This is a genomic window from Flagellimonas sp. L-11 (genome assembly GCF_056857735.1).
Window position 1 is genome coordinate 57,672 of sequence record NZ_JBSXNR010000081.1, and the last position, 99,902, is coordinate 157,573.

Annotated in this window: 85 protein-coding genes, 1 pseudogene and 1 riboswitch (1 of these 87 only partly in view); of the genes and pseudogenes, 50 read left to right on the top strand and 36 right to left on the bottom strand. The window is 41.6% G+C overall.

All coding sequences use genetic code 11. From position 1 onward, the window contains the following. From hypF to AC13CC_RS17180, 5 genes are all read left to right on the top strand, one after another. Positions 1 to 745, top strand: partial view of a carbamoyltransferase HypF gene (gene hypF / locus AC13CC_RS17160; protein WP_036382150.1) — the 3' portion only. Its footprint begins 1,517 nt before the window's first position; 745 of the gene's 2,262 nt are visible here — the last part of the coding sequence; its start codon lies off the left edge, out of view; it ends in the stop codon at positions 743 to 745. A 3-nt stretch (positions 746 to 748) separates the two neighbouring features. Further along, positions 749 to 1,024 (top strand): HypC/HybG/HupF family hydrogenase formation chaperone, encoded by a 276-nt coding sequence (locus AC13CC_RS17165; protein WP_036382153.1) that lies wholly within the window; start codon positions 749 to 751, stop codon positions 1,022 to 1,024. Positions 1,025 to 1,121: 97 nt separating this feature from the next. Continuing rightward, positions 1,122 to 2,216: a hydrogenase formation protein HypD gene (gene hypD / locus AC13CC_RS17170; RefSeq protein WP_036382157.1), complete on the top strand. Its 1,095-nt coding sequence runs from the start codon at positions 1,122 to 1,124 to the stop codon at positions 2,214 to 2,216. 10 nt (positions 2,217 to 2,226) lie between these two features. Continuing rightward, positions 2,227 to 3,288: a hydrogenase expression/formation protein HypE gene (gene hypE, locus AC13CC_RS17175; protein ID WP_229702477.1), complete on the top strand. Its 1,062-nt coding sequence runs from the start codon at positions 2,227 to 2,229 to the stop codon at positions 3,286 to 3,288. A 1-nt stretch (position 3,289) separates the two neighbouring features. After that, positions 3,290 to 4,384 (top strand): NHL repeat-containing protein, encoded by a 1,095-nt coding sequence (locus tag AC13CC_RS17180; RefSeq protein ID WP_036382160.1) that lies wholly within the window; start codon positions 3,290 to 3,292, stop codon positions 4,382 to 4,384. Here the strand turns inward: AC13CC_RS17180 and AC13CC_RS17185 are convergent. Beyond that, positions 4,381 to 5,136 carry an urease accessory protein UreH domain-containing protein gene (locus AC13CC_RS17185; protein WP_482878147.1) on the bottom strand — a complete coding sequence of 252 codons (756 nt, stop codon included), beginning with the start codon at positions 5,134 to 5,136 and terminating at the stop codon, positions 4,381 to 4,383. The genes AC13CC_RS17180 and AC13CC_RS17185 overlap by 4 nt on opposite strands. Before the next feature lie 267 nt (positions 5,137 to 5,403). On the opposite strand from AC13CC_RS17185, the gene AC13CC_RS17190 reads away from it, so the two are divergent. The 6 genes from AC13CC_RS17190 to AC13CC_RS17215 all read left to right on the top strand — a co-directional run bounded on the left by AC13CC_RS17190 (position 5,404) and on the right by AC13CC_RS17215 (position 11,687). Then, complete coding sequence (locus AC13CC_RS17190) at positions 5,404 to 5,985, top strand: recombinase family protein (RefSeq protein WP_094998671.1); 582 nt, start codon at positions 5,404 to 5,406, stop codon at positions 5,983 to 5,985. Positions 5,986 to 5,999: 14 nt separating this feature from the next. After that, on the top strand, positions 6,000 to 6,791 hold the full coding sequence (locus AC13CC_RS17195; protein ID WP_094998672.1) for an AAA family ATPase: 792 nt from the start codon (positions 6,000 to 6,002) through the stop codon (positions 6,789 to 6,791). Between the two features lie 1,049 nt (positions 6,792 to 7,840). Further along, positions 7,841 to 8,629 carry a hypothetical protein gene (locus tag AC13CC_RS17200; protein WP_482878148.1) on the top strand — a complete coding sequence of 263 codons (789 nt, stop codon included), beginning with the start codon at positions 7,841 to 7,843 and terminating at the stop codon, positions 8,627 to 8,629. A 102-nt stretch (positions 8,630 to 8,731) separates the two neighbouring features. Further along, positions 8,732 to 10,102 carry an aldehyde dehydrogenase gene (locus tag AC13CC_RS17205; RefSeq protein ID WP_482878149.1) on the top strand — a complete coding sequence of 457 codons (1,371 nt, stop codon included), beginning with the start codon at positions 8,732 to 8,734 and terminating at the stop codon, positions 10,100 to 10,102. A 283-nt stretch (positions 10,103 to 10,385) separates the two neighbouring features. Continuing rightward, the gene (locus AC13CC_RS17210) at positions 10,386 to 11,183 is read left to right on the top strand and encodes a universal stress protein (protein WP_482878150.1); all 798 of its coding nucleotides are present in this window, start codon (positions 10,386 to 10,388) and stop codon (positions 11,181 to 11,183) included. Between the two features lie 285 nt (positions 11,184 to 11,468). Next, on the top strand, positions 11,469 to 11,687 hold the full coding sequence (locus AC13CC_RS17215) for a hypothetical protein (protein WP_326277196.1): 219 nt from the start codon (positions 11,469 to 11,471) through the stop codon (positions 11,685 to 11,687). A 59-nt stretch (positions 11,688 to 11,746) separates the two neighbouring features. Here AC13CC_RS17215 and AC13CC_RS17220 read toward each other — a convergent pair whose 3' ends face one another. The 6 genes from AC13CC_RS17220 to AC13CC_RS17245 all read right to left on the bottom strand — a co-directional run bounded on the left by AC13CC_RS17220 (position 11,747) and on the right by AC13CC_RS17245 (position 14,589). After that, on the bottom strand, positions 11,747 to 12,175 hold the full coding sequence (locus tag AC13CC_RS17220; protein WP_326277195.1) for an FKBP-type peptidyl-prolyl cis-trans isomerase: 429 nt from the start codon (positions 12,173 to 12,175) through the stop codon (positions 11,747 to 11,749). A 183-nt stretch (positions 12,176 to 12,358) separates the two neighbouring features. Beyond that, positions 12,359 to 12,553 carry a hypothetical protein gene (locus AC13CC_RS17225; protein ID WP_326277194.1) on the bottom strand — a complete coding sequence of 65 codons (195 nt, stop codon included), beginning with the start codon at positions 12,551 to 12,553 and terminating at the stop codon, positions 12,359 to 12,361. A 176-nt stretch (positions 12,554 to 12,729) separates the two neighbouring features. Further along, a complete protein-coding gene (locus AC13CC_RS17230) occupies positions 12,730 to 13,311 on the bottom strand; it encodes a YdeI/OmpD-associated family protein (protein ID WP_326277193.1) in 582 nt (193 codons plus the stop codon). A 4-nt stretch (positions 13,312 to 13,315) separates the two neighbouring features. Next, positions 13,316 to 13,702 (bottom strand): DoxX family protein, encoded by a 387-nt coding sequence (locus AC13CC_RS17235; RefSeq protein ID WP_326277192.1) that lies wholly within the window; start codon positions 13,700 to 13,702, stop codon positions 13,316 to 13,318. A gap of 100 nt (positions 13,703 to 13,802) precedes the next feature. Further along, complete coding sequence (locus tag AC13CC_RS17240) at positions 13,803 to 14,264, bottom strand: SRPBCC domain-containing protein (RefSeq protein WP_326277191.1); 462 nt, start codon at positions 14,262 to 14,264, stop codon at positions 13,803 to 13,805. Position 14,265: 1 nt separating this feature from the next. Then, the gene (locus AC13CC_RS17245) at positions 14,266 to 14,589 is read right to left on the bottom strand and encodes an ArsR/SmtB family transcription factor (protein ID WP_293163383.1); all 324 of its coding nucleotides are present in this window, start codon (positions 14,587 to 14,589) and stop codon (positions 14,266 to 14,268) included. 565 nt (positions 14,590 to 15,154) lie between these two features. Here AC13CC_RS17245 and AC13CC_RS17250 point away from each other — a divergent pair. From AC13CC_RS17250 to AC13CC_RS17260, 3 genes are read left to right on the top strand one after another with little or no spacing between them, the layout of a single operon-like run. Continuing rightward, complete coding sequence (locus tag AC13CC_RS17250) at positions 15,155 to 15,361, top strand: (4Fe-4S)-binding protein (protein WP_326277190.1); 207 nt, start codon at positions 15,155 to 15,157, stop codon at positions 15,359 to 15,361. A gap of 6 nt (positions 15,362 to 15,367) precedes the next feature. Next, positions 15,368 to 15,652, top strand: a complete 285-nt coding sequence (locus AC13CC_RS17255) for a GNAT family N-acetyltransferase (RefSeq protein WP_326277189.1) — start codon at positions 15,368 to 15,370, stop codon at positions 15,650 to 15,652. 9 nt (positions 15,653 to 15,661) lie between these two features. Further along, complete coding sequence (locus tag AC13CC_RS17260; RefSeq protein ID WP_326277188.1) at positions 15,662 to 16,075, top strand: thiol-disulfide oxidoreductase DCC family protein; 414 nt, start codon at positions 15,662 to 15,664, stop codon at positions 16,073 to 16,075. Here the strand turns inward: AC13CC_RS17260 and AC13CC_RS17265 are convergent. Together AC13CC_RS17265 and aroC are read right to left on the bottom strand one after the other, a co-directional pair. Continuing rightward, positions 16,072 to 17,409, bottom strand: coding sequence for a dicarboxylate/amino acid:cation symporter (locus AC13CC_RS17265; protein WP_326277187.1), 1,338 nt, complete (start codon positions 17,407 to 17,409; stop codon positions 16,072 to 16,074). The two genes, AC13CC_RS17260 and AC13CC_RS17265, sit on opposite strands and share 4 nt — an antisense overlap. A 57-nt stretch (positions 17,410 to 17,466) precedes the next feature. Continuing rightward, positions 17,467 to 18,531 carry a chorismate synthase gene (aroC, locus tag AC13CC_RS17270; RefSeq protein WP_326277186.1) on the bottom strand — a complete coding sequence of 355 codons (1,065 nt, stop codon included), beginning with the start codon at positions 18,529 to 18,531 and terminating at the stop codon, positions 17,467 to 17,469. A gap of 356 nt (positions 18,532 to 18,887) precedes the next feature. Between aroC and AC13CC_RS17275 the strand changes: the two genes are divergently transcribed. Beyond that, on the top strand, positions 18,888 to 19,805 hold the full coding sequence (locus AC13CC_RS17275) for a UDP-2,3-diacylglucosamine diphosphatase (protein WP_326277185.1): 918 nt from the start codon (positions 18,888 to 18,890) through the stop codon (positions 19,803 to 19,805). On the opposite strand, the gene AC13CC_RS17280 is transcribed toward AC13CC_RS17275, so the two are convergent. Beyond that, on the bottom strand, positions 19,776 to 22,679 hold the full coding sequence (locus AC13CC_RS17280) for an FAD-binding and (Fe-S)-binding domain-containing protein (protein ID WP_326277184.1): 2,904 nt from the start codon (positions 22,677 to 22,679) through the stop codon (positions 19,776 to 19,778). The genes AC13CC_RS17275 and AC13CC_RS17280 overlap by 30 nt on opposite strands. Before the next feature lie 101 nt (positions 22,680 to 22,780). On the opposite strand from AC13CC_RS17280, the gene AC13CC_RS17285 reads away from it, so the two are divergent. Both AC13CC_RS17285 and AC13CC_RS17290 read left to right on the top strand, forming a co-directional pair. Next, on the top strand, positions 22,781 to 23,281 hold the full coding sequence (locus AC13CC_RS17285) for a hypothetical protein (RefSeq protein WP_326277183.1): 501 nt from the start codon (positions 22,781 to 22,783) through the stop codon (positions 23,279 to 23,281). A gap of 99 nt (positions 23,282 to 23,380) precedes the next feature. After that, positions 23,381 to 24,502: a DUF4369 domain-containing protein gene (locus AC13CC_RS17290; RefSeq protein WP_326277182.1), complete on the top strand. Its 1,122-nt coding sequence runs from the start codon at positions 23,381 to 23,383 to the stop codon at positions 24,500 to 24,502. Positions 24,503 to 24,743: 241 nt separating this feature from the next. Here the strand turns inward: AC13CC_RS17290 and AC13CC_RS17295 are convergent, their stop codons facing one another. Then, entirely contained in the window at positions 24,744 to 25,658 is a 915-nt protein-coding gene (locus AC13CC_RS17295; protein ID WP_326277181.1) for a patatin-like phospholipase family protein, read from the bottom strand. Further along, a complete protein-coding gene (locus AC13CC_RS17300; protein ID WP_326277180.1) occupies positions 25,655 to 27,745 on the bottom strand; it encodes a M1 family metallopeptidase in 2,091 nt (696 codons plus the stop codon). Before AC13CC_RS17300 ends, AC13CC_RS17295 begins: the two co-directional genes overlap by 4 nt. Positions 27,746 to 27,791: 46 nt before the next feature. Between AC13CC_RS17300 and recG the strand changes: the two genes are divergently transcribed. From recG to leuB, 5 genes are all read left to right on the top strand, one after another. Next, positions 27,792 to 29,897 (top strand): ATP-dependent DNA helicase RecG, encoded by a 2,106-nt coding sequence (gene recG, locus AC13CC_RS17305; protein WP_326277179.1) that lies wholly within the window; start codon positions 27,792 to 27,794, stop codon positions 29,895 to 29,897. A 200-nt stretch (positions 29,898 to 30,097) separates the two neighbouring features. Next, entirely contained in the window at positions 30,098 to 31,510 is a 1,413-nt protein-coding gene (gene leuC / locus AC13CC_RS17310; RefSeq protein ID WP_326277178.1) for a 3-isopropylmalate dehydratase large subunit, read from the top strand. Positions 31,511 to 31,530: 20 nt separating this feature from the next. Further along, complete coding sequence (gene leuD, locus AC13CC_RS17315) at positions 31,531 to 32,127, top strand: 3-isopropylmalate dehydratase small subunit (RefSeq protein ID WP_326277177.1); 597 nt, start codon at positions 31,531 to 31,533, stop codon at positions 32,125 to 32,127. 30 nt (positions 32,128 to 32,157) lie between these two features. Beyond that, a complete protein-coding gene (locus AC13CC_RS17320) occupies positions 32,158 to 33,675 on the top strand; it encodes an alpha-isopropylmalate synthase regulatory domain-containing protein (protein WP_326277176.1) in 1,518 nt (505 codons plus the stop codon). A gap of 15 nt (positions 33,676 to 33,690) precedes the next feature. Further along, positions 33,691 to 34,749, top strand: a complete 1,059-nt coding sequence (gene leuB / locus AC13CC_RS17325) for a 3-isopropylmalate dehydrogenase (protein ID WP_326277175.1) — start codon at positions 33,691 to 33,693, stop codon at positions 34,747 to 34,749. 254 nt (positions 34,750 to 35,003) lie between these two features. Here leuB and AC13CC_RS17330 read toward each other — a convergent pair whose 3' ends face one another. The 10 genes from AC13CC_RS17330 to AC13CC_RS17375 form a co-directional block, all read right to left on the bottom strand. After that, on the bottom strand, positions 35,004 to 36,596 hold the full coding sequence (locus AC13CC_RS17330) for an NADP-dependent glyceraldehyde-3-phosphate dehydrogenase (RefSeq protein ID WP_326277174.1): 1,593 nt from the start codon (positions 36,594 to 36,596) through the stop codon (positions 35,004 to 35,006). 161 nt (positions 36,597 to 36,757) lie between these two features. After that, on the bottom strand, positions 36,758 to 38,023 hold the full coding sequence (ilvA, locus tag AC13CC_RS17335; protein WP_326277173.1) for a threonine ammonia-lyase: 1,266 nt from the start codon (positions 38,021 to 38,023) through the stop codon (positions 36,758 to 36,760). A 17-nt stretch (positions 38,024 to 38,040) separates the two neighbouring features. Continuing rightward, positions 38,041 to 39,516 (bottom strand): ketol-acid reductoisomerase, encoded by a 1,476-nt coding sequence (gene ilvC, locus AC13CC_RS17340; protein ID WP_326277172.1) that lies wholly within the window; start codon positions 39,514 to 39,516, stop codon positions 38,041 to 38,043. 24 nt (positions 39,517 to 39,540) lie between these two features. Continuing rightward, complete coding sequence (gene ilvN / locus AC13CC_RS17345) at positions 39,541 to 40,068, bottom strand: acetolactate synthase small subunit (protein ID WP_326277171.1); 528 nt, start codon at positions 40,066 to 40,068, stop codon at positions 39,541 to 39,543. Between the two features lie 75 nt (positions 40,069 to 40,143). Further along, the gene (gene ilvB, locus AC13CC_RS17350; RefSeq protein ID WP_482878151.1) at positions 40,144 to 41,877 is read right to left on the bottom strand and encodes a biosynthetic-type acetolactate synthase large subunit; all 1,734 of its coding nucleotides are present in this window, start codon (positions 41,875 to 41,877) and stop codon (positions 40,144 to 40,146) included. A 36-nt stretch (positions 41,878 to 41,913) separates the two neighbouring features. Continuing rightward, a complete protein-coding gene (gene ilvD / locus AC13CC_RS17355; RefSeq protein WP_326277169.1) occupies positions 41,914 to 43,590 on the bottom strand; it encodes a dihydroxy-acid dehydratase in 1,677 nt (558 codons plus the stop codon). A 359-nt stretch (positions 43,591 to 43,949) separates the two neighbouring features. Next, on the bottom strand, positions 43,950 to 44,789 hold the full coding sequence (locus tag AC13CC_RS17360) for a 5-oxoprolinase subunit C family protein (protein WP_326277168.1): 840 nt from the start codon (positions 44,787 to 44,789) through the stop codon (positions 43,950 to 43,952). Beyond that, a complete protein-coding gene (gene pxpB / locus AC13CC_RS17365; RefSeq protein WP_326277167.1) occupies positions 44,782 to 45,516 on the bottom strand; it encodes a 5-oxoprolinase subunit PxpB in 735 nt (244 codons plus the stop codon). Before pxpB ends, AC13CC_RS17360 begins: the two co-directional genes overlap by 8 nt. Further along, on the bottom strand, positions 45,513 to 46,256 hold the full coding sequence (pxpA, locus tag AC13CC_RS17370) for a 5-oxoprolinase subunit PxpA (protein ID WP_326277166.1): 744 nt from the start codon (positions 46,254 to 46,256) through the stop codon (positions 45,513 to 45,515). Before pxpA ends, pxpB begins: the two co-directional genes overlap by 4 nt. Positions 46,257 to 46,462: 206 nt before the next feature. Continuing rightward, on the bottom strand, positions 46,463 to 47,659 hold the full coding sequence (locus AC13CC_RS17375; RefSeq protein ID WP_326277165.1) for an Nramp family divalent metal transporter: 1,197 nt from the start codon (positions 47,657 to 47,659) through the stop codon (positions 46,463 to 46,465). Positions 47,660 to 47,840: 181 nt separating this feature from the next. Between AC13CC_RS17375 and AC13CC_RS17380 the strand changes: the two genes are divergently transcribed. Continuing rightward, positions 47,841 to 48,284: a hypothetical protein gene (locus AC13CC_RS17380; protein ID WP_326277164.1), complete on the top strand. Its 444-nt coding sequence runs from the start codon at positions 47,841 to 47,843 to the stop codon at positions 48,282 to 48,284. On the opposite strand, the gene AC13CC_RS17385 is transcribed toward AC13CC_RS17380, so the two are convergent. The 7 genes and pseudogenes from AC13CC_RS17385 to AC13CC_RS17415 all read right to left on the bottom strand — a co-directional run bounded on the left by AC13CC_RS17385 (position 48,281) and on the right by AC13CC_RS17415 (position 58,492). Beyond that, entirely contained in the window at positions 48,281 to 48,730 is a 450-nt protein-coding gene (locus tag AC13CC_RS17385) for a hypothetical protein (RefSeq protein WP_326277163.1), read from the bottom strand. The two genes, AC13CC_RS17380 and AC13CC_RS17385, sit on opposite strands and share 4 nt — an antisense overlap. Before the next feature lie 151 nt (positions 48,731 to 48,881). Continuing rightward, positions 48,882 to 50,388 (bottom strand): annotated as a pseudogene (locus tag AC13CC_RS17390) (YifB family Mg chelatase-like AAA ATPase). Between the two features lie 110 nt (positions 50,389 to 50,498). Further along, positions 50,499 to 52,886, bottom strand: a complete 2,388-nt coding sequence (locus AC13CC_RS17395; protein ID WP_482878152.1) for a penicillin acylase family protein — start codon at positions 52,884 to 52,886, stop codon at positions 50,499 to 50,501. An 82-nt stretch (positions 52,887 to 52,968) separates the two neighbouring features. Then, positions 52,969 to 54,948: a protein-disulfide reductase DsbD family protein gene (locus AC13CC_RS17400; protein WP_326277161.1), complete on the bottom strand. Its 1,980-nt coding sequence runs from the start codon at positions 54,946 to 54,948 to the stop codon at positions 52,969 to 52,971. Further along, positions 54,945 to 56,252 carry a tRNA lysidine(34) synthetase TilS gene (gene tilS, locus AC13CC_RS17405; RefSeq protein WP_326277160.1) on the bottom strand — a complete coding sequence of 436 codons (1,308 nt, stop codon included), beginning with the start codon at positions 56,250 to 56,252 and terminating at the stop codon, positions 54,945 to 54,947. The genes AC13CC_RS17400 and tilS overlap by 4 nt, the downstream gene beginning before the upstream one ends. 410 nt (positions 56,253 to 56,662) lie before the next feature. After that, positions 56,663 to 57,952 (bottom strand): anthranilate synthase component I family protein, encoded by a 1,290-nt coding sequence (locus AC13CC_RS17410; protein WP_326277159.1) that lies wholly within the window; start codon positions 57,950 to 57,952, stop codon positions 56,663 to 56,665. A 3-nt stretch (positions 57,953 to 57,955) separates the two neighbouring features. Then, positions 57,956 to 58,492: an NADPH-dependent FMN reductase gene (locus AC13CC_RS17415; protein ID WP_326277158.1), complete on the bottom strand. Its 537-nt coding sequence runs from the start codon at positions 58,490 to 58,492 to the stop codon at positions 57,956 to 57,958. Between the two features lie 130 nt (positions 58,493 to 58,622). Between AC13CC_RS17415 and AC13CC_RS17420 the strand changes: the two genes are divergently transcribed. Next, complete coding sequence (locus AC13CC_RS17420) at positions 58,623 to 59,819, top strand: heparan-alpha-glucosaminide N-acetyltransferase domain-containing protein (protein WP_482878153.1); 1,197 nt, start codon at positions 58,623 to 58,625, stop codon at positions 59,817 to 59,819. A 131-nt stretch (positions 59,820 to 59,950) separates the two neighbouring features. On the opposite strand, the gene lpdA is transcribed toward AC13CC_RS17420, so the two are convergent. Together lpdA and AC13CC_RS17430 are read right to left on the bottom strand one after the other, a co-directional pair. Further along, complete coding sequence (lpdA, locus tag AC13CC_RS17425; RefSeq protein WP_326277156.1) at positions 59,951 to 61,354, bottom strand: dihydrolipoyl dehydrogenase; 1,404 nt, start codon at positions 61,352 to 61,354, stop codon at positions 59,951 to 59,953. A 205-nt stretch (positions 61,355 to 61,559) separates the two neighbouring features. Next, entirely contained in the window at positions 61,560 to 62,024 is a 465-nt protein-coding gene (locus tag AC13CC_RS17430) for an Lrp/AsnC family transcriptional regulator (protein ID WP_293163492.1), read from the bottom strand. Between the two features lie 150 nt (positions 62,025 to 62,174). Between AC13CC_RS17430 and AC13CC_RS17435 the strand changes: the two genes are divergently transcribed. From AC13CC_RS17435 to ribB, 10 genes are all read left to right on the top strand, one after another. After that, positions 62,175 to 63,395, top strand: coding sequence for an aminotransferase class I/II-fold pyridoxal phosphate-dependent enzyme (locus AC13CC_RS17435; RefSeq protein ID WP_482878154.1), 1,221 nt, complete (start codon positions 62,175 to 62,177; stop codon positions 63,393 to 63,395). Between the two features lie 71 nt (positions 63,396 to 63,466). Next, entirely contained in the window at positions 63,467 to 64,957 is a 1,491-nt protein-coding gene (nhaC, locus tag AC13CC_RS17440; protein WP_482878155.1) for a Na+/H+ antiporter NhaC, read from the top strand. Between the two features lie 209 nt (positions 64,958 to 65,166). After that, complete coding sequence (locus tag AC13CC_RS17445; RefSeq protein ID WP_326277153.1) at positions 65,167 to 65,811, top strand: peroxiredoxin; 645 nt, start codon at positions 65,167 to 65,169, stop codon at positions 65,809 to 65,811. Between the two features lie 5 nt (positions 65,812 to 65,816). Further along, positions 65,817 to 66,131: a thioredoxin family protein gene (locus AC13CC_RS17450; protein ID WP_326277152.1), complete on the top strand. Its 315-nt coding sequence runs from the start codon at positions 65,817 to 65,819 to the stop codon at positions 66,129 to 66,131. Further along, positions 66,112 to 66,369: a DUF6952 family protein gene (locus AC13CC_RS17455; RefSeq protein WP_326277151.1), complete on the top strand. Its 258-nt coding sequence runs from the start codon at positions 66,112 to 66,114 to the stop codon at positions 66,367 to 66,369. The genes AC13CC_RS17450 and AC13CC_RS17455 overlap by 20 nt, the downstream gene beginning before the upstream one ends. Before the next feature lie 135 nt (positions 66,370 to 66,504). Continuing rightward, positions 66,505 to 66,870 carry a diacylglycerol kinase family protein gene (locus tag AC13CC_RS17460; RefSeq protein ID WP_326277150.1) on the top strand — a complete coding sequence of 122 codons (366 nt, stop codon included), beginning with the start codon at positions 66,505 to 66,507 and terminating at the stop codon, positions 66,868 to 66,870. A 62-nt stretch (positions 66,871 to 66,932) separates the two neighbouring features. Next, the gene (locus AC13CC_RS17465) at positions 66,933 to 69,317 is read left to right on the top strand and encodes a DNA translocase FtsK (RefSeq protein ID WP_326277149.1); all 2,385 of its coding nucleotides are present in this window, start codon (positions 66,933 to 66,935) and stop codon (positions 69,315 to 69,317) included. Between the two features lie 4 nt (positions 69,318 to 69,321). Further along, a complete protein-coding gene (gene lolA1 / locus AC13CC_RS17470; protein WP_326277384.1) occupies positions 69,322 to 69,969 on the top strand; it encodes an outer membrane lipoprotein periplasmic chaperone LolA1 in 648 nt (215 codons plus the stop codon). A 3-nt stretch (positions 69,970 to 69,972) separates the two neighbouring features. Further along, the gene (locus AC13CC_RS17475; RefSeq protein ID WP_326277148.1) at positions 69,973 to 71,475 is read left to right on the top strand and encodes an LptF/LptG family permease; all 1,503 of its coding nucleotides are present in this window, start codon (positions 69,973 to 69,975) and stop codon (positions 71,473 to 71,475) included. Next, positions 71,472 to 72,611: a 3,4-dihydroxy-2-butanone-4-phosphate synthase gene (gene ribB / locus AC13CC_RS17480; protein WP_326277147.1), complete on the top strand. Its 1,140-nt coding sequence runs from the start codon at positions 71,472 to 71,474 to the stop codon at positions 72,609 to 72,611. The genes AC13CC_RS17475 and ribB overlap by 4 nt, the downstream gene beginning before the upstream one ends. Positions 72,612 to 73,091: 480 nt before the next feature. On the opposite strand, the gene AC13CC_RS17485 is transcribed toward ribB, so the two are convergent. Continuing rightward, complete coding sequence (locus AC13CC_RS17485; protein ID WP_482878156.1) at positions 73,092 to 74,954, bottom strand: TonB-dependent receptor plug domain-containing protein; 1,863 nt, start codon at positions 74,952 to 74,954, stop codon at positions 73,092 to 73,094. 69 nt (positions 74,955 to 75,023) lie between these two features. Then, positions 75,024 to 75,254, bottom strand: a riboswitch (cobalamin riboswitch). 269 nt (positions 75,255 to 75,523) lie between these two features. On the opposite strand from AC13CC_RS17485, the gene AC13CC_RS17490 reads away from it, so the two are divergent. The 5 genes from AC13CC_RS17490 to AC13CC_RS17510 all read left to right on the top strand — a co-directional run bounded on the left by AC13CC_RS17490 (position 75,524) and on the right by AC13CC_RS17510 (position 81,055). After that, positions 75,524 to 76,675, top strand: a complete 1,152-nt coding sequence (locus AC13CC_RS17490) for an ABC transporter substrate-binding protein (RefSeq protein WP_326277145.1) — start codon at positions 75,524 to 75,526, stop codon at positions 76,673 to 76,675. Then, on the top strand, positions 76,676 to 77,707 hold the full coding sequence (locus AC13CC_RS17495) for a FecCD family ABC transporter permease (protein ID WP_326277144.1): 1,032 nt from the start codon (positions 76,676 to 76,678) through the stop codon (positions 77,705 to 77,707). It abuts the gene before it with no gap. Further along, a complete protein-coding gene (locus AC13CC_RS17500; protein ID WP_326277143.1) occupies positions 77,707 to 78,486 on the top strand; it encodes an ABC transporter ATP-binding protein in 780 nt (259 codons plus the stop codon). Before AC13CC_RS17495 ends, AC13CC_RS17500 begins: the two co-directional genes overlap by 1 nt. Before the next feature lie 858 nt (positions 78,487 to 79,344). After that, positions 79,345 to 80,679: a DNA recombination protein RmuC gene (locus tag AC13CC_RS17505; RefSeq protein WP_326277142.1), complete on the top strand. Its 1,335-nt coding sequence runs from the start codon at positions 79,345 to 79,347 to the stop codon at positions 80,677 to 80,679. A gap of 10 nt (positions 80,680 to 80,689) precedes the next feature. Next, positions 80,690 to 81,055 (top strand): 6-phosphogluconate dehydrogenase, encoded by a 366-nt coding sequence (locus AC13CC_RS17510; protein ID WP_326277141.1) that lies wholly within the window; start codon positions 80,690 to 80,692, stop codon positions 81,053 to 81,055. On the opposite strand, the gene AC13CC_RS17515 is transcribed toward AC13CC_RS17510, so the two are convergent. Beyond that, complete coding sequence (locus tag AC13CC_RS17515) at positions 81,045 to 81,275, bottom strand: DUF559 domain-containing protein (RefSeq protein WP_326277140.1); 231 nt, start codon at positions 81,273 to 81,275, stop codon at positions 81,045 to 81,047. The two genes, AC13CC_RS17510 and AC13CC_RS17515, sit on opposite strands and share 11 nt — an antisense overlap. Positions 81,276 to 81,482: 207 nt before the next feature. On the opposite strand from AC13CC_RS17515, the gene AC13CC_RS17520 reads away from it, so the two are divergent. Next, on the top strand, positions 81,483 to 82,028 hold the full coding sequence (locus AC13CC_RS17520) for an acyl-CoA thioesterase (protein ID WP_293163549.1): 546 nt from the start codon (positions 81,483 to 81,485) through the stop codon (positions 82,026 to 82,028). Here the strand turns inward: AC13CC_RS17520 and pgl are convergent. Beyond that, positions 82,009 to 82,734, bottom strand: coding sequence for a 6-phosphogluconolactonase (pgl, locus tag AC13CC_RS17525; protein ID WP_326277139.1), 726 nt, complete (start codon positions 82,732 to 82,734; stop codon positions 82,009 to 82,011). The two genes, AC13CC_RS17520 and pgl, sit on opposite strands and share 20 nt — an antisense overlap. Before the next feature lie 43 nt (positions 82,735 to 82,777). Then, positions 82,778 to 84,310, bottom strand: coding sequence for a glucose-6-phosphate dehydrogenase (gene zwf / locus AC13CC_RS17530; protein ID WP_326277138.1), 1,533 nt, complete (start codon positions 84,308 to 84,310; stop codon positions 82,778 to 82,780). 165 nt (positions 84,311 to 84,475) lie between these two features. On the opposite strand from zwf, the gene gndA reads away from it, so the two are divergent. From gndA to AC13CC_RS17570, 8 genes are all read left to right on the top strand, one after another. Beyond that, positions 84,476 to 85,885, top strand: coding sequence for an NADP-dependent phosphogluconate dehydrogenase (gndA, locus tag AC13CC_RS17535; protein WP_326277137.1), 1,410 nt, complete (start codon positions 84,476 to 84,478; stop codon positions 85,883 to 85,885). A gap of 10 nt (positions 85,886 to 85,895) precedes the next feature. After that, positions 85,896 to 86,747 (top strand): ChaN family lipoprotein, encoded by an 852-nt coding sequence (locus tag AC13CC_RS17540; RefSeq protein WP_482878157.1) that lies wholly within the window; start codon positions 85,896 to 85,898, stop codon positions 86,745 to 86,747. A 91-nt stretch (positions 86,748 to 86,838) separates the two neighbouring features. Next, positions 86,839 to 88,866, top strand: coding sequence for a S9 family peptidase (locus AC13CC_RS17545; RefSeq protein ID WP_482878158.1), 2,028 nt, complete (start codon positions 86,839 to 86,841; stop codon positions 88,864 to 88,866). 185 nt (positions 88,867 to 89,051) lie between these two features. Then, positions 89,052 to 90,728: a hypothetical protein gene (locus AC13CC_RS17550; protein ID WP_326277134.1), complete on the top strand. Its 1,677-nt coding sequence runs from the start codon at positions 89,052 to 89,054 to the stop codon at positions 90,726 to 90,728. Positions 90,729 to 90,929: 201 nt separating this feature from the next. Then, on the top strand, positions 90,930 to 91,553 hold the full coding sequence (locus AC13CC_RS17555) for a class I SAM-dependent methyltransferase (RefSeq protein ID WP_326277133.1): 624 nt from the start codon (positions 90,930 to 90,932) through the stop codon (positions 91,551 to 91,553). Positions 91,554 to 91,736: 183 nt separating this feature from the next. Continuing rightward, positions 91,737 to 93,488, top strand: coding sequence for a serine hydrolase (locus tag AC13CC_RS17560; RefSeq protein WP_326277132.1), 1,752 nt, complete (start codon positions 91,737 to 91,739; stop codon positions 93,486 to 93,488). A gap of 378 nt (positions 93,489 to 93,866) precedes the next feature. Then, complete coding sequence (locus tag AC13CC_RS17565; protein WP_326277131.1) at positions 93,867 to 95,549, top strand: N-acyl-D-amino-acid deacylase family protein; 1,683 nt, start codon at positions 93,867 to 93,869, stop codon at positions 95,547 to 95,549. 172 nt (positions 95,550 to 95,721) lie between these two features. Next, complete coding sequence (locus AC13CC_RS17570; protein WP_326277130.1) at positions 95,722 to 97,170, top strand: serine hydrolase domain-containing protein; 1,449 nt, start codon at positions 95,722 to 95,724, stop codon at positions 97,168 to 97,170. A 1-nt stretch (position 97,171) separates the two neighbouring features. Here the strand turns inward: AC13CC_RS17570 and AC13CC_RS17575 are convergent, their stop codons facing one another. Next, positions 97,172 to 97,432, bottom strand: coding sequence for a MoaD/ThiS family protein (locus AC13CC_RS17575; protein WP_326277129.1), 261 nt, complete (start codon positions 97,430 to 97,432; stop codon positions 97,172 to 97,174). Positions 97,433 to 97,640: 208 nt separating this feature from the next. On the opposite strand from AC13CC_RS17575, the gene AC13CC_RS17580 reads away from it, so the two are divergent. Both AC13CC_RS17580 and AC13CC_RS17585 read left to right on the top strand, forming a co-directional pair. Further along, positions 97,641 to 98,723: a vWA domain-containing protein gene (locus AC13CC_RS17580; protein ID WP_326277128.1), complete on the top strand. Its 1,083-nt coding sequence runs from the start codon at positions 97,641 to 97,643 to the stop codon at positions 98,721 to 98,723. A 73-nt stretch (positions 98,724 to 98,796) separates the two neighbouring features. Next, on the top strand, positions 98,797 to 99,744 hold the full coding sequence (locus tag AC13CC_RS17585) for a 3-keto-disaccharide hydrolase (RefSeq protein ID WP_482878159.1): 948 nt from the start codon (positions 98,797 to 98,799) through the stop codon (positions 99,742 to 99,744). The last annotated feature ends 158 nt before the right edge of the window (positions 99,745 to 99,902 follow it).

The window sequence follows — 99,902 nt, forward strand, 5'->3', positions numbered from 1 at the left end:
TTCCAAAGAAAAAATACTAGGTCTAGTTTGGGATGGAACTGGGTTTGGAGAAGACAATATGATATGGGGAGGCGAGTCCTTTACGTATCAAAATCACGAAATGGAACGGCTGATTCACTTTGAATATTATGATTGGTTGGCTGCTGATAAAATGGCGAAAGAACCAAGATTGTCCTTTCTCAGTATACTTCCCAATGCAGAAAAGGAAATTGCCAGGAAGAAGTTTTCCGAAACGGAATGGAAAGTCTATTTAAAAATGTTGGAGAACAACCCATTGAAAACATCATCGGTAGGACGCTTGTTTGACGCGGTTGCATCCTTGTTGGGTATAATAGATGTGACTAGCTATGAAGGTGAGGCTGCAATGCTATTAGAAAATCAAGCAAGAATGTATGTTGGAAATGATGAAGTTGATTTTTTAGCAGGGGTAGTATTTGAAAACATTCCAACAAAAACAATTATTCAAAATATTCATCAAGCTATGGTAGATGGTTTCTCAATTCCAAGAATTGCGAATAGTTTTATTCATACGCTAGCGCGCGTGATTTTTAATATAGCAAAGCAGCATAATTTTAGTTGTATTGCTTGTAGTGGCGGGGTTTTTCAAAATGCTGTACTCATCGAAAAGCTTATAAAACTAGCTGAAAATTCGGGAATAAAGTTAAAATTTAATCGTATATTGTCTAGTAACGATGAGAATATTTCGTTCGGTCAGTTATCTTATTATCAGCATATTAAAAAGTAAATTATGTGTTTAGCGATTCCAGGTAAAATCAAGAGTATTGAAATGCAGTATGATGGCAAGGTGCGCATGGCTAAAGTGTTATTTGGCGGTATAACCAAAGAGGCCAGTTTAGAAATGCTGCCTGATGCCGATATTGACGATTATGTATTGGTACACGTTGGTGTTGCCATCAGCAAAGTAGATGAAGAAGAAGCGCAAAAAACGTTTAAGTATCTGGAAGAGATTGGGGAACTGGGAGACCTTACCGATGTAGATGAATATTTGCCAAAAACTAATTAAAACCGTTTGCCGTGAAATGATCCATTACAAACATTACATTCAATTTGCAAATTGAGCGAATTACATCTGACCAATTAATAAAAATAAAAATCTACAGATGAAATACATGTCTGAATACCGCGACCCTGAACTCGCAAAAAAATATTTGGAAGAAATAAAGAACACCGTTTCTAGACCTTGGTCGATTATGGAAGTTTGTGGTGGGCAAACACATAGCCTTGTGAAAAATGGTATCATTGAAATGTTACCGGATTCGGTTACTATGATTCATGGACCCGGGTGCCCCGTTTGTGTGACTCCTTTGAATTTAATCGATAAAGCGGTGTATCTCGCCTCAGACAAAGGAGTGATTCTTTGCTCCTTTGGAGATATGCTGAGAGTGCCTGGTTCTCAAAAAAGTTTGCTTGAAGCAAAAGCAGAAGGAGCCGATGTACGGATTTTATATTCTCCCTTAGAGGCTGTAAAAATTGCCGAAGACAATCCGGATAAAGAAGTTGTTTTCTTTGCCGTTGGCTTTGAAACAACGGCTCCGGCAAATGCCTTGTCGGTAGTGCACGCGCATCGTAGAGGCGTAAAAAACTATTCTATTTTGGCATCGCATGTCTTGGTGCCACCAGCAATAAAAGCGGTAATCGATGATGAGGAAAGTAAAATAGATGGCTTTTTGGCTGCTGGTCATGTATGTACCATAATGGGCAATACGGAGTATCATCCAATATCGGCCAAATATAAAGTGCCGATCGTGGTTACGGGTTTTGAACCTTTAGATGTGCTGCAAGGTATTTTGATGGTTATCCGTCAATTAGAGCAAAGTAAGTCTGAAGTTGAAAATCAATACGCTAGAATCGTTCGGGAGGAAGGTAATCGTGATGCTCAAAAAGTCATTGATGAAGTTTTTGAAGTTAGACATCAGATGTGGCGGGGTATTGGGGAAATTCCTGATAGCGGCTATGCCGTTCGTGAGAAATATGCAGCGTTTGATGCTACAAAAAAATTTAGTGTCACGATTGAAGAGGCACCTGAAAACCCAGACTGTATTTCAGGTCAGGTTATGAAGGGAATCAAAAAGCCTTTTGAGTGCTCTCAATTTGGTAAAGCGTGTAAACCTACAAATCCACTTGGTGCGCCCATGGTCAGTAGTGAAGGGGCTTGTGCTGCCTATTATCACTTTTCCGGACTAGTTGAAGCTTAATCGAAACCAAATGCCGGAGAACAACAAAATACGCGTGCAGCTGCAATGCCCCATGCCTAAACTTGACTTTGATGTCATCACTTTAGGGCATGGAAGTGGCGGAGTACTAACCAACAGACTTTTAGATAGTGGTGTTTTTGATCTGCTGAAAAACGATATCCTCGACGAACGCCATGATGGTGCATTTTTAGAGTTGCATGGCAAAACGGCTTTTTCTACAGATAGCTTTTTAGTGTCTCCCATATTTTTCCCCGGGGGAAATATTGGAGAGTTGGCCGTAAACGGAACGGTCAATGATCTGGCAATGTGCGGGGCTACGCCCAAATATCTCTCGTTAAGTTTTATCATTGAGGAAGGACTTCCAGTAAAAGAATTTTGGGATATTCTGGTAGCCATCAAATTCGCTTGTGAAAAAGCAGGCGTGCAAATCGTTACTGGCGATACTAAAGTGGTTGAAAAGGGTAAGGGCGACAAAATTTTCGTGAACACTTCAGGTGTCGGACCTATTCATCCCAAAGCAAATATCCGCGTAAAAAATATATCCGTAGGAGACAAAATAATTATTAGTGGAAATGTTGCATCTCACGGAATGGCTATCATGTCGGTTCGTGAAGGTTTAGAATTCGGCTCTGAAATCAAGAGTGATACCACCAATCTAAATCATACCATACTACGATTGATTGAGCTGTTTGGAGAAAGTATTCATTTATTGACTGACCCGACACGGGGTGGTGTTGCAACAGTATTGAAAGAAATTGCACAATCTTCTGAAATAGGTATCGACTTGTTTCAAAGAGATTTTCCTATGGATGAACAGGTGGCAAGTGCCTGCGAATTATTAGGCTTGGACCCTTTATACGTAGCAAACGAAGGACTCTTTATTGCTTTCGTATCTGAGTCTGTAGCAGATGCCGTTTTGACTGCTTTGCAAGAAGATGAGAATGGTCAAAATGCTCGTATTATAGGAAGCGTCGTTGCGGAACATCCCAAACAAGTCATTATGGAAAGTGCAATAGGAGGTAAGAGGGTTATAAGTATGCTTCCCGGAGAACAATTGCCTAGAATTTGTTAATATGAATTTTGAAACGCTAGGCAAACATGTTACCGATTCTTATGTTTTTAAAGGTTCCGAGGAAATGCCATTCTTGGCTCCAAGAGGAGTTTTTACTATGGAGAATAAACTCTTTGTTTCCGATACGGGGCGTAATCGCATTTTTATCTGGAATGAAATTCCCAAGACAGAATATCAAGAACCCGATATTGTTTTGGGTCAGGTCGATGCCACAGAAACGGGTCGTAATGCGGGTGGAATTGCAACTGCAAGTACATTACATTATCCATCGGGAATATGGAGCAATGGCACTATCGTTATCGTTGCAGATGCTTGGAACCATCGCGTGCTTATTTGGCATTCGTTACCCACTCAAAATGGGCAGCCAGCGGATGTAGTGTTGGGGCAGCCCGATTTTGAATCAAATCAACCCAACGTTTCGGGTATTGGAAACGACCCTTCTGCACAAACCTTAAACTGGCCGTACGGAGTTTTCTCAGATGGAGAAAGCCTTTGGATAGCAGATACAGGGAATCGGAGGATATTGTTCTATGACGGGATTCCAATGACCAATTTTGCTCCGGCGGATGAAGTCATAGGAAAACCGGATTTCACGAACAGGGATTATGAAAATCATGAACCCATTTGGCCCTATTCCGTTAAGGTAAATGCCAAAAGACAAATGGTCGTAGCCGACACTCAATTCTACCGTTCATTAGTTTGGAATGATGCTGACAAAGCATTTTCAAAACCAGCGGATAGTATTATTGGACAAGCCGATTTTGATGCTTGTGGACAAAATCAGTTTGGCTTGTTTCCCTCTTCAAAATCGTTAAACTGGATATATGATGCTTGTTTCTATAAAGACGGGATACTAGTAAATGATACTGGGAATAGTAGAGTATTATGGTTTGATAAAATCCCAACGAAAAACAATCCCGAAGCAACAGCGGTCATTGGGAAACGAGATTTTAAAACAGGAAGCGAAAATAAAGAAACCTTGATGGGAACTTCAAGCTCCTTGTATTGGCCTTTTTCAATAACTACAAAAGAAAATAAACTAATCATTGCCGATACTGGAAATCATCGGGTAGTGATAACGGATTTAAAGCTCTAAAGACTAAGATACAGCCAGTAAACACCTATAGCAATTGCGAAAACTCCTCCCGATAAGCGCACCATTTTAAAAAGAGATTTACTGTTTTGTTTTTTGGAGTACCTCGCTAATTGTCCAAGTAAGAATGTATAAATCGTCATAGCCAATAGTGTTCCTAATCCGAAGCCAATGATGTATTGAATACTATCAAATTTATTTTCAAATCCCAATACCGGAAGGAGTAAAACAAAATGTGCTATTCCTGCGAGTCCATGTAAAACCCCAATCCCAAAAGAAGTCCATTGATTTTGCTTAACCTTTTTGCTATGAGCGTGACCATGGTTTAGCATGTTTTTGTCATGCTCATGTTCGTGTATATGAATATAGGGCTCTTCCGCATTGTGCACATGCGGATGTTTGTGTATATGAATATAGGGCTCTTCCGCATTGTGCACATGCGGATGTTTGTGGTTTTTTCTTTTGCCGAAAATACTGTATAATGCCCAGAGTCCCACGACAATTAAAACGGCGCCAACTAGCTGTTCACTATGTTCCGATATTTTCTCTATTGGAATGTATTGCCGAAATAGGAGAAAAAGCAACCCTATCAAAAGCATTCCGGTCAGATGTCCAAAACCCCAGAACAAACCTATTTTCCAGACTTTTCGTCTCGTTTCAATCGCCAAAGGGGTAACCGCAGCCAAATGGTCTGGTCCTGAAACCACATGTAATATTGAAGCTGCAATACCGGCAAGTAAAGGAAAGCTCATCATTCGATTTACAAAAGAACAATGTAGTGAAATTTCTTGTCAAAATTGTTTCTGATACGCTTTTCAATTCGCTCTACGTTGTTACAAAATATACATTTCATTATTTAGCTCTTTAAAGTGAAAATCCTAGGCCGTTATAAATCATAATTATGGTCCTATTAATCGGCCGTTTTTCGGTACAACCGAAATGCCCTAAAAAAATATCTTATCCTAGTTCCATTTATCGTTCTTTTTAGTAGTTTCGTTATATAACCTTTTACGGAACTAAAAATGGTAGTAGGATATGCCAGGGTATCGACACCCGAGCAAAAGCTTGAAGCACAGATCGATCTGTTAAAAAATGCTGGTTGTGAGAAAATTTATAAGGATATAGCAAGCGGTACCCGGGACGACAGAAAAGGATTGAACGAAATGCTGAGATATATGCGAAAGGGGGACACTATCCTTACCTATAAAAACGACAGGGTTTTCCGTTCGCTGAAAAATATGGTTGAACTTATTGATAGGTTCAATGAGGCAGGGGTACATTTCAAAAGCTTGAGCGAACCGGAATTCGACACCACATCGGCCAACGGTAAATTTTTATTACAGATTTTTGCGGCAGTTGCGGAATTCGAACGCAACCTTATCAGTGAACGCACAAAGGTGGGGCTTGATAATGCAAGAAAGCGGAACAAGTTGTTGGGCAGGCCCAAAGGGTCGAAGATTGAAACAATCGAAAAGTACCATTATGCCAAGCATCTGTACGGGAATCAAGGAGTATCGATTGATTTGGCCTGCAAACGGGCAAAAATCGGTAAGACCTCTTTTTATAGAGTAGAAAAAGAACTTTCGTCAAAATCAAGTAGTTAATCTCAGACAAGGCTATGTCTTACCTCACATCACTTAGCATAACTACAGAAAGAACCCATCCGTTTCCCTATGATGTCAGTGCAATAAAGTTTGCAAAGGACGTTGATGTATCCGCACCTGTTACCTTTATTATAGGTGATAACGGTACCGGAAAGTCCACATTGCTCGAAACATTGGCACTTCGTTTACAATTACCACATATGGATGGATTTGGGTATGGTAAAAATTGTTTCAAGGCAGCCCGTTCGTTGACGCCATATCTGCATTTAGATTGGAAAATTGAAAAACCCAGAGGATTTTTCTTCAGGGCAGAGGACTTTGGTGACCTCTTGAACAGTATCGACAGAGAGGATGCCAGGCTCCATGAATCCTTCAAGGATATTTATGGAGAAGTTCCAGACCATATCATCCAAGAAATGAAGGACAACCAAAACTATCAGATTTATCGAATGCGATTGAACTATGGTCAGGATCTACAAGGTTTTTCTCATGGGGAGGCCTACCTGAAGATAATGGACGATACTATAAATGGAAACGGGATATTTCTATTGGATGAACCGGAGGCCGCTTTGTCACCATCCAAACAGTTGTCCTTGCTTTATTTTATCCAAGAACATCTTAAATCCCATATGTCCCAATTCATTATAGCTACACATTCACCTATGCTTATGGCATATCCCGGAGCCAATATATATGAGGTGACCGACAAAGGAATGAACAAAGTATCTTTGGAGGAGACAGAACATTACACTATTACAAGGTCGTTCCTGCAAAGTCCAGAAAGCTATTTGAGGTTTTTCAAGTAGAAAGTCCGGTATTATAATATGCGGTGCCGTCAAAAAATGGATACCACCATTTATCCCTTGTATTGGTTTCTCCTATGTTTTTTCCAGTTCCTGGTACGTTTTGAATACTTCGAGTTGGTCGTTTCAATCCCGTGGGGAAAACAGTAACAACAGCCACCCATCTTAAGATAGTTGTCAATCCTTGATAAACGAACATTGGATATTTTCTTTGGAAAATCAATATGTCCTTCAGGGGTAAGTCCAAAAGCCCTTTCAAATCGTTTCGTATATTTCACGATTTCAATGTTTTAAGTGAATACTTAAAACATTGAGCCTTTTAGGAATTTGGAAAGAAACATAATCGGTTGATTTCCGTAAAGATAGTCCATAAAACAGTTTGGGCACAAGTTATATTCAAAAGCTATGAAATGGTAGTGTAATCCCGAAACAAACGAATGTTCTTAAGCATTTGCAGAATAGTAGTTTGGTTAATCCAATTGGACTTTTGGCCAACTTTTGAGATGTAACCATTGTATAAGAAGTGCCAGTGTTTTCAGTACCTGTGAGCTAAGTTGTCGTTTTATGCAGCTATGAGGTCACTAGGCCATTATCGCCGTTACCATCATCACTGCAAGATAAGATGGGGAGCAGGGTTAAAAGCAATAGCGAATGTGATTTGATTTTTTTCATAGAACCTTAATTTACGGGATAATCGAGATTTGACCCCCGAGGCTTGCCCCGAACTTGTTTATTTTCTTGTTAAAGGTAAAACCCTGTAATTTTATGGATAGTCCCCCTCTCCGGTCTCCCCAAGGGGAAAAGTTTCCATCCTTTTGGAGAGCCTGTCCCGAACCTGTTTCGGGAGATTAAGGGAGGACTTGATGCCAAATGACAAAGAATTTCATTCTTTTCTTTAAAACTATGCATTTGAAATCATAGTGGTTTACTCTTGTTGAACATAACATAATTTCAAGAATAATATTTTAATACCCGCTGTATTTCATCGATTTAACGATGCCATCTACACTAAATGGTAAATGGCAACGTTTTTTTGGTAAATACACAATCAAATGAAGAAACTTACCCTAAGATTTTTATCGATTACTTTTGCCAGCTTTGCGCTGATCGGTTTTCAATCCTGTAGTAATGATGCTAAGCCTGGCGAGGGAGAAGCAATTACCCAAGCGGAATTAAAGACCATTTTGACCACCGACGATATTGCTGGAGCGGCCGATACTACATTAGCAGGACTTTTTGCAGGAAATACCGCCAAAACGTCCACAGCAAAGGACGGGGAGTGCTACTCAGCCGAATATACTGAAACTGGATTTGTTGCAACCTTTAACAATTGCGTGCTCAAAGGAACGGACAACGTAAACGGAACCGTGACCGTTACTTACGAGGTAGGGGGGGAGACCGCCGCCTTCATAGCTACTTATCAAGATTTCTACGTGGGCAACATCAAAATAAACGGTACTAGAACTTTTGAAATGTCAGCGAGCAGCGATCAAACTTCAATTACTTTTTCGGTAGTAAGCAACATGTCCGTTGAAATGGAAGATGGTTCTGTAATTTCTGAAAATGGGACAAAAACATTCGGTATCACCTTTGGTGATAGCTTGGAAAGTGCCATTTTTACCCTTTCGGGCAGTTGGACCGTTGAAGCGGATGGAAATACTTATGCCGTGGAAACTTTGGAAGACCTGCAAGGAAACGCTTCTTGCCAGTACATGACCACCGGAACTATGGTTATTTCCAAAAATGGATTGGCCGTTACCGTGGACTTTGGTAATGGGGAATGTGATAATACTGTCACGATTATCTATCCTAACGGAGCCACAGAAGAGATGACGCTTTAAACGTCTTAAGAATATATTTTAAAAGCACCGGCCTATACCGGTGCTTTTTATTTTAACGAGATTCCTAATTAGATTGGTTATATTTAAGGAAACAATTTATTTATGGTGAAGCATTTGGTAGCGGCCCAGAATGAGTTTTTTGCCACTCAGAAAACAAAGGAAGTCACATATAGAAAATACCACCTCAAAAAATTACGGCAAGAAATTCTTGATCAAGAAGATGCTATTTGCAATGCGCTTTATGCCGATTTTAAAAAACCGAAATTTGAAAGCCTGGCCACCGAAACCCAATTGGTTTTGGCCGAACTCAAGTATGCCATTAAAAATGTACGCTCATGGAGCGAACCCCAAAGTGTAGGAGCTTCATTGTCCAACTTTCCATCAAAAGATTGGATCCAGCCCGAACCCTACGGGAAAGTGCTTATAATTTCGCCTTGGAACTATCCGTTTATGCTTGCCATTGCACCCTTGGTCGGGGCCTTGGCCGCTGGCAATACCGCCATCTTGAAACCATCGGAATATAGTCCGTATACCTCCAAGATAATCTCACAAATTATTAAAAAAGTATTTCCGCCGGAATATGTGACGGTTGTGGAAGGCGGGGTAGAGGTGTCTACCGAGCTTTTAAAGGAAAAATGGGAGTATATCTTTTTTACGGGAAGCACCCGTGTGGGCAAAATTGTCTACCAAAGTGCTGCAGAACACCTAACACCGGTTACCTTGGAACTGAGCGGCAAAAATCCTTGTATTGTGGATGAAACGGCTTCCGTAAAACTGGCCGCAAAACGCATTGCCTGGGGCACATTTATAAACGCAGGGCAAACCTGTATTGCCCCGGACTATATTTTGGTGCACAAAAGCGTTAAGGACTCCTTGGTAGGCCACCTCAAACAAAACATCACCCAATTTTATGGGGAAGAAATGGAAACCTCGAGGAATTTTGCCCGGATTGCCACAACCAAGCACTACCAAGAACTTAAAGCTATGCTTGCAGGGCAAAAGGTCCTTTTTGGGGGTGATTTTGTAGATGAGGAGCAATATATTTCGCCCACTTTGGTGGATGAGCCCCAACTGGACAGCCCAGTTATGAGCGGTGAGATTTTTGGCCCCATTCTTCCCATAATTTCCTATGAAGAAGAAAATGAATTGCACGAGTATATTTCCAAATACCCGAACCCCCTGGCGTTTTATGTATTCTCCAGTAATAAAAAGTTTCAAAAACGCTTGATGGGCCAATATTCCTTTGGCGGAGGTACCATTAACGATGTGGTGGTACATATCAGCAACAAGGGTTTACCCTTTGGCGGGGTAGGTCAATCGGGGATAGGGGGGTACCACGGCAAGCACACTTTCGACCTTTTTTCCCATCATAAATCCATAATAAAGCGAGGTACGTGGTTGGATGTGCCGCTGCGATATGCACCATACAATATTCCTTTGAAATGGGTAAAAAAAATAAAGCACTTATTTTAAACTGATTTTTATGGTTAAAAACCGTCTGTTCTAGTTTTTTCAGAAAGAAAAAATTTCGGGAACAAGGTTTATGCATAAGAAAATTCTTTTCTCAATACATTTTTCTTTGGTTTCGACTTTGCTCAACCACCAAAAACCACTTAAAATGACGGATTTTTTATCAAAATGCACTATGAGCGGCCTTATTTTAGCAATATCACATTTTTTATCTTAATCAAACGTTAAACCATTGAAAATTAAGGGTTTTGGTGCTATCTTAGAATGAATCATCAAAACTACATCTATGGAAGGGAATCAAAAAAAATATCGCATCTCCGTTTTGTTGGACATGTCCAAGAATTCTTCGTTTGTATTGAACAGTGCCGTGGAATTGGCCAAAAGGGTAGAGGGCTCCATTGAGGTTTTCCATGTAAAACCAACCACGAACATTATTAAAGGGGACAGCCAACTCTCCGCCATACGAACATTGAACCAGGACGACCGATCTACACGAGCGGAGATCAATGAACTTATTTCCAAGATAAATGAAAAGGAAAACCTTTCCATTGGCTATAAATTGGAGTATGGCAACGTAAAAAATAGGGTCAGGGATTATTTGGCGCTCCAAAACCCGGATATTTTGGTTTTAGGCAAGTGCAGGCCAAGATTGGGAATATTTTCTGAAAGTATTACGGATTTTGTAATTAACCTGACGAACAACACCAATGTGCTGATTTTAGGCGAGGACGATAAATTCCATTCGTTTGAGGACATTAATTTGGGATTTTTTGGAGCAGAGCTTGCAGAAACCAATCTGGAAGTAATTCAAGACCTAAAACGGGACAGTAAAAAACCTGTGCGACATTTTGATATTTCTAACGAGAAAACATCGCAAAACCGGAATTATCCTTGGCACAAAACAGTTTCGTACAAGTTTAGAAAAGGAACCAATGCCCTGGATGGTCTCGTAAATTATGTGTCACGCACCAATACACAACTTTTGTGCGTGCCCAAAAGCGGCAAAAATTTTAAGCTTAAACCGAGCCCTATAAAATCGGTAATTAGAAAAGCAAAGGTGCCATTAATGGTTTTGGCCAAATAAGGGACTTAGGGGAGTATTGTTTTGCTTCCCTATATTTTCTATTTTACATAACATAAATTATAGTACAAATGTCGTCGTGTTGCATTTTAAGGATTTCGCCTTGCGTAAGCTATAATTTTCCATTTTGTAAAATATCCCTCGTGTCAGGGCTATTTATTAGAATTTTCAACAGGGTCATGAAACATTAACTAGCGGTCGACTACCCCGCATCCTTTCATTTGTACCTATAATTTTCGTTATATTTAATTGACGTGCGCAAACGCTCGATTGTTTTACAAAAGCAATATGCTACGCGCTTTTTCTTTTCCACACAATTTGCCCACGCTTGCCCCGGCCAAAAGCAAAAATTTTCTACCCGAATTGAACTATGTTCTTAGATGGTTGGACAAGGCCATTTATATGTTCCATTACCTCCCTGCGGATGCGTTTTCAGAACTGGGCCAAGCGGTTATAGCCATCCATGTGGGACAGCAAGCAAAGTGTTTACCCATGAGCAGGACGTAGACCCAAAAAAAGCCCCATCGTTTTGACAGGGCACCTTTATTCTCTATGTTGTTGTTACACTAAAGTATCTCGACCACTTCAAGGTCGAACACCAAATCTTGGCCCGCCAACGGGTGGTTGGCATCTATAATAATATCTTCCTCTTCTACTTTTGCAACGCGAAACTGTTGTTCTTGCCCTTGTGCATTGGAACCTACCAATCCCATCCCAACTTCTGGCTTAAGATCTTCTGGCAATTGTGATTTTGATATTTTTTGAAAAAGCGCTTCGTTAACCTCTCCATACGCATCTTCCTTATCGATGGTAATGGTTTTCTTTTCATTAACAGCCATATCTATAAGTCCCTTTTCAAATCCTGGTATAAGTTGCCCTTGACCTAAGGCTACTTCCATGGGTTCTCTTTCCAACGAACTGTCAAAAACCTGTCCAGTAGTTAATTTACCCGTGTAGTGTACCTTTACGGTATCATTTTCTTTTACTTTACTCATAATTATAGTTTATAATTTTATAATCAAAACATTGCAAATATACAGGGTATAAAATGGTTAAAAGAATGAGAGGAACATTGGTTTCTTAAAAAAACCGTCCGAAGCCTAGCTAATGCTAGTTTGTTTTTATTTTATTTACTGCAACTTAGAATTAAAACAACAGTTTTTTTTGACTGTTTGCCATTACTTTTTGTTGACATTTACCAACTTATCGTCGTTCCACTTGCCACCAGCGACCACATCGCCCTCTGCATCGTAAAACTTACTGGTTCCGCTACGCTTGTCATCCTCCCACTCACCTGTGTATATTTGGTCCCGGGATATTTCAATGGACAGAAAAACCGCTGTATTGTCCGGTTTTGTGGCTTCTCCATTCATTCTTAAAAATATTGATTTGGGCCGTTGGGTTTTCTTTGGAGGCAAACGTTATGATCCACCCAAGGTCCATGGCTAACTCCATCCCCAAGAAATCTAGATAAAAAGCCTTGCTCGCTTCCAGATTATCGGAATACATATTGGGAACAATTCTTCGCATGGTACTTTTTGTTGATGGTTTACATTTCGTTATATCCTTTCCCTTCAAAAATCTTAGGGATGGACTTCTCTACTCTCGATACACGGGTTTTGGATTGTTTGGCTTGTGAAACATAGAGCATGTACCCGCGTTGGCGCCCTGGGGTCAATGCTTCAAAAGCGGTCTTAAAATCTGTATCGGTATCCAGTTTGTTTTGAAGCTCTTCGGGCATATCAAATTCAGTGGTTTTCTTCATTTTGACTTCCAATCCGGCTTTTTCCACCTCAATAGCTTCATGGATGTAGATTTTCAACAATTTTTCCATATTCAAAATCTCCTTCACATTGGTAAATCGAATCTGGCGGGCCGATTGCACATTTTTGGTCTGTTGAATCAAAATTCCTTCGATATCCTTCAGCAAAACACCCTTATGAAACAACAGCGCACAATACTCCTTAAATCCATGGATCAAGACCACATTGCTCCCTTGAAACGTGTAACAGGGCACACCCCACTTAAGTGCTTCGGTAAGGCCCGTATCGAGGACTATTTTACGTAATTGTCGATAGGCTTCCTGCCATTGGGATGTTTTTTCAAAGAAGAAATCAACTTTTGGGTTCATGGAGTTATTGGTTTTGTGTTGTGATAACTTTTCTGCCAGCTGGTCTAAAATACCAAGAAATCAGGGTCAATGCCAATAACAAGGAAGGTCCAAAGAAATCAGCGGCCCCATCACCTACCGCCAAATGGGAAAAAATAGCCCCTGTCATTGTAAAAACAAAACCGGCATAGGTCCATTCCTTGAGTACGGGAAACTTGGGAATTAGAATGGCCACAAAGCCCAAAAGTTTCCATACCCCGATAATATGAAGAAAGTACAACGGATAACCCAAATGTTCCATCATTTCAACCTCCTCTTCCATCTCAATTGATTGTACAATGCCTGTGGAGGTCATTCCCAGGGCTAGCCAAACGGTGGCTACCCAATAAATAATTTTACTACGTTTTGTCATGATATGATTTTTTAGGCTTTTGTGTTTGCAAAACTTTTTCCTGTCATTTCGACTTCGCTCAATGTGACAGGAAAAAGCTCTTATCGTTGGAGACTTGTTATTATAACTGTTCCATTACTTCCTGCAAGCGGTTATGTGCCATATTAACCCCTTGAGCAAAGGGTAGTTTTAGCATACGGTCCCGATCATCCACCGATTTATAGATCATGTGTATGGTGAGCTTGCTCGTTGTATCGGTAAGGGCCTCAAATTCTAAAAACTCCAACTGGACCGGAAACTGAGCATTTTCCATTTCAAAGGTCCTGATGATTTTTAGATTTGGTACAAATTCGTGTATGGTTCCATTGAACCGATGCTTGTTTCCCTTCGGATCGGTGGTTTCAAACTGATAACTACCGTGTTTCCGATTGTCAAGTTTTAGTACTTGGGTACCCATCCATTGCTCTACGATTTCAGGTTTTTCATACGCTTTAAAAAGCGTTGCCACGGGCAGTTCAAATTCCCTGGTAATCCAAATTTCCTGTTTTCTGTCCTCAGCATGGACTTTGGTTTTTCGTTCCATATTATTTTTTGGGCAGTTGTTTTTTCATAATGGTTTCGAGCGTATTGAACCTATCGTCCCACATATCCCTAAAAGGTGCTATAAAATCGGCAATTTCCTTTAGTTTCTGTGGATTGAAATGATAGTAGATCTCCCTCCCCTGCTGTTCTTGGTTAAGTAGTTCACATTCGGTAAGTATTCGGATATGCTTGGAAATGGTCTGCCGGGATGAATCAAATTCCGCCGCAATGGCTCCCGGTGTCATGGCGTTGAGTGCCACCATGGCAATAATGGCCCTACGGGTCGGGTCGGCAATGGCCTGAAAAACATCTCTTCGTAATTCCATTTACGCAGCTATTTGACTGCAAAAATATATGCAACCACTTAACTGCGCAAATTTATTTTGAATTCAACAATGTAAGGTGCAAGGTCAAAAAAAAATCTATCGAACTTAAAAATCGCTAAACGCTTCTTCCAACAAGGTAAACGAATCCATGACTACTATGTGTAGAATATCGACAAAATTTATTTGACAGCTATTTTGGAAGAAGGGAAAAATGCATATAAAAATAAAACCACTCCTATGGATTTGAAATCCATAGTTTTCAAAAGAATGGAATTCTTTGTCATCTGGCATCAAGTCCTCCCTTAATCTCCCCAAACAGGTTCGGGACATCCTCTCCAAAGGAGGGAAACTGCTCCCCTTGGGGAGACCGGAGAGGGGACCATCCAAAAAATTTATAGAAACTAAAGTAACTGCAATAAAACCTGACTGACGTCAGGTTTAAATCTCGATTATCGAGTAAACTATATTATCTTTACTTAAGCTGGTTCAGTATCCATTTTGTTTCTAAACCTATGTATGCCCAAAAACATTGGTTGGTGATAATGAGAACTAAACCCCAACAATTATGACAAAGAAAGAATACACCAACGGAGAGGTTACCATATTATGGCAACCCGAAAAATGCATTCACTCTGGAATATGTGTAAAAACATTGCCCAAAGTGTATAAACCAAAAGAGAAGCCTTGGGTCAAACCTGAAAATGCCACTAGTCAGGAGTTAATAAATCAAGTAGCAAAATGTCCTTCGGGAGCATTGAGCATAAAAAAGTAGCGTGTTTTGGTTAAAATAGAGAGAGAAGAAGATCAAAGAAAAGGTAGGTTTGTAATTTATGATGACGGTGAATTTGCTGGTGAGATGACCTACACTTGGGCCGGAACAACAAAATTTATCATAGACCATACGGGAATAGAAGAAGCGTTCGGAGGAAAAGGATATGGAAAAATGCTGGTAATGGAAGCTGTAGCGTTTGCTAGGGATAAAGGCGTGAAAATTTTACCGCTCTGTCCATTCTCAAAAGCAGAATTTGATAAAAACAGCAGCATTGCGGATGTCAGGTTTTAGCCAAGTGTTATGAACAAGCTGGAAAACAAAAAAATAATCCTGTTCGATGGTGTGTGCAACCTTTGCAACAGCTCGGTTCAGTTTGTGATCAAACGGGACAAAAAAGATGTATTCCGCTATGCGGCCCTACAAAGTGATGTGGGGCAACAATTGGTGAACCAACGCCATATTGACACCAGTCAGGTAGATTCCATTATCCTTATAGAACCTGGCGTGGCTTACTATACTAAATCCGATGCTGCATTGGAAATTGCCCAAGACCTTGGTGGATTATGGAAATTGACCGCCGTTTTTACATGGGTCCCTACTTCCATTCGAAATGGAATCTATGATTTTATTGCCAAAAACCGCTATAAATGGTTTGGAAAACAGGATACCTGTATGATTCCTACCCCTGAGTTAAAAGCAAAGTTTTTGGATTAACTATCTTTTCCTTTTACCTCATCCAAATGATCATCCCATTCCTCTACATGCGGGTCACCAAGTTTGCCAACAGATTTGGCGACCAACATGGAAACTGTGGCATCACCGGTAACATTTACCACGGTTCGGCACATATCCAATGGTCTATCAACGGCAAAAATCAAGGCCAGACCTATGGCCAATTTATCGGCAGGAAAACCAATGGACTCCAATACAATTACCAACATTACCATTCCCGCACCTGGAACGGCCGCAGAACCGATGGAAGCCAACAAAGCTGTCAATACAATGGTCAACTGATTGCCAAAAGTCAGGTCAAAACCAAGCGCTTGTGAAATAAATACGGCTGCAACACCTTGGTACAAACTAGTACCGTCCATGTTGATGGTGGCACCTACGGGCAACACAAAACTGGATACCTCTTTGTGCACCCCAATGTGTTCCTCTACCCTTTCCATCGTAACAGGTAAGGTAGCCGCACTGGAACTGGTGGAAAAAGCCAACAGTTGTGCAGGACTTATTTCTTTTAAAAACCAAAACGGGTTCTTTTTGGTAACAAGTGCAACCACGGTGGAGTAAAAAACAATCATAAGTGCAAGACCCAATAGAACAACTCCGGCATATTTAAGTAGCGCCAATAACAATTCAGGATCACTGGAAGACACCACTACTCCTGCCAACAAAGCAAATACGGCATACGGAGCGGTCAACATAATCAAATCGACCATTTTGAGCACCACATCATTGAGAGAATCAAAGAAATTTTTTAGTGGTTTTGCTTTTTCCTCTCCAATCAACAGCATAGAGATACCAAGAAAAATAGTAAAAAAGATCACCTGAAGCATCAAAGCATTATCCGTCATGGCCGCCAATGCATTATCGGGCACCATATCTTCCAAGAATTGTAAGGGACCACTATCCTTTTGTCGGGAAGCCTCTTCCAGCTTGGAGGTAACCCCTGCATCGTTTCCATAAGTATCGGTGAGTTTGGTCACCGTTTCTTCCGAAATTCCACTGCCCGGGTTCATTGCATTTACCAACAAAAGTCCGATCGTAATGGCGACAACCGTGGTAACTATATATATTCCAATTGTACGGAGGCCAATATTTCGAAACTTTGAAATGTCCTTAAGGTCCGAAATACCTTTAACCAAGGATGCCAAAATAAGAGGTATGGCAATTAACTTGAGAAGTTTTACAAAAATGGTCCCTAAAGGCTGAATCCAATCATTTACAAATTCCTTGCCCCAGCTAATTTGGGTCATTGCAAATCCAAAAAGAATACCAAGTAGCATCCCGATTAGGATTTGCCAGTGCAATTCCAATTTCTTCATAAAGTAAGATTATGGACGGAAAGATACTTTTTTGATTGGAAACGTCCTAACGCAGACCTAGATTTTGTTGGTACGGGCCAAAAGTGAGTAATCTGCCAAAACCAATGCGGCCATAGCTTCTACAATAGGAACCGCTCTTGGAACAACACATGGATCGTGCCTGCCCTTGCCTTGGGTGGTAATTTTTTCACCCTCTTTGTTGATGGTTTCATAGGATTGTAGCACCGTAGCAACGGGTTTAAATGCCACACTGAAGTAAATATCCATTCCGTTGCTTATTCCACCTTGAACCCCGCCACTACGATTGGTTTTTGTAGTGCCATCGGTATTGAAAGCATCGTTATGCTCGCTCCCCTTCATGGCAACACCGGCAAAACCGCTCCCGTACTCAAAACCTTTTACGGCATTGATGGACAACATTGCTTCTCCCAATCGGGCATGTAGTTTATCAAAAACCGGCTCTCCAAGACCAATGGGTACATTTTGTATGACACAGGTGATAACACCACCAATGGTATCTCCCTCTTTTTTAATGGATTTGATGTACTCCTCCATTTTTTGCGCCATTTCGGTATCGGGACAACGAACGGCATTGGATTCAATCTTGGAAAAATCCAATTCTTGATAAGATTTGTCTAATTTCATCTCGCCCACTTGGGAAACAAAGGCATTTATTTTTACATCGGTCAAAAATTGCTTTGCAATGCTCCCTGCCACTACCCTGCTGGCCGTTTCGCGGGCAGAGCTTCTTCCGCCACCACGGTAATCACGGAAACCGTACTTCTTGTCGTACACATAATCGGCATGAGATGGTCGGTACGAATCCTTGATGTGTGAGTAATCCTTGGATTTTTGGTTGGTATTATGAATGGCAAAGCCGATTGGAGTACCTGTGGTTTTTCCTTCGAACACTCCGGAATAAATTTCAACCGTATCGGGTTCCTTTCGTTGGGTAACTATTGCAGATTGCCCCGGTTTTCTTCGGTTGAGCTCCAACTGAATCTGTTCCAAGTCCAATGATATCCCAGCAGGACAACCATCGATAATGCCCCCCAATGCTTTGCCGTGGGATTCACCAAAGGTGGTGATCCTAAAAAGTTGTCCAAACGAATTTCCTGCCATTCGGTATAAAATTATGTTGCCTCAAAGGTAGATGTTACAAATCTAATTCAAAAACAAGGTTTTGGCTTAGAACTCATTTAAACTTTTTCAATTGGCTAAAGAATTGCCCTTTTGCACCCACTTTTTTGTCTTTTCATCCTTCCGTAGCTCTGCTATGCAACTCGAAAAGGTCTTCAACTGGGCACAAATTGACTAATTTTCGCTTCAATCCTAAAGGTTTAAATAAGTTCTTAATGTTATTGTAACATAATTCATCTTGGGGTGATATTTTTTTAACAATATCCTCATGAATTAATGATTTCAATTTGATTTCTATTTTATTCCTACCGTTTTATTTTGCAGTAAACCCTATACCGTTGAAAAAAAGGAAGATAGAATTGGCAGTTGTCTCAGATGTTCATTTGGGAACTTATGGCTGTCATGCAGATGAACTCATCACATATCTTAATAGCATCCAACCCAAAAAGCTGATTTTAAATGGGGATATTATTGATATTTGGCAGTTTAGCAAAAGGTATTTCCCCCCTTCCCACCTAAAGGTCCTGAGAAAGGTCATAGGCATGGCCTCCAAGGGCACCGAAGTTTACTATATCACTGGAAATCATGATGAAATGCTCCGAAAGTTCAGCAATACTTCAATGGGGAACTTTAAGATCATGAACAAATTGGTACTCAACCTCGATGGTAAAAAAGCATGGATTTTTCATGGTGACGTGTTCGATGTTTCCATACAAAATGCCAAATGGTTGGCCAAGTTGGGCGGCTATGGTTATGACCTTCTTATTGTGATCAATAGTTTCCTGAACTGGTGCTTGGCCAAAATGGGCCGTGAAAAGTATTCGCTCTCCAAAAAAATCAAAAATAGCGTGAAGGGTGCTGTAAAATACATCAACAATTTTGAAAAGACCGCTGCGGAACTTGCTATAGAAAACGACTATGATTATGTGGTCTGTGGACATATCCATCAACCCAAAAAAGAAGTTTACGAAACCAAATATGGTAGTTGCACCTATTTAAATTCGGGCGATTGGGTAGAAAACCTGACCGCTTTGGAATATTCGTTCAAGCGTTGGAAAATATACCATTACAATCACGATAGATTATCCCCGTTCTTTGTGGATGAAGATTTAAAGGAAATGGACATGAACGACCTTATTGCTTCCATTACCGACAAAGAGGTGGACATTGAAGACATTACAGAGCAACACCTTAACGAAAGCGAAGAAAGTATAAACCGTGATTTCTTAGATGACCAAAGCCTTTCTCAAGATTGAAACCGGGTGTTGTGCCTCCCTTTTCGTCCCATCCTTGATTTGATGCCTACAACTTGTTCCGTTCGCCGCGATCAAGGTATCTTCCGAGCTTTTTCTCACAGCTGGGAACAGCTTGAGCTCCCCTACCTGCATACTGGTTTCGTAATGTTCCTTTTCGTAGCCAAAAGAGCCTGCCATTCCACAACAACCGGACGGTATAATGGTTACTTTGTAGTTTTTCGGTAGATTCAACACATCAAAAGTCACCTTTTGGTTGCTCAATGCTTTTTGATGGCAATGCCCATGAATTTTAACGGTCCGTTCCGCTTCGGTGAAGCTATCCGAAGAAATATGTCCTGCAGCAATCTCTGCGGCTAGAAACTCTTCAATCAAAAATGAGTTGGAAGCCAGTTTTTGTAATTGCTCCTTATCATCGTACAATCTTTGGTATTCATCCCTAAAAGATAGAATGGCCGATGGCTCCAAACCAACAATGAGTGTCCCATCATCCAAGATGCCTTTTAACCTTTTCATGTTTTGGGCCACCAATTTTTTGGCTTGCTTCAAGAACCCTTTGGAAAGATAGGTCCGTCCACTTTCACCATAAAACAATTCCACATCATAACCCAATCTGCACAATAGCTCAATGGCATCCTTCCCGATTTGAATATCCAAATACCTTGCAAACTCATCAATATAGAGAACAACGGGTCGTTTGGAAATATCCGTACGCTTTACACGGTACTTTTTAAGATGATCTTTAAAATTGAAGCGTCCCACTTTCGGTAAATTCCGCTCCGGGGCAACGCCGACCGCCTTTTTTAATATGCCACCTACCGTTTTAGACCCGTACATCCAATTGGTGATGCCAGGAAATTTACTTCCCAATGCATTCAATCGGGTGTTGTGGGCAAATAGTTTGCTACGCAACGAATATCCGTTCGCTTCTTGGTAATTGTATAAAAACTCCGCTTTCAACGCAGCAACATCCACATTACTTGGACATTCGCTGGCACAGGCCTTGCAGCTCAAACATAGATCAAAGGCGCTTTTGAGCTCTTCATGATCGAACCGATTGGTTTTTTCTGAATTGGTCAAAAACTCCCTAAGCGCATTGGCCCTGCCACGCGTAGTATCTTTTTCATCTTTGGTGGCTTGGTAGCTTGGGCACATACCCCCGTTCATGTGGTGACTTTTTCTACAATCCCCGCTTCCGTTACATTTTTCCGCAGCTTTTAAAATGCCCTGGCTATCGGAAAAATCCATCAAAGTCTCCACTTCTGGTTCTTTACGGTCAACCTCATAGCGCAAAGATTCATCCATGGGGTAGGCGTCTACAATTTTGCCGGGATTGAGTACCAAATTGGGGTCAAAAAGTGCTTTCACCCTTTTCAACAGCTCATAATTCGCTTCACCTATCATTAGAGGAATAAATTCGGCACGCACAATCCCATCACCATGCTCGCCACTAAAACTTCCTTGATATTTTTTGGTGAGTTTGGCCACATCTGTGGTAATGCTTCGGAACAAAACCACATCTTCCGACTTTTTTAAATTGAGAATGGGGCGCAAATGCAATTCTCCAGCCCCTGCATGGGCATAATACACCGCATCTTGGTTATAGCCTTTCATAATCTGGGAAAATTCCCCGATAAAATCCTTGAGGTCTTCCAGGGCAACGGCCGTATCTTCAATACAGGCCACAGCTTTTCTGTCACCCACCATATTGCCCAAAAGGCCGAGTCCGGCCTTGCGGAGTTCAATGGCTTTGTTAATATCGTCACCGTACAAAATAGGGTTGGCATAACTCAGCCCTGACTTTGCAATAGTTTTTAAAAGTTCATCCAGTTGTTTGTCCAAATCTTCTTTGGAATCCGCTTTTACTTCCAACATTAAAATTCCTGCGGGGTCTCCTTCCACAAAAAAACGGTTGGCCAATTGAGCCCTGTTGTTTTTGGTGCAGTCCAGAATCACCTTGTCCATCATCTCGCACAAATGAAGGTTATGTTGCATCACAGGAGCCACATCGCTCAAACAATCCTCCAAGTTCTTGTAGTGCGTTGCCACCATTGCGGCATATTGCGGCGGTATTTCATCAAGCTGAAGCGTTACTTCGGTGGTAAATGCCAGTGTTCCTTCGCTTCCGGATAATAATTTACATAGGTTGAAATCGACATTATCATCCCCAAAAACATTGTTTTTGAGCAATTCATCCACCGCATATCCGGTATTTCTTCTGTGGATGCTGGGTTTAGGGAACTCGGATTTGATATTGTTCCGTATTTCTGGATTGGAAAGCTCCTCAAAGAGTTTGCTGTAGATTTTTGCTTCCAGCGAGTCACCATCTTTCTTTTCTTCGAATTCTTTTATGGAAATACTGGAGAAAAAAGCATCACTTCCGTCGGACAATACACATTGCATGGCCAAAACCTTGTCGCGTGTAACGCCGTATTGAATGGAAGTGGTGCCCGATGAATTGTTCCCGACCATCCCTCCTATCATACAACGGTTAGAGGTGGAAGTGTTCGGCCCAAAGAAAAGACCAAATGGTTTTAAGTACTGATTGAGCTCGTCACGAACTACACCAGGTTGTACAGTAACTTGCTTTTTATCCTTATCCAAACTGATGATTTTGGTAAAATGGCGACTTACATCGACCACAATACCATCTCCCACACACTGACCCGCCAAAGAGGTTCCCGCAGTACGGGGAATAAGTCCAACTTTATTTTTATTCGCAAATGCGAGCAAGGTTTTTAAATCTTCTGCGTCTTTGGGATAGGCCACGGCGGTAGGCAGCTTCCGATATACCGAGGCATCCGTCGCATAAATGGCCTTGCTCAATTCATCGAACAACAACTCGCCTTTCATTGCTTCAGAAAGGTCTTTTAACATTTTTTTATCCAATTTGGAATACTTTATGGGAACTAAAACGGTTTTTCAAACGTAAATCTAACACAAAACTATCTCTAATTTTTAACTTAAAAGAGAAACACATGAAGATTACCACATTATTTGCAGCACTTATGTTATTTGCAACAGCCAGCTTAAGTGCACAAAGTATATCCGAACACGCCCTAGGATTAAGGTTGGGCGACAGCGATGGCTTTGGGGCCGAAATTTCCTATCAAAAATCCATTGGACAAAATAACCGTGCTGAATTTGACCTTGGCTGGCGGGACAGTAGGTATTTTGATGCCTTTAAACTAACCGGAGTTTACCAGTGGGTTCACCAATTGGATGGCAATTTTAACTGGTACTATGGTGTTGGCGGGGGATTGGGTAGCGTCGATTTTGATCATCCAGATCCTGATTTTGACGATGATTACGATGGCCTTTTTGTATTCGCCGCCGGGGATATTGGTATAGAATATGATTTTGATATTCCTTTGCTACTGTCCTTGGACTTTAGACCTGAAATAGGTTTGGTAGGTTACGACGGTTTTGACAACGATTTTGATTTTGACATAGCACTTGGTATCCGATACCAATTCTAATAGCGTATAGATTTAAGAAGAACCCTTGGCTTTACCAAAATGCCAAGGGTTTTTTTATGCCATAAGTATTGAATACCTTAGCGGTCTAAACATTTTGAAATGAAAAGACTATTTGCAATATCCTTGGGAGTGCTGTTTTTAGCATCTTGTAATTCCGACCCAAAAGGATACACTTTAAAAGGCACCATAACCGGCGAACCTGAAAATGGCACCCAAATATTTTTAAAAACCACAGATTCCGTCAACCAATTGGTGGATGTTGATACCGCAGCGGTTGAAAATGGCTTGTTCAGCTTTAGCGGAAATCAGGTAGAGCCTAAAATGTACTATATTTTTGTAGATAAAGTTCGTGGGAATATGCCTGTGATCGTAGAAAACGGCACGATAGAAGTTGAGTTCCAAAAAGATAGTATAGCTCAGGCCAAACTTAAGGGGACAGAACAAAACGAGATATTTATGGGCTTTTTGGAAGAATCCCGTAAACTATCTGAACGTGCAAGATCTATGCAAGATGACATGCGTTTGGCTGCTCAGGAGAGAGATACTGCCACCGTTACAGCATTGCGCGAGGAGTTTATGGAGTTCCAAGAAGATGCGAAAAGCTTTAATATAAACTTTGCCAAGGAAAACCCAAATGCATATGTTTCTGTATTGATTATTGGAAACCTTTTGGCCACAAAAGCTGCTCCTGCTGATGAAATCAAGGCAATGTTCGAAGGGCTATCACCAGAAATGAAGGCTACAGAACCTGCTAAAAAGATTGCGGAACAACTCGAAAATTTAAAATCCACCGAAGTCGGGGCCGTAGCACCGGACTTTTCTGCCCCTACTCCAACTGGCGATGTACTTGCACTCAGCGATGTTACCAGCAATGCTAAACTCACTTTGGTCGATTTTTGGGCAGCATGGTGCAGGCCATGTCGTGCGGAAAACCCCAATATTGTATCGGTTTATAAAAAGTATCACGAAAAAGGTTTTGACATCCTTGGTGTTTCATTGGATAACAAAGAAGAGCATTGGAAAAAAGCCATTAAATCCGATGGTTTGGTATGGAACCATATCTCGAACTTACAGCGCTTTCAAGATCCAATTGCTCGTTTATACAACATTAACGCGATACCAGCAGCATTTTTATTGGATGAAAATGGCGTTATCGTAGCAAAAGATTTAAGAGGTCCTGCATTGGAACAAAAAGTAGCTGAAATCCTAGGTAAAAGCTAATCAATTACATTATTGATAATCAAAGAAGGTCTTGATGCATTCAGGGCCTTTTTTTGTTGGAGTCGGTTTTACAGTTCGCAGTAAGCAGTGTCAGTTGGCAGTCCGCAGTAACTGAACAACCCAATAACTTAGTCAGAAATCCATTTTTTCTTGAAAAATCAGGCTGAATAGCATCGTATGCTGAAAAAGGGAAGAGATAACTCATCAACAGAACAACGCTACAATCGAGTAACCGAATAGCCTACTCTTGCTTTTCAGGTTCTATTGGGCTCGTTTGCTCGTTCTTGTTCTTGGCATACAAATAACCACGTTTCCACCATAAGGTCATTCGTTCCTTGTTAAAGATCAATGAGTTTGTGGTAAGGACCGTTGGCGTATAGTAAAAATTAATAATCGCCCCCTTTCGATTGGCCACTAACTTGCCAATTCTGATATTTTGGTTTTCGATACGGTCCAGCATAAAGCCAAAAATGGTGGTAATCAAATCAAACGGGTTTTTAGAAGACATCCGGTTTAAATGGTTCACCTCAGTATGGAGCACCACCACATCTACCTCCGTTGCCCCACGATTCAACGCTTCTTCAATGGGGACTAAAGTTCCCAAGCCGCCATCGGCATATTCACAGCCATTTTTTTTGACCAAGCTCATAAACGGTGTGTAGTTGGACGAAATCCATATCCAATCACAGAATTCATCATACGTGCAATCGTTTATGGACTTATACTCTACTTGGTTCAACGAAAGATTGGAAACCGTTACGACCACATCCATCTTACTTTGTTTCAATTCGTCAAATTCCTCCACTGTAATGGATTTACGTATTAATTTTCTGAGATTCTCACTTTCTCCGAAGGTTTTTTTACCCTTGATAAAGTTTTTGATCACATTCCAATGGTTTATGGCAATAATCTCAACCCCATACTTTTTTTTAATGATGAATGGACAATTACTGAAAATACTGTCTTGATTAACGTTTGAATAGATATTCTTGATTTTGTCCAACTTGTTTAGGGCCAAGTGGGAAATCAATAGGCTCCCTGTGGATGTCCCGACAAATAAATTGTAATCGTGTTTGGCTTCTTGAATTAAAAATTGGGCAACACCGCCTGCAAAGGCTCCCTTGCTACCTCCTCCCGAAATGACCAATGCCCTCATTCCCCTAAAGTTTTCTCCAAATATTGTTTTTCTTGTTGACTTAACAAAGGGTAAAGACTCTTAATGCGAGCTGTATTACCTTCAGATTGCAAAAAGTCGTTCAGTATCCCCCTTGCCGATTTTTTAAAGTGCCACACATGATGATTGCAGGCCTCCACCAAGTTTTTGAGCGTAGTATCTGTAAACCCACCTATATTGTTCAAGTATTGGAATGCAAGTAGGCGTGTCTCAAAATGATGTTCAGAACCCGTATAACCACTTAATTCATCAAAATACAATGGTTTTACACCTGAATTGTATTCGGGTGACACCAAAGCTAGAGTTAGCCATAATAATCGAATGTTTTTGTTGGGAAACCCTGTAATCCCATCCGTTTCATTGAGATATTTGCTTCTGTTTTGGGGAAAATCGGACCACAATCGGTATAGAGCAGCCTCTAAGGTCGTGTAGCTCTTATCCTTTAAAAGTCCTTCAATATCCGTTTGAAGTTCACCCGAAATTTTATTCTGCGAAAGGATAATAGCCTGCCGTACTTTTAAACCTTCAGATTTGATGATGTCTCCTAAAAAGTCTACGGACAGCTTACTTCCATAATCCAAAACCAAGTTTTCCTTTAATTGGTTGGATTTTATCTTGGCCCAAGCCCGTTTTAAAATCTTTTCAATATTCTCAGGCTTTTCTGCCATCCTATTTTTAAGCTCAAAATAGGTTTTGATGGATACATTTTTTTCTTCCAAAAAAGCAACTACTTGATCATAAGGAAATTCAGGATTCTCCAACCACAACTTCTCAAAATCTTCAAGGTCGGTATTGGAAACCATTTCCATTTCCCCTATAAAATTGGGAATGGTCACATTTTTAAACGCGTATTTGTTTAGGTAGTTCTGAACGCCTTTTTTAAAAGCTCCCTCTCCCACTCTATCTCTGAGCATTACCAAGACCCAAGCGCCTTTTTCATAAAAAGTAAGGCTGCCTGCATTCGGATTGCGAAGCGCCTCGCCACCGTCATCTCCAGAAAAACGTTGTAAGGCATTGGCCGTTTCCAACAATTGCCAATAGTAATAGTCCTCCCCAAAAATATCCTTTTCCGCCAAATACGCATAAAAAGTGGCAAAACCTTCGTGCAGCCAATGGTGTTCACTGCTAGTTTCGGTCACTAGATTCCCAAACCATTGATGCGCCAGCTCGTGTGCATTCACATTGACGTAATTTTTATCCACAAAAGCTGTCGAATCAATCACATACTGGTTGGAAAAAATGGTACAAGTGGTGTTTTCCATACCCGCGTACAGAAAATCCTGCACGGGAACCTGTTTGTAGTTCTGCCAAGGATAAGCCACGCCTATTTCGTTCTCCAAAAAATCGAAAATTTGCTGTGAGTATCTGTAGGTTGGCTCCACTTTTGTGAAATCCGCAGGTTCGTAATACAGTTCAATCGGGACTCCTGAGGATGATTCAATCGTTTTTTTATTGTAATCCGCGATGGCATACCCCACGAGATAGCTACTCATCGGTTTCTCCATATCAAACTGCCACAAATACCCTTTGGAATCTGACAAGGTGTCTTTCTTTACCAATTTCCCGTTCGCAATTACAGTATAATTCTGTTTTAGGATGATATCCAGATCAAACTCCACCTTTTCAGCCATATCATCAAAACTGGGCAACCAATGACTGGTATATTTTCCTTGGCCTTGGGTCCAAACCTGCTCATTGTTCCTGACACCATCGTCCCATCCTAAAAAATATACCGTTTGTTTTGGTTTGGCTACATATTCTAGTTTGAGCATATGATTACCGCCCTTTTCCAGCTTTTTTTTGATGGTTATTTTTCGACCGTTGTAATCAAAATCTATCTTTGTATGATCCAGAAAAACCGATGAAAATTCCAAGCCTATAGCATCAAGGTAAATGGAACCCACATCTTCAATTACATCAAATTGATAGGTCACGCTACCGTTTATGAGGTTTTCGGAAGGTGTGGGCTCTATCAAAACTTCAGCACGGACAAAGTCAACCTTATCCTGAATTTGGGCGGACAACAACTGCACAAATAAGAAAAAAACAAGAATGGGGCTCAGCTTCATACCATCATCTTATCAAAAGTCCTTCCAAATTACATATTTTAGTTCGATGAATCCCAATTTTCTGCAAACTCCCATAGCATACCTCAAAGGAGTTGGTCCAAACAGGGCCGATGCCCTAAAGGCCGAATTGGGCATTGAGACCTTTAAAGACCTGCTGCACCTCTTCCCTAACCGCTATTTGGACAGAACGAGTTACTATAAAATCAATCAACTGCAACCCAGCGGTGCCGATGTGCAAGTAGTGGGTAAAATTATCCATATAAAAACCGTAGAGCAAAAACGGGGCAAGCGTTTAGTGGCCACTTTTGTGGATGAAACAGGGCAAATGGACCTCGTTTGGTTCCGAGGTCACAAATGGATCAAGGAGAATTTAAAGCTCAACGAACCCTACGTGGTTTTTGGCAAGGTGAACAAATACGGAAGTACATTTTCCATGCCCCACCCCGAAATGGAAACCCTGCAAAAACATCAAAAGGGACTAAAAATGGTGATGCAGCCCATCTACCCTTCTACTGAAAAATTAAGCAATAAGGGAATCACCAATCGGGTCATCGGTAAAATGATGCAACAGTTGTTTTTGGAGTGTAAGGGGCAGTTTCCAGAATCCTTATCTCAAAGTATTTTGGAAGAACTAAAATTGATTTCGAAGAGCTCCGCTCTTTTCAACATTCATTTTCCTAAGAATCAAGAATTGTTGGCCAGAGCACAGTTTCGGTTAAAGTTTGAAGAGTTGTTTTTTGTGCAATTGCGATTGATATCCCAAAATTTACAACGGAAACAAAAAATAAAAGGAATGCCCTTTGAGGCCGTAGGCGAAAAGTTTACCGAATTCTTTGAAAACCACCTCCCTTTTGAACTCACGAATGCCCAAAAACGAGTCATTAAGGAAATTCGGAACGATTTGGGGAGCAATGCCCAAATGAACCGATTGCTGCAAGGCGATGTGGGCTCAGGTAAGACCATTGTGGCATTAATGTGTATGCTATTGGCTATTGACAACGGGTTTCAAGCCTGCTTAATGGCTCCAACGGAAATTTTGGCCACCCAACATTACAATGGGCTCAAGGAACTTTTGGAAAACATGGACGTTAAGATTGCTCTATTGACCGGTTCCACGAAAAAGTCCGAACGCACTTTGCTGCATAATCAGTTAGAAAACGGCAATTTGAACATTCTGGTGGGCACACATGCCGTTTTAGAGGACAAAGTACAATTCAAAAACCTTGGTTTGGCCATTGTGGACGAACAGCACCGATTTGGTGTGGCGCAACGATCTAAATTATGGCACAAAAATCAGACTCCCCCCCATATTCTGGTAATGACAGCAACTCCCATTCCCAGAACCTTGGCCATGAGCCTTTATGGCGATTTGGATATTTCTGTTATTGATGAGTTGCCTCCTGGAAGAAAACCCATCAAAACAGTGCACCGATACGACAGCAACCGATTAAAAGTGTTTGGGTTCATCAAAGATGAAATCAAAAAGGGGAGACAAATCTATATTGTGTATCCGCTGATCCAAGAATCGGAAGCCTTGGATTATAAAGATTTAATGGATGGTTATGAAAGTATTGTCCGTGATTTTCAGCAACCCGAATACCAAATTTCCATTGTACACGGCAAAATGAAGCCGGCTGACAAAGACTATGAAATGGAGCGTTTTGTTAAGGGCGAAACACAGATTATGATTGCCACCACAGTTATCGAGGTGGGCGTGAACGTACCGAATGCTTCCGTAATGATCATTGAGAGCACCGAGCGCTTCGGGCTATCGCAATTGCACCAGCTACGAGGTCGCGTTGGCCGAGGTGCGGAGCAGAGCTTTTGTATTCTAATGACGGGCCATAAACTATCTGAAGATGCCAAAACCCGTTTACAAACCATGGTAGGCACCAACGATGGTTTTGAAATTGCAGAGGTCGACCTTAAACTTCGCGGTCCCGGGGATTTGATGGGCACCCAACAAAGTGGCCTGTTGACATTAAAGATTGCAGACATTGTGAAGGACAATCAAATCCTAAAAACAGCCCGCTACCATGCCATTCAACTGCTGAAGAATGACCCTAGACTTGAAAAATCGGAAAATGCACCTATTTTAAACGCTTATTCCAAAATGATGGCCAACAAAACCATTTGGAATTATATTAGTTGATTCCGATTAGGTTTGTAATTGGTATATGGTACAATTCTTCACACTTCATTGTTATAAATTGAAAATCAACCCTTACCATTTGTTAACTTTAAATACAATCGCTTGAAATTGCGGTTGAACATCGTAATTTTACCACTAACCGATAATCGGTTTCACATACAAATTTTAACTTTGTAGGCTTACAAATTATTGAAGACACAATGAGCAAGACACTATTTGATAAAGTTTGGGATTCCCACGTGGTAAAGCATATTGAGAACGGCCCGGATGTACTCTTTATTGACAGGCATTTGGTCCACGAAGTAACAAGTCCCGTAGCTTTTTTAGGATTAAAGAACAGAGGAATAAAAGTATTGTACCCAGAGCGCACTTTTGCCACCGCGGACCACAATACCCCTACACGAAACCAACACTTGCCCGTAAAAGACCCCTTGTCCGCCAATCAATTGAGGGCTTTGGAGGAAAACGCCAACGCCCACGGTATTCCATACTGGGGACTTGGGCATAAGAAAAATGGAATTGTACACGTAATTGGTCCAGAGAACGGAATAACCGTACCTGGAGCCACCATTGTTTGTGGAGATTCACACACCTCTACGCACGGAGCCTTTGGCGCCATTGCCTTTGGTATCGGTACCAGTGAAGTGGAAATGGTATTGTCCACCCAATGCATTATGCAGCCCAAGCCTAAAAGTATGCGCATCAATGTAAGCGGAGCATTGAGCGAAGCGGTCACCCCAAAAGATGTGGCGCTTTTCATCATTTCCAAATTGTCCACCTCTGGTGCAACTGGCTATTTTGTTGAATACGCCGGAGATGTCTTCAAAAATATGTCGATGGAAGGTCGTATGACGGTTTGTAACCTCAGTATTGAAATGGGTGCCCGTGGCGGCATGATCGCTCCGGATGAAAAGACGTTTGACTACATCAAAGGAAGAGAATATACGCCAAAAGGAAAAGATTGGGATGCTGCCATGGAATATTGGGAAACCCTTTATTCTGATGATGATGCCGAATTTGACAAAGAAGTAACTTTTGATGCCAGCGAGATAGAACCAATGATCACCTTCGGTACCAATCCAGGGATGGGTATCGGAATCAGCAATAACATTCCATTGGCCGAAACCATTGATGGTGCCGTTGCGACGTACAAAAAATCCTTGGAGTATATGGACTACAACGAAGGAGAGCCTATGGTAGGCAAGCCTATCGATTTTGTATTCCTTGGAAGCTGTACCAATGGTAGGATTGAAGATTTTAGAGCTTTTGCCTCCATCATAAAAGGAAGAAAAAAGGCTGACAACGTAACCGCTTGGTTGGTTCCCGGTTCCCACAAAGTGGAAGAGGCGATCAGGGAAGAAGGTATCTTGGATATTTTGACCGAAGCTGGCTTTGAATTGAGAGAGCCCGGCTGTTCGGCTTGCTTGGCAATGAACGATGATAAGATTCCAGCAGGTAAATATGCCGTAAGTACTTCCAACAGAAACTTTGAAGGACGACAAGGCCCCGGCGCCCGTACGCTGCTCGCTAGTCCGTTAGTGGCCGCTGCAGCTGCCGTTACTGGAAAAGTAACTGACCCAAGGGAATTAATGCACGAAGAAGTTTTAGCATAACAACTGAAAATTGAAAAATAATGGCTTACGATAAATTCAACATACTAACAAGTTCAGCGGTACCATTACCTATCGAGAATGTGGATACCGACCAAATAATCCCAGCACGATTCTTGAAAGCTACCGAGCGTAAAGGATTTGGCGACAATCTTTTCCGTGATTGGAGATACAATTCCGACGGAACTCCAAAGGAGCAATTCGTTTTGAACAATCCTATCTATTCCGGAAAAATTTTGGTAGGAGGTAAAAACTTCGGTTCAGGTTCATCTAGGGAGCACGCGGCTTGGGCCGTTTACGATTACGGTTTTCGCTGTGTGGTTTCCAGCTTTTTTGCAGATATTTTTAGAGGCAACTGTTTGAACATCGGTGTACTTCCCGTTCAAGTGACTCCTGAATTTTTGGACAAAATTTTCAAGGCGATTGAGGCTGACCCAAAAACAGAGTTGGAAATCAACCTACCAGAACAAAAGATTGCCATTTTGGCCACGGGTGAAAGCGAAAGTTTTGACATCAACGATTACAAAAAGGACAATATGCTCAATGGCTTTGATGATATCGACTATTTGTTGAACATCCAAGACGATATTGAGAAGTATGCCGAAAACACACCTCTGTAACCTATTGCTCGGAACACGACGGCATAAAAAATGAAAGCACGCACCATTGAAATTATGGACACCACCCTGCGGGATGGTGAACAAACCTCTGGGGTTTCCTTTTCCGCATCGGAAAAGCTCACCTTGGCCAAGTTATTATTGGAAGAACTCAAGGTAGACCGTATCGAAGTGGCCTCCGCCCGTGTTTCGGAAGGAGAACTACAGGCCGTAAAAAATATAACGGATTGGGCTAAAACGGAAGGTTATCTTTCCAAAGTGGAAGTGTTGACTTTTGTGGACAATGGCGTTTCCCTTAAATGGATGCAAGAAGCAGGTGCCAAAGTGCAGAATCTGCTTACCAAGGGTTCATTAAATCATTTAACCCACCAACTCAAAAAGACTCCAGAACAGCATTTTGCAGAAATAGAAAATGTAATTTCCGAAGGGCAAAAACTAGAAATTGACACCAACGTTTACTTGGAAGATTGGAGTAATGGGATGCGAAACTCCAAAGAGTATGTGTTTCAGTTCCTGGATTTTTTGACAAAGCAGCCCGTCAAGCGAGTATTGCTTCCGGATACCCTTGGCGTGCTTACACACACCGAAACAGGGGCTTTTTTTAAAGAAATTGTTGAAAAGTATCCGAACACCCATTTCGATTTTCACGGACACAATGATTACGATTTAAGTGTAGCCAATGTTATGGAAGCAGTAAGAGCAGGCTGTCACGGTTTACACCTTACCGTTAATGGCATGGGTGAACGTGCAGGCAATGCACCACTTGCCAGTGTTGTTGCCGTAATCAACGACTTTTTACCCGAAATCAAGATTGGTGTAAAGGAATCATCCCTTTACAAAGTAAGTAAATTGGTATCTGCCTTTACAGGCTTCAGCATACCTGACAATAAACCTATTGTTGGAGATAATGTATTTACACAAACCGCTGGAATACACGCAGATGGAGACAGTAAAAAGAATCTTTACTTCAACGATTTGCTTCCAGAGCGATTTGGCAGAAAACGCAAATATGCCTTAGGAAAAACATCAGGAAAAGCGAACATCCAAAAGAATCTTCAAGAGCTTGGTTTAACTTTGAATGACGACGAATTGAAAAAGGTTACCGAGCGCATCATTGAGCTTGGCGATAAAAAAGAACGTGTCACCAAAGATGATTTGCCTTACATCATTTCTGATGTATTGGACAGCAATCTGCATCAGCAAAAGGTATTTGTAAAGTCTTACGTGCTCACCCATTCCAAAGGATTGAAGCCATCCACTACCCTTTCCATAGAAATTGAAGGGAAAACATACGAGGAAAGTTCACAAGGAGATGGACAGTTTGACGCTTTTATCAACGCTTTGAAGAAGGTATACAAAAAGGAAGGCAGGGAATTGCCGAAATTGGTGGACTATGCCGTTCGCATCCCTCCAGGCAGTAATTCCGACGCACTTTGCGAAACTATAATCACCTGGCAGACCAAGGAAAAAGACTTTACCACCCGCGGACTCGATTCAGATCAAACGGTATCCGCCATCAAGGCCACGGAGAAAATGTTGAATTTAGTATAACAGATAATAAATAGAATGAAACTAAACATAGCGCTCTTGGCCGGAGATGGAATTGGCCCAGAAGTAATAGATCAAGCTGTAAAAGTATCCGATGCCGTAGCTGCGAAGTTCGGACACGAAATAAGCTGGACTCCTGCCCTTACAGGAGCCGCAGCGATTGATGCCGTAGGTGAACCGTACCCGGATGAAACCCACGAAGCCTGTGTTGCTGCAGATGCCGTTCTTTTTGGAGCCATTGGTCATCCACGTTTTGACAACGACCCATCCGCTAAAGTACGTCCAGAGCAAGGATTATTGAAGATGCGTCAAAGGCTGGGATTGTTTGCCAATGTTCGTCCAACCTTCACTTTTCCCTCGTTGATTGATAAATCTCCATTGAAAAAAGAAAGAATTGAAGGTACCGACCTTGTTTTTCTTCGTGAATTGACCGGAGGTATCTATTTCGGGAAAAGAGGTCGTGAAGACAATGACAATACCGCTTACGATACCTGTACCTATACACGCACCGAGGTTGAGCGTCTGGCCAAGAAAGGTTTTGAAATGGCCATGCAACGCTCCAAAAAGCTATGCTGTGTGGATAAAGCCAACGTTTTGGAAACTTCTCGCCTGTGGAGAGAGACTGTTCAAAAATTGGAAAAAGACTATCCTGAGGTTGAAGTATCCTATGAATTTGTGGATGCCGTAGCGATGCGTTTGGTGCAATGGCCCAGTGCTTATGATGTGTTGATCACAGAAAACCTGTTCGGAGACATTTTAACCGATGAAGCTTCAGTGATTTCTGGGTCTATGGGATTGATGCCCTCAGCATCCTTGGGCGAAAAAACTTCCTTGTTCGAACCCATCCATGGATCATACCCTCAAGCCGCAGGAAAGGACATTGCCAACCCATTGGCCACTGTGCTTTCAGCCGCCATGATGTTCGAGACCGCTTTTGGTTTGAAGGAAGAGGCTGAAGCCATTCGCGAGGTGGTGAACAAATCGTTGGCCGATGGTGTGGTTACCGAAGATTTGGCCGATGGCGGAAAAGCCTACAAAACCAGCGAAGTTGGTGATTGGTTAGCGAAGAATATTTAATCAACCCACACATTAAAACCATAAAGAAAGCCCCGAAAATGGGGCTTTCTTTATTTGTTGCTACTCGCTGTGCATTTTGAATATTTCAGCAGCAAGAGAGTGTAAGTTCGAATATTTTCCAAAGGAAAAAGTATCGAAACAAGGTTTTTGTCAATAAAATTCTGATTCTCGATACATTTTTTTCGTTCCTACAAAAAACACTCGAATTGACGAATTTTCATAAAAATATACAGCGAGCCCTTACCGTATTTACACTACAAAATATAATCCGTACTCAAGAAGTTGCTCACTTTAGCCTCCATTAATTGTTCTACGGTCTGGGTGTTCAAATCATTGTCTTTGAAAGCAACAAATGTTCTGATGGAGAAAGATCTCAGGGCATCATGCACGCTCAAAGTAGATTGTGCTGAGTCTTTTCTTCCTGTAAACGGATAAACATCTGGCCCACGCTGGCAAGAACTGTTAAGGTTTACGCGACAGACCAAGTTGGCTAAAGAATCAATCAGCGGAGACAAAGTATAAACATCCTTACCAAACAAACTCACTTGCTGTCCGTAGTTGGATTCTGCCATATCGTCCAAAGGTTCTTCAATTTCTTTAAATGAAAGTACAGGAATTATAGGCCCAAATTGTTCTTCTTGATATACCCGCATATCTTTGGTCACAGGATACAACACGGCTGGCCATATGTAATTATCAAAATGCTTCCCTCCATTTTTGTTGATGATTTTAGCCCCTTTTGCCAAGGCATCATCCAACAACTCTTGGATATATGCTGGCTTGTCTGTCTCGGGGAGCGGGGTCAAGTTGACGCCATCATCCCAAGGATTTCCGAATTTTAGTCCGTCCACTTTTTCAGCAAAGCTCTTCAAGAATTTATCTTTCACTTCATCGTGTACGTAAACCACCTTCAAGGCGGTGCAACGCTGTCCGTTAAATGACAATGTTCCGGAAATGCATTCATTGACCGTTAAGTCCAATTCAGCATCAGGAAGTACTATGGCCGGGTTTTTTGCTTCCAATCCTAGAACCAAACGCAATCTATTGCTCTTTGGGTGTTGATCCTGCAAAGCATTGGCAGAAACACTATTCCCGATCAAGGCCAGCACATCCACCTTTCCTGTTTTCATTATAGGCGCCGCTACAGCCCTTCCTCGACCAAAAAGTATATTCACCACTCCTTTGGGAAAACTGCTCTGAAATGCCTCCAAAAGCGGTGTGATCAGTAGGACCCCGTGCTTTGCTGGTTTAAAAATGGTAGTATTTCCCATAATGATGGCCGGAATCAACAAAGCAAAGGTCTCGTTCAATGGGTAGTTGTATGGACCAAGACACAAAACAACACCCAACGGGCCTCTTCGAATATGGGCATATACACCATCATGCTTCTGAAATTTAGCACTATCGCGGTCCAATTGTTTGTAATCCTCTATGGTATCATAAATATACTCAACGGTACGGTCAAACTCCTTATAGGAATCCGGTTTGGATTTACCTATCTCCCACATCAGCAGCTTTACGACTTCTTCGCGCTTCTGCTCCATCTTCTTTACAAAAGATTCCATGCATTCAATACGGTCCTTTACTTTCATGGTCGGCCATAGGCCTTGGCCTTTATCATAAGCGGCCAAAGCAGCATCCAACGCCTCCATCGCTTCGGGCTCCCCCATATCGGGCACACTTCCCAAGGTTGTAGGGGTATATTCTTCTGTAGAGGAAATCGTAGAAACCACAGGACTTGTATCCCCACTCCATTTACGGAGCTCTCCATGCACCAAATAGGTTTTTTGATGGATTTCTTCAGTGATTTGATATTGTTCAGGTATTGCTGTTTTAGTTGTAGCCATTACTAGTTGTTTTAAGCGATTAGTGTTGAGTGAAATGGTCGCCCATCCTATACAAAATTAACATAAAAACGAATGATAGCTCTTTAAGTTTTTATGCAATTGGTTTCGAAAACGATGGAAAACCCAGTTTATAAAAACGATGCTTAAAAATGTTGGTGGCATCACACCAAATATTGAAACAAATCGGGTTTGTTGTTGAGATAATCCCCAAAGAAGTTGTTTTCTTTCATTCGTCGGATCAAGGGTTGTAAATCGTCAGGAGATTTAAGTTCCACGCCAACAATTGCCGGTGCGTTCTCCCTACTTGACTTCTTCGAGTATTCAAAATGCGTGATATCGTCAGTAGGCCCAAGGATATCTACCACAAATTCCTTTAATGCTCCCGGGCGCTGTGGAAACCTTACAATAAAATAATGCTTCAACTGGGCATAGAGCAAGGCTCTTTCCTTTATTTCCGCGGTACGGGTAATGTCGTTATTGCTTCCACTGACCACACATACCACATTCTTGCCCTTAATTTCTTCCTTAAAATAATCTAGGGCAGCAATAGTCAAAGCCCCTGCCGGCTCCACAACAATCGCATCCCGATTGTACAGATCCAAGATGGTTTGGCAGACCTTTCCTTCGGGAACGGTGACCATTTTGTGCAGGCACTCCCTGCAAATGGGATAAGTCAATCCTCCTACTTTTTGAACAGCTGCACCATCGATAAACTTATCAATGTTTTCCAACTCCACCAGTTCGCCCTGTTCAATGGATTTTAGCATGGATGGCGCCCCTTCGGGCTCTATGCCAATAATTTTTGTGTTGGGAGACAGGGCACGAAATGTACCACAAAGTCCTGATGCCAATCCTCCTCCGCCAACAGCAACAAAAACATAGTCGATAGGTTCGCTGGATTGTTGCAGAATCTCCAACCCAACGGTAGCCTGTCCTTCAATGGTCTTTTCATCATCAAATGGATGCACAAAGGTTTTCCCTTCTTGCCCACAGAACAATTGGGCCGCTTTTTTGGAATCGTCAAAAGTATCTCCCTCCAAAACCACATCAACCCAATCGCCACCAAACATTTTAGTCTGATCTATTTTCTGTTTTGGAGTCACCACGGGCATATAAATAGTCCCTTTTACCTGTAAATGACTACAGGCAAAGGCAACACCTTGCGCATGGTTTCCTGCGCTGGCACAGACCACTCCGCTATCCAATTGTTTTTGACTGAGTGAACTAATCTTATTGTACGCACCACGGATTTTGTAGCTGCGGACTCTGTGAAGGTCTTCCCGTTTTAGGAGAATATTGGCCCCATGGGATTTGGTAAAGCGGATACTTTGCTGCAAAGGCGTTTCTTCCGCCACTTGGGCGATAATTTTTGCTGCTTGATAAATATCCGCTATTTGCGGAAAATAAGTTTCCACAGTGTCACTCATGGGCCAATGGTTTTGTTTTATCCGATTGGCTTCATGGCCGTCATGGATGCACGCAACCTGGCACCAACAACTTCTACATCGTGCTCACGGATAGCTTTGTTTACGGCAATCAACCTCAGGTTGTCCACTCCGGTATCTTTACCTTCACCAAAGTGCTTACCAATAATATCGGTATCCACTTTTTTCATGAAATCGGTCAAAAGTGGTTTACACGCATGGTCGAACAAGTAACATCCGTACTCAGCCGTATCGGAGATTACGCGGTTCATCTCGAACAATTTCTTTCTCGCAATGGTATTGGCAATTAACGGCGTTTCGTGCAACGATTCGTAGTAAGCCGAATCACCAATAATTCCAGACTCGGTCATGGTCTCATAGGCCAATTCCACCCCAGATTTCACAAAAGCGACCATCAACACACCATTATCGTAGTATTCTTGCTCCGAGATTTCCATATCTCCTGCGGGCGTCTTTTCAAAAGCGGTTTCTCCCGTGGCAGCTCTCCAGTCCAATAGGTTTTTATCCCCATTGTCCCAATCCTCCATCATGGTTTTGGAGAAATGTCCGCTCATAATGTCGTCCATGTGCTTTTGGAACAAAGGACGCATAATTACTTTCAACTCTTCGGCCAAATCATAGGCTTTGATCTTGGCTGGATTGGACAAACGATCCATCATATTGGTGATCCCCCCTTGCTTTAAACCTTCTGTGATGGTTTCCCATCCATATTGAATCAATTTGGAAGCGTAAGCGGCATCAACACCTTTTTCAATCATTTTGTTGAAAGAAAGGATGGAACCGGTCTGCAACAACCCACAAAGAATGGTCTGCTCACCCATTAAATCGGACTTTACTTCGGCCACGAACGATGATTCCAGAACACCTGCCTTATCCCCACCTGTACCGGAAGCATAAGCTTTGGCTTGCTCCAAGCCTTTTCCTTCAGGGTCGTTTTCCGGGTGTACGGCAATCAAAGTCGGTACTCCAAATCCTCTTTTGTACTCTTCGCGCACCTCGGAACCGGGACTTTTTGGCGCTACCATAATCACGGTAAGATCCTCACGCACCTGCATCCCCTCTTCCACAATGTTGAAACCGTGGGAGTAAGATAGGGTTGCTCCTTTTTTCATCAAAGGCATTACTGTGCTTACCACGTTAGTGTGCTGCTTGTCCGGAGTAAGGTTAATGACCAAATCGGCTGTTGGAATCAATTCCTCGTAGGTTCCAACAACAAAGTTGTTTTCCTTGGCGTTTTTGTAGGATTGACGTTGCTCCTTGATTGCAGCTGGACGCAGGGCATAGGAAATATCCAAACCAGAGTCACGCATGTTCAGTCCTTGGTTCAACCCTTGGGCGCCACACCCAACTATTACTATTTTCTTTCCTTTCAGTGCGGTAACACCATCAGCAAACTCGCTGGAATCCATAAATCTACATTTTCCCAATTGGGTCAGTTGTTCGCGAAGTGATAGTGTGTTAAAGTAATTTGCCATTTTAAATATTTGATTTTATGCTATTTAGTTTTCTTGAAATTCCTGTAATATTTCGCTTATTGGCATCGCTGCCTTGGTTACCGTAATTCTACCCGAACGCACAAACTGCATAATGCCATAAGGCAGAAGTGCATCGTGCATTTCGTCTATTTCGTGCCTACGGCCTGTTTTTGCCAGGGCAAAGAACTCACGGTTTACGGTAACGATCTGCGCATTGCTTTCTTTGATGATGTTTTGAATCTGCCTTTCATCGAACAACAAATACGAAGCAATCTTGAACAACGCCGATTCTTGATAAATAGTTTCGTCATCCGTATGGTAATACGCCTTGATGACCTCTATTTGCTTCTCTATCTGACCAACTATCTTGCGTGTCCAATCCTCGGTCGTGAAAACCACAATCGTAAATTTAGAAACACCCTCAATCTCTGATTTTGAAACATTTAAACTCTCAATATTGATGTGTCGCTTTAAGAATATTCCTGATATTCTGTTGAGCAGTCCTACATGATTTTCGGAATACACCGAGATGGTATACCATTGTTTTTCCATAATACTTTGTATGCTTGCAACTTGAAAAACGTGAAGGGAAATGTCCTTGCAGTTGATTAAGGTGCGGTCTATATTCTATTTTAATCTAATGTCAGAAACAGAAGCGCCAGATGGAATCATTGGGAAAACATTGTCCTCCTTTTCCACTTTCACTTCCAAAAAGTATGGGTCTTTGGATGCAATCATTTCCTGCACGGCCGCTTTAAGGTCTGTACGTTCTGTTACTCTTCTTGATTTAATGTGATATCCCTCGGCGATTTTAACAAAATCTGGGTTTGTCATTACCGTGGAAGCATATCGTCTATCGAAGAACAGTTCTTGCCATTGACGCACCATGCCCAAGTGGTCGTTGTTCAAAACCACAATCTTTACGGGCACATTATGTTGGAAAATAACACCAAGCTCCTGAATCGTCATTTGATAACCCCCGTCTCCTATGATTGCCACCACCTCGCGGTCCATAGCGCCCATTTTGGCTCCAATGGCGGCAGGAAGCCCAAATCCCATGGTACCCAAACCACCAGAGGTTATATTGCTCTTGGATTGTTTGAACTTGGCATAACGACAAGCAATCATTTGGTGCTGACCCACATCCGAAACAATTACAGCTTCATGACCGGAAGCTACATTGATTTGCTCAATTACCTCTCCCATGGTCAACCCTTCCTTGGTCGGATAGATGTCATTGTTGATTAAGGTATCATATTCAATTTGATACATTTTATCAAATTCGGCCTTCCACTCCTTGTGCTCATTTTTATTTACTAAAGGCAATATCTCACTCAAAGTTTCCTTGGAATTGCCCAAAACGGCCACATCCACTTTCACATTTTTATTGACTTCCGCTGGGTCTATTTCAAAATGAATAATCTTGGCTTGCTTCGCATAGGTATCTAAATTTCCTGTTACACGATCATCAAAACGCATTCCTATGGCAATGAGCACATCACATTCGTTGGTGAGCATATTGGGGCCATAGTTACCGTGCATCCCTACCATACCCACATTTAGTGGATGGTCGGTATCCATTGCGGATAGTCCAAGAATGGTCCATGCTGCTGGAATTCCTGTTTTTTCTACAAAGGCTTTGAGTTCTGCTTCAGCTTCTCCCAAAATCACACCCTGACCAAACACGATAAATGGTTTTTTGGCACTATTAATCAACCCCGCAGCCTTTTCGACACTGTTTGGTTCTACCTTTGGAACAGGTTTGTAACTCCTGACCTTGGTGCACTTTTCATACACAAAATCCAATTCGTCGAACTGAGCATTTTTAGTTATGTCTATCAAAACAGGCCCAGGCCTTCCTGATTTGGCAATATAAAATGCCTTGGCCATTATTTCCGGAATCTCTTCCACATTGGTAATCTGGTAGTTCCACTTAGTAACCGGTGTAGAAATACCTACGATATCCGTTTCTTGGAAGGCGTCGGAACCCAAAAGGCTTCGGGTCACCTGCCCCGTAATACATACCATTGGGGTAGAATCTATCTGCGCATCGGCAATTCCGGTTACTAAATTGGTCGCTCCCGGCCCAGAAGTTGCCATGGCAACTCCTACCCTACCCGTAACCCTTGCGTAGCCTTGAGCTGCATGTGTTGCACCTTGCTCGTGGCGCGTTAAAATATGGGTCAATCTGTCTTGAAATTTATATAATTCATCGTAGACGGGCATTATGGCCCCTCCGGGGTAACCATAAATCAAATCCACTCCCTCGGCAAGTAAACAATGGATAATGGCCTCTGCGCCAGTAATCCTAATTGCCTTTTGGTTTTTACTATCTTTTTTTTGTGCTTTTAATGTCTCCATAAGCCTATATTTAGGGAGATACCCCTACAATTATTGTTAAAACAAGTCGGTAACACAACCTTTGGAGGCGGATGATACCGTTTTGGCATATTTATATAAGCTTCCTGATTTGATTTTTAACTCAGGTTGCTTCCATTCTTTTCTTCGTTGTTCGAACTCTTCGTCCGATATATTGATGTTGATGGTGTTGTTTACGGCATCAATGGTGATTTCATCCCCATCTTTTACCAAGGCAATCCCGCCACCTACTTGGGCTTCCGGGGAAACGTGACCGACCACGAACCCGTGGGAACCACCAGAAAATCTTCCGTCGGTTATCAGTGCAACATCCTTTCCAAGTCCGGCACCCATAATAGCAGATGTAGGTTTTAACATTTCGGGCATTCCCGGAGCTCCTTTTGGACCTTCGTAACGGATGACCACTACATCGCCTTTTTGCACTTGTCCGTTATGGATTCCATGATTCACCGCAGTTTCGCTATCAAAAACACGAGCTGTTCCGGTAAACTCCAACCCTTCTTTGCCTGTGATTTTAGCCACGGCACCCTCGGAAGCGAGGTTTCCATATAAAATACGAATATGACCGGTATCTTTAATAGGTTGCTCCTTCTTTCTGATGATATCCTGTCCTTCGGCCAAATCAGGGGCATCCAATAGGTTTTCCGCCAATGTTTTTCCGGTAACGGTCATACAATCACCATGAAGCATGCCTTCCTTCAGCATATATTTCAATACCGCTGGAACACCACCTACTTTATGGAGGTCTTCCATCAAGTATTTTCCACTTGGCTTTAAATCGGCCAATAAGGGAGTGGATTCACTAATTCTTGTAATGTCTTCCAAGGTGAAATCGACCTCAGCAGCGTGTGCAATGGCCATAAAGTGAAGCACGGCATTGGTAGAGCCACCAAGCACGGTGACCAACCTAAATGCGTTTTCCAATGATTTTTTAGTAACAATGTCCCTTGGTTTGATGTCTTCCTTCAACAAATGCAACAAAGCGGCACCTGATGCTTCACAGTCCGCCTGCTTTTTATCGTTTACCGCCGGAATGGACGAGTTGAACGGCATGGACATTCCCATGGCCTCAATGGCAGAAGCCATAGTATTGGCGGTGTACATCCCTCCACAAGCTCCAGCTCCTGGGCATGCTTTATGGATGACTTCCTTGTATTCCGTTTCATCTATGGCTCCCGCCACTTTTTGTCCGTAAGCCTCGAAAGCTGAGATGATATCCAATTTTTTATTGTTGTGACACCCCGGAGCAATGGTTCCGCCATACACCAAAATAGATGGGCGGTTGAGTCGCAATTGCGCCATAAGGGCACCGGGCATGTTTTTATCGCACCCTACCACGGTGACCAATCCGTCGTAGCTCATGGCATGGATTACGGTTTCAATGGAATCTGCAATGATGTCCCTAGATGGCAAGGAGTATCGCATTCCTGGAGTTCCATTGGATATTCCATCGCTCACCCCAATGGTGTTAAAGATAAGTCCGACCAAATTGGAGGACTCTACTCCTTTTTTCACATCGAGGGCTAGATCATTCAAGTGCATATTGCAAGGGTTCCCCTCGTAGCCTGTACTTGCAATCCCTATTAAAGGTTTTTGAAGATCTTCATCTGTTAATCCAATCGCGTGCAGCATAGCTTGAGCCGCTGGCAGTGTTGGGTCTTGTGTTACTTTTTTACTAAACTTGTTCAATTCCATTGTCAAATTTCATTCAAATACAGTATTCTTCTGAATTTATACCGCAATTCAAAGATAAATGTTTAAAAAGCCCAAGATTTTTAACAGTTACCTGCTGTTTAAATCCACTGGAAACATAATAAACATAAATAGCTGTTTTTCAGTTTTTTAGATTGATTAAAATTCCAACATTCAATTAATTTTATTGCAATAAAAAAGGCCTGTATCGTATGGGATACAGGCCTTTTAAGTCAATTGCAAGTCTGTATTACCCCTTTTCTGGGATAATAATGACCTCTACAATGACTTGTTTATTTCTTTTCATACTTCAATGGTACGAAAAAATAAGGTTTGGTTTATAAATAAAATGAAACTTGTTTCTAAACAAGTTTAAAATTCAGCTCATCCCCATACTTTTTCTGCGCCAAAATGGAGATAGACTCTTCCGAAAGTTGAAGTATTCTGGGGTAGCCACCTGTGGTTTGACCATCCTTCATTAAAATGATCATGCGGCCTGCTGGGGTAAGTTGAATAGTGCCCGGTAAAGTTCCCGAGGTCAACATGGAATGTGAATGTCCCATAATTAATTCCGAAAGCTGGTAGGCCATTCGGTTATTTTCTTTGGATATGGTGAATGGTGTGGCAAAAATCTCGGTGAGTTGGGCATCTGACAACAAGGAAAACTCTGGACCTTTATAGACCTTTAGTTTATTTATTTCAAAATGCTCCTCAATCTTTACTTCCGATATTTTGGGCTCGTAGTGCAAGGTCTCCCTGTATGGTATCTCATCGCCATCTTTAAGTCTGGCAGATTGAGTGACAGGGTAAAATTGTGAACGGCTATTGAGTAGTTTTTTCGACTGAAAACCGCCTTTAACCGCCAAATACCCCCTGAATCCTTTCTCTAGCCTACCATACGATAAAATATCACCCTTAACCACCTTGATCACCGTGTAATTATCAACAGGTTCGTTGTTCAGGGTGGCCACAATATGTGCTCCGGACAAACTAATATACGTATCGGTATCAAACTGTAGTGTGGGACCCGTCATGGTAATTTCCAAAACGGCATCGTTCTCATCATTCTCCAATAAAAGATTGGCCTTTTTAACTGATTCCACATCCATTGCTCCTGAAATTGGAACACCAATATCCCTGTACCCATACCTACCAAGGTCTTGGATGGTTAAATAAAGGCCCGGTTTTAATACTTTAAGCATTCAAAACAACTTTTTCGGGTTCGTAAATGCCTACTTCGCCCTCAATTTTATGAAGCTTGTACTCTGCTTTGGATATGCTCTCGAACTGTATCTTGTCCCCTACTTTTACAAAACAAGGTTCCTTTTTACCTGGGTCGAATAAGTTAACGGGACAATTCCCTATAATGTTCCAGCCCCCTGGTGAATCTTGCGGATAAATACCCGTTTGCTTGCTGGCCAATCCCACCGAACCCTTTTGAACCTTTAATCTAGGTTCTGCTCTACGGGGAATCTCCAAAGATGTTGGAAGTCCGCCCAAGTACATAAAGCCTGGCAAAAAACCGATTCCATACACCACATATTGGTGCGAGGTATGTTGCTTTATAAGTTCTTCTATTGAAAGATTAAGGGTTTTGGCCGTTTCTTCCATATCCACTCCAAACTCATGGTCGTAGCATACAGGAAGGGTCCATAAATGCTGTACTCTTTCTGTTTTTGATTTGGCTTGCTTTTCTTGGCAGTCAAGAATCAAGTTTTTGGTCTCCTCAAAATCTATATGGTCTTGGTTGTAGACCATGGTCAACGAATTATAGGCAACGGACATTTCCCAGCCAGAAATTTTCAGCGCTTTAAAGGCGTCCATAAAATCGAGGATATCTGCCAAAATGGATTCACTTACCTCTCCGGGCCATTCCACTAAAACAGCTCGTTCTCCGAAGGGCTTGATGCTAATGGGGTAACTTTTCATTTTTGTATCTGCACCTGATTCATGGCTAATTCTTTTGAAAGATACATTAATATTTTTAAGGCAGAAACCGTATCGCCATGAATACAAAGGGTATTGGCTTGGATTTCCTTGGATGCACCATCAACCGATAAAACTCTACCTTTTTTAATAATGGGTAAAATATGTTGCAACACCGCTTCGGGCTCTTCAATTAATGCATTTCCTTGTTTTCTGGGGACGAGCGACAAATCGGAATTGTAGTTTCTGTCCGCAAACGCTTCAAACCAAACCTTAAAACCTTTTTCCATTGCCATTTTTGCCATTACTGAACCAAAGGGAACGTAAAGAATGGCCTTATCCTTATAATCAATAACGGCCTCCAAATACACCTTTGCCAAATTTTCATCCTTAGCGGTTTGATTGTACAAAGCCCCATGCGCTTTAATGTGATGCAATTTGATTTGTTTTTGTTCCAACACCTCATCAAAAGCTGCCAATTGTTTTCTAATACTTTGTATTAGGTCTTGGTTTGAAATGTCCATCACTTCCCTTCCAAAATTGGCTTTGTCCGGGTATGATGGATGCGAACCGACTTTTAGATTATGGTTCTTGGCAAGGGAGACAACATTCAATATGGTTTCTTGATTCCCTGCGTGACCTCCACAAGCAATGTTGCAAGAACTTATGTAAGGAAAAATATCGGCTTCGTTACCAACACCTTCGCCTACATCACAATTAATGTCTATTTGCCATGTTTTCATTGGGTTATTGGGTTATTGGGTTATTTTGTTATTGCGTTAAAAGTCTGAAATCTGATGTCCGAAGCAGGTTTTCTGTTTTAGAATTTGGTGCTCACCACCGGTGTCCGAAGTGTAACGTTGAACGCCCGCCCGCCTGTAGACACAAATTTCACTAACCACCACGAATATTTTTGTACTTGAACTTTAGTTTTTTTCTGCTTACTGAATTAAAAAGGCCCCATGACTTTAAATATACTTTTTGCTCCAAGAAATATAGCGAATACCACAATGGTAATTCCCAGTACATTTTGCATCAGGGAATTCTTGTTTTCTCCCATCACGGATTTTTTGTTCACCACCCATAACAGCAACAAGGCCATCACGGGAAGCAATATTCCGTTGGCGACCTGGGCAAATTGAATCACTTCGATTGGTTTTATATCAAAGGAAAGGAAAACCACACCGCATAAAAGTACAATACCCCACACCATTTTGAATTTTCTGTTCTGCATGCCACCTTGCCAACCAAAACAACTACTTGCCACATAGGCTGCAGCCAAAGGCGCTGTAATGGCAGAGGTAATCCCTGCTGCCAATAACCCTGTTGCCATAAAGTAAACCGCCATTTTTCCGAATAGGGGTTCCAAAGACTTGGCCATGTCCAACGCATGGTTGATATCCGAAATAGGCGCCGCAGAAGCTGTAATAAGTATGGCTATGGAGACCATTCCGCCCAAACCAATAGAGATGATGGTGTCCCAATTCACGGCCTTTAAATCGTTTTTGGAATGCCATTTTTCCTTTACCAACGATGCGTGCAAAAAGAGATTATAAGGAACCACTGTAGTACCCACCAAAGCAATAACCGTTAGCAAACCTCCTTCGGGCAATTGTGGCACAAACATTCCTTTGAGGATTTCTGAAATTGATGGCTGGGTGATGATGGCAGAAATCACAAAACTCAATCCCATAATGCCGACCAACCCAACAAATATCTTTTCCAAAATCTTATAGCTGCTTAACCAGAGCAGCAGAAATATAACACTACCAATGATCGCTGGCAAAAAAGGTTTTATTTGTTGTTGTGATAAAAGCTGTTCAAGTCCAAGAGTGGCGCCGCCAATATTACCAGCTTCGTAAGCGGCATTACCTACCAAAATAGCTCCCAAAACTATCGCGATTACAAAGTTTCGGATCCATGGTGTTTTAAGTTCGGTCCCAACTACATCCACGAGACCGCTTTGGGTCACCAGACCGATTCTACCTGCCATGCCCTGCAATACAATGGTTGCGATAATAGACACCAATAATGCCCAAATTAAAGCGTAGCCAAAGCGTGCTCCGGCCAAGGTGCACATGGTGATGGTTCCCGGGCCCACAAAAGCAGCTGCAACCAACACACCCGGCCCTATTTTTTTAAACATTGGTTCTTTGGTTTAGGAGCGATTAAATTAACAGGATATCTGGACAAAACATGCATTTCATCCAAAAAAGTGTATTTCGTCTAAAAGTAGGTTGTCGTACATCGATTTTTTATACTATTTCAAAAATCTCAAAGTTATAATATCACCAAATCATACTTAGACTTAAACTTGACAAAAACTTATGACATGTAAGGATTGCGGCAAAGACATTAACCCCCAACAGTTTAAAGCTTCTAATGAATCTTTAGGTGTAGCGCTTTGCGAACGACATACGAAACTGATCAAAAAAGTAATTCTCGACAACGACACTCCAATTGACGCCATACATTTGTTTTACGCCTTAAAAGACGCCGGAGTTCACCCTATGCTGGAGTGGTGGGACGGTAAAAGATCTGTTGATATTGCGATTTCCCGTGTTAAACTCAACATTGAGATTGACAAGAATTACAATATGATAACCCACGAACAGGCAATAAGCGATTTGGAAGATGCCATGCATTCTTTTAAGAATGGGTTTACCACCATAAGAATACCGCATTTGGCCATTAAATACTACTTGGATGAAACAGTAGAAAACATTTTGGGCATTATTGCAGGCCTAAAGGCTAATATGAAAGCGATTTAATTGCAGAACTGCATACTGTCCGCCCTTTTGGTTTGCTTATATTCCAAAATATTGATGACTATGGTATGCTCTCCAATATTCTCCAAGTCGTTGATGTAGTCTTTGCCCCTATTTTCAAAGAAATCGGTATCGCCGGGGTTTAATTTGATCATATCTATTTTTCCGTTGCCATAACGGGTAATCACCAAACCTCCGGTGGTACAGACCCAACCATAATTGGTATTGTGTCTTCTAAAAGAAAGTCGATCACCAGGAGCCAAGTGCAAATCCCATAGTTTTATGCTCTCGTCTTCAAAAACCAACTTATTGCTCAACGATTCTTTAATTTCTTGATGCAGTAATTCATCAATCCTTTCTTGCTCCCAAGGGTCAAAGTTCCCTACTGGGTTCAATTCCACACATTGCATATTCTCTGAATTCTCTAAAATCGCGCAAAAATAAGACATAAGACATTTAAAAACAGACGTTTAACCAACATTTAACTATTTCCTTGAGTATCTTTCCAATTAAGGTTGTGCTATTGCGAATTTGTTGAAGAACAGCTCTTTAAACTATATTTTATCCAATACGCTTTTCTTTTGATGTGGTTTGTTCCAATCAACCCAACCAACCTTCCCTATCCAAACTTCGGTATTGAATAGCTTCAGAAATATGGTTTTCCACTACATCTTCGGACTGTGCCAAATCGGCTATGGTCCGGGATACCTTCAAAATGCGGTCGTAAGCCCTAGCAGAAAGGTTTAAATGCTGCATGTCATCTTTTAAAAGGTTTTTGGAAAACTCATTCAACTTACAAAACTTTCTAATATGTTTTGTGCCCATTTGGGCGTTGTAGTGGATACATCCAACCTCTTGAAATCTTTGGGTTTGTATTTCGTGTGCGGCTTCCACACTTTTTCTTATAACAATACTACTCTACCCTTTTCGTTCTTCGGACAATTTGTCAAAAGGAACAGGGGTTACTTCAATATGAATGTCTATTCTATCCAACACCGGACCCGATATTTTCCCAAAATAGCGTTGCATTTCTGCGGGAGAGGATGTGACGGATGTATCAGGGTCGCTAAAATACCCTCCGGGACTCGGATTCAAACTTGCAACCAACATAAAACTACTGGGATAGGTTACCGTAAACTGTGCACGGGCAATGGTTACTTCCCTTTCTTCCATGGGCTGACGCATCACTTCCAGTATACGGCGCTCAAATTCCGGTAGCACATCCAAGAAAAGTACACCATTATGGGACAAAGAAATTTCATCAGGCTGCGGAACTAATTGTATGGTGTGGATTTCTAAAGGGACGCTGACTCATCAACCCCTTATTTTTAACTTTTCCCACAACGCTTTGTATTTTGGTGGTTTCCAAAGCTTCGTGAAGCGTCATCGGAGGCAAAATGGAGGGTAATCTTTTGGCCAACATGGTTTTTCCTGCCCCAGGCGGACCTATCAAAATAATGTTGTACCCACCTGCCGCAGCTATTTCCATACATCGTTTTATACTTTCTTGTCCCTTTACATCGGCACAATCAAACTCTGGAAGATGCAAGTGCTCGTAAAATTCCCTTCGGGTATCCACATGGGTCTGTTCCAAAGGAATATCGGCATCAAAAAAATCAAAGACCTCTTTAATCTTTTCAACGCCATATACTTTTAGTCCTTCTACAACGGCAGCTTCTTTCACATTTTCTTTGGGTAAAATAAATGTTTCAAACCCCTCCTTCTTGGCTTTTAAGGCAATGGGCAAAGCACCTTTTATGGGTTGTAGACTTCCATTCAAAGAAAGCTCTCACATGATCAAGTATGTATTAATGTCTTCTGAACGAATTTGGCAAGATGCCGCCAAAATTTCAATGGCCAAAGTAAGATCGTAAGCCGACCCTACTTTTCTTAGATTGGCCGGAGCCATGTTGATGGTTATTTTTTTGCCGGGAATTCTGTATCCATTGTTTTGAAGAGCAGTCGCAATCCTGTAGTTACTTCCTTTTATGGCATTATCGGGCAACCCTGCCAAGTGGCACCCGATGCCTTTATCTATGTTGACCTCTACGACAATGGTGGTTGCCCCTATTCCAAATACGGCACTACCGTAAACTTTTATGAGCATGATGGAATTTCTCTAGTTGAAAAAAAGACTGAAAAATAGCCAATCCCACTTCAAAAAGAACTCCCTTTTGACGAATACCCTAATTTGAATTGACGAAAGCCCCTTTTGAATTAACGGAAGATTAAAATGGATGCAGCGGTTTCTTGGATTTCCTGCTTGTTCATCATCATTTTACGGAACTTTCCATTGACATACATTTCGGCTTGATCATCGTAGTGTTTGCTAAAAGGGTTTCCAGATTGCCCCGTTGGCAATATACTGATACTGTTCTCCACATCTGAAAAATCAATGACACGTCTTGTGGACGGACCAGAACTTACCTTGTACAACCCTGTACTATCATAAGGGAACGATAGGTTATTGATAACCTCACGAGTTCCTGTAACCGGAAACGGGCCCACATTAAAATATTTACGGAGCGAAGCTACTTGTCCAAACGGGTGTTGGTGCTCCAGAGTGTGTACTTTATCCCAAGTCCACTGGCTAGGGTCGGGGCCAAAGTCCTTAACTAGGGAACTCCAAGCATCGGCAAAGGATTTAATGATTATGTCCTGTCTTGTTTCAGTAATCTCCTTAGTGTTTATGTTATCCCACCATTTCCCATTTTCCATTTTGGCTCCCCAAGCAATCTGTCTTTTGAACAAATGAGTTTTTAAAAACTGTTTGAACATTTCTGGTCCAAGCTCATCCTCCATAGTATTCTTTACCATATAATAAAGTGCTCTATGATAAAGTGTTGGACTAGTGCTCGTTAAAGCGTATTTTCCGTTCCAATTCTTTAAAGAATCTACCATTACCAACTGTTCGGTGTTTAAATGGGTTACATCCAACAGTTTTATCAATTCTGTAACCAATTCCGTGTTTACTGGCGAAGTAACATCCAGCATCATTTTTGAAATTGACTCCTTGTCCCAATCGTCTTTTGCGTCGAGTAGTTGAACTATTCGCTTGGCACGGTTCTCGGGCAAATAATAGCCAGGATACAACATTCCCACAATAGAGTCTGGTTGATTGTTGGCAGAATACACATAATTCCAAGGTGGGTTTTCGGCCATGGGGTTTTCGGAAAAATCCAAATAACGTAGTGGCTCCTCTTTCCCCGTGGTTCCGTCCAAAATAAACTTGGTGGATAGGCCATCGGGCATTTCGTAAAGTTTTGCTGTAGCCCACCAGGACACATTGCCCTCGGCATCACCATACATTACATTAAGCCCAGGTGCATGGATGTTGGGCAAGGCGCTTTTAAATTCCTCCATATCGGTGGCATGGCTCATACTGTAAAGAGCGTGCATCACCCTATTTTTGGGTTTGGTGTATATCCAAGACATGGCCACGGGCCGTTCTCCGGAAATTTGGTCGGCAATGTTATTTAGAACAGGGCCGTGATGCGTTTTCTTATAACTGAAAACCACATCATCCCCGTCCTTTACTTTGATGGTTTTATGGATAAATTCATAATCCTTCCAGCCCTCTAAGGTTTTGTATTTAGTACTGTCGGATGGATGGGTTTCTTCGTAATAAAAATCAATATCGTCATTCTCGAACATGGTGAGGCCGTAGGCCAGCTTTCTATCATGGCCTAACAAAGGGAAAGGAACTCCAGCTAAATGATACCCATATTTTTCATAGGCTGGGGTACTTACATGGGCCTCGTACCATACAGAGGGTTGGGCAAAACCTATATGTGGGTCGTTGGCCAAAATCACTTTACCATTTTTGGTCTTTTGTGGGGCTACCACCCAGCTATTGCTCCCTTCAAACTGCGGAATGGGAAGTTTATCCAAAGCTGCCGATACACTCGCGGTAATATTTGTTCCCATAGTATCTGTTTCGACTCCTTTAAAGTTTTTAATCCAAACCGTGGAAGTATCCGAATGTATGGCCAGGTCATCAATATACTCCTCACCTAGTTTATTGCGTATACTTGTCAACAATGGATCTGTTTTGTGCGCCATGGCAAAACTAAAGGCCATGTATCCAACGGCATTGTAAACATCTTCAATGGTGAATGGCTCCTTTTCAATCCCTGTCAAATAAAACTCAATAGGTGTTGGCCCGTTTTTTATAAACTCATTAATGCCATCCAAATAAGCTCGGGATAGTACTATGGCCTCACTCTGCATGTCCAATGCCGCTATTGTTTCTTTGGTATGGTCAGCGATACCCAAAGACAGGAAAAACTTGTCGGTTTTGATCATGTCCGCACCAAAAACTTCGGAAAGTTGTCCTTTGGCCACCCTTCGCAACAATTCCATTTGCCATAATCTATCTTGGGCATGTACATAGCCCAATGCTCTTATGGCATCTGTTTCATTATCTGCATAAATATGGGGAATCCCGTAGGGGTCAAAATAAGTTGTTACCTCATTGGAGAGGCCCGACAAGGCTTTTTCTCCACCATAATCTGGTTTAAGACTGTTAATAAATATAGTAATGCCAATAATTACAAATAGAAGCAATCCTGCAAGAACAAGAAGAATCTTTTTGTAGTTTTTCACGAAGATGGGTTAAGTCTATTAATCCATCCTAAGGTATAATTATTTTTTTAGATGGTTGAAAAAAAATATTGACAAATATCAATTATTTATTCATAGAAAGATGGTGTTTTTCCAAGCCGGATTTCAACCATTTCTCATAAGTTTCAGCATCTACATACTGTACCGCTTCGTTTAAAATTTCCAAGTTTGGGGAAAGTAGCACATAATATGGCTGCGATGCAGCATTGAAATTGATTGTCTGGAATGTTCCCCATTTTTGACCAATGGTTTCAATGGCTTTTACCCTTCCAGAATCATATTTAAAATCGAATTGGTGCTCCTCTGGAAGTTCCTTTCTATCATCTACATAAAGGGAAATCAACACGTAATCCTCTTGGATGATGGGGTAAATATCGGGGTCGCTCCAGACGTTTTCTTCCATTTTTCTACAATTTACACAGGCCCACCCCGTAAAATCGAGCAAAATGGGTTTGTTCACCTCTTGCGCATGAGTCAGGCCTTCCTCAAAATCCTTAAAGCAATCCAATCCTAACGGACAATCGCTTTCTGTTTCCACAACGCTGTAAAAACTTGGCGGAGGAAAACCACTCAGCAATTTTAATTGGGTGATATTGAAAAGACCAAGAATCAAGTAAACGCTAAAAGCAAGGCTTAACAAGCCTACTATTTTTCTGGCTGGTGACAAATTTTTCTTGGGGCCATCGTGCGGAAATCTGAATATTCCGAAGAGGTATAATGTCATTAAAACAAAGAGCACTACCCATATCCCCACAAATATTTCCCGTTTAAAAATGCCCCAGTTCCCAACTAAATCGGCATTTGATAGGAATTTAAAGGCCAAGGCCAGCTCCAAAAAGCCGAGCACTACTTTAACGGTGGTCATCCAACCACCGGATTTTGGCAAGGAATTCAACCAAGCTGGAAACATAGCGAACAAAGCAAATGGCAAGGCCAAAGCCAAACCAAAACCAACCATTCCCGATGTTAAGTTAGTGGCCACATTGCCTTCGGCAAGAGTTGTACTGCCCAAAAGTCCGCCCAAAATGGGTCCTGTACACGAAAAAGATACGATAGCCAAGGTCAATGCCATAAAAAAGACGCCCAGTCCCCCTCCTAATTTGGATGATGCAGAATCCATTTTATTAGCCCATGAGCTGGGCAAGGTGAGTTCGTAATAACCAAAAAATGAAAAGGCAAAGAACACAAAAATGACAAAGAAGAATACGTTGAGCCAAATATTGGTGGCTATGGTATTCAAAATTTGTGAGTCCACCGAATTGAACAAGTGGAACGGCAAGCTCAACAAAAAATAAATTAAAACGATAAAGAATCCGTACAATAAGGCATTGCCTATTCCCTTGGATTTGTTCTGGGTTTGTTTGGTGAAAAAGGAAACCGTTAACGGAATCATGGGGAACACACAGGGCGTCAACAAGGCAATAAGCCCACCGATGAATCCCAATCCAAAAATTACCCATAAGTTGGACTTTCCTTCGGAATCGGATACCCCATTTTGATTCAAGAGGTTTTTGTTCTTTAAATCCAATTTAAGAGACTCGCCCAAAGCCAAACTCCGTTCGTCCAAGGACGCTTCTTCGGCCACAAAGCCACTCCCATCCAACGAAATTTGAAAAAGATGATCTACAGGTAGACAGACTTCCTTACAAATCTGATAAAACAGGTTTACCGAAATTTGATTTACCTCTGGATCAAGCAACTTTATCTTTTGGGTGAAGATGGCCTCTTTTTTGAAAAAGGTCTCTTCTACCTCAAAAATATCGCTGTACTCCTTTATGGTCTCACTTTCTTCGGTTTTACCAATAAGTTCGTAGTCCTCGCCTGCTTTTTCAAAAGAAAATTCGCTGGGCAAGGAACCTCCTTCGGCCGTGTATTGCGAATATACGTGCCACCCGTCCATGATTTTGCCCTTGAACACCAGCTCGTATTCAGTGTCGGACAATTTATGTACCTCATGGCTCCAAACCGCAGGATTCTCATCCGTTTGAGCGAATGTGGTTAAATTGATGAAGAATAATCCTAAACAGAGTACTAATAATCTCATGTAAGTTGTGTAATCTTTATAATTTCTCGAGTTGAATCATCAACCTTGAATCGTTCGTCCGCTCTTTTGCCCACTACCCAAACAATTTTATTGTCCGAGCAGAGCAACCATTGCTTATCTTTTGAAATCACATCCAGTTTTTCATCCTTAAAAAACTTGGACAGTTTTTTCTTGCCCTGCATCCCGAAGGGATAAAAATAGTCGCCTTTTTCCCAATTTCTTAACACTAACGGAAAGTTTAACTTTTCCTTATCCAAAAATACAACATTTCGCCCCTGTTTTTCTAAGGTCTCAACATTTTCCAGCTTTAGTTTTATGGGCAACTCGGATAGAGTTCCATCTATATGAACAAGGTATGTTCCGCTTACCTTGTTCTTTATTTCAGAGAGAATCAGAAAATCCCTGTCCTTGAGCAATCGGTGTGTTTTGGAAACTACTTGTTTGCCACTCATGGAGGACAAAAGGTCTTTTACATCGTTCCATTCTGTAAACCCATAATCTTTGAACAGTCCATACAAGTAAGCATCCAACGGTTGTAGTTGTTCCAGTGCTGCAATGCTAATTTTAATATCACCGTCTCGCTGCTCAAACAACTTGGACTTTAATTCATTTAAATGATTAAGGACCAAATCGTTTGATTGTTGCAAATGATTTTGGGTAGTCAGAAAATTTTGCAAAAAAGTGGGATGCAATTCCTTTAAAACGGGCACAATTTGATGACGAATCTTGTTCCGAAGGTATTTGGTGCTGACATTGCTGCTATCTTCTCGCCAATCAACACCTTTTGATTCGGCATAGGCCAAAATCTCGCTTCGGGAAAAGGGTAGCAACGGCCGAACCACATGTTCGTTCACTTCAGGAATACCGGAAAGGCCTTCTATTCCCGTACCGCGCGATAGATTGATCAAAAAGGTCTCCAAACTATCATCCGCATGGTGGGCCGTTAAAATATAATCATAACCTTTGGTTTTTATCAAACCCGAAAACCATTGGTAACGCAACTCCCTTGCTGCCATCTGAACGGACAAACGCTGGGTTTCGGCATATTTCTCGGCCTCAAATAACATCACAAAGACTTCAATACCAAAATCGGATGCTAGTTGACGTACAAACGTTTCGTCCCCATCACTTTCATCACCACGTAGCTTAAAATTGCAATGTGCCAAAGCGATGTTCAAGTTGGCCGCTTTGCACAAATGTGTCAATACGATACTGTCCAAACCTCCACTGCAGGCCAACAATAGCTTCTTTTCTTTTAGGAAAGGCATCTCCTTGTTAATGTACGCTTTGAACTTTGGGAACATAGCGCGAATTTACAAATAAACCTTAGTCTTCCGGCCATCGACCTTGCTATTCAGTTGTTGGATTCTTTTGTTGTTAGATGTTCGGTGTTGGATGCTCGGTGTCAGAAGTCCAATCCCGGTTGCTGGTTGCTGGTTTCTGGATGATCCAGTTCTTATATCTTGGTTCTTGAACTTGCACTTGATTCGAGATATTAGTGAAATTCGCGTCCAACCCTTTACCTTTTTGCCCAAAAAAGATTATCGACTGCTCCTTCAAATGCTCAGGATGACAACTCGAAATAAGTGATATTCGTGATGATATGTGCCATTCGTGTCAAAGCCCGATACTTTTAGAGCTTCAGTTATTGGAACTTGAACTTGCCTGCCTGCCGTAGGCAAGGAACTTGACACTTATCAACTAACATCCAGCTTTATTCGCTTTCCTCCAAAACGGTCCGCATAGCTTTAGCTTTAAGCAAACATTCTTCGTACTCCTTTTCTGGGTCGGATTTTGCGGTAATGGCACTTCCAACAGAAAAAGATACATATTTTTTAGTGGCGTTGTACAAAATACTCCGAATCACTACGTTAAAATCAAAATCACCGTTGGGGTCAAAATAACCTACGGCTCCGCTGTACAAACCTCGTTTGGTTTCCTCCAAATCTTCAATAATGTTCATTGCTGAAATCTTCGGGGCACCCGTCATACTGCCCATGGGGAATGTTTCCTTGATCAGTTCTATGGAATTCTTATCCTTTGGAACCGTTGAAACTACGGTGGAGATCAACTGATGTACTTGCTTAAAAGTGTATAGTTTACAGAGCTCTTCGACTTGCACAGAACCTTTTAAAGCGCTCTTGGACAAATCGTTGCGGACTAAATCCGTGATCATGATGTTCTCTGAGCGCTCTTTTTCATCTTGGAACAATTCTTTTTTGATTCTTTGATCATCCTCTTCACCATTTCCACGCGGTGCAGTTCCTTTTATGGGTTGTGAAATCACTTTTTGTCCCATTTTTTTGATGTACCTTTCGGGCGAAGCAGACATCAAATACATATCCCTTAATCTCGCAAATACGGAAAACGGCGGTTCGGAAATGCTGTTTAATTTGTGATGGGTATGCCAAGGGTCAATGGAAATATCTTCTGCATAAAATTCCTGACAAAAATTAGCTTCATAAATGTCGCCACGGTGGATATGCTCCAAAAAACGGTTGGCTTTTTCAAAATAGGCGTCCTTGTGAATCCGCATTTTAATTTTAATGGGGTCGCTCGGCTGTTTCTTTGGGGAATCCATTTGATGAAAATTGATAATCTCAGCATAATCGGCTTCAATTTCGTGGGCAAAAGCGTTCAAATACTTAAAATGAAGCTGTCCATCATCAACCATTATAATTTTGTTAGGTTGATTAAATTGCAGCATAGGAAATCCAAGAACATCTAAATTCTCGGAAATCAAATCTTCCAATTCATTTTTAAAATCATAGGAAAAATACCCAAAAACCCAATCCTTTTGCCAGTCCACAAAAGTTTGAAGCTCATCAACGCCCATCAATATTTGGGATGCGCCAACGGCTAGGCAGGCTTCGAAACTGGAATATGCATCCCGGTGCGAGTTGCTATCCAACCAAATCACGCTCTGGTAAGCCCTAGACCATTGGAGCAGCGCCTTTTTACTTTGTAAAAGGGAGTTTATCTTAAAGGAACGGTGTGTTCGCAATACCTATTGTTTTAGTGCATCCAAAAAGGTGTTCAATGCATTTTGGTGTTCATTTTTTAAGGTTTCGTCCAAAATGCCCTCTTCACTAAACTTATCATAAAAAGATGGCAAGGAAAAGATAGCTACAATTTCCGCACCAAACCTCGGCAGCATATTTTCAACCACCGTCAAGGAACCTTTTCCCCCTCTCTTTCCTCCAGAAGTGGACATTAACAGCACTTTTGTGCCCTCCAAAAACTTGCGGTCCATGCGGGAAAGCCAATCCAATACATTTTTAAAATAGGCCGAAGGATTTCCGTTGTGTTCGTTAACGGACAAAATTAGACCGCTAGCACTATTTATTTGTTCTTTCAATTCCTTCAACGAAGCGGAATACCCCTCTTCTTTTTCAAGGTCTTCACTGAACACGGGAAAAGGGTGTTCTGCCATGTCTAGCGTCTGGATATCATGGTTTTGCACTAATGCAGTCGTGAGTTTTACTAATTTAAAGTTGATAGAAGTGGAAGAATTGCTCCCGGCAAATGCCAAAATTGCAGCCATAGTATAAAATCATTAATTGTTTCGCTAAAATACCCCGATTGAAGCAGACATGCGACTATTTTGCATATTTTTGGCACGAGAAACGTCCAAACTACCTGCTAAACAAGTATATAGGTTGAATGTGAACCAAATGACAGCCAAGAATAACAGGTTATTTTTTATAGACGCCATGCGCGCATGGGCCATTTTGATGATGTTGCAAGGACACTTCATCGATGGTTTGTTGGATCCTGTTTTTAGGGACTCAAGCAATTCTGTTTACAATGTTTGGCTATATTTTAGAGGAATTACCGCTCCTGTTTTCTTTACCGTTTCTGGCTTTATATTTACTTATTTATTGATTCGGGTTCCACAAAACGGAATGGAAAACCCGAGGGTGTCCAAAGGTATTCGTCGTGGCTTACAGCTATTGGCCATTGGTTATTTACTACGTTTGAATCTTGGAGGGCTCCTTAAAGGTGAAATTTACAATTCGTTTTATTTGGTAGATGTGCTCCATTGTATCGGGCTTTCCATTCTAGGTCTTATTGGTACATATTTGCTTACCGCCAATAGAAAAAAATATGTGTTCCCTATTGTTCTGATCAGCATTACTTTGTCACTTTTTCTGTTCGAACGGGTTTACAAGGATTGGACTTTTGCTTTTTTGCCCGATTTTATCGCCAATTATTTTACCAAGGCCAATGGTTCGGTGTTTACCATTGCTCCTTGGTTTGGATATACTACTTTGGGTGCCTTTATCTCGGTGCTTTTTACGCGATATAAAAACTATAAATATTTATACTCTTCGGCAATTTCCATAGCGTTGGCGATTGGTTATTTTTTAATATATCAATCTTCCAATGTTTTTAAAGGACTTTATGACTGGACCGGGTTGGAATTGTTCAACTTAATACTATCCAACAACTATTTATTTATCCGTTTGGGCAATGTGCTCGTTGTTTTTGCCATATTCATGATCCTTCGCCGATTTATGACGAACAAAACAGTTCTGAAAATTGGTGCAAGTACGCTTTCTATCTACGTGATTCATTTTGTTGTACTTTATGGAAGTTTCACTGGATTGGGGCTGTACCGTTTCTTTAAACATTCACTTTCGCCTGAAATTGTGGTTGCAGGCGCTCTCGCTTTTATGATGGTTTGTACATTTTTATCGTTACAGTACAACCGATACGAAGCGAATATCAAATCACAGCTTGCTTTGGGCATTTCTTATGCCAAGTACCAACTTATTGAACTGAAAGAAATTTCCATTCCTGTGCTAAGAGAGCTTTTTATCAGAGTTCGGTTATTCCTCAGAAGAGTTTTACGTACGGTCAGAAGCTAAAAAAAGCATTCAATCCTAAGACTGAATGCTTTGAGGTTATCTAAAATACGTGTTTTTAAGCAGCATTTTTTACTCGATAATCGAGATTTAAATGCTCCGAGGTTTGCCCGGTTTGCCCAGAGATAATTTACTTAAGCATGTAAAGCTCTATCGTCAGTTGCGGCCAATGCAGCTTCCTTAACGGCTTCGGCAAAGGTTGGGTGGGCATGGCTCATTCGGGAAATATCCTCGGCCGACGCCCTGAATTCCATTGCGGTAACACCTTCGGCAATTAAATCGGCACAACGTGCCCCAATCATGTGAACGCCCAGTACTTCATCGGTGCTCTTATCGGCAAGTATCTTCACAAAACCATCAATATCCATGCTAGCACGGGCCCTTCCCAAGGCACGCATCGGAAACTGACCTGCTTTATATGCTACGCCTTCTTCTTTTAATTGCTCCTCTGTTTTGCCCACAGAGGCAACTTCTGGCCAAGTATAAACAACACCTGGTATAAGGTTATAATCTATATGAGGTTTTTGGCCTGCCAATAATTCAGCGACCATGGTACCTTCTTCTTCAGCCTTATGGGCCAACATGGCACCTTTTACCACATCTCCTATCGCATAAATGTTGGACACATTGGTCTGCAGGTGTTCGTTTACTTCTACTCTGCCCTTATCATCCAATTTCACCCCTGCAGCTTCGGCATTCAATCCATCGGTATACGGTTTACGGCCAACACTTACCAAGCAGTAATCACCAGAAATGGTAATCTCTTTACCTTTTTTGTCATCGGCTTTTACAATTACCTCATCACCTTTGCGCTCCACTGATTTTACTTTGTGGGACAGGTTGAATTTCACCTTTTGCTTTTTCATCACTTTGGTGAGTTCTTTGGACAAAGCGCCATCCATGCCGGGGATAATGCGGTCCATAAATTCCACTACGGTAACATCTGCACCCAAGCGCTTATATACCTGACCCAATTCCAAACCGATTACCCCTCCGCCTATCACGATCAAGTGTTTTGGAACTTCCTTAAGTTTTAGGGCTTCGGTTGAGGTAATCACTCTTTCTTTATCAATTTCAATAAAAGGCAGGGAAGAAGGTTTGGAACCCGTGGCTATAATGGTATTCTTAGCCTCGATGGTCTCTTCACCGTCTTTTTTTGCAATATTTATGTGTGTGGCATCCTTAAAACTTCCTACGCCATGGTAAACATCAATCTTGTTTTTGCTCATCAAAAACTCGACTCCCTTGGTGGTTTGATCCACAACAGCTTGTTTACGGGCAATCATTTGCTTCAAGTTCACTTTTACCTCCCCTGGAATATCGATACCGTGTTCCTCGAAATGCTTAACTGCATCTTCATAATGGTGCGATGAGTCCAAAAGCGCTTTGGAAGGAATACATCCTACGTTTAAGCATGTACCGCCAAGCACAGCATACTTTTCTATTAATGCGGTTTTCATTCCCAATTGGGCACATCGAATGGCCGCCACATAGCCTCCAGGTCCAGAGCCGATGATAGCTACATCATATTGATTCATATTGTATTATTTGTAAGGATGATTCTTAAAAAATCTGTTCTTTAAAAACAACCGTAAAAATACAAATGTTTTTCGGGACAGTCCTAAACTATTCTGTGGGAAAAGAAACAAGTGTCAAGAACAAAGAGAAAAAAGCCAAGGATCAAGTCTACGTGCATCGTGCTTCAGACAAGTGCCAAGTTCAATAACAGAATAACACAATGAATTAACCACCAATATGTACCGATGGCGTATTTTTCACCTCATTAATCACGAATGAACTCTGTGTATTGCCAATATTGGCTATGGCAGTCAATTTAGTGACCATAAATTCCCGATAACTTTTCATGTCCTTTACATAAATCTTTAAAATATAGTCGTAATCACCCCCCACATGAAAGCACTCGGAAACCTCTTTGAGCTGCAATACCTCGCGCTCAAACTTTAGAACATTCTCCTTGGTATGCTGTACCAAACGTATTTGGCAGAGTACCATAAAGTCTCTGCCTACTTTTTGTTTGTCCACCAAAGCAGCGTATTGGGTAATGACTCCATTGCGCTCCAATCGACGAATTCGCTCATAAACAGCTGTTTTGGACAAATGCAAAACATCTGCATATTGTTTCGTTGTCTTTTTACAGTCCTCTTGGAGCAGTCTTACCAATTCAATATCCATTTTATCCAGTTTCATTCCGACGATTTTTCTATTTGGAACAGCTAAACTCCAATTTTATGGAACAACATCCTAATATTTCTATATTTATTGACTATTCATCATCATTTGATGGCATCCATTGATTTTGGGTCTAAAGATTCATATTTTTATCCAAAACAACGCATCATGGACTACAAAGCATCTGATCACATACAAAATCTTCAATATTTTGGTGAATTTGGAGGCGTAAACCCCTCTATATCAGATTCATCAACTTATACTTTTCTCTCAGCAAAGACTATGTTCGACACTTTTGAGGGGAATACTGAAGGTTGCTACCTTTACAGTAGGCACTCCTCCCCTTCCAACTTATACTTGGGCGAGGCCATGGCACAACTGGAAGGCACCGAATCTGCAAATGTGTACGCTAGCGGAATGGGAGCCATAACAGCTGTAATTCTTCAATTGTGCGATTCGGGCGACCATATTGTTTGTAGCAGGACCATTTACGGAGGCACTTACGCTTTCCTGAAGAACTTTGTAAAAAAATTCAATATTGATGTTTCCTTTGTGGACATTACCGATTTGGAAACGGTAGCGAGATCCATCACTCCAAAAACCAAAATGATCTATTGCGAAGCCATTAGCAACCCGCTTTTGGAAGTGGCAGATATAACCTCACTTTCCAAAATTGCAAAAAAGAACGAGATGGCATTGATGGTCGATAACACCTTTTCTCCTTTGACGATAAACGCAGCACAATTGGGAGCAGATATTGTTGTACACAGCCTTACCAAGTTTATCAACGGTAGTAGTGATTGCGTTGCTGGAGCCGTTTGCGGAACAACTGATTTTTGCCTCAGCCTAAAAGATGTGAACAACGGGGCAGGAATGCTTTTGGGCAGTACTTTGGATAGTTTGCGTGCCGCTTCCATCTTGAAGAATATGCGAACGCTTCATATAAGAATCAAAAAGCATAGCGAAAATGCCCATTATTTGGCCAAACAATTTGAAAAGGATGGATTAAAGGTGGTGTATCCCGGTTTGGAAAGTCATTCTGGGTACAGTTTAATGAAATCCCAGATGAATACAGAATACGGATTTGGCGGAATGCTTACCCTGGATGTCGGCTCCGTAGAACGTGCCAATGCCCTGATGGAATTGATGCAAAAAGAAAAGCTGGGTTATTTAGCGGTAAGCCTTGGTTTCTACAAGACATTATTTAGTGCTTCGGGAACTTCAACCTCCTCTGAAATTCCAGAAGAAGAGCAAAAAGAACTTGGTCTCTCCCAAGGACTCATCCGTTTTTCCATTGGTTTGGACAACGACATACACAAAACATACATTACAATGCGCAACTGTATGGAAAAGTTGGATATTTTGTCTCCCGATGCCAGTTTGGCTTAATTCGCAGGGGTGCTGGGTTTGCACAGCATAGTGCAAAATCGTAATATTACCTCCTAACAAACTCAGACCAAATGCCGAATAAAGAGGAAAAACCAACGTTTAGGGAAGATGAACACATTGTAGAAAATAAAGATTTGACCATTACTGAAGCATTGATACCCGTTTTAGCTTTGGTGATTATGTTGGCCTACAACGTTTATGTTTTTGGGGATGATGCCCTAAGCGGTTCCAACCAATTTATACTCTTAATGGGCGGTGCGGTCGCAGCAATCGTCGGTATTTTCAATAAGGTTTCCTATAAACGGATGATTGCTGAAGTGGCTGAAAATGTTCGGTCTACCACTGGGGCATTGCTCATTCTTTTAATGGTCGGTGCACTATCTGGTACCTGGCTGGTCAGCGGTATTATTCCCGCTATGATCTATTACGGGCTTCAAATTCTCAACCCCACCATATTTTTGGCAGCCAGTGTTATTATTTGCGCCATTATTTCCATTGCAACGGGAAGTAGTTGGACAACGGCCGCGACCGTAGGCATAGCATTGATTGGCATTGGTGATGCCTTGGGCATATCATTGGGGATGACAGCAGGTGCTGTGCTTTCCGGCGCTTATTTTGGAGATAAAATGTCTCCTTTGAGCGACACCACCAATTTGGCTCCTGCCATGGCGGGAGGAGATTTGTTCTCGCACATTCGCTATATGACGTACACCACTGTACCAACAATCGTGGTGACCTTGATTGTTTTCATCATTCTTGGTCTTACCATTGATACCTCAGGAGTTGCCGATACAAGTTCACTTCTCAACAATATTGGCTCAACCTTCAATATAAATGGATGGTTGTTTATAGTGCCATTGATCGTTATTGGTTTGATTGTAAAAAAAGCACCTCCATTAATGGCGCTACTTGTAGGAACATTGCTTGGTGGAGTTTTCGCTCTTATTTTCCAACCAGACATTGTTGCCAAAATCGGTGGAGGCGCATCCTTAAATTTTGAAACCGGTTACAAGGGAGTCCTTAATGCCATAACGGTTGATACTAACATTGCCACGGATGACCCTGCCCTAAATGATTTGTTCTCCTCGGGAGGAATGTCGGGAATGCTCGGCACCATTTGGCTGATTGTCTGTGCCATGGTTTTTGGCGGTATTATGGATGGCATCGGTGCTTTGGAGCGCATTACGGAGTCGCTCCTAAAGCTGGCTAAGACCACTTTTGGACTGTTCGCAAGTACCGTGGGAAGCTGTTTGGCCCTGAACGTAACCGCATCCGACCAATATTTGGCCATTGTGGTTCCCGGTAAAATGTTTTCCAAAGCTTATAAAGAACGTGGCTTGGCCCCAGAAAACTTAAGCAGGACTTTGGAGGATTCAGGCACGGTAACTTCCGTATTGGTGCCTTGGAACACCTGTGGTGCCTATCACAGCAGTGTTTTGGGAGTTGGTGTTGGTGAATATGCACTTTATGCCATTTTTAATTGGCTCAGCCCGTTTATGACATTGCTTTTTGCTGCGTTCAGGATCAAGATCAAACAATTGGTTGAAACCACTGCTAAATAAAATTTTTATTCTACTGTTTTCAATACTTCAATCGCGTTGAGGACTTGGTGAAAATCAACATTTATTTTTGCCACAATCTCAATAATACCAACTCTTTTTTACAGCATTGCCATGACTTATCCTGCTATAAGAAAAACTAATTTCTAAGCTGGTAAAAACCATCAAACCACCCTATTTTTGCCCTTGAAAATTTAAAAAACATCCAATAAATGACTTTAGTAGGAAGAAAATTTCCAAACATTGAAGTAAACGCCATCGATGAGTTGGGCGATACGTTCAAAATCAACATTTTAGAGAAGGCCAAAGCCGAAAATAAGAAAGTTTTGCTTTTTTGGTACCCAAAAGACTTCACTTTTGTTTGTCCAACAGAACTTTTTGCCTTTCAACAAAACCTAAGTGAATTTGAAAAGAGAAATACCATTGTTATTGGAGCTTCTTGCGATACTGCCGAAGTACATTTTGCATGGTTGAACACTGAAAAGGACAACGGCGGAATCGAAGGGGTGTCCTATCCTCTTGTTTCGGACAGCAACAGAAACTTAGCAACTGCCTTGGGTATTTTGGACATTATAAAGGAAGACTACAACGAAGAAACCAACTCCGTTGTGGTAGAAGGAGACAATGTAACCTACAGAGCTACGTACTTGATCGACGAAGAAGGAACAGTATTCCACGAGAGCATCAACCACATGCCATTGGGTAGAAACGTGAGCGAATTCTTGCGTTTAGTAGATGCTTACACCCACGTACAAGAAAAAGGTGAAGTTTGTCCTGCAAACTGGGAAGAAGGAAAAGAAGCCATGAATGCTGACAGAGCTGGTGTTTCCAATTATTTAGCCAATCACGTAAACTAAACATTATGGTTGTAGAATTGGACAAGGACAACTTGAACGAGGTCATTGCCGAGAATGACAACGTAGTGGTGCAGTACAGTGCATCTTGGTGCGGCAATTGCAGGATCATGAAACCAAAGTTCAAAAAGGAAGCCTCTTTGAACGAGGACATAAAGTTTGTAATGGTCGACGCCGAAAAATTCCCGGAATCCAGAAAGCTTGCCAATGTGGACAATCTGCCCACTTTTGCGGCTTTTTCCAAAGGAGCTTTAAAAAATCAGGTGCAGACCAATAAATATGATGTTTTAAAAGACTTGATTAATGAAATTGCCCATAATTAAACAATTGGTGGATTTTGCCGAGGAGCACGATGAAGACTATTTACAAGAAACCGCAGACACCCTGGAAAGCGTTTGTGAGGTTTCGAGCTTAAAGGACGAAGAATTGGATATGATCGGGGAGTTGATCTCCAATATTTATGGAGCGCTTGAAGTATCCAGCGAAATCAAAAATGGCACTTCAAAAAAAGAAGCGCTTAACGGTTTTATGTCCAGAGTGCTCGGCTCAATAGACAAGTAACATACATTATATAAAACAGCAAATAAGAACCTTCCTGTAACAGACTTCGGGAAGGTTTTTTTAGTATTTTTGACACCGAGCGCATTAAACTTTCGGCTAGAAGGTTAATGTCAAAAAAAAATTGAAGCATTCTAAATGCCAAAAGAATCTTTTCTTCAGAATAGGATAAAAAGTATAGGATATGCCCTAAAGGGCATGTTCCTTTTGTTGCGCACAGAGCCCAGCATTAAAATTCAGTTCGTTATAACATTGGTGGTCACTGCTTTTGGCTTTTATTTTCAAATATCGAACACCGAATGGATTCTCCAACTGTTGGCCATTGGTTTGGTAATGGGTGTGGAAGGGATAAACACCGCCATTGAAAAAATCTGTGATTACATTCAACCTAATTTAGACCCCAAAATCGGTTTGATAAAAGATATTTCCGCAGGAGCCGTTATGATAGTATCGGTCTTGGCAAGCATCGTTGGCCTTATCATCTATGTGCCTAAATTTTTTTAGCAAAATCCAAGACCCCGAGTAGCAACGTAAATTTGTAACTTAGCCCCGCTTAAAAACAATTGATGGCCAAAAAAAGAACAAAATCAAAATCAAAAAAAACTACAACTGCCAAAAAGAAGGTATCCTTTAAGCCTTCCAAGCAGAACAAGATTATTTTTGGTAGCCTTTTGATCGTTCTCAGCATTGCCCTTTTTTTCTCTTTCATGTCGTTTTATTTTACATGGCAAGAGGATCAAAGCATGCTTTCCCAATTTGCGGACCGTAATGCCCAAGCAAGCAACCTGCTCAATAAATTTGGGGCCAGTGTAAGCCATTTTTTTATGTACAAAGGCTTTGGTTTGGCCTCTTTTGTGTTTCCGTTCTTATTGGCCATCACCGGGCTCTATCTCTTTTTGGGATTGAATGGAAAAAGACTAATATTCAAATGGATTTGGGGCTTGGTCGGTGTAATTTGGGGATCTATTGCCCTTGGTTTTTTTGCTGCTGACTTTCCATTGCTTGGAGGACTTGTAGGTTACGAAATGAACGATTTCCTTCAAGATTACACAGGCAAAATCGGTGTGTTCTTGATTTTGATTTTTGTTTTGATGGTAATCTTGGTCCGACAGTTCAATTTTACCCCCGAGGGGTTTGCCAATTTCTTCCGTCGTCAAAAGCAAAAAATCAAGTCAGATTTTGATGAAGAGCCATCAACCCAAAACACCCAAACCATTAATGAAGATGGGGAGGGCAGCATTGAGTTGAGTGCAGATGATAAGGTTCCTGAAAAAATAGACACCTACACCCATAAAGAAAACATCCCTCCGTTAAACAATGAAGCGGGACTCGATGTAAATCTTCCGCAAGAGGAAGAATCCGATATTGATTTAAAGGTGGAAGAAGCCACCGTTGAGGAAGAAACCGATGTAACAGCTGCCAGATTGGTCAAGGATTTTGGGGAATTCGACCCAAAACTGGAATTGGGCAACTACAAATTCCCCACATTGGACCTTTTGGAAGCCCATGGTGCCTCTGGAGGAATCACCATCAACCAAGAAGAGCTTGAGGAAAACAAAAATAGAATTGTTAGCACCCTCAAAAATTATAAAATAGGAATCGCCCAGATCAAAGCGACCATTGGTCCTACCGTAACCCTTTATGAAATTGTTCCTGAAGCGGGAATACGAATCTCCAAAATCAAAAATCTAGAAGACGACATTGCTCTTTCATTAGCGGCATTGGGAATCCGAATCATTGCTCCTATTCCCGGCAAAGGCACCGTGGGTATCGAGGTGCCCAACAAAAACGCCACCATTGTTTCCATGCGTTCGGTAATCGCTTCCAATAAATTCCAGAAAGCGGAAATGGAATTGCCCATTGCCTTTGGAAAAACCATTAGCAACGAAACTTTTGTGGTTGACCTTGCCAAAATGCCCCACATGCTTATGGCTGGTGCTACGGGTCAAGGTAAATCAGTTGGATTGAACGCCGTCATCACCTCACTCCTTTATAAAAAGCATCCCGCAGAGGTTAAATTTATTTTGGTAGACCCCAAAAAGGTGGAATTGACCCTTTACAACAAAATTGAACGTCACTTTTTGGCAAAACTGCCCGATTCCGAAGAAGCCATCATTACGGACAACACCAAGGTAATCAATACCTTGAATTCCCTTTGCATTGAAATGGACAATCGTTACGAGTTGCTCAAATCAGCTATGGTGAGAAACGTTAAGGAATATAATGTCAAATTCAAGGCCAGAAAATTGAATCCGAACGATGGACATAAGTTTTTGCCATACATTGTTTTGGTGATAGATGAGTTTGCGGATTTGATTATGACAGCGGGCAAGGAAGTGGAAACACCAATTGCCAGATTGGCACAATTGGCACGTGCCATAGGTATTCACTTGATTATTGCCACACAAAGACCATCGGTTAACGTAATTACCGGTATCATCAAGGCCAACTTCCCTGCTAGGATAGCATTTAGGGTAACCTCAAAAATTGACTCCAGAACCATTTTAGATGCGCAAGGCGCCGACCAGCTTATCGGTCGCGGAGATATGCTCTACACCCAAGGAAATGACGTTACAAGGTTGCAATGCGCTTTTGTGGATACACCAGAAGTGGCCAAAATTACCGAATACATTGGTTCGCAACGTGCATACCCCGAAGCACACTTATTGCCAGAGTATGTAGGCGAAGAATCTGGCACAAGTCTTGATAATGATATCGCGGACAGGGATGCCATGTTCAAAGAAGCAGCCGAAGTTATTGTAACGGCCCAGCAAGGTTCCGCTTCCCTTATCCAACGTAAATTGAAACTTGGGTACAACAGAGCCGGTAGAATTATAGACCAATTGGAAGCAGCCGGGATCGTAGGGCCATTTGAGGGCAGTAAGGCCCGACAAGTTTTGGTTCCCGACATGTATTCTTTGGAACAACTATTAGAAAATGAAGCAAAATAAGACCATGAACAAGAAAAGTATTCTTTTTATAACATTGTTTACCGTAGGACTTTTTTCTTACGGACAGAACTCCGATAAGGCCAAAGCACTTTTGGACGAAGTTTACAACAAAGTGCAGAGCTACGATAATATTTATATTGATTTCCAATCTACCTTGGAAAATACCGAGGCCGACCTAAAACAGGAAACCAACGGAAACGTAACCTTAAAGGGCGAAAAATACGCACTCAACTATTTCGGGGCCAAACAAATGTACGATGGCAACAAAGTTTACACCGTGGTTCCAGAAAACGAAGAAGTAACCATTGAAGAGGTTAACGAGGACAACGACAACGTGAGCCCATCAAAAATGTTGACATTTTATAAAACGGGACACAACTACCAATGGGATATCCTTCAAAATATAGGGGGCAGAAAAATTCAATATGTAAAGTTGATTCCGATTGACTCCAATACCGAGATAAAATCCGTGCTTTTGGGAGTGGATACACAGACCAAGCACATCTATAAACTAATCCAAACGGGAAACAATGGCACCAAAACCACCATTACCGTTAATTCTTTCAAAACCAATCAGCCCATATCAAGTACTCTGTTTACCTTTGACGAGAAAAAATACGAGGACAAAGGATATTATATTATAAGAAACTAGGCATTGAAAATACTTGATCAGTATATACTAAGAAGATTTCTTTACAACTTCTTCAGTTCTTTTTTCATTCTCATCGTCATATTCATTTTTCAGGGAATATGGCTGTTCATTGATGATTTGGCGGGAAAAGGACTGGGCATGGTAATTATTGGCAAGTTTATTTTCTACTTTATCCCAACATTGGTGGACAAAGTGTTGCCACTTACGGTGCTCCTCTCCTCCATTCTTACCTTTGGTACGTTTGCAGAAAACTATGAGTTTGCCGCCATGAAGGCTTCCGGTATATCATTGCAACGCGGCATGCGAAGCCTTATCGTGTTTGTACTTTTCTTAGGTGTGGTCACTTTCTTTTTTGCCAATGATGTGATTCCAATATCAGAACAAAAAATGTTCAACCTAAGGCGAAACATTGCCAAAGTAAAACCTGCAGCCGCCATTACCGAAGGTGTTTTTAGTGATTTTGAAGGAACCGGCGAGGGCATGAACATTAAGGTGGACAAAAAGCATGGGGAGCAAGATCGCTTTTTGGACAATGTCATCATCCATAAAAAAACAGATCAGAACATCAACAATACAGTAATCAAGGCAAAATCCGGTGAGTTGATCAGTAGCGAAAAATCGGATATTATTCAATTGGTATTGAAAGATGGCAACTACTACGAAGATGTTATGCCCAAAGATGCCAAAGAACGACGAAAGCAACCGTTCGCCAAATCAAATTTTGAGACCTATACCATCAATATTGATATTTCGGAACTCAATGACCAGGATTTGGAAGAAGATCAGAATATCACCACAAACAAGATGAAAAATGTGGGGCGGCTGATCAAGGATATTGATTCCCTTCGCGAAAACAACCTTGAAAAAGTAGTTGCATTTTCCAAAAACGTCGTTAATCGCATGGGGGCATTTCCGCCCAAAGTGCCAAAAGATACTACCATGCAAAAATTGGAACTCATTCAACCTCAAAAAAAGGTGGAGGAGACCCAACAGGATTCCATTAGAACTATTGATCAATTTATAGAAAGTCTGGAACAATGGGAGCAAATTCAAGTAATGAAAAAAGCCCAGAACGAGGTTTCCAGTATATTGAACACGGTGACTTCCAAAAAGAACGAACTGCAAAGCAGGTACAAGTTCTATAACAGCCACATTCTATCGCTGCATCAAAAATATGCACTGGCACTTTCGTGCATTATTTTGTTTTTTGTAGGTGCACCTTTAGGGGCTATAATTCGTAAAGGAGGATTGGGATTGCCCATGGTGGTCGCTATTATTTTATTTTTAACCTATTATTTTATTGGTGTATTTGCCGGCAACTATGCAAAGGAAGGAAACATTCACCCCGCCATTGGGGCCTGGCTCCCAACAATGATTATGCTGCCCTTGGGCATATCTCTCACCAGACGTGCAACTGCGGATAAGGGGTTAGTAGGATTTGGTCACTTTATAGACCGGATTAAATCAATATTTAAAAAGAAAGATAAAGAAGCTGAAGATCAATGATCGCCAAGAACAAAAAAATACAACTAAACGCCATTGAAGAAGCCATTGCCGACGTTAGAGACGGTAAGGTAATTATTGTAGTGGATGATGAAAACAGGGAAAACGAAGGCGACTTTATTGCTGCTGCCGAAAAAGTTACCCCCGAAATGATCAATTTTATGGCCATGCACGGCCGTGGGCTTATCTGTGCCCCCTTAACCGAGGATAGATGCGAGGAACTGGAGCTGAACATGATGGTACAAAACAATACGGTATTGCACCAAACCCAGTTTACCGTTTCCGTGGATTTATTGGGGTATGGATGCACAACTGGTATCTCGGTACATGACAGGGCCAAAACCATTAGTGCCCTTGTAAACAAAGACACCAAACCCCACGAACTGGGAAAGCCTGGACATATTTTTCCGCTCAGGGCAAAAAATGGAGGCGTATTAAGGCGTACCGGGCACACCGAGGCTGCAATAGACTTTGCAAGATTGGCCGGGCTGGAACCTGCAGGTATTTTGGTGGAAATTTTGAACGAGGATGGAACCATGGCACGATTGCCGCAATTGATGAAGGTTGCCAAAAAATTTGACCTTAAAATTGTTTCCATTGAGGATTTGATTGCGTACCGCATGGAACACGATAGCCTTATAGAACTTAAAGAGGCATTTAACATAAGCACCAGATTCGGAGAATTTAGACTTCGGGCATATAAGCAGACAACAAACGATCAAGTACACATTGCCTTGCTAAGAGGAAATTGGAAAAGTGGAGAACCTGTTCTTACCCGTATTAATTCCACCCTAGTGAACAATGATATGCTGGGCACTTTGACCAACAATCCGGATGAGACACTGCAACGCATGTTCAATGCATTGAACGCCGAAGAAAAAAGTGCCATTATTTTTATAAATCAAGAAAACCAATCCATGAACCTATTGAGTAGATTGTCCGAATTCAAAAAGCTTCAGGAAGGGGGAATCAACAAGGCTCCAAAGATTGAAATGGACAACAAGGACTTTGGCATTGGTGCACAAATACTTCACGATATCAATATTTCCAAGATTCGATTATTGACGAATTCCGGACAAACCAAGCGTGTGGGCATGGTTGGTTATGGTCTTGAGATAGTGGAATATGTGAATTACTAATAGACAAATACAAGTTCAAGTTTGTCATTCTGAAAGTGTAAAACATTTGGAGAATCTTTCAACCAAAAAGCATTACTCTCATTACTGTAAAGATTAACTGATTCGTGGCCATTTGTGTAATTCATGTCTGTTGTTAGGCAGAGGTTATTGTAGTTTGATGCTCGATGCATGAAGTGTCACGTTGAGGCCTTCGGATACGCTCAGGATAAACTAAGGTTGAAATGTCGAAAGTCAGTGGTCAGGCGTGCCTTATCTTTGTATCGAAAAAGAGATTCTTCGTTTCACTCAGAACTACCATATTAATGAACTACCTCGGGACAAGCCAGTGAGGTATTCAAAAGAACAAACCTTAAGCCCATTTAATTGGGATTAATAAAACTAGTACTTCTAAAATATTAATCAAAAGTATAACCTGAACTTACCAGCCCATTAGACGGACAAGTTCAGGTTCACAAAAATTGATGTTACATATGGGCTTTATTAAAGGTTCAGTTTGAGACCCATCCTAAAATTTCGGCCACGAGTTGTGAATCCAAGCAATTCCCTGTAATCCTCATTCAACAAATTGTCCGCATTTACGAACACATTTAGCTTGTTTTTGATCAGTTCGTGTCCAATGGAAAAATTCAGTAAAGAAAAAGGTTCCAAAGCAATATCCGTAAAGGTTGCAAAATCCGTATCAAACCGTTCACCTGTATAAGCATAGCTTAACGATGCACTCGTACTCTCACAAAACTGGTACCACAAGGACACATTGGCTTTGTGTTTTGGAATACGGATGGCATTGTCCCCTTTGCGTTCCGTGAAGGTGTAATTGGCATTAACGCTAAAAGTGCTCCAAGGCAACCACGTAGTTTCCACCTCTACCCCATTGGCATCAATTTCATCCGCAATGTTAATACTCATAAAATTGGCATCGTACCCAATGGCATTGGTTTCATTTCTATCAAAATAAACAGTGCTAATTCTCAACTTTTCATTGAGTTTGAATTCAACACCCCCCTCAATGGTCGAGTTTTCTTCAGGTTCCAACTCCAGATTCCCGCCAAAGGCACCGAACAATTGCGTTAAATTCGGTGTGATGTACGATGTGGCATAAGACCCCATCATTTTCACATATCCGTTTTCAGTGTCAAAAACATAAGAAGGATTCACATTATACACAAAATGGTTTCCATATTCAGAGTGATTGTTCCATCTGGCACCCACATTCAAGTTCAGTCCAAAATCTGAAACATACACGACATTGGCATAAGGATCCACAATGGTAAAATCAACATCTTCTGTAAAAATAGCTTCATCCTTGATGTAATTCATTCCTAAAATGGTATGGAATTGCTCACCAAAAACATATTTGTTGTACAGGTCCAACACCCAATTGCTTCCCTCGGTGGTGCTTTCGCCAAAGGTATCATTGGCCACGGACTCATAATGGGTAAACGCTGTATTTAGATGGACCGAACCTTTCCCATAGCCATATTCGGATGACAACCCGACTCTTTGCTGCTCATTCTCACCCAAATTAGGTGCTTCTGCCTGTGTGGCATCGTACTCATTTTTAAACTTGGTCTGGTTTCCATAAACCTGAACCCCAAAAGCATCAGAGAATTGATACCCAAGCCTTAAATTGGCACTGTAATGTGAAAAAATATCCTCCTCATTCTCCGGCGTTACTGCAGCTGACAGGCCGCTTTTATATCTATTGGAAAAATCCACCCCGTAGGTAAACTTGTCCAAAGTACCGTTCACATTTGCCGAATTTTGAATACTCCCTAAATTATAATTTTGGTCATCTGCTGTTTGATTGGTGCCCACACTTGTTTCAAAATTTCCTGCAATCTTTTGTTTTGAAGCCCTTTTCGTAGTGATGTTGATCACGGCCGTAACCGCATTGGTACCATAAAGTGTACTGGCAGCCCCTTTCATGATCTCGATGGACTCTATGCTGTTTGGAGAAAGCAGCCGAAGATCGTACTCCGCCGAAAAAGTGGAGGGGTCCGACACCCGAACACCATCAATGATCACCAAAACCTGACGACCACGGCCACCACGGGCATAAACCCCAAGCACATCGCCATCCCTACCACGGCTACCGGCAATCTCGATACCACTTTTGGTGTTGATGATTTCCGCAACTGTCCTGCCTTGGTTGCGCTGCATTTCTTCGGCCGCAATCTTGATTACCGTTTTACCTGAGTTTTCTCTTTTCAACTCAAATTTTGAATCGCTAACAACAACCTCGTTCAGTCGCTGCACCTTAAGTGAATCTTGCTGTACGTTTTGCGCAAAAATTCCATTACCCGCCAAAAGGGCGGTAATTAACCATAAATGATTTTTTTTCATTTCGTTTAATTGAATAAACGGGAGAATAGTATGATATTCATACGTAAACTTTTATCCCGAAAGTTTAACATTGTTTGTTTGAATCTGGCAGGTCTCCTGGCTTGTGTTTTGCCTCCTACCTTCCCACCCATCGGGCAGTGGTTTTGAAGAAGAGACAATCGCCTACTGCGCACCTATGTTTAAAACATCGGTGCCGGTTCGGCACATACTTACAGTTGCGGGAACAGCTCCGGTTTTGCACCGGATTCCCTTTTAATCCCACGGAAAAAATCCGTGCGAACCAAAATTCGTGGCCAAAGCTAATCAATCTGTTTAATCTTTTATGCAAAAGTTTAAAATGATTTCATCTGTCAATCTGAGCTGTCATCCTAGCGCAGCCGAAGAATTCGTTTAGCATCCCAACCCACCTTTCCTTCGAGAAAATTCATGTAATTCGTGTCATTATATTATTGAAAAAATAGGTGAGGTGTCTTCCCGAAAACTTTCGGGACGCTCAACATGACAATTTTGACTTTAATGATGAGGTTCATCAAACTACAGAAATATTTAAATAATCTTACTTTTGGTTCATGGCAAAAAAACAGCAATCAATTTTATTTTTGGGATTCCTTTTGGTTTGGTTGATAGGTTGCAAGCAAGAAAAAAAATCGCAACCTGCTCAAAAACAGGGATCAACACCCTCCATAACCTATGCAACGGGTTTTACGGTAAAAAAAGAAGCCGATTTCACCGTTATTGAAGTCACTGCAGCTTGGCCTGGGGCCGATAACTTTAAATATGCCTTGGTACCTAAAGAAAAATTACCATCGATTACTTTCCCGCAAGGTGAATATGATGCCATTGTGGGTACCCCGGTCGAAAAAATAGTGCTCACTTCAACCACTCACATAGAGCCTTTAAAGCAACTCGGGGAACTCAAAAACATAGTCGGATTTCCCAACACCGATTACATTTCTTCACCAGAGGCAAGAAAGCTTGTGGAAAACGGTCAAATTCAAAACTTGGGCATGAACGATGTCCTCAACACAGAAATGGTGCTGATACTGAACCCTGAGCTCATCATCGGATTCAGTATTAACGAAGAAAACAAGGCGTATCATATTTTAGAACGAGCAGGAATACCCGTGGTTTACAATGGCGATTGGGTGGAGCAGACCCCATTGGGCAAAGCAGAATGGGTGAAGTTTTTTGCGCCCTTCTTTCAAAAAGAAAAATTGGGAGATAGCATTTTTACCGAAATTGAAGCATCCTATAAACAGGCCGCTGCATTGGCAAAAAAAGCAAAATCCAGACCAACAGTGCTAACTGGCGGATTATACAAAGACGTTTGGTACGTGGCAGGAGGCAGCAGTTGGATGGCCCAGTTCCTGAAAGATGCCAATGCCGATTATCTTTGGTCCAACACCGAAGAAACGGGAAGCATTGGTCTTAGTTTGGAGTCCGTTTTGGAGCAGGCACAAGATGCCGAATTTTGGTTTAACCCTTCTTCCCAAACTTCTTATAAGGAATTGAGCAATGCCAACACCCATCACCAACAATTTTATGCCTTCGCCAATAAAAAAGTGTATTCAAACGCCATTGAAAAGGGAGAAACTGGCGGGCTTATTTTTTACGAATTGGCACCGCACCGCCCAGATATTGTTTTGAGGGATTTCATCAAAATATTGCACCCGGAGCTATTGCCCGAGCATCAATTGCTGTTCATTAAACCATTACAATAAATGCAAGGAGCAAAAACATACCGGTTTTCCTTTCTGTTGTTGATACTGGCATTGATGCTGTCCTGTCTTCTCAACATTAGTTCGGGTTCCGTTTCTATTCCTTTTACAGATATGCTATCCACGCTTTTTGGAAAAACTTCGCAAGTTGCATCTTGGGAATACATTATCTGGGATTATCGGGTTCCCAAGGCGTTTACCTCCATTTTGGTGGGCGGAGGACTTTCCTTGAGTGGGCTTTTAATGCAAACCCTGTTCAGAAATCCGTTGGCAGGCCCTTTTGTACTGGGGATTAGTTCTGGGGCCAGTTTGGGTGCCGCCTTACTTTTGATGGGCGCTTCGTTGTTGGCAGGATATACTTCCATCTCTTTTTTGGGTGATGTTTCCCTGGCCATTGCCGCAAGTATTGGTAGTTTTTTGGTACTCTCCGTAGTAATGATTGTTGCCCAACGCGTGAAAGATACCATGGCTTTGTTGATCATTGGACTGATGTTCGGCAGCATCACCTCCGCAATTGTAAGTGTGTTGGCCTATTTTTCGAGTGCCGAGAACCTGCAACGCTTCATCTTTTGGTCCTTTGGAAGTGTGGGCAACCTTTCAACAGGGCAGTTACTTTTATTGCTTGTAATCGTTGCCTTGGGAGTTTTGCTCAGTATACTTTCCATAAAATCGTTGAACGCCTTTCTTTTAGGGGAACACTACGCACAGAGTTTGGGAATTTCCTTAAAAAAATCCAGATTGACCATAATTATCGCCACTGGGCTGTTGGCAGGAGGTATAACCGCATTTGCAGGGCCCATTGCTTTTGTTGGACTCGCTGTTCCACACCTTACCCGCCAAATTTTTGATACCATGGAACACAAAGTACTGATTCCCGCCGTAATGCTCTATGGTTCCATTTTAATGCTCCTGTGCGATACTTTGGCGCAATTGCCCAATTCCGCCAGTGTGCTGCCCATAAACGCCATTACATCCTTGGTTGGAGCTCCTGTAGTGATATGGCTTTTGGTGCGCAAACGTAAAATGATGTTCTAATGTCCAATAACAACAAAAACATACTGTCCGTTAAAAATTTGACCGTTGGGTACGAATCCAAAATAGTTGCTGAGCGCATCAATTTTGAGTTGGAAACTGGAATGTTGTGCGGAATTGTGGGCATCAACGGTATTGGAAAATCGACCTTGTTGCGCACTTTGGGGGGATTTCAGCCTAAACTTGATGGAAACATCAAGTTGAAAGGCAAAAATTTGGAAAAATATACATCATCTACCCTATCTAAGGAGCTTAGTGTGGTTTTGACCGAGCAGCCTGCCTCCAAAAACTTGACTGTACAAGAATTAATCGCCTTGGGCAGGCAACCCTACACCAATTGGTTGGGCACATTGACCGAAGACGACAAACATCGGATCAAGGATAGTTTGGATACTTTTTTATTGAAAGAACTCAAACACCGTAAATGTCACGAAATCAGCGACGGACAATTACAACGGGTGCTGGTGGCGCGGGCCATGGCTCAGGACACCACTTTGATCTTATTGGATGAGCCAACCACCCATTTGGATTTGTACCACAAAGTGCAAATCCTTAAAATGCTTCAAGAATTGGCGCACGAAAAACAGAAAACCATTCTCTTTACAACCCACGAAATTGAATTGGCCATTCAATTATGTGACCGCATATTGATTTTGGATGGAAAAGACCATCCGTTTGGCGACCCGTGTCAACTTATTGAACAAAAATACTTTGACCGTTTATTTCCTTCGGAAATGGTACAGTTTGATGCCAAGACAGGTTCGTTTAAGGTGACTAAGTAAATTTATAACCAACAAAAATCCCGTTCACCCTAAACTTGTCTGTCTGCCAGTAAAACCATGTTTCAAGGTCTGACTCTTATGGGATTCCGAAGCCTGACTACGGTAAACGGGCAAGAGATCATGGGTTTTAAAAAGGCAATCAGATAGGAAGTCCTCACATAATCTCCCGAAACAAGTTCGGGACAGGCTCTCCAAAGAAGGGAACTTCTCCCCTTTGGGGAGATTAGAGAGGAGACGAGTGCAGCAAAGTAAATTTCCTACCCACGGCAGACACGAATTTCTAGAATGGCCACCAATTGTTTCATTGTCATTTTGAACCGACCAGCGAGAGCGTGAGAAATCTACTTTGTGATGTGTTCCCAGGTTTCTTTAAAAAATGGATTCCTGCCTTCACAGGAATGACAAACTCAAGTATCAAGTTTAAGAGACAAGAGACAAGAACCAAGACACTAGACCCAAGACTTCGTGCTTCGTGCTTCTGACCTCTGGACTAAGTTATATGGTTGTTCGGTTATTGAGTAATTGTGCTACTCCAAACTGACTTCCGCCGTTTCGACTTTAGTTTATCCTAAATGTAGCCGAAGGACTCAACACGATAAATCAAAACAACATTTAACAAGAAATTCGAGCAATTGGTGTAATTCGTGTCAAAAGAAAGATGAAAACCAAAACTCAAGTTCAGAGTTAGGAGTTACTGAGCTATTGGGTTATTGAGTACTGTCGACTGCCAACTGACATCGGACTCCGTGCTTCGGACATCCGACTTCCGACTACGAACTGATTTTATGGATTTCTACTTTGGAAGAAATGACATTTTATCTTTGTAATCCGTTATCTTTATCCTTCAGAAATTTTTTAATGAGCACAGAACTTACCTTTATAATAATTGGCATCATCACATTGGTCGTTGGGCTTTTTGTGGGCATGTACATCCAAAAACTAAAGATTAAATCCACCGAAAGCGTTTGGGGCGAGCGGGAACAACAATTTAACGCTACCATAAAATCCTTGAACGATAAGTTATTGCTAAGCGACGAGGAGCAAAAACAACTCCAGCGCGAAAAAGAACAGCAAAGCAACCAAATTGTGAGGTACCAAGCGGATTTGGAAAATCTTCAGCTCAAAAACAAAGAGCAGAAGGAAGAGGTTGAAAAGCTACAGGAAAAGTTCACGAAGGAATTTGAAAACTTGGCCAACAAAATTTTGGATGAAAAAAGCGAAAAATTCACCAAAAGCAACAAAGAGAACATTGAAAATATCCTGACACCCCTCAACAAAAAAATTAAGGAGTTTGAGGAAAAAGTAGAAAAGTCGCAAAAGGAAAACATTAGTATTCACTCTGCTTTAAAAGAGCAATTGCTCAATTTACAGACACAAAACCTTAAAATAACCCAAGAGGCCGAAAACCTGACCAAAGCCCTGAAAGGGGACAGCAAAATGCAAGGGAATTGGGGGGAGCTGGTTTTGGAACGTGTTTTGGAAAAATCTGGTTTAGAGAAAGATAGAGAGTACAGTGTGCAACAAAGCTTTAAGCGTGCAGATGGAACAAGAGTGTTGCCCGATGTTATTATTCACTTGCCCGACGGTAAAAAAATGGTGGTGGATTCCAAGGTATCGTTAACGGATTATGAACGTTACACCAATGCCGAAGAAGAGGATAGACCCAAATTCCTAAAGGATCATATCAACTCCCTGCGCAGACATGTGGAACAGCTTTCCTCCAAAAAATATGAGGACCTATACGAAATGGAGAGTCCAGATTTTGTGCTGATGTTCGTGCCCATTGAGCCTGCATTTGCCGTAGCCATAAATGAAGATGTATCACTGTACAACAAAGCTTTTGAGCAAAACATCGTTATTGTTACCCCTTCTACGCTTTTGGCCACACTACGCACCATTGACAGTATGTGGAGCAACGAAAAACAGCAACGAAATGCCATTGAAATTGCCCGCCAGGCTGGAGCGCTTTACGATAAATTCGAAGGCTTCGTCTCCGACCTTACCAAAGTGGGCAAAAAAATGGATGAAGCGAAAAGCGAGTACCGCGGTGCCATGAACAAGTTGGTCGAAGGACGGGGAAACATTGTCACCTCAATTGAAAAATTGAAGAAAATGGGGGCCAAAGCAAAAAAATCCTTGCCCGAACCTATTTTAATGCGCGCCCATGAGGACGATTTTGAAGAAATGAACTAAAACACGAACCATGAAAAAATTCTTGACCATTTTCATCATCGCCATTATAGTTGGTGTTGTGGGCTATTTTGCTTTTATCTATTATGTGCCCTACAGTGAGGGTTATCGTTCGGGGGAACTCATCAAATTCAGTAGAAAAGGCGTGATGGTCAAAACTTGGGAAGGACAGATCAGTCAAGGTTTGTCAGGCACAAATGTATTTTCGTTTTCTGTAGAGGACAAGGAAGAGGAAATCATTGAAAAGATGAAAAAGTTCCAAGGGCAGTACATCAAGGTCACCTACAAGGAACGCTACGCCACCTTTTTCTGGTTGGGCGATACCAAATATTTTATCACAGAAGTCAAATCTGAAAAATCTCCAATTTTCAGAAATTAATCCACACACCCCTGGCTCCTCTTTTTAGATGGGAAATGGCTTCCCTCCTAAAAAAAGAGGGATTTAGGGAGGTGTATTTCCGTTTGCTTGAAACTGAAAAATATAGTCCGTTCATTTGATTCCGCTTTAGTTTCTGCCACAGAGTAAATTCGGCTTTTATAGCATTATTTCGTAATTGCCTGGCTAACTCTTTTAGCTTTGGATTATATTTGATAATCATTTTACATTGCTGTTATTTACTTTTTAAAAAATTGTATATCCGCAATTGTACCAATGGCATTGATGGTTTTTGTCTTTGTCTTCTTGAGCGCAGTCGAAAGGCTGACAAAGACATCTCGACTACGCTCGATGTGACATTTGGATTGACCACTGGTACAGTCGTGTACAATCGAATTAAAAAAAGGATTCGATTAAACCCCAACAAAATATGAAGAAATTCAAATCATCCAGAGAAAGTAGAGTTTCCATCACCGAACTTATGCTCCCTTCCCATTCCAATTTTGGCGGCAAGGTACATGGGGGGCATATCCTCAACCTTATGGACCAAATTGCTTTTGCCTGCGCATCCAAACATTCACAAAGTTATTGCGTCACCGCTTCGGTGAATCGAGTGGATTTTCTAAATCCAATTGAAGTTGGGGAATTGGCCACACTAAAAGCATCCATTAACTATACCGGAAAAACTTCCATGGTGGTCGGGGTACGCGTGGAATCGGAAAATGTGACCACGGGAGAAGTGAAACATTGCAATTCGTCCTATTTTACCATGGTGGCCAAGGGCAAGGATGGTAAAAATAAGTTAGTTCCCGGTCTTATTTTAAAAACCAAGCAAGATATTCGTCGATTTGCACGCAGCAAGGAACGTAAACAATCTGCTTTTAAACGAGATAGCAAATACGAATCCAACAACTTTAAAGTGAACGAATATTTGGAGTTTTTAGATGGCGAAAACGTTAAGATGGATTTTGATTGAGCCGTGCAGCAGCAGCCTCATCCAAAAACCACAACAAATTCCCCAAAGCTGGATTAACCAAGGATGCCGGGTAAGCCTCGGAACCTTCCGTTTTTTCTACCACGGCCTTCACCTTTTCGGCTTTGGATGCACCGGTGACCAAAAAAGCTACTTCTTTGGCGGTATTGATAACCTTCCCGTTTATGGAAACCCGTTTCTGGCCTGAATCTGGATGCGTAGCTACCACACAATGATCTTCCGAATCCCACAATTCAATTTCATGTGGAAAAATAGATGCGGTGTGACCGTCATCGCCCATACCCAAAATTACCAAATCGAACTGAGGCACCTCCTCTACCCTATCCAAATCCATTTCCAACAAATTGGCATAGCGCAAAGCTTCACCCTCAGGGGACTTTTCCCCCAATATCCGATTAATGTTCTCCTTGGGCACCTTTATTTTGGAAAATAGATGCTCCACCGTCATTTTATAGTTGCTTTCATCATCGGTTGGGGACACACAACGCTCATCACCCCAATAAAAATGCACCTTGCTCCAATCTACTTTGTCCGAAAACTTTTCTACCAATACATCAAAAACAATTTTAGGGGTACTACCCCCAGACAATGCTACATAAAAAGCATCCTTATCTTTTTGTTTATCCGCAAAATAGCTGGAAAACTGTTCAGCAACCTCCTGCTTATCTTTATATATTTTTAAATCCATTGTAAATTTTATTTTCTGTTCTCAACTCTCGGCATTCGACAAATTAACAAATCACACAAAACCCTGGGTCGTCCGCCAAGTTTTCTGTTGGGTTACGCCAGTAGCCCTCATCATCAATCAAGTTATCTGCATTTTCCGGTCCCCAAGCACCTGCCGCGTAACCATACATACGAACGTCCTTACCGTTTTTCCAGTAGTTTAATATAGGATCTACGAACTCCCAAGCCGCTTCAACCTCATCGGCACGGGCATATAGTGTAGCATCTCCTTGCATCGCGTCCAACAACAAGCGCTCGTAGGCCTCCATCACATAAGTTTCGGCCAAGTTGGCATAGTAAAAATCCAAATTGGCCCGCTCAACTTTAAAGCCCTGCCCAGGCACTTTTACTCCGAACTTAATCAAGATTCCCTCATCGGGTTGGATACGGATAATCAACTTGTTATCCATTTCCTGCATTTCGGAGCCTTTAAAAATTTGATGATGCGGCTTTTTAAAGTGAATCACAATTTCGGTCACTTTGGTGGGCATTCGCTTAGCGGTTCGTACATAAAAGGGAACCCCGTGCCAACGCCAGTTGTCCACATAAAATTTTATCGCGGCATAGGTCTCCGTAGTGGAATTCGGGTCTACCCCATCTTCTTTCCGGTACCCTTTTACGTCTTTCCCATCTACTCTGGAAGCCACATATTGGGCCCTAATGGTATTTTCAAACAGTTCCTTTTCGTCCGTCATTATACGCAACGACTTTAACGCTTTTACTTTTTCATTTCGGATTTCTTCTGCATCTGAGCCAATCGGTGGCTCCATCACTACCAACGAAACAATTTGTAACAAGTGGTTCTGGAACATGTCCCGCAAAGCGCCGGACTTGTCATAATACCCACCACGTTTTTCAACACCTACACTTTCCGCATTGGTAATTTCTACATGCTGAATGTAATTACGGTTCCAAAGGGGTTCAAAAATGCTGTTCGAAAAACGGGTCACCAAAAGATTTTGAACGGTTTCTTTGCCCAAATAATGGTCGATTCGGTATATCTGATGCTCTTTAAAATACTTGTGAAGCCCTTTGTTCAACTCTTTGGCCGTCTCCAAGCTGTAACCGAAAGGTTTTTCCACAATCAAGCGTTTCCAGCCATTGTTTTGGGTGTTCATGCCCGCGTTGGACAGGTTTTGTGATATTGTTTCGTAAAGCGTGGGTGGTGTGGATAGGTAATAAATAATATTTCCTGAAGTGTTGTACTCTTCTTTTAGGGCTTCCACCCGCTTACGCAGGCCGCCATAATCGGTATCGTAGCTATCGCCCAAATCCTCGTAATATAGCTTGTTGGCAAAGCTTTTTACCTTGCTTGCTGTCAGGTCCTTCGTTTTTTCTTTTAAATAATCACTTTCATACACTACACGGTCCCGAAATGCCTCATCGGTCAAATTGCTGCGGCTCACCCCTAGCACCACAAAGTTTTCGGGCAACTGGTCGGCCAAATAAAGGTTGAACAAGGATGGCATTAATTTTCTTGCTGTCAAATCACCCGATGCTCCAAAAATCACGAGCATCTGATTATCTGTCTTTTTCATAGTATTTTCGGTTTCTGGCAGATTGTGCTCTTCTTGACACCATTCATTTTTAATAAGGAGTCATTATCTTTGAGCATCACGAATATAAGGTTTATTTTAGGTTCGTAATTCAAGAAATCACAACCTCAAGGTTGTATCAACACCAAAGAAGAAGAAAAATATATAATGGCAGATACGTATGATTTTGGCCTTGTGGGCCTTGGAGTAATGGGACGTAATTTTATTTTAAATGTAGCTGATAACGGTTTTACTGCATTTGGAAATGATTTGGATAAAGAAAAAGTGGATGCTTTAATCAACGAAGGTGGTGATACCGCAAAAGTGAATGCCGCCACCGATGTAAAAACCTTTGTACTGGCGCTTACCACTCCTCGAAAAATTATGTTATTGGTACCCGCAGGAAAAATTGTGGATAGCGTAATCGATGGTTTGCTGCCCCATTTGGACAAAGGTGATATTATTATTGATGGAGGGAACTCCTTTTATACCGATACTGACCGTCGCGAGGCTTATTTAAAAGAAAAAGGCATTAACTTTTTTGGCGCCGGAGTTTCAGGTGGTGCCGAAGGTGCCAGAAAGGGACCGAGCATTATGCCCGGCGGTTCCAAAGAAGCTTATCAACACGTAAAACCTATTTTTGAAGCTGTGTCCGCAAAATACAACGGCGAACCCTGTGTGGCCTATTTGGGTCCAAAATCCGCAGGGAACTATGTGAAAATGGTGCACAACGGTATCGAATACGGTTTGATGCAGTTGACTTCCGAGATATACGATCTGCTCAAAAAAGCAGGTGGCCTTACCAACGATGAGCTTCACAAAACCTATGCTCGTTGGAATGATGGTCGTTTGCAGTCCTTTTTGGTGGAAATCACTTCGGAAATCTTTGAACAAAAAGATGATTTGACGGATAATGACCTTGTAGATATGATTTTGGACAAGGCCAAACAAAAAGGAACTGGAAAATGGACCTCTCAAAATGCCATGGATTTGGGAATCCCCGTCCCTACCATTGATATTGCAGTGAGCATGCGTGAAATATCCGCTTTAAAATCCGAGCGTATTAAAGCCGATGAGTTGTATGACCGTCCCACACTAAAAGCGGTGGACAAAGATGACTTTACCACAAAAGCGGAGCAGGCCCTATATTTTGCTTTCATCATTACCTACGCGCAGGGTATGCACCAATTGGCAGATGCCTCCAAAGAATATGGTTACGAACTGGAACTGGGCGAAATTGCCAAAATATGGCGTGCCGGTTGTATAATCCGTGCTGCCTTGTTGGCCGATATTACCGAAGCCTACCAAGCCGACAAAGATTTACAGAACTTGTTGCTCTCCCCTTCTTTTGTAGAAAAAGTACAAAGCACAGTAGATGCAGCACGCGAATTAGTGAGTTATGGCGCCACAAACGGTATTCCTTTGCCGGGCCTTTCCAATGCGCTCACGTATTTTGATGCCTACACCAGTAGCCGTTTGCCATTGAACTTGATACAGGCGCAACGCGATTACTTTGGTTCGCACACCTACGAACGTTTGGACCGCGAAGGTATTTTCCATACGGAGTGGGAGGATTGAATCTAATCAAATGAAAAATCTTCTCCTCCTTCTAACCTATACCCTACTAATAACCTTTGGTTATGGACAGAAGAAACCCTACGTTATTTACAATGCCAAGGGGAAAAAGGTCTCTTACAGAAAAATGCTCAAGACCTTGGAGAAAAAGGATATGGTGTTGTTTGGGGAGCTGCACAACAATCCTATTGCACATTGGTTGCAGTACGAGCTTACCGCTGACCTGCACAACAAGCGAGCACTTATCCTCGGCGCGGAAATGATCGAGGTCGACAACCAAGATGAACTCAACGATTATTTATCGGGTAAAATAGACTACAAAACATTGGATTCCACCGCACGACTGTGGAACAACCATAAAACAGATTATGCTCCTTTGGTGGATTTTGCGAAGGACAGTAGTCTTGTTTTTGTCGCATCCAACGTGCCCAGACGTTACGCCAGTATGGTATACAAAGGTGGTTTTGAAGCCTTGGACTCACTCCCCGACCAAGAAAAAGAATGGATAGCTCCTTTGCCCATTGCTTACGACCCCGAGTTGCCAGGGTATAAAAATATCCTAAAAATGATGGGCGACCACGGTAGTCCCACCTTGGTAATGGCACAGGCCATCAAAGATGCGACCATGGCCCATTTTATCCTTCAAAATTACAAGGAGGGTGTTTTGTTTTTGCATTACAACGGTGCCTACCACTCCAATGATTATGAGGGCATTCTTTGGTACTTGAAATTAAAACGACCCGATTTAGAGTATGGTACCATATCTACCGTGAAGCAAAAAGATGTTCATAAACTGGAGGAAGAAAACACCCAATTGGCTGATTTCATTATTTGTGTGGATCAAAACATGACCACTACATATTAATTCATCTTACACCACTTTTATACGGTTGAACCAAAAAATAAGGAGATAAATTCCCTATTTTTAAGAATCTAAACTAACTAAACGCTTCCTCATGAAAAAATTACTAGTTGCCCTGTTACTTTTTGTGGCCATCATTCCTTTAGGTTTTTGCCAAGTAAAATCCAATTTGGAGCTATTGGACATCTTCAACATGGAATATGTTTCCGACCCTCAAATTTCCCCAGATGGATCTAAAATCATTTATGTTCGGAATTTTAAGGATGTGATGACGGACCGCAATCTTTCCAATCTTTGGATCATCAATTTTGATGGCTCCAACAATCGTCCGTTAACCACAGGAAACCATAACGATTTTGCCCCAAAATGGTCGCACGATGGAACAAAAATTGTTTTCAAGTCCAATATGGCGGATGACAAAATGAAACTCTACCTTATGTGGCTGGATACCAAGGAAACTCTGGCCCTTACCAATACACCACAATCACCGGGGACAGTTTCATGGTCTTATGATGACAAATACTTGGCATTTAATATGTTCGTGCCCGAAGCCAACAAATCCATCATTAAAATGCCTGAAAAGCCCGAGGGCGCCAAATGGAACGAGCCGCCAAAATACATTGATAAAATGAATTACCGTGGTGATGGTGCAGGGTATTACAAAGGTGGCAATTCACAATTGTTTACCTTGCCCATTAGCGGGGGAACGCCAAAACAACTTACATTTTCGGAATTTGACCATGGCAGTCCTATCTGGTCAAAGGACAACACGCATTTATTTTTTAGCGCCAATTTCCATAAAGATGAGGAGTTTGAACCTGCAGACAGCGAAATTTATAGCATTAATGTAAATAATGGTGAAATTAATCCATTAACCGACCGCTACGGTCCTGACGGTAATCCAGTATTGTCGCCAGATGGTTCCAAAATAGCCTATTTAGGGTACGATGACCGTTTGCAAGGATATCAGCTTACCCAATTGTATGTAATGAACACCGATGGGACAGACTCCCAATTAATTTCTGGTGATTTTGATCGTGATGTGGAAGATATGGCTTGGAACAGCAAGGGTAATGGTCTGTATTTTAGCTACACCGATCAAGGAATGGGCAAATTGGCTTCTATGAGCATATCGGGCAAGGTGGATACTATTACCGATGGCTTAGGCGGTTTATCATTAGGTAGGCCTTATAACGCAGCTAGTTTTTCTGCTTCCGCCAACAACAAATTTGCCTACACCTTGGGAGACAAAAGCCATCCATCGGATTTGGGCGTAGCTGATACTCGAAACACAGAGCGTTTGACCCAAGTTAACAATGACCTGTTTTCCTTTAAAAAATTAGGCAATGTGGAAGAAATCTGGTGGGAGTCCTCCTATGATCAACGCAAAATTCAAGGTTGGGTCGTAACCCCTCCCGATTTTGACCCCTCCAAAAAATATCCAATGATCTTGGAAATACACGGTGGGCCGTTTACCAGCTACGGAGCAGTGTACTCTGCCGAAATTCAGGCCTACGCCGCTGAAGGTTATGTGGTTCTCTATGCTAACCCACGTGGAAGTACAAGCTATGGCGAAGAATTTGGAAACTTGATTCACCACGATTATCCCAACCACGATTATGAGGATTTAATGTCCGGCGTGGATGCCGTTTTGGAAAAAGGCTACGTGGACGAAGAAAATCTGTTTGTGACCGGTGGTTCTGGTGGCGGTGTACTTACCGCCTGGATCGTGGGTAAAACCGACCGTTTTAAGGCCGCCGTTGTGGCAAAACCCGTAATTAACTGGACAAGTTTTGTGCTCTATGCAGATGGTGTGCAGTTTTTCTCCAAATATTGGTTCGGAAAAAAACCTTGGGAAGATCCAGAAAACTACATGAGACGCTCACCCCTTACCTATGTGGGCAATGTAACCACACCAACAATGCTGTTAACGGGCGAAGAAGATTACCGTACCCCTATTGCAGAATCGGAGCAGTTTTATGCCGCTCTAAAATTGGAGAACGTTGAAACAGCAATGGTACGTATTCCTGGGGCCGGACATGGTATTGCCAACAAACCCAGTAATTTGGTTGCAAAAATAGCTGCTGTTCTTGCTTGGTTTGAGAAGTACAAAGATGAATGAAGATTACTTGACTTTATAAGCTTTAATTTATCTTCACGAGTCGTAATGGATGCAGTGAATATAACCCTATACCTCCCAACACTTTAGTGTTGACAACACCTTTGAACAATTATTGTTTGTAAAAGAAAATTCAACGAAATTGCCTGAATTGTTAAAATCTTTTCTGAATAAAAAACCGTAGTCATTTGAAAACAACCAATTTCCTTCTTTCTTTTTTACTTATGTTATGTATTAGCTGTCAAACTGAAAAGAAAGAAGCAACCGCAGTCAATCAAACCCAGATTAAAAATTTTACATCTAACGATTATCAAGATTTAGTTGCCCTATTTAAAGCGTGGAGAACCTTCGAAAATCCACCACTTCGCGATGGTGCTCCAGATTACACGGCAGAAACTTTTGAAAAACGTTGGCCAAGGTTCAAAGAATTACAATCAAAACTGCAATCTATCGACACAACAAATTGGTCCGTAGAAAATCAAGTGGATTGGATGATTGTTTGGGCTGAAATGAACGGTTACGACTTTAATCATCGCATTTTAAAGCCTTGGAGCCGAGATCCTGCTTTTTATAAAACGGTTTGGGCCAATAGAAGCGATGTTCCTGCTCACGAGGGGCCAACCAATCATGGTACAACAGAATTATGGACCTACACATTCCCCCTATCCTCAGAAGAAAGGTCTAAACTCTTGTCCGACCTAAAGGTAATTGCGCCATTCAATACACAGGCCAAGAAAAACTTAACCGGAAACGCAAGGGACTTATGGGTAACCGGGATTCGGGACATTCAAAATCAGAGTAGCGTGCTAACCGAATTAAAAAAGAGAACTTCCGTTAAAGATGACTCGGAATTGGTTTCCGTTATAGACGATGCCATAGCTTCTACCAATGACCTTGTGTCTTGGTTGCAGGCTGAATCCGAATCAAAAACCGGGCCTTCGGGCATTGGCAAAGACAATTATACCTGGTATTTACAGAATGTACACTTGGTACCACTAACTTGGGAGGATGAGGTGATGATTCTGAAGCGCGAGCTTGCCCGTGCTTGGACATCTTTAAAATTGGAGGAACACCGAAATAGAAATCTGCCACCTTTGGTGGCTGCGGATTCCCCCGAAGCCTACGACAAAATGGCCGACGAAGCCGCAAATAGCCTGATCAATTTTTTGAATGAACAAGACATTGTAACCGTAAAACCCTATTTTGAACCCGCCCTACGCGAGCATTTAGGTGAATTTATACCCAAGGAGACCCGCAACTTTTTTGCCATTGGTGAGCATTACGACCCAAGACCTCTATTTTCCCATTTTTACCATTGGTTTGAACTAGCACGTATGGATACCGAACCCCATACAAGTGAAATACGCAAAGGCCCTTTGTTATATAACATTTGGGATTCAAGAAATGAGGGGACGGCTACCGCGGTTGAAGAAATGTTTATGCAAGCTGGGTTGTATAATGATAGCCCAAGAACCAAAGAGATTGTGTATATCATGATCGCACAGCGCGCTGCACGGGGTTTGGGATCGTTGTACGCCCACGCCAATGAAATGACCATGGAGGAAGCTGGAGGGATTCACAGTGAGTATACGCCCCGTGGATGGATGAAAACCGAAAAAGAGCTGCTCATTTTTGAACAACACCTGTATTTGCGCCAACCCGGCTATGGAACCAGTTATATTACCGGTAAATATTTATTGGAAAACGCATTGGCCGACTATGCCAAACTGAAAGAATCACAAGGCGAGCCATTTGTGGTAAAAGATTTTTTTGATACCCTGAACAGTATTGGGAGCATCCCAGTTTCATTGGCGCACTGGCAGATGACAGGCAAAAACGATGGCTTGGAAATGATTAAGGAGTGAAATTATAACCTTTTATCAACCAACACTTTAGTGTTGATAACGCTTAATAAGTCTTTTTGCCAGTAACTTAAAATTCTGCGAACTTCGGTTCTTCTACTGAACTTGGTTCAGTATCGGTCGATATAAATAATTTAAACGAATCATATCTTAAACGATAACGAAACATTCTCCCACCCCCAGCTTTACATCAAAAAAAACAAAATGGCATCCGATTGGCTTAAAAAGTGGAACACCAAATTTGGACAAACTAAATATGCATACGGCACCTGGCCCAACAAGTATTTAAAGGAAAAACTAGCTACCCTACCAACAGGTACCATACTTTTCCCTGCCGAGGGAGAGGGGCGCAATGCCGTACATGCCGCCCAATTGGGCTGGGAAGTCTCCGCTTTCGACATCAGCGAAGTAGGACAACAAAAAGCATTGAAACTGGCTGAGAAAAAAAAGGTTTCCATTGACTATCAGGTTGGAGAACTCCCCAATTTGGGCTACCGCGAAGAACAGTTCAACGCCATCGCCTTGATCTATGCCCACTTCCCTCCCAACATCCGTTCGGGCTATCATAAATTGTTGCACAGCTACTTAAAAAAAGGAGGAACCATCATTTTTGAGGCATTCAGTAAGGCGCATTTGGCATATAAAAAGAAAAATCCAAGCGTAGGTGGCCCCGGTAATCTGGATGCTTTATTTTCCATAGAAGAACTACAATCCGATTTTACCGACTACGAAATCTTGGAACTCAAACAAACCACAGTGGAGCTCAACGAAGGCGATGGTCATGTGGGCACGGGTTCCGTAATACGATTTTTGGGCAGGAAGAAATAGTTGATGCTTTTCTATACGGTTGATCCTAACTTGGGTCTATTTGAAGGTTTTGGCCCCTAAAATCCTTAGTTTTATCGCAAAACAGATGGTTTTACCGGTGTTGACATAAAGGTGACATACAAATGTCGTGGTACTGTCGTGCCTCCACAGATACCTTTGTTCCAGAATTTAAAACCAAAAATTATGAAGAATTCATCAATTGGGGAACGACTCAAGTATCAACGAAAAATTAAGGGGTATTCACAAGAAGAATTGGCCCACAGAACCAATGTCACGGTACGCACCATTCAACGCATCGAAAAAGAAGAGGTCTCTCCGCACCTAAATACCATTAAACTCTTGGCAGTAGCCTTGGAGATAGAAGTAGATGAGCTGGTTCCATTGGAAAATCCAAAGGAGGAAACAATTAAAAAGAAATGGTTGCTCTTAATGCACGCTACTCCCCTGACCGGAATATTCCTCCCTTTGCTCAATGTCCTCATCCCACTTTTTCTGTGGATCCATAAACGGGAGGACAACCCAATGTATGACAAGCATGGTATTAAGGTGATTAACTTTCAGATGACGGTGCTTATTTTGGCCATCTTGTCGTTTGTTGGTTTACTGACCATCGAGAAATGGGGATTTATCATTTTTATTTCCGTGGTACCCATTTGCATCGGCATTATCATCTTCAACATCATTTACGTGGTCCAAAAAAACAAGTGCTACTACCCCTTTTCCATTCCTTTTTTAAGGTTGAAAAAGAATAAAACGCTTGGTCTGTTACTCATGGTAGGTTTATCCATATTCTGCAGTTGTTCAAATCCAAAACAGGAAACCATTGAACGATTGGATGGTTCGTTGATTTCTAAAGATTCCATTACCAAAAAGATTGACCAGTTGATGGCAGATACCCAAATATACGGCATGGCCATATCCATTTTTGATGACAACCAACCCGTGTATCAAAAGGTTTTTGGCTATAAGGATTATCCCAATAAAACAGTTTTGACAGATTCAACCAACATTTACGGAGCCTCGTTCAGTAAAGCCGTATTTGGGGTTTTGACAATGAAAATGGTCGAGGATGGTGTGATTGATCTGGACACACCCTTGGAGTCGTACCTGCCCAAAAAAATATACGAGTACGAACCTCAGACCCGTTGGCACGATGACTTTTCCAGTTTGAAGGAAGATTCACTGTACCATAAAATTACGGCAAGGATGTGCCTAGACCATACTACTGGGTTCAAAAATTACAGATGGTTTGAGGAAGACAACAAATTAAGGGTGCACCATACTCCTGGAACAAAATATGGCTACAGTGGGGAGGGTTTTATCTATTTGCAAGTTGTTCTTGAAAAATTAACAGGCAAAGGATTGGAACAGCTTGCCCAAGAAAATATTTTTGAACCCTTGGGCATGGAAAACTCTGCCTACGAATGGAAAACGAGGTTTGACCAGGATTTTGCACTTGGACACAACGAAAAGGGGGAATCCCTCAAAAAAGACAAGGATAACGAGCCCAGAGGTGGCGGAACCTTGGAAACCACGGCAAAGGACTACACCAAATTCTTGACTGCGGTGCTCAATCAAAAATTGATCAGCAAGGAATCTTACGATGAGATCTTTAGTCCGCACATCAGAATTCGCTCTGAAAAACAATTTGGAGATAAGGCCAATACCATTACGGATAAATATGATTCAATACGTTTGGGGTATGGCCTGGGCTGGGGCTATTTTGAAACACCGCATGGCAAAGCTGTTTTTAAAGAAGGGCACGGAAGCGGATTTGTACACCATTCCGTACTTTTTCCAGAATCAGGAAAAGGAATTATGATCATGACCAATTTTGAACGTGGCAACAGCATTTTTAAGGAGTTGCTCGAAGTCACCTTGAAAGACGTGTACACACCATGGGAGTGGGAGAATTATATTCCGTATGGTAAATAAACCACTATGGGTTTGAAAACCATAGTTTAAAGAAAAGAATAAAATTCTTTGTCATCCAGTATCAAACCCTCCCTTAATCTCCCGAAACAGATTCGGGACAGGCTCTCCAAAGAGAGAAACTTCTCCCCTTTGGGGAGACTGGAGAGGGGACCATCCAAAAAAATTATAGAAACTAAAGTAACTGCAATGAAACCTGACTGCCATCAGGCATGTTTGCATGCCTGCTTTGATACTTCGGAGGTTTTAAAATGATTTAATCCAATCAATCGGTTGGGGCTTGGATTTGAAGAAAGGTGAGGCAAAATTTTCATGCTTTGGTAATTTGATAGTGCACAAAAAATCACCTAACTTGTTTTGCCATAACCAAATAACCAGACTATGAAACCAATTTCTTTTCTCATCTCCCTGATCGCCCTGATTATTCTAGCCAGTTGTTCCCAACCCAAAAACTTTGATGTCCTTATTAAAAACGGACAAATCGTGGATGGCTCTGGGGGTCCTTCGTACATAGGGGATTTGGGAATCAATGCCGATACCATTGCAGCTATCGGAAATATTGGAAAAGCCTCAGGAACTATGGAGATAGATGCCACTGGATTGGCAGTTTCTCCTGGATTTATAAACATGCTCAGTTGGGCCACGGAATCCTTGATCGAGGACGGTAGGTCTATGGCCGATATAAAACAAGGCGTGACTTTGGAGGTGTTTGGCGAAGGTTGGTCCATGGGGCCGCTTAACGAATCCATGAAAAAAGAGGAACAGGAAAGTCAAGGGGACATAAAGTATGGTATTGAGTGGAACAGCTTGAACGAATATTTGGAATATCTCACAACCAAGGGGGTTTCTCCGAACGTGGCCTCTTTTGTGGGAGCCACCACCTTGCGGATAAACACTGTAGGTTATGAAAACCGTGCCCCTACTCCACAGGAGTTGGATTCTATGAAATTGATGGTAAAACAAGCCATGGAAGAAGGTGCCCTCGGCGTGGGTTCCTCTTTGATCTATGCGCCTGCATTTTATTCCAGCACCGAAGAATTGATTGAACTCTGCAAAGTCGCCGCCGAGTATGATGGCATGTACATCAGCCACATGCGTAGCGAAGGTTCTCGTTTATTGGAGAGTTTGGATGAGTTGATTCAGATTGCAGATGAAGCTGGTATTAGGGCAGAAATCTACCACCTAAAGCAAAGCGGCAAGGAAAATTGGCACAAGTTTGATGATGTAGTGGCCAAAGTGGACTCTGCCAATGCCGCTGGACTCCATATTACGGCCAATATGTACAATTATGTGGCTGGTGCCACTGGTTTGGATGCCTCAATGCCGCCATGGGTGCAAGAAGGCGGATACGATAAATGGGCAGAACGTTTGCAGGACCCCGCCATTCGTAAAAAAGTGAAAGAAGAAATGACCACACCTACGGATGAATGGGAAAGTTTGATGCAAGCTGCAGGCGACCCCAGTAAAATCCTGTTGGTAGGTTTTAAGGCGGATTCTTTAAAATATCTTACCGGAAAAACATTAAAAGAAGTGGCGGAAATGCGTGGCACTTCGCCCGAGGAAACTGCCATGGACTTGGTAGTGCAAGATGGTAGCCGTGTAGGAACCATTTATTTTTTAATGTCCGAAGACAATGTGAAAAAGCAAATAGCACTGCCTTGGATGAGTTTTGGTTCCGATGCAGGCTCTCCAGCCACAGAAGGTATCTTCTTAAAATCGAGCACTCACCCCAGAGCTTACGGAAACGTGGCTCGTTTGTTAGGCAAATATGTGCGGGATGAAAAGGTGATTTCCTTGGAAGAAGCTGTGCATAAATTATCTCAATTGCCCGCAACCCATCTTGAAATACAAAAACGGGGCAGCCTTACCGAAGGTAATTATGCCGATGTGGTTTTGTTTGACCCCGCTACCATTATCGACAAAGCCACTTTTGAAGACCCTCACCAATATTCCGAAGGGGTGAAACATGTTTTTGTGAACGGCGCCCAAGTACTAAAGGATGGCGAGCATACCGGAGAAACACCAGGGCGTGTTGTTCGTGGGCCTGGATATAAAAATGAGTGACCGGATGTTTCTTGTAGATAACCGAGGGAATTTTCAGTGAGCTTCATTACCTGTGCCGGATTGATTGCTTAAGCATTATTAAAACGATGTTTAGCTTAATCGTTGGGAGTAAATAAAGGTTTGCCACATTCAAGAATAAGTATCGTCTTTGTTGAAATCAATGTTCAATATAATGAAGACATTCAAAATCTTATTTATCCTACTATTTTTATTTCTTTCTACATCTTGTACCAACCAAAAGAAAAAAACTGCTTCTACTGAATTAAAAACCAAAATCGACAATTACCTTTCCAAAACAATGCGATTGCACAACATTCCCGGATTGGCTTTGGCCGTTGTTGAGGGCGATAGCATAATTTATGAAAATTACTTTGGGAAAGCCTCTTTGGAAAACAATGTCCAAGTTGATAAAAATACATTGTTCAGAATTTTTTCGGCAACTAAACTTATCACATCAACAGGAGTATTTCAGCTTATCCAAGACGGAAAACTAAATTTGGATGATGCAATTTCAATCTATCTGGATGATTTACCACCACAATGGCAGGAAATTAAAATTAAAAATCTTTTAAGTCATTCTTCCGGTTTACCGGACATCATAAAATACGAAAGCACTTTATCTGATAAAGCGTTAATGGAAAAGCTTGCAAAAGATAAAATGGACTTTGTTACCGGAAATCAATTCAGGTATAACCAAACGAACTATTGGTTGCTTGCTCAAATTATTGAGAAAATAACAGGGTTGCCGTTTGATGAATATGTGCTTGACAATCAATTTGAAAATCCGAAAAATGGGGTTTTATTTTCTTCCAACTCGCAAGAAAGCATCCCAAATCGTGCTACTAGATATTTTTATAATGATGAAACAAAAGCATTTGAAAAAGACACGAATAACAATGGTATAAGAGGACATTCCGGAAATGGACTTAACATCACACTTGAAAGATTCATTGAATGGAACAAAAGATTGGATAAAAATTTACTTCTGGATAAACAAACCAAATCTAAAATGTGGACACCGTTCAATTTTGTAAATCAAAAGGACAATTTTTTATATGGTTGGGGCAATTACCCAGTGAACGGATTAAAATCTTATGGATTTTCAGGTGGAAATTTAGCTGCTTTCAGAAAATTTGCGGACAATAAAACAACAATTATTTTATTATCGAATGGATATGAAATTCCTGCCTATGACATTATTGTAAATGATGTTGCAAGAATTGTAATTCCACAAATAAAAGGTTCAACCTTAGAAGAAGATGTTATGGGCCTTACCTTAAAAGGTGAATTTGGCAAGGCTGCAGAATCATTCAAAAAACTTAAGGAAGAAAACCCGCTTTCCAATTTTGATAACTTAAAATGGAATATTAACAGCATAGGGAATTCGTACCTGTTCAGCGAAAATTATAATGAAAAAGCACTTGAAGTATTCAAATTTAATGCGGAGGCCAACCCAAAATGGTGGGTGGCTTTGGCTGGGTTAGCGGAAATCTATGAAAAGCGAAAGGATACTTTAAATGCGATTACAAACTATCAAAAAGCAATTTCGTTAAATAAAAACGATGAATGGAGCTATAATGAACAGATGGAAAATAAAATTAACGAACTGAAAAATAATTGACCTAAAAATTGTCGGATCCGGGCGGTGGAATCAGGGCTATTTCATCATAAGAATTTATTTTCTCATTGTCCGAAGCATAATTCTGGTTCACTGCAACGGTTACTTTGGAAATGGATTTAAGTTCTGGATATGTATTTTCTAGAAATTTTTTGAGTTCCCCTACAGTATTTGGAATTTTTCTTCCACTTAAACTTGCTGTTGGAACAGATAGTGTAGGCGTTCCAATAATATCTTTAGTGGCACCGAACAAAAGTATAGTCATAATATCAACCTATTAGTGTTATTGTTTGTTGTTGGTTAGATAGGTTGGTAGGTTTTTATTGGTGTGAAAATATTAAAAATAGCTTGTATCCCTATTATTTTAACAAGCCCATCTTTCTTTTAACTTTTCTTTAATTTAATTCTTGAGGTTACAAATACTTTTCGGTCAATTTCAACGTTGTGCATGCAGAACCTTAACTTTTATGAAAATGAAAAGCATACTTCAGTTTACATTCCCAATATTGTTTAGCCTTATTTTATTTTCTTGCGGAAATGCAGATGATGATGTCAGTTTTGATATTAACGACAAGGAACTGGGACTTGGTGAAGAACCGGATGATTGCCTAGGTTTTGGGGAAAACGAACTTTTGTTGTCCATACAAGATGAATTCACCACTTTGCCCGGAAAAGTTTCCGTGCTATTCAGAGTTTCAGATTTGATGGGGAATCCTATCTCAGGATTATCTGCCGAACAGTTCTCCATATACGAACAAGGACGAAACGATGACTGTTTTGAACCCATATCCCCTTCTGAATCCTTTGCCCGAATTTCCCCAAACTCACAGATATTCAACAACAACACCCTTTTAGTGCTGGACTTGAGCAATAGCGTATTGGAAAGTAGTTTGGACGAATTAAAGGCGGCAACCACCAGTTTCATCAACAATGTAATGCCAACCCCAACTACGGAGTCCTTTAAAATGGCCATTTATTGGTTTGATGGAGAAGACGAACTTCATTTATTAAACCCCTTGACACCTTCCGCTGCCGAATTGACAGCTTCCGTAGATGGTATCACAATGGATATCAGCAACGACCCATCTACTGATTTGTACGGCGCCGTGATTAAATCAACAGACATTGCCGAGGGCTTGCTTGATGAAAACTCAGAAGTAATCAACGCGGCATCCGTGGTATTGTTCACCGATGGAACCGATCAAGCTTCGAGATACAAAGAATCCGATGCTTTACGTGCAGTTGAGGAAGCCGATAGCAATATTTCCTACTTCACTATTGGACTAGGAGCCGAAATAGATACCGAAGTTTTGGAGCAAATCGGGAAAACAGCCAGTGTTTTTGCCAGTAATTCAGAAGAATTGGAGAATACCTTCAACGATATCTCACAACGTGTAGAGGAACAAGCGGGAAGCTACTACCTTTTTGAATACTGCACCCCAAAACGTGATGGAAGTGGCGAAAGTAACCTAGTAATCCAGTTGACGCACAACAGCCTAAAAGGAGCTGTTCAGACCAAGTTTAGCGCCAATGGTTTTACCGGTGGTTGCGAATAGGTTCTAGTACTATAGCGGCTAGTTAATTTTTGGATTAATCGTATCTTGTTCAACAATTAAACTAAACATTCATATGATAACCCAAAGAAAAACGATTTACACATTTATTTGCACCCTACTTTTAGGTTTTACAAGCAATATTTATGCCCAGCACATCAGTCCGTTAGAGGGAAGGTGGGATCTGGAAATAGATTTTATGGGGAAGACCTCCCCTTCTTGGCTGGAAATTAAACATTCGGGAACAGCGACACTTTTGGGCCGTTTTGTCTTCGCTTTTGGTAGCGCAAGACCCATTGCCGAAATAGAAACTTATGGAGACAATAAATTTACCTTTAGTATTCCCAACCAATGGGAGCCCAAGGGAAGCGACATGATCTTTCATGGTGAATTGCAGGGTGAAACATTAAAAGGCACATTAATTTACACGGATGGTTCCGTAATTGATTGGACTGGCGTAAAAGCACCGGAATTGGAATACACCGAGAATCCAAAATGGGGGAAAACCATTGATGTGTTCAACGGAAAAGACCTTTCGGGTTGGCATGTAGATGGCGAAAAAAACCAATGGGTGGTTAAGGACGGTATTTTGACCAGTCCAGAATCAGGCTCCAACCTGATTACGGATGAAAAATTCCAAGACTTTAAACTACACGTTGAATTTCGTTACCCAAAAGGAAGTAACAGTGGTATCTACTTGCGCGGACGCTACGAAGTTCAGATTGTGGATAGCGAAGGTTTGGAACCATCGGACATCTATTTAGGTGGTGTTTATGGTTTTTTGGAACCGAATGAGAACGCATCCAAACCTGCCGGTGAATGGCAGACCTATGATATTACTTTGATAGGACGAAGGGTTACCATAACGCTAAACGGAAAAACAGTGATTTCCGATGCCACCATTCCAGGAATTACTGAAGGTGCTTTGGACAGTAAAGAAGGGGAACCCGGTCCATTTATGATCCAAGGAGACCACGGCCCTATTGAATATAGAAGTTTTGAAGTGACCCCATTAAAGAATTAAGAATTCAACATTCATATAAAAAAGAAGCTGTCTCATAACCGGGACAGCTTTTTTATTGAATATACAGGAGCATTTGCTTGTTTTCATCCTGTATTTAGCGTAAATTATAGTCTGATAACCAGACGTATGAACACCAATTTTCAAGATTACAACCAACA

What these genes read in the sequence shown, in the direction of transcription:
- AC13CC_RS17165 (WP_036382153.1), top strand. Translation starts at nt 749, where the DNA reads ATGTGTTTAGCGATTCCAGGTAAAATCAAGAGTATTGAAATGCAGTAT.
- hypD (WP_036382157.1), top strand. Translation starts at nt 1,122, where the DNA reads ATGAAATACATGTCTGAATACCGCGACCCTGAACTCGCAAAAAAATAT.
- hypE (WP_229702477.1), top strand. Translation starts at nt 2,227, where the DNA reads ATGCCGGAGAACAACAAAATACGCGTGCAGCTGCAATGCCCCATGCCT.
- AC13CC_RS17180 (WP_036382160.1), top strand. Translation starts at nt 3,290, where the DNA reads ATGAATTTTGAAACGCTAGGCAAACATGTTACCGATTCTTATGTTTTT.
- AC13CC_RS17185 (WP_482878147.1), bottom strand. Translation starts at nt 5,136, where the DNA reads ATGATGAGCTTTCCTTTACTTGCCGGTATTGCAGCTTCAATATTACAT.
- AC13CC_RS17190 (WP_094998671.1), top strand. Translation starts at nt 5,404, where the DNA reads ATGGTAGTAGGATATGCCAGGGTATCGACACCCGAGCAAAAGCTTGAA.
- AC13CC_RS17195 (WP_094998672.1), top strand. Translation starts at nt 6,000, where the DNA reads ATGTCTTACCTCACATCACTTAGCATAACTACAGAAAGAACCCATCCG.
- AC13CC_RS17200 (WP_482878148.1), top strand. Translation starts at nt 7,841, where the DNA reads ATGAAGAAACTTACCCTAAGATTTTTATCGATTACTTTTGCCAGCTTT.
- AC13CC_RS17205 (WP_482878149.1), top strand. Translation starts at nt 8,732, where the DNA reads ATGGTGAAGCATTTGGTAGCGGCCCAGAATGAGTTTTTTGCCACTCAG.
- AC13CC_RS17210 (WP_482878150.1), top strand. Translation starts at nt 10,386, where the DNA reads ATGGAAGGGAATCAAAAAAAATATCGCATCTCCGTTTTGTTGGACATG.
- AC13CC_RS17215 (WP_326277196.1), top strand. Translation starts at nt 11,469, where the DNA reads ATGCTACGCGCTTTTTCTTTTCCACACAATTTGCCCACGCTTGCCCCG.
- AC13CC_RS17220 (WP_326277195.1), bottom strand. Translation starts at nt 12,175, where the DNA reads ATGAGTAAAGTAAAAGAAAATGATACCGTAAAGGTACACTACACGGGT.
- AC13CC_RS17225 (WP_326277194.1), bottom strand. Translation starts at nt 12,553, where the DNA reads ATGAATGGAGAAGCCACAAAACCGGACAATACAGCGGTTTTTCTGTCC.
- AC13CC_RS17230 (WP_326277193.1), bottom strand. Translation starts at nt 13,311, where the DNA reads ATGAACCCAAAAGTTGATTTCTTCTTTGAAAAAACATCCCAATGGCAG.
- AC13CC_RS17235 (WP_326277192.1), bottom strand. Translation starts at nt 13,702, where the DNA reads ATGACAAAACGTAGTAAAATTATTTATTGGGTAGCCACCGTTTGGCTA.
- AC13CC_RS17240 (WP_326277191.1), bottom strand. Translation starts at nt 14,264, where the DNA reads ATGGAACGAAAAACCAAAGTCCATGCTGAGGACAGAAAACAGGAAATT.
- AC13CC_RS17245 (WP_293163383.1), bottom strand. Translation starts at nt 14,589, where the DNA reads ATGGAATTACGAAGAGATGTTTTTCAGGCCATTGCCGACCCGACCCGT.
- AC13CC_RS17250 (WP_326277190.1), top strand. Translation starts at nt 15,155, where the DNA reads ATGACAAAGAAAGAATACACCAACGGAGAGGTTACCATATTATGGCAA.
- AC13CC_RS17260 (WP_326277188.1), top strand. Translation starts at nt 15,662, where the DNA reads ATGAACAAGCTGGAAAACAAAAAAATAATCCTGTTCGATGGTGTGTGC.
- AC13CC_RS17265 (WP_326277187.1), bottom strand. Translation starts at nt 17,409, where the DNA reads ATGAAGAAATTGGAATTGCACTGGCAAATCCTAATCGGGATGCTACTT.
- aroC (WP_326277186.1), bottom strand. Translation starts at nt 18,531, where the DNA reads ATGGCAGGAAATTCGTTTGGACAACTTTTTAGGATCACCACCTTTGGT.
- AC13CC_RS17280 (WP_326277184.1), bottom strand. Translation starts at nt 22,679, where the DNA reads ATGTTAAAAGACCTTTCTGAAGCAATGAAAGGCGAGTTGTTGTTCGAT.
- AC13CC_RS17285 (WP_326277183.1), top strand. Translation starts at nt 22,781, where the DNA reads ATGAAGATTACCACATTATTTGCAGCACTTATGTTATTTGCAACAGCC.
- AC13CC_RS17290 (WP_326277182.1), top strand. Translation starts at nt 23,381, where the DNA reads ATGAAAAGACTATTTGCAATATCCTTGGGAGTGCTGTTTTTAGCATCT.
- AC13CC_RS17295 (WP_326277181.1), bottom strand. Translation starts at nt 25,658, where the DNA reads ATGAGGGCATTGGTCATTTCGGGAGGAGGTAGCAAGGGAGCCTTTGCA.
- AC13CC_RS17300 (WP_326277180.1), bottom strand. Translation starts at nt 27,745, where the DNA reads ATGAAGCTGAGCCCCATTCTTGTTTTTTTCTTATTTGTGCAGTTGTTG.
- recG (WP_326277179.1), top strand. Translation starts at nt 27,792, where the DNA reads ATGAATCCCAATTTTCTGCAAACTCCCATAGCATACCTCAAAGGAGTT.
- leuC (WP_326277178.1), top strand. Translation starts at nt 30,098, where the DNA reads ATGAGCAAGACACTATTTGATAAAGTTTGGGATTCCCACGTGGTAAAG.
- leuD (WP_326277177.1), top strand. Translation starts at nt 31,531, where the DNA reads ATGGCTTACGATAAATTCAACATACTAACAAGTTCAGCGGTACCATTA.
- AC13CC_RS17320 (WP_326277176.1), top strand. Translation starts at nt 32,158, where the DNA reads ATGAAAGCACGCACCATTGAAATTATGGACACCACCCTGCGGGATGGT.
- leuB (WP_326277175.1), top strand. Translation starts at nt 33,691, where the DNA reads ATGAAACTAAACATAGCGCTCTTGGCCGGAGATGGAATTGGCCCAGAA.
- AC13CC_RS17330 (WP_326277174.1), bottom strand. Translation starts at nt 36,596, where the DNA reads ATGGCTACAACTAAAACAGCAATACCTGAACAATATCAAATCACTGAA.
- ilvA (WP_326277173.1), bottom strand. Translation starts at nt 38,023, where the DNA reads ATGAGTGACACTGTGGAAACTTATTTTCCGCAAATAGCGGATATTTAT.
- ilvC (WP_326277172.1), bottom strand. Translation starts at nt 39,516, where the DNA reads ATGGCAAATTACTTTAACACACTATCACTTCGCGAACAACTGACCCAA.
- ilvN (WP_326277171.1), bottom strand. Translation starts at nt 40,068, where the DNA reads ATGGAAAAACAATGGTATACCATCTCGGTGTATTCCGAAAATCATGTA.
- ilvB (WP_482878151.1), bottom strand. Translation starts at nt 41,877, where the DNA reads ATGGAGACATTAAAAGCACAAAAAAAAGATAGTAAAAACCAAAAGGCA.
- ilvD (WP_326277169.1), bottom strand. Translation starts at nt 43,590, where the DNA reads ATGGAATTGAACAAGTTTAGTAAAAAAGTAACACAAGACCCAACACTG.
- AC13CC_RS17360 (WP_326277168.1), bottom strand. Translation starts at nt 44,789, where the DNA reads ATGCTTAAAGTATTAAAACCGGGCCTTTATTTAACCATCCAAGACCTT.
- pxpB (WP_326277167.1), bottom strand. Translation starts at nt 45,516, where the DNA reads ATGAAAAGTTACCCCATTAGCATCAAGCCCTTCGGAGAACGAGCTGTT.
- pxpA (WP_326277166.1), bottom strand. Translation starts at nt 46,256, where the DNA reads ATGAAAACATGGCAAATAGACATTAATTGTGATGTAGGCGAAGGTGTT.
- AC13CC_RS17375 (WP_326277165.1), bottom strand. Translation starts at nt 47,659, where the DNA reads ATGTTTAAAAAAATAGGGCCGGGTGTGTTGGTTGCAGCTGCTTTTGTG.
- AC13CC_RS17380 (WP_326277164.1), top strand. Translation starts at nt 47,841, where the DNA reads ATGACATGTAAGGATTGCGGCAAAGACATTAACCCCCAACAGTTTAAA.
- AC13CC_RS17385 (WP_326277163.1), bottom strand. Translation starts at nt 48,730, where the DNA reads ATGTCTTATTTTTGCGCGATTTTAGAGAATTCAGAGAATATGCAATGT.
- AC13CC_RS17400 (WP_326277161.1), bottom strand. Translation starts at nt 54,948, where the DNA reads ATGAGATTATTAGTACTCTGTTTAGGATTATTCTTCATCAATTTAACC.
- tilS (WP_326277160.1), bottom strand. Translation starts at nt 56,252, where the DNA reads ATGTTCCCAAAGTTCAAAGCGTACATTAACAAGGAGATGCCTTTCCTA.
- AC13CC_RS17415 (WP_326277158.1), bottom strand. Translation starts at nt 58,492, where the DNA reads ATGGCTGCAATTTTGGCATTTGCCGGGAGCAATTCTTCCACTTCTATC.
- AC13CC_RS17420 (WP_482878153.1), top strand. Translation starts at nt 58,623, where the DNA reads ATGACAGCCAAGAATAACAGGTTATTTTTTATAGACGCCATGCGCGCA.
- lpdA (WP_326277156.1), bottom strand. Translation starts at nt 61,354, where the DNA reads ATGAATCAATATGATGTAGCTATCATCGGCTCTGGACCTGGAGGCTAT.
- AC13CC_RS17430 (WP_293163492.1), bottom strand. Translation starts at nt 62,024, where the DNA reads ATGAAACTGGATAAAATGGATATTGAATTGGTAAGACTGCTCCAAGAG.
- AC13CC_RS17435 (WP_482878154.1), top strand. Translation starts at nt 62,175, where the DNA reads ATGGACTACAAAGCATCTGATCACATACAAAATCTTCAATATTTTGGT.
- nhaC (WP_482878155.1), top strand. Translation starts at nt 63,467, where the DNA reads ATGCCGAATAAAGAGGAAAAACCAACGTTTAGGGAAGATGAACACATT.
- AC13CC_RS17445 (WP_326277153.1), top strand. Translation starts at nt 65,167, where the DNA reads ATGACTTTAGTAGGAAGAAAATTTCCAAACATTGAAGTAAACGCCATC.
- AC13CC_RS17450 (WP_326277152.1), top strand. Translation starts at nt 65,817, where the DNA reads ATGGTTGTAGAATTGGACAAGGACAACTTGAACGAGGTCATTGCCGAG.
- AC13CC_RS17455 (WP_326277151.1), top strand. Translation starts at nt 66,112, where the DNA reads ATGAAATTGCCCATAATTAAACAATTGGTGGATTTTGCCGAGGAGCAC.
- AC13CC_RS17460 (WP_326277150.1), top strand. Translation starts at nt 66,505, where the DNA reads ATGCCAAAAGAATCTTTTCTTCAGAATAGGATAAAAAGTATAGGATAT.
- AC13CC_RS17465 (WP_326277149.1), top strand. Translation starts at nt 66,933, where the DNA reads ATGGCCAAAAAAAGAACAAAATCAAAATCAAAAAAAACTACAACTGCC.
- lolA1 (WP_326277384.1), top strand. Translation starts at nt 69,322, where the DNA reads ATGAACAAGAAAAGTATTCTTTTTATAACATTGTTTACCGTAGGACTT.
- ribB (WP_326277147.1), top strand. Translation starts at nt 71,472, where the DNA reads ATGATCGCCAAGAACAAAAAAATACAACTAAACGCCATTGAAGAAGCC.
- AC13CC_RS17485 (WP_482878156.1), bottom strand. Translation starts at nt 74,954, where the DNA reads ATGAAAAAAAATCATTTATGGTTAATTACCGCCCTTTTGGCGGGTAAT.
- AC13CC_RS17490 (WP_326277145.1), top strand. Translation starts at nt 75,524, where the DNA reads ATGGCAAAAAAACAGCAATCAATTTTATTTTTGGGATTCCTTTTGGTT.
- AC13CC_RS17495 (WP_326277144.1), top strand. Translation starts at nt 76,676, where the DNA reads ATGCAAGGAGCAAAAACATACCGGTTTTCCTTTCTGTTGTTGATACTG.
- AC13CC_RS17500 (WP_326277143.1), top strand. Translation starts at nt 77,707, where the DNA reads ATGTCCAATAACAACAAAAACATACTGTCCGTTAAAAATTTGACCGTT.
- AC13CC_RS17505 (WP_326277142.1), top strand. Translation starts at nt 79,345, where the DNA reads ATGAGCACAGAACTTACCTTTATAATAATTGGCATCATCACATTGGTC.
- AC13CC_RS17510 (WP_326277141.1), top strand. Translation starts at nt 80,690, where the DNA reads ATGAAAAAATTCTTGACCATTTTCATCATCGCCATTATAGTTGGTGTT.
- AC13CC_RS17515 (WP_326277140.1), bottom strand. Translation starts at nt 81,275, where the DNA reads ATGATTATCAAATATAATCCAAAGCTAAAAGAGTTAGCCAGGCAATTA.
- AC13CC_RS17520 (WP_293163549.1), top strand. Translation starts at nt 81,483, where the DNA reads ATGAAGAAATTCAAATCATCCAGAGAAAGTAGAGTTTCCATCACCGAA.
- pgl (WP_326277139.1), bottom strand. Translation starts at nt 82,734, where the DNA reads ATGGATTTAAAAATATATAAAGATAAGCAGGAGGTTGCTGAACAGTTT.
- zwf (WP_326277138.1), bottom strand. Translation starts at nt 84,310, where the DNA reads ATGAAAAAGACAGATAATCAGATGCTCGTGATTTTTGGAGCATCGGGT.
- gndA (WP_326277137.1), top strand. Translation starts at nt 84,476, where the DNA reads ATGGCAGATACGTATGATTTTGGCCTTGTGGGCCTTGGAGTAATGGGA.
- AC13CC_RS17540 (WP_482878157.1), top strand. Translation starts at nt 85,896, where the DNA reads ATGAAAAATCTTCTCCTCCTTCTAACCTATACCCTACTAATAACCTTT.
- AC13CC_RS17545 (WP_482878158.1), top strand. Translation starts at nt 86,839, where the DNA reads ATGAAAAAATTACTAGTTGCCCTGTTACTTTTTGTGGCCATCATTCCT.
- AC13CC_RS17555 (WP_326277133.1), top strand. Translation starts at nt 90,930, where the DNA reads ATGGCATCCGATTGGCTTAAAAAGTGGAACACCAAATTTGGACAAACT.
- AC13CC_RS17560 (WP_326277132.1), top strand. Translation starts at nt 91,737, where the DNA reads ATGAAGAATTCATCAATTGGGGAACGACTCAAGTATCAACGAAAAATT.
- AC13CC_RS17565 (WP_326277131.1), top strand. Translation starts at nt 93,867, where the DNA reads ATGAAACCAATTTCTTTTCTCATCTCCCTGATCGCCCTGATTATTCTA.
- AC13CC_RS17570 (WP_326277130.1), top strand. Translation starts at nt 95,722, where the DNA reads ATGAAGACATTCAAAATCTTATTTATCCTACTATTTTTATTTCTTTCT.
- AC13CC_RS17575 (WP_326277129.1), bottom strand. Translation starts at nt 97,432, where the DNA reads ATGACTATACTTTTGTTCGGTGCCACTAAAGATATTATTGGAACGCCT.
- AC13CC_RS17580 (WP_326277128.1), top strand. Translation starts at nt 97,641, where the DNA reads ATGAAAAGCATACTTCAGTTTACATTCCCAATATTGTTTAGCCTTATT.
- AC13CC_RS17585 (WP_482878159.1), top strand. Translation starts at nt 98,797, where the DNA reads ATGATAACCCAAAGAAAAACGATTTACACATTTATTTGCACCCTACTT.